Below are 110,594 nucleotides of genomic sequence, written 5' to 3'. Positions count from 1 at the left end.
GACGGTCCCCGCCCATGCGCGGGGTGCCGAGGTCGACCTTGTACTCGTTGACCGGCGAGTTGGACGAGCGCACCTGGTCGATCAGCGCCAGTAGCGGGCTGCCGAACGGCACCAGCTCCTTCAGCGACTGCCGCTTCAGGAATTGCGTCGAGATCTCGAAGAAGGCTTCGGTCGCGATGTTGGCGGCGACGATCTTGCCGTCCGGCCCGATCATCAGCACGGGATTGGGCAGCGCATCCAGGATCGCGTCGCTGTCGGCGGGCTGGCGATGATCGGCGGCCGAGCTCATGCAGCAGCCCTCCACGCGAAATCGTCGAAGGCGTCCTGCAGTGATTGATGGACGAGGCGCGGATCCTCGGAGGTCAGGATCTTCTGACGCCAGGCTTTCAGTGTCTCGACCGGCGCACCGCTCGCTTCCGCTGCGACGTCGAGCCCCCAGCCGAGATGCTTGCGCGCATGTCTGAGCCCGACGCGCAGGCCGTAGAGCGCGCAGACGCCCTCATAGAGCGTGCGGACATAGTGCAGCTGCGCCTGGAGCGAGGGCGTTGCTTCCACGGCCCCGCCCTTCAGGCGGCGGCCGATCTGGCCGGGCAGCCAGGGCTGGCCCTGCGCGCCGCGGCCGATCATCACGGCGTCGGCGCCCGAGGCCTCCAGCGCGGCGAGCGCCTTGTCATAGCTGGTGATGTCGCCATTGACGACGAGCGGAATTGAGATGGCCTCGCGCACCGCGCGGATCGCGTCCCAATCGGCCTCGCCCTTGTAGAACTGGCAGCGGGTGCGGCCATGCACGGTGACGAGCTTGATGCCTGAAGCCTCGGCACGACGCGCCAGCTCCGGCGCATTGCGGGTGCGGTCGTCCCAGCCGAGCCGCATCTTCAGCGTCACCGGCACCTTCACCGCCGCGATCGTCGCTTCGATCAGGCTGACGGCATGGTCGAGATTGCGCATCAGGGCGGAGCCGGATTGACCGCCGGTGACGTGACGCGCCGGGCAGCCCATGTTGATATCGATGATGTCGGCGCCTTCGGCCTCGGCGATCCTGGCTCCTTCGGCCATCCAATGCGCCTCGCAGCCGGCGAGCTGGACCACGTGAGGCCCGATTCCGGTGGCTTCGCAGCGCAACCGCGACATCCGATGGCCGTTGGCGAGCTCGTCGCTGGCAGTCATCTCAGACACGACGAGACCTGCCCCGAGCTCGGCGGCCAGCCGACGGACGGGCGAGTCAGTCACCCCCGACATCGGTGCCAGGAAGACCGGGGTGGCGACATCAATATCGCCTATTTTCAACGGCTTAGAGCCTGATACTGCCGAGCCGGTCACAGGGGTCTCGTTGACTGCGCAGGGCCTCATCGCGCCTGCCATGACCTATCTTGCGCACAATTCTTGTGCAGTCAAGCGTCATGCCTACAGTTTAGACAGTTCTGCAGATCTTTCAAGTGCAGTGCAACAAAATGCTGTTTCCCACAATCCGGGGAAACCCCCTTTTTTTGCGGGCCTGCCGTGCTAGAGGCATGCCGTCAAATCACCCCACTCCCCGGCTCCTCATTACCAACTGAATATTTGAGTCCTATGGCGAAATCACAACGCACCGCGGTCGTCCTCGTCGCAGCCGGGCGTGGCTTGCGCGCCGGTGCCGGTGGTCCCAAGCAATATCGTGAGATCGGCGGCGTGCCCGTGATCTATCGCGCGATGGAAGCCTTCAGCCGCCACCCTGAAGTATCCGTGGTGCAGCCGGTGGTGAACCCCTACGACAGCGCCGTGTTCGCGGCCGCGGTCTCAGGGCTCAAGCATGAGCCGCCTAGCAATGGCGGCGCCACCCGCCAAGCCTCGGTGTTGGCCGGCCTCGAAGCGCTCGCCAGGCACAAGCCCGACATCGTGCTGATCCACGACGCCGCCCGGCCCTTCGTCTCGGCAGGTGTGATCTCCCGCGCGATCGAGGCCGCGAGCCAGACCGGCGCCGCCATTCCCGTCATTGCCGTCACCGACACGATCAAGCTCACCGGCGAGAACGGCCATGTCGAGGGCACGCCGGATCGCGCGCGGCTGCGAATCGCGCAGACGCCGCAATCCTTTCGCTTCGACGTCATTCTCGAGGCGCATCGTCGCGCGGCGAAGGATGGACGATCGGATTTCACCGACGATGCCGCCATTGCCGAATGGGCAGGATTGACGGTTGCAACTTTTGAAGGCGATGTTGCCAATATGAAGCTCACCACTCCCGAGGATTTCGTGCGCGAGGAAGCCCGCCTGGTTGCCCAGCTCGGCGACATCAGGACCGGCACCGGCTATGACGTGCACGCTTTCGGCGAAGGCGACCACGTCATGATCTGCGGCGTGCGCGTGCCGCATACGAAAGGTTTTCTCGCCCATTCCGACGGCGATGTCGGCCTGCATGCTCTGGTCGACGCCATTCTCGGCGCGCTGGCCGACGGCGACATCGGCTCGCACTTTCCGCCGAGCGATGCGAAGTGGAAGGGTGCCTCCTCCGACCAGTTCCTGAAATACGCCATCGAGCGCGTCACGGCGCGCGGCGGCCGTGTCGCCAATCTCGAGGTCACGCTGATCTGCGAGCGGCCGAAGATCGGGCCGTTGCGCGACACCCTGCGCGCCCGCATCGCCGAGATTTCCGGCGTCGACATCGCGCGCGTCGCGGTGAAGGCGACCACCAGCGAGCGGCTCGGCTTCACCGGCCGCGAGGAAGGCATTGCGGCCACCGCGAGCGCCACCATTCGCCTTCCCTGGGGCGTCTAGGCCATGGGCGGCAGCGACGCACGCGCCCTCTCCCGCTCGCTGCTCGATCTGTGCCGGATGCGCAAGCTGACGATCGCCACGGCGGAGTCCTGCACCGGCGGTCTCGTCGCGGGCGCATTGACCGACATTCCCGGCTCTTCGGATGTGATCGACCGCGGCTTCGTCACCTATTCCAACGATGCCAAGCGCGCGATGCTCGGGGTCGAGGCCAGCACGCTCACAAACTTCGGCGCTGTCAGCAAGGAGACCGCCACCGCGATGGCGATCGGCGCGCTGGAGCGCGCCGATGTCGATCTTGCCGTCGCCATCACCGGCATTGCCGGCCCCGGCGGCGCCACGCCCGGCAAGCCGGTCGGCCTCGTGCATTTCGCCGCAGCCGCGCGCGATGGCCGCATCATCCATCGCGAGCAGCGGTTCGGCGCGATCGGCCGCAGCGCCGTGCGCGCCCGCTCCGTGGTCGAGGCGCTGCGCATGCTGCTGGATCTGGCCCGCGGCCCGCAAGCCCAGGCCAAGCCGCGCCCCGCGGCCGCAAGCCGCCTGCGCCCCCGCGTCACCCGCTCGCCGCGCCGGCACGCCGTGAAGCGCAGGCCGCCACGTTCGCCGCGCGGCTGAATCGCCTCAGGCTGCCGCGAGCAGAGCGCTCGCATGATCGAGCACACGCTGCTTGACGGCATCGGCGTCGGACGGCTTCACCTTCGCGCTCACCGTCAACTCAACGACAGGGGTTGCGGGATCAGTAGCAATCACCTTCGACACATTAACCGAAGGCGTGCCCCCCTCGGCGATGCGAGGATCATCGCGCAGCCCTTTCAGGATTTCGCCAGCCAGCGCATTGGCTGCACCCGCCCTGACCGGAAACGTCACCTTGACCTCGCCCGTGCCGGGATAGGCGCTGCGGTTGATGATCGCGGCACCCCACACCTGTCCGTTCGGCAACAGGATCTGCGTGTTGTCGGGCGCCACCAACTCGGTCATGAACAGCGAGAGCGACCTGACCTTGCCCGCCTTGCCGGCGACCTCGACTTCGTCCCCGATATGGAAAGGCCGGAACAGCAGCAGCATCACGCCGGCGGCGAGATTGGAGAGCGTCCCCTGGAGCGCGAGGCCAATGGCCAGCGATGTCGCGCCGAGCACGGCGACAAGGCTTGCCGTCTGGATGCCGAACAGCTGGAGCACGGCGATGCCGACCACGGCGAGGACGCCGTAGCGCGCGAGGCTGCCCACGAACAGCGTCACGAGCGGGTCGACGCGGTGCGTGACGCTCAACAGGCGCGTGACGAAACGCTGCATCGCGCCGGACAGATACCAGCCGATGGCGAGCAGCAGGATCGCGTAGATGGCGTTCAGTCCATAGAGGACGAGCGATGCTTTCAGCGTGTCAAAATTGATGGTCATGGCGTCTCCAACCCGGACAATCCGGAGAGAACCCGCAACGACGCAAAATGATCCCGGTAGATGTAGATGGGAAAACGGTGCGATGGTGGTTGGGAAGGCACGCCCGCCGCCCCCATTGTCATTGCGAGCGCAGCGAAGCAATCCAGGATTCCTCTGCGGAGAGACTCTGGATTGCTTCGCTGCGCTCGCAATGACGGTGGAGAGAGCGGTGCCTGCGGCAGCTACGTCTGCGCCAGCTTCGGCCGGCCGTAAATCGCATCCGCGCGCTTTTCGAACGCGGTGGAAAACCGCGCGAACGCGGCGTCAAACATCGAGCCCATCAGCATCGCCAGCATGCGGCTCCTGAACTCATAGGAGAGAAAGAACCCGACGTCGGAGACGCCCTCCCCCTTGGGCTCGAATGTCCAGCGGTTTTCGAGATTACTGAACGGACCTTGCAGATATTCGACCAGGATTTTCAGATTGGCGCGATCGAGCGTCACCCGGCTGGTGAAGGATTCCTTGACCAGCTTGAACGACACCGTCATGTCGGCGACCAGCACCTCGGTGCCGTCGGGCTTGGCCATGCGCTGGCGCACCTTCAATGCGCTGCACAGCGGCACGAATTCCGGGTAACGCTCGACATCGGCGACCAGATCAAACATCTCGGATGCGCTGTGATTGACACGGCGCTTGCTCGAAAATTTGGGCATGGCGGTTCAGCGGGCGTTAGCGGCCCGCGCGGCCTTCAGTCGCGCGAAATCCTCGCCGGCATGATGCGACGAGCGGGTCAGCGGGCTCGCCGACACCATCAGGAAGCCCTTGGTGTAGGCGACCTTCTCGTAGGAGGCGAATTCGTCGGGCGGAACGAAGCGCATCACGGCGTGGTGCTTGCGGGTCGGCTGGAGGTACTGGCCGATGGTCAGGAAGTCGACCTCGGCCGAGCGCAGATCGTCCATCACCTGGAGCACCTCGTGGCGCTCCTCGCCGAGGCCGACCATGATGCCGGACTTGGTGAAGATGGTGGGATCGAGCTCCCTCACCCGCTGCAGCAGCCGGATCGAGTGGAAATAGCGCGCGCCGGGGCGCACCGTCAGATAGCCCGACGGCACGGTCTCGAGATTGTGGTTGAACACATCGGGCTTCGCCGCGACGACGATTTCGAGCGCGCCCTCCTTGCGCAGGAAGTCCGGCGTCAGGATCTCGATCGTGGTCGAGGGGCATGCGGCCCGGATGGCGCGGATCGTCTCCGCGAAATGCTGGGCGCCACCATCGGGAAGGTCGTCGCGGTCGACCGAGGTGATCACGACATGGGCAAGCCCCAGCTTGGCCGTTGCTTCCGCGACGTGCTGCGGCTCGGCCGCATCGAGTGCATTGGGCAGCCCGGTCTTAACGTTGCAGAAGGCGCAGGCGCGGGTGCAGGTGTCTCCCATGATCATGAAGGTCGCGTGCTTTTTGTCCCAACACTCGCCGATGTTCGGGCAGCCCGCCTCCTCGCACACCGTGTGCAGGCCGTTCGCCCGCACGATGTTGCGGGTATCGGCATAGCCGCGGGTGTTGGGCGCGCGCACGCGAATCCAGTCCGGCTTCGGCGGCGAAGCGGAATCGGGCCGGTTCACCTTTTCGGGGTGGCGCGGGCGCAGCGGGTTCGAGATGGTATCGACAATAACGACCATGGGGTGTCCGGTCTGTTCAGGTCCTACCTAGTCGGTCTGGCCAGGCATCGCAACCCGGCTCGCCCCGCTTCAGGGAACATGGCAGATATGGGCAATATCCTGCTCTGTTCTCTGGCGATTCTCACCTCGAATGGCTCCAATCAAGAAGACTTCACCACCCCGGCTCGGCAAAGCGCTGAAGCGCTCCTTTTTTGGCCGCAGCGTGCACGACGTCGCGCCCGATTTGATCGGTGCCACCATGCTGGTCGACGGCGTCGGCGGGATCATCGTCGAGGTCGAGGCCTATCATCATACCGACCCGGCCGCGCACTCCTACAACGGGCCGACGCCGCGAAATCAGGTGATGTTCGGCCCACCCGGCTTTGCCTATGTCTACCGCTCCTATGGCATCCATTGGTGCGTGAACTTCGTCTGCGAGGAGGAAGGTTCGGCCAGCGCCGTGCTGATCCGTGCGCTGGAGCCGACGCATGGCATCGTGGCGATGCGCCGGCGCCGTCATCTCCAGGACATGCACGCGCTGTGCTCGGGCCCGGGCAAGCTGACCGAGGCGCTCGACATCACCATCGCGCACAACGCCCTGCCGCTGGACCGCCCGCCGATCGCACTGCATGCGCGGACGGAGGACGTCGAGGTCGCGACCGGCATCCGGATCGGCATCACCAAGGCCGTCGAACTGCCCTGGCGCTACGGCGTCAGGGGCTCCAAATTCCTCAGCAAGCCGTTTCCGAAGTAGGCGTTGTCGTTCCGGGGCGCGTCGAAGACGCGAACCCGGAACCTTGAGATTCCGGATTCGATGCGGCGCATCGCTCCGGAATGACGATGACATCAAGACGCCTGCTTCAGCCGCTCCAGCGCCTCGAGCAGCTTGGCCTTGCGGGCCAGCGCCGCCTCGCGCTTTTCGCGCTCCTCCTCGACGACCTCTTCGGCCGCGTTGGCGACGAATTTCTCGTTGGCGAGCTTCGACTCGGCGCGCTTGATGTCGGCATCGGCCTTGCCGATCTCCTTGTCGAGGCGCGTGCGCTCGGCGGCGACGTCGATCACGCCCTTCAGCGGCAGCGCGGCCACCTCCCCGCGTACCAGGAGCTGAACCGCGCCGTCGGGCGCGCGGTCGGCGAAGGAGATGTCCGACAAACGCGCCATGCGCTTGATGACGTCGGTCCAGCGCGGCGCCCGCTCCCTGGTCTCGGCCGAGGCGCCGGCGAGCACCAAGGCCGTCAGCGTCGCCGGTGGGATGTTCATCTCGGCGCGCACCGAGCGGATCTGGGTGACGAGATCGATCACCCAGCCGATCTCCGCCTCCGCCTTGGGATCGCTGAAGTCGGCATGGTCGAAGATCGGCAGCACCCAGGCCGGCGCGGCGAGTGGATCGGTCGGCCCCGTCGTTGCCGCCAGCATCGCAAGCTGCTCCGGCGTCGGCCCGGCGGGCTTCAGCGGCCACGACGCCAATGCGAGCAGGCCCTCACGCTTGGCCGTCACCTCCCACAGCTCTTCGGTGATGAAGGGCATGAAGGGGTGCAGCAGCTTGAGAATCTCGTCGCGCGCCCAGGCGACCATGGCGCGGGTCTCGTCCTTGGCGGGACTGTCTGGACCAAGCAGCACGGGCTTTGCGAGCTCGAGATACCAGTCGCAATAGACGTTCCACACGAAACGATAAATCGCGCCGGCGGCATCGTTGAAGCGATAGGCCTCGATCGCCTCGGTCACCTCGCGCGTGGTGTGCGCGCTTTCATGCGCGATCCAGCGGTTCAGCGTCTCCGTCGCCTTCGCCGGCTCGAAGCCTTCGGGCACGGCGCAGTGGTTCATCTCGGCGAAGCGGCACGCATTCCAGAGCTTGGTCGCGAAATTGCGGTAGCCCTCGACGCGGCTGGTGGCGAGCTTGATGTCGCGGCCCTGTGCCGCCATCGCGGCCAGCGTGAAGCGCAGCGCGTCCGCGCCGTATTCGTCGATCAGGTTCAGGGGATCGATGACGTTGCCCTTCGACTTCGACATCTTGGCGCCCTTCTCGTCGCGGACGAGGGCGTGGATGTAGATGGTCGAGAACGGCACCTCCTTCATGAAGTGCAGGCCCATCATCATCATGCGGGCGACCCAGAAGAAGATGATGTCGAAGCCGGTCACCAGCGCATTGGTCGGATAATAGCGCTGCACTTCGGGCGCATCTTCGGGCCAGCCGAGCGTCGAGAATGGCCACAGCGCCGAGGAGAACCAGGTGTCGAGCACGTCCTCGTCGCGGGTGATGAAGCCTTCCCGCTTGTTGCGGTCGAGCGCCATCTCGCGCCCCTGCTCCGGCGTGATGACCTCCTGCTCGACGTAATAGCCGAGCGCGTGGCTGACGGCCTCCTCCTCTGTCTCGGCGACGAAGACCTTGCCATCCGGTCCGTACCAGGCCGGGATCTGGTGACCCCACCAGAGCTGGCGCGAGATGCACCAGGGCTGAATGTTCTCCATCCAGTCGAAATAGGTCTTTTCCCAGTTTTTCGGCACGAACGAGGTTTCGCCCGAACGCACCGCCGCGATCGCCGGCCTCGCCAGCGTCTTGGCGTCGACATACCATTGGTCGGTCAGATACGGCTCGATCACGCTGTTCGAGCGGTCGCCATGCGGCACCATATGGGTGTGCGGCTCGATCCGCTCGACGAAGCCGAAGCTCTCCAGTCGTTCGACGATGCGCTTGCGCGCAGCGAAGCGATCGACCTTGTGGAACTCCTCCGCAAACTGCCCGGCGCCCTCCGGCAGGTCGCGCAGATAGTCTTCATTGTCGACGAGGTCGAGGCAGCCTTCCCGGTCGATCACGCTGATGCGGCGCAGGCCATGGCGATTGCCGACCTCGAAGTCGTTGAAGTCGTGCGCCGGCGTAATCTTCACCGCGCCCGAGCCCTTCTCGGGATCGGAATAATCGTCGGCGACGATTTTGATCTTACGGCCGACCAGCGGCAGGATCACGTTCCGGCCGACCAGCTTCTGATAGCGCTCGTCATCGGGATGCACGGCCACGCCGGTGTCGCCGAGCATGGTCTCGGGACGCGTCGTGGCGACGACGATGAAGGTCGAGGGATCCTCCGGACTGAAGTTCTTGCCCTCGATCGGATAGCGCAAATACCAGAGGCTGCCCTTGACCTCGGTCTGCTGCACCTCGAGATCGGAGATCGCGGTCAAGAGCTTGGTGTCCCAGTTCACCAGGCGCTTGTCCTTGTAGATCAGCCCCTCTCGGTGCAGCTCGACGAACACCTTGACCACGGCCTTCGACAAGCCCTCGTCCATGGTGAAGCGTTCGCGCGACCAGTCGCAGGAGGCGCCGAGCCGCTTGAGCTGGTTGATGATGGTGTCGCCGCTCTCGGCCTTCCACTGCCAGACGCGCTCCAGGAACTTCTCGCGGCCCATCTCGCGACGGCCGGGCTGCTGGCGCTCCATCAGCTGGCGCTCGACCACCATCTGGGTGGCGATGCCGGCATGGTCGGTGCCGGGCTGCCACAGCACGTCGCGGCCGCGCATGCGCTCGAACCGGCACAGGACGTCCTGGAGCGTGTTGTTGAGCGCGTGGCCCATGTGCAGCGAGCCCGTCACGTTCGGTGGCGGGATCACGATGGTGAAAGGCACCGCGTCGCGGCGGTCGGGGCGACCGGCCTTGAAGGCGAGGCTGTCCTCCCACACCACGGACATGCGGGCTTCGATATCGGCGGGCTGGTAATTTTTCTCGATCATGGGGCTGCTAGAAAGCCGCGCGCGCGGTTCAAGTCAACGGGAAGCTCGATGGCAGGCGTCTCCGGCCGGGCCGCAGGCCGAATATGACGCAGGAGCAGGGCTTTATCGGGGCCGCAGGGCCCTCTCAACGGCCGCCGCGCGAGACCCGCTCGATTTCCGCCTTCACGATGCGTTCAACCAGGCCCGGCAGATTGTCATCGAGCCAGGACTTCAGCATCGGACGCAGCATCTCCTTGACCAGATCCTCCAGCGTCCGCGCATTGCTGCTCAGCACCGTATGGGCCAGCGAGTTGAAGGCGGATTCGACGGCCGAGACCGTCGATTGTGCGAGCATCGGCTGTTGCGGCGGCAGCGGCGGCGCATCGAAATCCACCGGCGCGTAAGACGGCTGCGGCGTGGGCCGTGGCGGCGGCTGTTCGGCGAATTCCAGATCGTCGCGCGGCTCGACCTTGCGGAAGCTCGGTGGCGGCGGAGGCGGAGTGGGGTCGACCGCCATCTCGTCGGTCAATTCGAGCACGTCGGGCTCAAGCTCCGGCTCTGGCTCCGGGTCGGGCGCACGGACCTCCGGCGCAGGCGTGGCTGCATCGAGACCGGCCAGCAGGGCGTCGATATCGTCCTGGCTGTTGGATGCGTCCCCTGCGGGTGCGGGTGGTGGTGGTGGCGCCGGCTTTGCGGCCGGCGGCGCTGCAGGCTTCTCGGCGGCGGGCTTGGGCGGAGCGACCTTGGATGGCGGAATATCGTTCATCGCCTGTGGCTTCGGCGGCGCGGCAGGCGCCGCAGCCTTCTCGGGTTTGGCGGCCTCTGTCGGCGGTGGCTTGGCCTCGTCGTCGGCAATGATGCGCCGGATCGAGGCCAGAATCTCCTCCATCGAGGGTTCTGTGACCTTTGCAGGCTGCGTCATCTCCGACTCCACATCATCAACGCCCTCGCATGCGTTGTTTTACACCAAGCACGACGGGATTGGCCGGTTCCGGATCGACGGCCCGCCAATTTTCGTTGCGGCAGCCCGACTTGTCCCCAGATCACGGCTCAATGTGCGGCGGTGCGCCCCTGCCCGCGGCACTCAAGCTTTACGCACACGGCATCAATACGGGCCGAATCGACCCGCATCTTCTTGGCAAGGCTATGTCAGGGATTTTGGTGATTGCAAGCAAAGCACCGATCGGCCGCAGCTGTTTGCAAGGCCGACCGGATACTTACGGGAATCAACGCCCGTCGGGCGTGCGCACGCCGGCCCAGCTGTCGCGGACCTGATGGTAGTGCACGCTGGGATCATAGACCGTGGTCCCTAGGCCGAGCACCTGCGGCGACAGACGGCCGACGGCCGCGAGGACGTTATAGGATGCGACCACGCGATCGTGCTGCGCGGTGACCAGCGCGACACGCGCATTGACCAGCGCCTGCTGGGCGTTGAGGACGTCGAGCGTGGTGCGCTGGCCCGCCTTGGCTTCCTCGCGCACGCCGTTCAGCGCGATCTCGGACGCCGCCACCTGCGCCTGTGCGGACTGGACCTGCGCCTTGCCGGCCTGCAACGACCCCCACCACTGCACGACGGTCGCACGCGTCTGGTCGCGCGTGGTTTCGAGATTGAGACGCTGCTGCGCCAGGTTCTCCTTGGATTGGCGGATCAGGGAATATTCGCCACCTCCCTGATAGATCGGCACCGAGATCTGCGCGATCGCCGATGCGGTGAACGAGCGCATCTGAATCAACGACTGTTCATTGGCCTGCTGGGCCGATGCCTGGATCGTAACCGTCGGCAACAACGCACCTTCAGCGACCTTGACCTGCAGGAAATTGACGTCGATGCCGTACATGGCCGCCGTCACGTTGGGGTGCTCGACGAGGCCGAGTTCGACCGCTGCGGCAAGCGTTGCTGGCAGGAAACGATCGACAGGCGAGCCGGGTGCAAGGTTCGCCGGATCGTTGCCAATGATACGGCGGAAGTTGGCGCGCGTTGTGGTGAGATTTGCTTCTGCAGTCAGGGCCTGCGTCCTGCCCGCCGCCAGCTGAGCTTCCGATTGCGCAACGTCGGTGCGCGTCACTTCACCGACGTTGAAGCGATCACGCGTCTGCTTCAGTGTCTGCTCGAGCACGCGCACGTTGCTGCGCTGGACTTCGAGCGTGGCAGCGTCGCGCAGGTAGTCCATGTAGGTCGTGGCGGCCTGGAGCAACACGCTCTGATCGAGGCTGCGCAGCGCTTCGCGGGCACCGGACACCTGGCTCTCCGCCGCCCGCGTTCTGTTGGCGGTCTGATTGCCATTGTAGAGCGTCTGGGAAGCGGTAATGCCGGCGCTGCGAGGTAACCTCGTTCCGTTGATGGAGTCAGTCCCCGGGCCACTCTGCAGATCCTGGTACTGATAACCGCCGCTCGCCGTTAGCGAGACCTTCGGGCGATAGCCAGACAAAGCTTGAGGCACGTTCTCGTCAGTCGAGCGCACCTGGGCACGTTGCGCGTTGAGCTGCGGATTGTTCTGATAGGCGCGCACCAGCGCGGACTCGATCGTGTCCGCCAAGGCTGGCACTGGCCCGGCTAGCGACAGCAGCAGGACCGAAACAGCAGCTCCGGTGAAGAGCTTCACCCCATGCATCCCTGAAATTCCGTTCATTGTAACGCCCCACCTCGTGCCCGCGAGCTGGGTTACCGTCTACCGAGTGGAGTCGTTGCCCCGCCGCAACATAGGATGAGGATTAGCGCGACGGAACTACCTCAGGGTAGTTCTCGGTGGAAACTCTTCACGTGCAGCATCCCGGCCACACTTCTGATTTGGAACGGGATTTTATGGCGGTTGTGCGTCAGAACACGAAGGCGGCGGCCCGTTCCAGCCCGGGAAGGACCGGGGCGGCAGCGTCAAACAGCGCCCGATGGCCGAATTCGCCGTGGGTACGGGTCACGATCATGGCCCGCGGCGGCCTGGATTCGGCCGAAACCCCCACCAGGCGCCCGCCCTCCTTGAGCTGCCCAAACAGCCCGTCGGGCGTCACCTCGGTGGCACCATTGAGGATGATCACATCGTAGGGCGCTGCGGACGCATCGCCCTCGGCGCAGGAGGCCGCCTTGCAGCTGACATTGGCGAGCCCAAGGGCGGCGAAGACGTCCTTGGCCTTCGCGGCCAGCGCCGAATCGCATTCGGTCGCGGTAACTTGGCGCGCGAGCTTGGCCGCCAGCGCGGCGAGGTAGCCCGTGGCGCAACCGACGACCAGAACGTGGTCCCGCTCGCCGATTTCGGCGGCCTGGAGCAGCTTGCCGGTCAACTGCGGCTTGATCAGGAAGCGCTTGGTGTTCGCCTCGCTCACATCGAGGTCGAGGTCGAGATATGCCAAGGCTTGGCGGTTCGCCGGCACGAAGGCCTCACGCGGAACCGCGAGCATGGCGTCGAGAATGCGACGGTCGGTGACGTCACTGGTGCGCACCTGGCCATCGACCATTTTTTGGCGCGCGGTCGAGAAACCGGACATTTGCGGACCCTGAAATGCGGACGATGCCGCTGAGATGAGCTGGCGGCATCTTTGGTACATGCCCGCCCAAAACGCAACATGGCGTTGGCCCGGACGGCCCGCCGGGGTGCAACTCACCGCATCAGGAGACGAGCAGCCCCTATTCGATCGCGACCGCGAGACGGCCGATCAGCGCTGCAACTTCGTCCAGCCGCGCTGAGTCGGGCGCCTCGACGGCGCGCGCAAGGCAGGCCAAACATTCGTCGTCGCTCAGTTCGGGAACATCCGCCGGCAAAATCGAGGGGGCCATTTCGGAACGGTCGATCTGGATGTCTCGCATGGGGAATCAGCTCCGTAAAATTCCGGCAGTTGCGAAGCTCGACACGAATTGAGTCGATTTGGTGCCGCCCGCGTGGCGCGTTGGTGCCAAGGCACACATCTGCGTGGGCACGCGTCTGCGTAGACGAGCCTCAGAAGCCGCTCCACCGGCATCGTGCACCATCAGGGTGCGGCGGCAAGCTCGGTGCATATCAGAGATCGTCCAGAATGACGCCTCGGTTCTAGTCTTCGCGAGCTGCGGACATCGTCGCCGTTCTTGAGGATCTGCTCGATGCCCTCGCGTACGTCGGCATCGGTGCCCTTGTTCGCAACAGCCGCCTTGCCGGCTTGGTGATCTTGTTCATGGTAAACTTGGCTTTCGGTCAACGTTCGCCGAGCGACGTGGCTGAAGTCTACCATGAGTTGATCCATTCCAGCTTGCGGGTTAGCTTTCCCGCCCATTTGATGAGGAGCGGGCTTTGAGCGTTTTTGAGATGGTTGGTCGTCTAATTCGATCACAGCCGAGACTGCCGAAAGATCGGCAAATCGCTCCGCACCTTGAAAATCAAAAGCTATCAGGAGCAAGCATTCTCCGGGCTCAGCGTCTTGGCGCCGCGATCACAGATTCCGTTCGAATTCGGCGTGAACTCATCGCAAGCAAACCGGAGATCGACGAGAGTTTTGCGATGCCTGCGGCCAATTGGGATGCTGACATCTCAAACGATTACCTCCGATGCTACAAGTTGCTCGCAACACTAACACAACAGGAAATCGAGCTGCTGCGCTTCCGCTCGCAGAATTTCAGCGGGAATAATCTGACAAAAATGGCACCTGGCGTAGGCACCAGCGGGACAGATCCGGTCGCCGATGATCTGGAGACGAGATGGACCAATCAAACACGGGATCAGCTCATAACGCATTGGGAAGCATTGACGAACAACATCCCCTCGCAATTCGTTCTGAACGCGCCCAACATACTGGGCGAATGCGGCTGGTGGTGGAAAGGCCGCATCGTGAACTCCGACGTGGTCAACTATCAAGAACGCATGAGCCTGATGGCTCTTTCCGGCATACTGGACCGGTTCAGTGGCCGCTCACCCCGCATCCTTGAAATCGGCGGCGGCTATGGCGCGCTATGTTTGGGACTGTTGAACGCAGTCAAGCCAACCCAATACGTGATCTGCGACCTTCCCGAGTCTCTGTTGTTCTCCGGCCTATATCTGACGGCGGCCCTGGATCGCGAAACTCGTCTTCTGGATGCAGATAAAAGCATCGCTCAAGAATCGAGCGGAGAAGTGTGTCTTCTCCCGAACTATTTGGCTCAAACGCACATTCCCCGGCAGCAATTCGACCTGGTCATCAATACGCTCTCGATGAGCGAGATGAGCCCTCATCAAGTAAAAACATATGCTGAGCTCATATCGACGTCGATTGGCTCCAGTGGTGTGTTCTTTGAGCAGAACCACGACAATAAGCCGGTCGGCCTGATTGACTGCAAAGATTATCTTGGCTCTTTCTTCAGCAAGGTCGCTTTCATTGAAGCGCCAATTCCGGTTGTGCGCGGCAAAGCTGCGGTTTGGTCGAATTAGCAAGCCAGCCAACCTGTCGGGGCTGTCGCCCTGCGATAGTGAACGAACGGACAGACCGCCGGATCGCCTTCGCCGACATCGGGAGGTAGCACGCGCCTACCGCGCCCTGATCCGGAATGGATGATTCCTGGACGAAAAAGGGGCATCTGCTTCCGAGAGCATCTCTGTGGAGCGCAACACGTCAGCCTAACGGCTTAAATCCGTTTGATTTCATTGAAGAATTTGGCTCCCCGGGCTGGATTCGAACCAGCGACCATCCGATTAACAGTCGGATGCTCTACCGCTGAGCTACCGAGGAAAGGGCGAACCAGTCGTTCGCGCGGGCTGCGTATAACAAAGCCGGTTGCGCTTGCAAAGACGAATTCGTCATCTTCTGCAAGGTGCCTGAGGAGGGCCGCGATGCGGCCCTGCCCCCCTGCCATATCAGCCAAGGCTACTCGGCGAGGAACGAGGTGGTCTTGGTGCCGGGGTCGTAGCGCAGCCGCAGCGCCGTCATCTTGCAGAGGTTGACGTTCTTCCAGAGCACCGCCTCGTCATAATTCTGCCAGTCGACGCGGATGTTCCAGACACAGCCTTCGTCGTCCTCGTCGAACTCGACATAGGTGCTGGCCTGGTTCTGCAAAACCTTCTCGAGCTCGTTCTCCCATTCATCCAGGCCATCGTCCGGGGCGTTGAAGCCGAGGAACTTGATGCCATAGCCGGTCTCGTTGACGACGGTGACGTTGCGGGCGTCAGCCGCAAAAGACGGCGCGGCAACAATCGCAAATCCGATCGCGATCAGCCCTGACAGAAAATGCTTCATTGAAAATCTCCCGATTGAAACAGGCTTCGGCGCCCGGCGTCGATTCGGCGCAGGCGCCGTTGCAACAGATGGCGTTGCCTCGAAAGCTTCCTCCGAAGCGCGATCGACAGTTTCAACGCGCTGTCGACCTGCACTCCGGAAGACATGCGCGACGCGAGACGCCCATGGCCTGTTCTATCGTTTCGAATTCTCCGCAGCAATGAATGGGCATTCATAGATCGGCGGCGTTTGTTTTCTCCGGCGACGGCGCAGGCACTGCGGCGCCGTTGCTCTTTCCCGTGACCGCGCCGACCAGCGCCTTCACGGGATCATCGTCCGGCGCAAAGCCGCTCTGGCGCAGGATCTCGTCGATCATGGGACGCAGCGCGTGCACCTTCAGAAGCTCGCCGGCGAGCCCTTCGCCGAAGCCCACATTGCCGCCGCCGGCACCATTGCCGTTGCCGCCGAACGCCCCTCCGGTGTGCAGGATGCGGACGTCCTTGAGGTTGGCTATCGGCTTCACCATCTCGGCCAGCGCCGAGGGCATGGTCTCGATCCGCTTCTTGGCAATCTCGAAGTCGATGACGTTGCTGCCGAGCTTGTTCTGGGCCTCGTTCTTCATCGTGATGACGGCAGCTTCCGCCTCACCGATGTTGCGAACGCCGACGGCCTTGATCTTGTTGGACTCGGCTTCCGCGGTGGCCAGCGTCTTCACGGCCTCGGCGCGATCGAGCGAGGCCTTCTTCTCGGCCTCGGCCGCCACGATCAGCTCGGTCGACTTGCGTTCGGCCTCGGTCCGTGCGGCCAGCACCTGGGTCAGACGGGCTCGATCGGCGACCTCGACCGCGCGCGCAGTGACGACCTTTTCCTCCGCGGAGACGGCGAGCGCCTCCGCCGTCTTGGCTTCGGTGACCGCTTCCGACGTCTCCTTGCTCTTGGCGGCGATCTGGATCTCGTTCTCCTGGGTCGCGATCTGGATCTCGCGCTGGGCGTCGGTCTTGCGCTTGTTGATGGCGAGATCGGATTCGATCACCGCGGTTTCCTTGACCCGCTTGGCACCCGCCTCCTTCTCGGCGACGGCGCGGTCGGTGTCGATGCGGGCGTTCTCCTCGGTCAGGCGCGCGGTCTGTGTGGCGGTCGCGACCTCGGCGCGGGTGCTCGCGGTCTTGTTGGCGATGTCGCGCTCCTGGGACAGCTCGGCTTCCTTCTTGGTTCGCTCGATCCCGAGGGTCTGCTGCCGCGCTTCGAGATCCTTCTGCGCGATCGCCACCTCGTTGTCGCGAACGATGGCGTTGCGATCGCGCCGCCGGGTCTCGGTGACGGTCTTCAATTGGGTGAGACCTTCGGCGTCGAAGAAATTCTCCGGGTTGAAGAACTTGACGTCGGTCTGGTCGAGCTTAGTCAGCGACACCGATTCAAGTTCGAGGCCGTTCGATTTCACGTCGGACTCGACCGTCGACTGCACGTGCTTGACGAAGTCCGAGCGCTTCTCCTGGAGTTCCAGGATGCTCATGGTCGCGGCCACCGAGCGCAGGCCGTCGACGAATTTCGCCTCGACCTGGTTGCGCAGTGCCTCGGCATCGTTGGTCAGCGCGCCGAGTGTCTGGCTCGCCAGTGCGATGCTCTCCTCGTCGGGTCGGACGCGAACGTAGAACTCGGCGACGATGTCGACGCGCAGGCGGTCCTTGGTGATCAGGGATTCCCGCTCCTTGCGTTCGACGGTGAGCCGCAGTGTCTTCAGATTGACGCTGGCATAGGAATGGAAGATCGGCAGGATCATGGCGCCGCCGTCGAGCACGACCTTCTTGCCGCCGAGCCCGGTGCGCACGAACGCTTCGTCGCGCGTGGCGCGCTTGTAGAGAATAGTGAAGACGATCCCCAGGACGACGATCAGCGCGACGCCAATCACGGCCGGGACTGCGATGTCGAACATGACTTTCTCCGATAATGGACGTGCTAGCTGCTTAGACTGGGCTTGGAAGGTTTGAGTTCATCGTCGGCTTTCACCGCCACGAAGCGAGTGCCGTCGCGATCGACCAGGAGAACCAGGGTTCCCTGCGGCAACGGCGGTGACGAAGGTGCGGCGACCGCCGAGACGAAGTGACGGTTGCCGTGGACGTCGGCGACGCTGACGCGGCCCGGCGGCCCCTGGTCGAGCGGACCGATGACGACCTCACCGATGCGACCGACGAGATCGCCGAGGCCAACGGCGTAGCCCTCGTCCTTGGGAACGACCCTCGCGATGGCACGGCTGGCAACCCTTACCAGCGGAACCGACGCGGCGACCGCCCCGACCGAAGCAACCGTCGCCGGCAAGGGACCTGCCACCAACCGCGCGACGTCCTGGATCAGGAAGCCGGTGATGGAGAAGGCGCCGAGCAGCAACAGCAGGAAGATCAAGAGCGGCACGCCACCGACATTGATCCACGAGATCGCATTGATCACCCCATTGTCGCTGGGGTGAGCGAAATCGATGTTGGTGCCCAGCATCTCACTGAGCGAAGCCCCCACCAGCATCGAGACCACCTCGATCGTGCCGACGATGACGATCATGGCCGCTGCGATCGCGAACGGCCTGACCTCCGGCGACATGACGTGTTCGAGCAGAGCGCTCATGACACGGCACTCAGGAGCCCGACTTCAACCGGGCCAGCCGCGCTGCAATTTCCTTGTCGCGATGCAACGTGCTGAGCTCGTCGATGTCGCTCGAATAGGGGATGCCCGGCGGCACGCCGGTCGCCCGCGCCACCGCCCTGCCCGCACGCAGCGCCTTCGCCGCCGCAGAGGTGCCGCCCTGCTTCTTGGGCGATGTCGAGGCCTGCTGGCTTGCGACGGCCTCGCTCTTTTCGAGATCAGCGCGGCGTTGCTCAGCGTCCTGGAGCGCCGACAGCACGGCGCGCAGCGAGGTCACGCATTGCTCGATCTTCTCGTTGTTCTCGTCGATGGCCCGCGAGAGCACCTCGAATTGCGCCTCCAGATCCATCTGTCGCGCGATGCCGGCCCGCGCGAGATCGTCGCGCCCGTCCGCGATCGCGCCCTCGATCTTGGCGGTCAGATCGGTCATCGCACGCTCGATTTCGCTGCGGCGCGCGTTGAGGCGGTATTCCTCGGCCCTCGCGGCGGCGAGCGCATCGCGCGCTTCGCTCTCGGCACGCTCGATCTCGCGGATGGCCTGTCCAACGACCTTGAGCTTGTTCTTGCCTTCCGCCTGCTCGATGGCGTCATAGGCGATTCCGGCGATCAGGCGCCCGACCCGGGACAGGAAATTGTCGGGAGCGGCAGCGATGTTATCCATAGCGTTCTCCTCCTCTGGCAGAATGTTCGGCGTGACGCCGTAGTGAACTTCGAAACCGTCGTCGGTCCGGATGAGGTGTGCGGGCACGCTCTGCCCCCAGCCCTCGGCATAGCCCGCATAGTCGAAGGGCACGCTGAAGCGGCCCTCCACGGTCGCAATCGAGATGGTGGCAGGCCCCTTGATCTTGGCGAGCTTGTCGTCGAGCGGCAGGCGGCGGCCCTGGGCCGCGCGATAATCGGCACGGTCGCGCAGACCCAGGGTCACCAGACGCGACGGCAGCGCGGTCTCCTTACGGATCGGCTCATAGGCATGGGCGTGGAGCAGGACCACGTTCGAGCCCAAATTGTGGGTCCTCGCGATCTCGTCGAGAATCTCCATCATGCGGTCATAAGCCCTGAACGTCGCCTCGAGCGCGGCCTTGGCGGCGGGATCAGGGGCAAGCCGATAGCGCAGTGCGGACGGGGCGTTTCGGGCCGGGTTCATGAAAAGCACTAAAGCACCATTTTGGTGCTTTAGGTATAGGATTTGCGATCACGTTCCCCTGATCCCTATGCACTCTGTCGGTTAGTCGCCGTGGTTTCGGCGTGCGTTCAAGCAGGCCGATCCACCTCTAGATCACGCCGATCAAGACTTCCTGCACGCGCTGGTTGCAATTTTAGACAAAGATCGAAGGCGCCTGTAACGCGAGGGGCAAGCTGTCGCAGCGGTCATCCCGACACCCTCCTGTCGGAGGCGCGGGGAACATCAGACGCGGGCTCGGTTCCACCTCCACGGGGCGGTTGCGCAGCACTACCTGTTGCCTCGAATCCCTTACGACCGTCGGCACACCAGATCGATCTCGATCAGTGCATCGTAAGCGAGCCCGGTGACGCCGACACAGGTGCGGGCCGGCAGGCGATCCGGCGGAAAAAACGTGCGGTAGGTCTCGTTCATCGCGGCGTAGTCTTCCTTGAACCGCGTCAGATAGATGCGCGTCATCACGACGTGCTCAAGGCCGAGATCGAGACCTGCGAGAACGACTTTCAAGTTTTCCATCACTGCGCGGGTCTGCGCTGCAATCCCATCGGGAAGTACTCCCGGTGCTTGCGGCGTGTCCGGCATCTGGCCGGTGACGAAGATGAAACCATCGGTCTCGACGGCGTGGCTGAAGGGCGCGACCGGCTTCGGTCCGCCGCTAATCATGTGGAATTTCACTTCGCGTGTCCTTTAAGGTGCGTCCTGAAACAGGCGCTTGCTGAGGATGGCGTGTACGCCCCAATTACCGTCGACCACCTGCGTGCCGCCGAAGTCGACGGCAGCCGACATCAGCGCGATCGCCTCGTCCTCGCTCAGGCCTTTGACGTTCATCAGAAAGCGCCGCATCTTGCGGAACGCATCCTTCATCGCAAGATCCAGCGAGGATTTTGTGTAGACCTCGCTTTGGCCTTGCGCGCCGAACTCGGCAAGGTAATTCGGATGGCTGAAACCGGTCAGCACCCAATCCGTCTCGGTCTCGATCAGAGGGTAAGAAAGATCGGCGAAGGGCCGGCCGGCGAGATCGGCCTTCTTGTGCAGGATCACCTCGAACGTGCCAGTCATCGAGCATTCGATGGCGGTGCCGCTCAATTCGCCGTCGCCTTGCGCGGCATGGGGATCGCCGACCGACAGAAGCGCGCCAGGAACGGAAACCGGGAGATAGATCGTCGCCCCCTTCCCCAGCCGCCAATTGTCGAGATTCCCACCGAAATAGGACGGCGGCACTGAATCGACGAAATCGACCTCGCGCGGGGCCACGGCGATCACGCCGAAATGCGGCCGCAGGGGAATACGGATGCCGTCGAGCACGGCATGGCGCCGCTTGACCGTAGATGCAACGAGAACGCCGGGATAGTCGTAGGTCGTGTGCACCACGCCGAACGGATCGGTCTGCGGTTCCCAACGGTAGGAATAGAGCGCCCGAGCGTGCGGCATCTCAGCGTCGTCGAATATCTCATAGATGGTGACGACTTCGCGCGGCTTGGGACCGCCCAGGAACTCATTGTAATGATAACCCCACCACGCCGCGACCGATGAGCCGAATACGCGGCCCGCACGGTCGGGATTGCGGTTCGCTCGCGGCACGATGTCGAGGATACGCACTTCCAGCACGTCGCCAGGTTGGGCGCCATTGACCGCTACAGGGCCGGTGCAGATGTGTACGCCAAAGCCCTCGCCAGCGCCGCGACCGAACACGCTCGCGTCCATCGGACCCGCACCGCGGCGATCGACGTTTTTCTTGTCCCGCGTCCAGCCGAATACGGCTTCGGCGCCGGCATCGCCCTTGATCATCAGGTCGGGGGCATCAGAGGCGTGCTGCGTCAAGGTCTCGATGGTGATGGTGTCACCCGAGGCGATCTCGATCTGCGGGGATAGCGAGCGGCTGAAATAGCCCCAATGGACGCGGCTGGCGTCGACCGGCAGATGATGATGCCTGCGCTCTGTCGTCGTTTTCTGTTCAGCGCCGACGCAGGCGATTCTGCCGCGTGCCTCCGGGTTCTGATGGGCGCGAAGCTGCGCCAGTGCCTCCTGCGGCCAGCCGCGCTGGCCGGCGATGCCATGCTGCAACGTCGCCCGCTCCGCCTCCTGCTGGCGAAACTCGCGCGGCGGCAGGCCGAAACGGTGACGGAAGGCGCGACTGAAATGCGCGGAATCGCTGAAGCCGTAGGCGTAAGCGATCTCCGAGATCGAGCGATGTGCTTCAGTCGGGTTGGACAGATCAATCCAGGCGTGCTGGAGCCGGCGCTCGCGGACGTAGTGAGTAAAATTGTCGCCGACTGTCTCGAACAGCTTTTGCAGGTACCGTTCAGAGATCCCTTCGGCCTGCGCAACGCGCGCCGGTACCAGATCGGCATCGCCGAGCTGTCGCTCGATGGTCTGGCAGATCCGGTGCAGGAGCGCAGCCTGCGTCGCACTCGATCCGACATCAGCGCTTGAGACCGCCACCAGATGCGTGAGAGTGAGGTGCAGATCGACGAGCGATTGCGCGACAGAATTCCATTCGGCATCGCTCAAGGTGTCGAGCGCGCGTGCGGCAGCGTCCAGCAGCCGTGCGAACACGTCCGCAAAGCCGCCGGGCGGCACGACACGAGGATCTCGAAGCCGCGGCTTGCCCGAGTGACGCCCATGCAGCGCATCCGATGTGACCGACAGAACGATGGCACGCATGTCGCGTTGGAACGCGATGCTCCAGTCGCCGTTGCGCGGCAGCAGCACGAGGTGACCGACGGGAATGATGCGGTGGCCACCGGCGCTTTTCAGCACCATGCCGTCCTCGACAGGTATCAGCGCGATCGGAATGTCTTCGTTTGCTTGCGAGAGCGGGCCGACGCTTTGGGAGCCTGCAGCCATGCGCGTCAGCGCAACACCTGCGGCGTGGCGATGCGAGGCCGTTGCATGTCCGTCGAAGAGACTATGACCACTGACTGGTTGGAGACCGACATCAGCCAGCACGTCCCGCCAGGCTTCGGGTCGGTCGGCTTTCGCATAGGATTCGCTCGTGAAAGGACGGAAGCTCATCGGATCGACCCAGATTGCGGTCGATCGAAGCAACCTCCGTGCCAGACGTTCGCGATGATCCGTCCCGGCGACAGGCTGCAAATGACCTTCGTCGTTCACGACGCTGACCCCAAAAGCGAATGCCATTCAATGCATTAGTCGCACCGGAAGATGTTCTTGCGGATCGTGCCGTGGACGCCCCAATTGGCATCAACGACCTGCGTGACGCCGAAATCGGCGCCGACCGACATCAACGAGATCGCCTCGTCCTCGCTGAGACGATGCACGGTCATCAGGAAACGCCGAACTTTGCGGAACGCATCGCGCATCGCACGGTCGAGACTACTGTGATTGGCAATCTCCGTTTGCGCATCAGTGCCGAGGGTCGCGAGATAGTTCGGATAGGTGAAGCCGTAGAACGACCAGGTATGGTCGGTCTCGAGCATGGGATGATCGAGGCCGTCGAGGCTGGTGCCGGCAAGGTCCGCCTTCTTGTGCAGGATGAATTCGAAATCGCCGGTCAGCGAGGTCTCGATCGCGGTGCCGCCGAGCTCACTGTCGCCCTGGGCTGCATGGGGATCGCCGACCGAGAAATAGGCGCCGGGCACCGCAACCGGATAGAACATCCGCGCGCCCTTGCCGATGCGCCAGTCATCGATATTGCCGCCGGTATAGCTCGGTGGGATCGAGCTGACGAAATCGGCTTCCGAGGGAGCAAGCCCCATCGTGCCGAAATGCAGGCGCGCCGGCACTTTCACACGGGACAAGATGTTCTCGCGCTTGGTGATGGTCGCGTGGTCGACGCGCACGCCGGGATAGTCGATGGTCGAATGTACGATGCCGTCGGGATCGGTCTGCGGCGTCCAGACGTAGTTGTAGACCGCCTTTGCGTAGGGCTCACCAGAGGTGTCCAGCTCGAAGATGGTGACGACCTCCCGGGGCTTCGGCTCCGCGATCAGATCGTGATAGTGAAAGCCCCAGTTCGCCGCGACGTTGGAGCCGAAGCAGCGGCCGGCATGGCAGGCGCTGCAACTCGGCCGCGGCCGGACGTCGAGGATACGCACTTCGAGGATATCGCCGGGTTCGGCGCCTTCGATCGCGACGGGGCCGGTGAGCAGATGCACGCCGATCCCCTCGCCTGCACCGCGGATGAAAGGGCCGTCGACGGGGCCCGAGCCGCGGCGTGCCACCGCCTTGTGCTCGCGGGTCCAGTGAAACACGCTCTCGGCGCCGGGATCGCCCTGGATCATGCGCTCGTAATCGTCGTTGGCGTGATGGGTCAGCGTCTCGATGGTGGCGCGATCCCCGGAGCGCAGCGTCAGCGCCGGCGTGACCTGCTTGGAGAAATAGCCCCAGTGGACGGTTTTCGGCGAAACCGGCAGCGTGAAATGCTTCATGAGATGGCCTCTTCAGGGAACGCGGTCTTGAACCTTGGAGAGACGATGCTCATCGCACCGTCTCCGGAGTCTTGTCGGCGTCCATCACGCTGAGGAAACGCGCTGTCAGCGGATTGCGGGGATTGGAGAGCAACTCGTGCGCGGGCCCCTCCTCGATGATCGCACCACTGCTCAGGAACGCGACGCGGTCGGCGACTTCATCAGCGAAGCGAATCTGATGGGTCGAGATGATCATGGTCAGCCCGTCGTCGATGGCGAGGCGCCGGATGACCTCCAGCACCTCGTTGACCAGTTCGGGATCGAGCGCCGAGGTCGGCTCGTCCAGCAGCAGCACGCTCGGATTCGGCGCGAGCGCGCGGGCGATGGCGACGCGCTGCTGCTGACCGCCGGACAGATGCCGCGGCAGTGCATCGGCGCGATGCGAGAGACCGACGCGGTCGAGCAGCTCCCTGGCGCGGCGGTCGGCATCGACACGCGTCATGCCGTGCACCCAGCGCAATGGACCGGCGATGTTTTCCCGGGCCGACAAGTGGGCGAATAGATTGAACTGCTGGAACACCATCCCGACGCCGACGCTGGCGCGCTCGTTGGCGAGGGCGCGGGGCGACAACGGCTTGCCGTTCTCGCCAAACCCGAGGCGCCGGCCGCCGACGCGGACCGTGCCGGACCCCCAGTTTTCGAGATGGTTGATGCAGCGGAGCAGCGTGCTCTTGCCGGAACCGCTGGGGCCGAGCAGCGCCACCACCTCGCCGACGCGGACGGTCAGGTCGAGGCCATCAAGCACCTTCTGCGGACCGTAGCTCTTGTTCAGGTCCTTTACCTCGACCGCGATATTGTTGCGCGCGATCGTTGCGGCACGTCTGGCGCGCTCCTCGGTCGTCAAGGCAAGCGGCGGCGTATCGGTCACCTCGGCCTTCACCGGCTCAGGATCGTCCGCCGTTGCCTCAGCAAGCTCCAGCTTGGTGCCGAGATCGACACGGCGCCACGGCAGATAGTCGGCCAGCTTGCGCTGGCGGCCCTTGGCGCGGTCGAGATCGAGCAGCCATTCGACGAACAGCTGGATCACGCTGATCATGGCGGTCAGCACCAAATAGAGAAGACCGCAGGCGAAGAAGATCGAGAAGAAGTCGAAGGTGGAGGATGCCAATTGCGTCGAGCGCAAGGTCAGCTCTTGCACGGCGATGACCGAGGCGAGCGAGGAATTCTTCAGCGCGCTGACGGCCTCGTTGCCGAAGGCCGGGATCATGGTGCGTATCGCTTGCGGCGCGATCACGCGCCACATCAGGATCCGCGGTGTCATGCCGAGCGCTTGCCCTGCCGTGACCTGCCCGCGGTCGACGCCGAGCACACCGGCGCGCAGCATCTCGGCGATGAATGGCGCCTCATTGCAGGCAAGTGCGAGGCCGGCCGCCAGCACCGCCGGCAGCTTGATGCCGATATGCGGCAGCGCATCGTAGGCAAACACCATCTGCAGGATCAGCGGCGTACCGCGGAAGATCACGGTGTAGGCCCGGGCAATTGCCGAGAGCAGCCAGAAGCGGGACAGCTGCATGCCGGCGAGGATCAATCCAAGGATCAATCCGCCGCCGAGCCCGAGGGCGGTCACCTCGAGGGTGAGCTGGATGCCCTCGAGCAGATACGGCATGCTCAGGTAGTGGAGGAACAGCGACATCAGTCGGCCGTGAGGATTTCCGGCTCCATGAAGTTGTTCACATCGAGCCCATGCTTCTTCAGAAGCTCCATGTGCGTGCCGGCCTTCTGCACTTCGATTAGCGCAGCCAGCACGGCATCGCGGAATTTCGGCTTGTTCTTGGGAACGGCGATGCCGACCGAATACGGGATCGTCACCGCGACTGCTTTCTCCAGCTTGTCCGGATAGGCCTTCACCGCGCTGTCGACGGTGTTGACGTCGTTGATGTAGGTGTCGGCGCGGCCGGCGAGGATCGCCTGGATGCAATTGGCGTTGTTGTCGTAGAGTTGGATGGTTGGCTCGGGCTTGCCGGCCTTCTTGCACTCGGGGATCAACGCCTGGATCAAGGGCACCTCGACATAGCCGGTGTTTTCGGCGGCAGCGGCGCCGCACAGCGACAAATTGATGCCGTTGATGCCCCTCGGATTGCCCTTGGCGACGAGGACGCCGTCGAACACCTTCGAGTAGGTGATGAAGTCGGCAGCCTTGGCGCGCTCCTTGGTGGCGTAGATGTCTGAGATCACGATGTCGGCTTGGCCGGCGGCAAGCGTGGTCAGGAGCGCTGCGAACGTCACCGCCTTGTAGGTTAGCTTGAAGCCGAGACATTCGCCGATGGCTTCGCCGAGATCGATGTCGAAGCCGATGTACTTGCTGGGATCCTTGGGATCGATGGTCTCATAGCCCGGCGTATGCGGGTTGATGGCATTGACGAGCGTCTTACCCTTCCAGTCGGGATATTTCTCCTGGAGCGCGGCGCAGGCGGCAGGCGCTGCGGCCTGAGCGTTCAGCGGCGCGGCGGCGACCAGGCTGAAGGCGATGCTGGCGCCGAGCGCAAGCTTGCGCCCCGGCAATGATGGGCGCGCCGTTCCCCGCGCCTGGGGCAAAACCCGTCTCTCCATTCTCCCGCTCCCTCAATTGTCATGGCACCGGCCATGATCCAGATCTCGAAGGAACCTAGGTTGGGATCGGATGGAAAAGCTTGTCCGCGGGCGTACAAAAAATTGGATAAACGGCGCCCGCGATTTGAGCATCGGGCTGCACAAGAACTGTTCGCAGGGAGTCCGCATTAGGGGCTTGCGAATTCGGCAGAACCATATGCGCGCGCGATCGCGCCATGATTTGCGGCCGCGGGAACGCGGACCGTCCCCACAGGCTATCCGCAGCATATTCACAGGCCGCCGATTCCAGATTACCGGTTCGGCCCAACGACTTGCTGCGCACAAATCCACAGGCTCTATCCTCCGGCCTGGTTGAACACGCTGCGGCAAGCCTCGCTCAGGCTTGAGCGATTGCGCCGCGAGGAGGCGGTGATGGCCGGACATTGGGAATTTCGCCGGCGCAGAGGCGGTAAACGTCGGGCGTGCAGGCCCGGCGCTGCTCCGGCGTCCCCTGCGCATGGGCCGCTGACGTAAACAACGTGAGAAACAGCCCAAGCGTCGAGGCCCGACGCGCCCGGCTCTTCACTGCTGCGAACCGCGAGAACCTCGCCTTCATGACCGTTCTCCCGTTCTGCGCTGTCCGGCTGCGCTGGGCCGGTGTCGGGCGCGAGGTTGCGAGAAATAAACCTGCGGGGATGTGATTTCTTTCACACTGTCGGCCGAACTGCGGAACCTAGAAATCGCGAGGGGATTTTCATCACTCGCTAACCAATCGGGCCCTGATCGCCGGATCGTTAAAATGCGAACGATCGGGTCAATCGGACAACAAACCGGCTTTGCGACATTGCGCCATCCGCGTTCCGGAGGGTGCGATGAGCGAAGCCGAATTCAACTTGCTGCTGGATGCCGTCCGGGACGTCATGACTCACGAAGATTTCGCGCCGATGCCGGAGCACGATTTCGCGCCCCGCCCCTCGCCATACGCGGCCATGCCCAAGAACACCCCAATGGCCGCCAACGACAACGACGGCGCCTGGCCCCTGCTGCCTTTTCCGGAAGGCTGGTACGCCGCCTGCTGAGGCCATCGCCGTTGCGAATGGACACGCCCGCTTCGCGGGCGTTTTGTCGTGGGCGCCCAAGCGGCGGTCAGGTTTTGACGCGATCCTCGCTGTCCTGCGGCACCCGGTCGGGGGCCGCCGGCGGAAAGATGCTGTCATAGATCGTGCGCGCCTCGCGAATGAGACGGGCACGCTCCAACTCGGTTTTCGGAACAAATCGGACGATTTCGCCCACGGGTGCTCCAGCGCTCGGTGATAGGGCATTTCGCCCAGCCGATGCGAACTCTGTGCCACCGAGGTGAATCGCGGGCTTCCACTAGGCCCGGGCGAACCCGTCACCCGTCGGTCGCCTGCCAGGCGGATCGGCGCGAGCCTGCGCTATAGCCAATTACTTTTGGAAAATCAGGTGCTTGTGATGGAGGCCACGACCAGAATTGAACTGGTGTACACGGTTTTGCAGACCGTTGCGTAACCACTCCGCCACGTGGCCCCACGGCGGAATGCCTTAGACATTTCCGGCGCTTGTCGCAAGTCCAACGGCGGACGATATGGTGGACGTCAGGCTCGTTTGCCGCGCCGGAAGTCGCGTCGGCGGCCCTTCGGGGCCGGCTTTGGCGCCAATTCCGGCATTTCGACCTGAACTTCGCGGTAGCGGGTCAACAGACGTTCAAAACTGGCGTGCAGGGTCTCGGCGATATCAGGGCGCCGCTCAAGGCCGGCGAGAATCGTCGCCGCGGCCTCGATGGTCGAGAGGCCGTCGCGGCGCGGCTCCTTGCGCAGGCGCCCGTAGCGCGAGGGGTGCGCGGGGTTGAGGATCACGCGCTGGCATTTCAGCATCCAGGGATTGCGCCACCACAGCGCCTTGGCCTGGCTCCAGGTGCCATCGAGCAGCACAACGCCCTCGAGCTTGCCGAGGATCGCGCGCTGGTTGTCCGCAACCTCGCCTTTGCGGTTGAGCGCGACGATCTCGCCCTCCGCGTCGAGGTCTGCAGCGCGGGCCGAGCCGAGATAGAGCACGGCCCAACGTGCGGCGTTCTCGACCGGCCGTCCCAGCGCCTTGGACAGGCTCGGCCAGGACAAGCCGACGCGCACAGTGGCATCTTCGAAATGCTTTGCAAGCAGCCGCGCCGTGCCGAGTGCCCTGTCCTGCTCCTGCGGATGCTGGAGAATCAGGAGCGACAGACGATTTTCAAGGGGCGTGACGCTGTCGCAGATGCACAGCGGCATCGGCTTCTGACAGTGCGGGCATTCGGGGATCGGCTCGGGCGCGGCGGCGATGTCGGGCGGATTGGACATCGCGCCGCTATACGCTTTGCACAGCGCTTCAACAACCTATTCCGCAGGCGCAGCCAGCGGACGCGGCGCAGATCGCCGCCGCAGGCGGTCGATCAGGAGGTAGATCACCGGCGTCGTGTAGAGCGTCAGAATCTGCGAGACGAACAGGCCGCCGATGATGGTGATGCCGAGCGGCCGGCGCAGCTCCGTGCCCGGGCCGGTCGCGATGACGAGCGGAATGCCGGCGAACAAAGCCGCCATCGTCGTCATCAGGATCGGGCGGAAGCGCGCCTGACAGGCCTCGAAGATCGCCTCGGCCGAGGACAGGCCGCGCTGACGCTCGGCATCGAGCGCGAAGTCGACCATCATGATGCCGTTCTTCTTGACGATGCCGATCAGGAGGATGATGCCGACGAAGGCGATCACCGTCAGCGGCGTGTTGGTGAGCTGGAGCGCAAGCAGCGCGCCGAGGCCGGCCGAGGGCAGCGTCGAGATGATCGTGAGCGGATGGGCGAGGCTCTCGTAGAGCACCCCCAGCACGATATACATCGCAACCAGCGCGCCGAGGATCAGGAGCGGCTGACGGCTGCTCGTCTTGGCGAAATCGCCGGCATTGCCGTCAAAGCTGCCGCGGATACCCTCGGGCATGTGCAACTCCTCGACCGCGCGCTGGATGTTCTGCGTCGCATCCTGGAGCTGCACGTCGGGCAAGAGGTTGAACGACACCGTGGTCGAGGGGAAAGACTGCGAGTGATAGACAGCGAGCGCGGCGAGCCCGCGCGTCGCGTGCACCACGGCCGAGAGCGGTACCTGCACGTCATTGGCGCCCGCGACATAGATGCGATCGAGATTGGAGGGATCGACCTGGAATTTCGGATCGATCTCCAGCACGGTCATGTACTGGTTGCGCTGGGTATAGATGATCCCGATCTGCCGCTGCGAGAACGCATTGTTCAGCGCATTGTCGATGTCCTGAACGTTGACGCCCAGCGCCGAGGCTTTCTGGCGGTCTATCGACAGGGTCAGCTGAAGTCCGCCGGGATCGCGGTCGCTGGAGATGTCGGTAATGCCTTCGATGCTTTCCATCCGTTTGGCGACGATCGGCGCCCATTTCTGCAGCAGGCCGAGATCGGTGCTGGTCAGCGTGTACTGGTAGTCGGAATCGCTCTGCCGTCCGCCGGCGCGCACGTCCTGGGCGGCAAACATGAAGAGGCGGATGCCGGGCACGGGATAGAGCGCGCGCCTGAGACGATCGATGACGACCTGCGTGGAGATGTGGTCGCGCTCCTCCGGTGGCTTCAGGCTGATGAACATGGAGCCGCGATTCGAGGTCGCCGCCCCCGGCCCGCCTCCGCCGCCGACGGTCGATCCGATGCCGGCCACAGCAGGATCCTGCATCACGATGTCGGCGAGCCGCTGCTGGAGGCCCAGCATCGACTGGAACGAGATGTCGGCCGAGGCACGCGTCGCCCCGATGATGAAACCGGAATCGTCGGTCGGGAAATAGCCCTTGGGCACCTTGATGTAGAGCGTCACTGTGAGGCCGATGGTGGCGAAGAACACCAGCAGCGTCAGCAGTGGGAGCTCCAGCACGGTGCGCAAGGTGCGGGTGTAGAAGGCGATGACGCGCGAGAGCGAGCCTTCGATCAGTCGATCGAACAAGGTCGCAGTGCCCGAGGTGGTCTGCCGGATGTAGTGGGCGCAGATCATCGGCGTGACGGTCAGCGACACCAACGTCGAGACCAGGATGGCGAAGGTCAGCGTCAGCGAGAATTCGCGCAGCAGGCGGCCGACGACGCCGTCCATGAAGATCAGCGGCGTGAAGGCCGCGATCAGCGACAGGCTGATCGAGACCACGGTGAATCCGATCTGCCTGGCGCCCTCCTGCGCCGCCTGGAACGGCCGCATGCCGTGCTCGAGATTGCGGTACATGTTCTCGATCATGACGATGGCGTCGTCGACCACGAAGCCGACCGAGATCGCCAGCGCCATCAGCGACAGATTGTCGATCGAGAAGCCCGCGACCCACATGCCGGCGCAGGTTCCTGCCAGCGCCAGCGGCACCGAGATGCCCGCCGCGATCGTCGGCGTCAGTCGCCGCAGGAACACGAACACCACGACCATGACGAGGACCGCGGTCGCCAGCAAGGTCCATTGCATGTCCAGCACGCTGGCGCGGATCGTGCCGGTGCGATCGACCAGGGTGGAGATCTCGACGCCGGCCGGAATCCACTGCTTCAGCGCGGGGATCAACGCCTTGACCCGGTCGACGGTGTCGATGACGTTGGCGTCGCCCTGCTTGGTGATCTGGATCAGCACCGCCGGCTGCTTGTTGAACCAGGCGAAGGAGCGCGCATTGCGGACGGAATCCTCGATGTCGGCGACGTCGGAGAGCCGGACGAAATTGCCGTTCGAGCTCTTGATGATGATGTCGCGGAACTCCTTCGCCGTGCGCATCTGCTTGTTGAGCGCCAGCGTCTCGCTCTGACGCTCGCCGTTGAAGATGCCGACGGGGCCGAGCGGATTGGCGTTGATGATCGCGGTCCGGACGTCGTCGGTGGCGATGCCCGCATTCGACAGCGCGACGGGGTTGAGCTGCACCCGCACGGCCGGCTGGTCGGCGCCGGAGACCGTGACGTCGCCGACCCCAGGCACCTGTGAGATGCGCTGCGCAATGACCGTATCGGCGACGTCGTAGATCGCGCTGGCCGACAGCGTCTTCGAGGTCAGCGCCAGCACGAAGACCGGCGCGCCGGCCGTATTCGCCTTGCGGAACCGCGGCAGCGTCGGTAGGTCGGTCGGCAGATCGACCATCGATGCGTTGATTGCGGCCTGCACGTCGCGCGCGGCCTTGTCGATGTTCCGGCCGATGTCGAACTGGAGCTGGATGCTGGTGGTACCGAGCGAGCTCGTGGAGGTGATCTGGTTGATGCCGGCGATCTCGCCAAGCCGCCGCTCCAGGGGCGAGGCCACCGTCGCTGCCATCACGGACGGATCGGCGCCGGGCCGGCTGGCCGAGACGAAGATGGCGGGGAAGTCGACGTTCGGGACCGAGGCGACGGGAAGGAACTCGTAGGCCACGACACCCAGCAGGAACAACCCGATCGACAGCAGCGTGGTCGCGACCGGGCGGCGGATGAAGGGCTCCGAGATCGAGACCATCACTGCATCCCCTCGGTCGCGCCCGCGACCGGCGGACCGCCGGATTCGGCCGGCGGCAGCGCCTGCTCGAGGCGGCGGTTGATGCGGTCGAGCGCGAGGTAGATCACCGGCGTGGTGTAGAGCGTGAGCAGCTGGCTCAGCAGCAGGCCGCCGATGATGGAGACGCCAAGCGGGAAGCGCAGCTCGGCGCCGGTGCCGCTCTCGATCGCCAGCGGAAGCGCACCGAACAGCGCCGCCAACGTCGTCATCATGATCGGGCGGAAGCGCAGCAGACAGGCCTGCACAATAGCCTCCTGCGGCGACATGCCCTGCCCGCGCTCGGCATCCAGCGCGAAGTCGATCATCATAATCGCGTTCTTCTTGACGATGCCCATCAGGAGGATGATGCCGATCAGGCCGATGACCGAGAGATCCTGCCCGCACAGGATCAGCGCCAGGATCGCGCCGACGCCGGCCGAGGGCAGTGTCGACAGGATCGTGATCGGGTGGATGTAGCTCTCGTAGAGCACGCCGAGCACGATGTAGATCGTGATCACGGCCGCGAGCAGCAGCCAGGGCTGGCCGGCCAGCGCCTTGGCGAATTCGGCGGCATCTCCGGCATAGACGCCGACGATGCTGTTGGGCATGCCGATGCGGGTCTCGATCGTCTTGACAGCCTCGACGGCATCGCCGAGCGCGGCGCCCGGCGCCAGGTTGAAGCTGAGCGACACGGACGGGAATTGCGCCTGGTGCGAGATCGCCAGCGGCGCAGTGGTGCGCTTCAGGGTCGCCACGGCCGACAGCGGCACCTGGGCGCTCGGCGCGCCGACCGTCGTGCTGCTGGCGGCACCCGGCAGATAGAGCTTCGACAGGACCGAAGGATCGCGCTGGTACATCGGCAGTGCCTCCAGCACGACGCGGTACTGGTTGGCCTGGCCGTAGATGGTCGAGATCTGCCGCTGCGCGAAGGCATCGTTCAGCGTATCGGTGATGGCCTGGAGGCTGACGCCGAGCTGACCGGCGCGGGTGCGATCGACGTCGAGCTGCGCCCGCAGGCCGCCTTCCTGCGCCTCCGAGGAAACGTCGCGGAATAGCGGGTCGCGCCGCATCTCCGCGACCAGCTTGCCGGCCCATTCCGACACCAGCGCCGCGTCGGTACCCGTCAGCGTGTACTGGTACTGCGAACGGCTCGACTGGGTCGAGATCTGCACGTCCTGCACCGGCTGGAAATAGACGGTCATGCCGGGAATGCCCGCCACCCTCTCCTTCAGCCGGATCACGACCGCTGCGACATCGTCACGCCGTTCGCCGCGCGGCTTCAGGTTCATGACGAGCCGCCCGACATTGGTAGTCGGGTTGACCGAGCCGGCGCCGATAACGGAGACGACGCCGACGACATCAGGATCGGCCTTGATGGCGTCGGCCACCTCGGCCTGCCGCTTCTGCATCTCTGCGAACGACACGTCCGGTCCCGCCTCCGTCACCGCCGTAATCGAGGCGGTGTCCTGAAGCGGCAGGAAGCCCTTTGGCGCGACGACATAGAGGACGAGTGTCGCGATCAGCGTCACGAAGGTTACGATCAAAGTCGCGCGCTGACGCTCTAATACCCACAGCAGCGTCCTGTGATAGGCCTCGACGGTACGGTCGATGAAGCGGCTGATCGCGGCTAGGCCCGGCACCGCCAGCTCCTCATGGGCATGCTTGAGCAGGCGCGAGCACATCATCGGCGTCAGCGTCAGCGAGACCACCGCGGAGGTCACGACCGCGATGGTCAGCGTCAACGCGAATTCGCGGAACATGCGCCCGACGAGGCCCGACATGAACAGAAGCGGGATGAACACCGCGATCAACGATACCGTCAGCGAGATCACGGTGAAGCCGATCTCGCTGGCACCCTTGAGCGAGGCCTCCATCGGACCGTCGCCGTTCTCCATGTGGCGGACGATGTTCTCGATCATGACGATGGCGTCGTCGACCACGAAGCCGGTGCCGATCGTGAGCGCCATCAGCGACAGATTGTCGAGGCTGAAGCCGGCAAAATACATGATGCCGAAGCTCGTGATCAGCGACAACGGCAGCGCCACGCCCGCGATCAAGGTTGCACGCAGCGAACGCAGGAACAGCAGCACGACCAGCGTCACCAGCACGACCGCAAGGACCAGTGTGAACTGCACGTCGTGCACCGAGGCGCGGATGGTCACGGTGCGGTCGGAGACGATGGTCAGATTCACGCCGGCCGGGATCGCGCGTTGCACCTTGGGGATTTCGGCGCGGATCTGGCTGACGACGTCGATGACGTTGGCGCCGGGCTGGCGCTGGATGTCGATGATGACGGCCGGCGTGCCCTGATACCAGCCGCCCGTGCGATCGTTCTCGAGGCCGTCGACGATCTGCGCGACGTCGCCGATGGTGACGGGCGAGCCGTTGCGATAGGCGATGATGATCGGCCTGTAGGCGTCGGCTGCGGCGATCTGGTCGTTGGCGGCGATGATGTAGGCTTGCTGCGCGCCGTCGAGCGAACCTTTTGGCCCGGAGACATTGGCATTGGCGATCGCGGTGCGCAGATCCTCCATGGCGATGCCATAGGCGGCGAGGCGCGCAAGGTCCGCCTGGATGCGCACGGCCGGCTTCAGCCCGCCGAGCACGGATACGCGCCCGACGCCGGAGATCTGGCTGAGCCGTTGCGCCAAAATGGTGTCGGCGATATCGCTCATCGCCCGCAGCGAGATCGTGTCCGAACGCAGCGCCAGCGTCATCACCGGTGCATCCGCCGGGTTCACCTTGGCGTAGGTCGGCGGGTAAGGCAGCGTCTTGGGCAGCACGCCCGCTGCGGCATTGATCGCAGCCTGGACGTCCTGAGTAGCGCCGTCGATGTCGCGGTTGAGGTCGAACTGGAGCGAGATCTGACTGACGCCGAACGAACTCGTCGAGTTCATCGCCGACAGCGACGGGATCTGGCCGAGCTGCCGCTCCAGCGGTGCGGTGATCAGCGAGGCCACCACGTCGGGGCTGGCGCCGGGTAGCTGCGTCGTCACCTGCACGGTCGGAAAATCGACCTGCGGCAGCGCGGAGACCGGCAGTGCGAAATAGCCCAGCAGCCCGCCGATCAAGAGCGCAATGCCGAGCAGCGAGGTCGCGATCGGACGGCGGATGAAGGGTTCGGAGACACCCATGGGTTACGCCTGCCGCATCACGCGGCTGTTGTCGGGATCATGGCTGCTTGGCTCCACTTCCCGCTGCCCCCGGGCCGGGAGCCGGCCCGGTCTGCCCCTTCTGGTCGCCCTCGCTGCTCTTGCGCTTGGCGCGGAACTCGCCGTCCTTGCCCTGTCCGTCCTTCTGGTGCTCCTTCTGCCCTTCCTTGGCGCCATCCTTCTTCTGAGCGTCCGGCCCGCGCGAACGCTTGCGCGGCGCGAGGTCGGCCGACGGGGTCTGGTCGTCGCGGCCGATGATCACCTTGGAGCCGTCGGACAGATTGGCAAAGCCCGTGGTGACGACCTTGTCGTTCGGCGACAGGCCGCTGGCGATGACGGCGTCATGCTCGTTCTGCTGGGTCACCGTCACGGGCTTGGCCGAGACGACGTTGTCCTCGCCGATGACGTAGCTGAAGGTCCCGATCGGACCACGCTGCACCGCGGAGGTCGGCACCACCAGCGCCTGCGTCAAGGTCTCGACCTTAAGGCGGACATTGACGAACTGGCCCGGCCAGAGCTGGTAATTGGCGTTGGGGAATTCCGCCTTGAGCTTGAGCGTGCCGGTGGTCTGGTCGACCTGGTTGTCGATGCCGGTGAGCTTGCCGGTGTCGATCACGGTGACGCCGTCATTGCCGAACACGTCGACGGGGAGCGTTCCCTTCGCCGCCGCGGCGTTGACGCGCATGATCTGCTGCTGCGGCAGGCTGAACCACAGCGCGATCGGCTGCAATTGCGTGATGACGACGAGGCCGGTGGTATCGGAAGCGTGGATGATGTTGCCCTGGTCGACCTGGCGCAGCCCGGCGCGGCCCGAGATCGGCGCCACGATCTTGGTGTAGCTGAGCGTTGCTGCGGCGTTGTCGATCGCGGCCTGGTCCGCCTTCACCAGCGCCTCGGTCTGCGCCACCAGCGCGCGCTGGGTGTCCGCCTGCTGCTTGGAGCCGGCGTTTGACGCCGCGAGCTGCTCGTACCGTGCGAGGTCGATGCGCTGGTTGGCGAGCTGCGCCTGGTCCTGCGCCTTCTTGGCCACGGCCTGGTCGTACTGCGCCTGGTAGATCGCGGGATCGATCTCGCCGAGCACGTCGCCCTTCTTGACGTCCTGGCCTTCCGTGAAGTTGACCGCGATCAGCTTGCCGTCGACCTGCGAGCGCACGGTCACGGTGTTGAGCGCGCGGATCGCTCCGACGCCATCGAGATAGACCGGAACGTCCTGGATGCGCGGCGTTGCGGCCAGCACGGGCACCGGCAGATCGGGGCGCTGGTTGCGGTTGTTGGCCTGCTGCTGTTGCGTGACGGTCCAGCCGAGATAACCGAGCCCGCCGAGGATCGCGAGCGTGATCAGGGTCATGACGAAGCCGCGGCCGCGCGACTTCTTCGCCGTCGCCTCCTGTGCGCCCTGCTTTGTATCGGGCTTAAAGAGCATTGACCGGTTTCTCCATCCTCGGCTCCCAACCGCCGCCGAGCGCCTGGTACAGGCTGACGATGGCGAGAAGCCGTGCGAGTTGGGCCTGCCACAGCGCGTCTTCCGCCTGGAACAGGGTCAGTTGGGTGTTGAGCACGGTCACGATGTCGGCAGTGCCGGCGCGCAATTGCTGCTCGGAGAGATCGAAGGCGCGGCGCGAGGCGGTAACGACGTCGCGCTGCAATTGCAGCCTGATCGTGGTCTGCTTGATTGAGAACAGCGCGTTGTCGACGTCGGCAAAGGCCTGGATGATCGTCTTGCGGTAGGTCTGGAGCAACTCGTCCTGCCGCGCCTTGGCGAACTCGAAATTGCCGAGAATCCTGCCGCCGTCGAAGATCGGCTGCGTGGCGCTGCCGACGAGCTGGAAGAAGGCGGCATGCGGCTGGAACAGCGAGACCAGCGCCGAGCTCTGATAGCCACCATTGCCGGTAAGCTGGATCGTCGGAAAGAACTGCGCGCGGGCATTGCCGATGTTCGCGGTGGCGGAGGCAAGCTGCGCCTCCTGCCGGCGGATGTCGGGCCGCTGCGTCAGCAGCTCCGACGGCAGGCCGGGCGTCACGCGCGGGATCGCGATCCGGTCCAGGGAGCCGCCTAGCACGCGTACGCTCTCCGGCGGCCGCGAGATCAGCACCGCGAGCGCGTTGACGTTCTGGTCCAGCGTCTGGCGCAGCGGCGGTACCAGGGCCTTTTGGTTCGCCAACACGCTCTCCTGCTGGGCGACGTCCAGATCGGTGCCGGTGCCGGCCCTGCGGCGCTCCCTGACGGCGTCGAGGATGCGCTGCGCGCTCGCGATGTTGCGCTGTGAGGTCCTGATGCGGTCCTGCGAGGCCAGCACCTGGAAATAGGCGTTGGCGACGGCTGCCAGCGTCGTCAGCGCGACCGTATCGCGATCGAAGCGGTTGGCGTGAGCCGTTTCCTCGGCCGTTTGCAGCGCGGCGCGGTTCTGGCCCCAGAAATCGAGCTGATAGCTCGCGCTCAGCGAAGCCGAATAGTTGACGACCTCGCGTCCGCCGATGGACAGGCCCGAGGCGCTCGAGCCCGAAGTGCGCGAATAGGTTTCCGATCCCGCCGTCGACACGCTCGGCAGCAGCGCCGCGCCAGCCTGCCGTGCCTGGGCATCGGCCTGGACGATGCGCGCAACGGCGGCGGCGATGTCGAGGTTGACGGTTTGCGCCTCCTCCATCAGCTGCGTCAGCTCGGCGGAGCGGAAACCGCGCCACCAATCCAGCGACGGCGGCGTATCTCCCCTGCCCGCGTATTTGTACTGCACGGGAACGTCGAGCGCGGGATCGGGAAGATCCTGCGTGAGCAGGCACCCCCCGGAACTCGCTGCAAGGCACAGCGCCGCAAGCCAGCGCACCGCGCGCCGCGTCCGGGACGGCGAAGCAGGAGACCGCCGCATGGCGATTGCTGGAACATCCTGTGTCACATCCACCCCCCGCCGGGCAGATCGAGCCGCCACCGCGAAGCCGGATTAACCGATTCGCGGCGGCACAGTCGGGGGACGTTGGACAACTCGTTCACAGCTGCGATGCTTTCTCGGAACCTTGAGACCCATACTAGCCGGGCGCGGAACTGCGGGACAGTCCCGCAGCTGCGAGAGGCACACCGGAGCAGATCGCGATCACGACCGCGCAAGTGCAAAATGTCACTGTCTCGCAGTGGCTTCTTTCATTGCAGTGCAGTCCTGCCACGCGTTCAAGCTTACTAAGATTTCATGTGATATTGCCGCAACAACCGCGTGGTGAGGCTACCCAGCAGCGCTGACGCGACTTCAGCTTCGCTCTCGGGACCCGGCTGGGCCGCTCTCACGAGACCGTCAATCGAAGCGAACGCACCTCACCCACGCGGATATGCCTTCGTACGACCAGGTCACCGGGCGCCGACCTCGTCCGTCGAAGGCGTAGGTGGTGGTCAGAATGCCCAAGGCAATCGTCAGCTTTCGTGCTCCGGCGAAGACCGCGGATATTCTTCTCCGATATCCCGCCTGGCGCTCCCGCACATCATCGCTGAAGTCCGTGGTCTCCAAAATATCCCTGTCGCGGCGGAGGCTTCGGCCGGTTTCGCCGCAGCGCAAAAGCCTTCCCCTTTGGCCTTGCAAGCACTAGGTTCTGGCCAGCCTGATCAACCCTTTGCCAGTGATTTCCCCCGATATGACCTTCAAGAATGACGTTGTCGAAGCCATCGGCAACACCCCACTCATCAAGCTCAAGCGCGCCTCGGAATTGACCGGCTGCACCATCCTGGGCAAGGCCGAGTTCATGAATCCCGGCCAGTCGGTGAAGGATCGCGCCGGCAAATGGATGATCCTGGAGGCTGAGAAGCGCGGCGAGCTGAAGCCCGGCGGGCTGGTGGTGGAGGCAACCGCCGGCAATACCGGCATCGGCCTTGCCGTCGTTGCTAGCGCACGCGGCTACCGCACGCTGATCGTGATCCCGGAGACGCAGAGCCAGGAGAAGAAGGACTTCCTGAAGCTGTGCGGTGCCGAGCTGATCGAGGTGCCCGCTCTGCCCTATGCCAATCCCAACAACTACCAGCATGTCGGCCGCAGGCTAGCCGACGAGCTGCGCAAGACCGAGCCCAATGGCGTGCTCTTCGCCGACCAGTGGAACAACCTCGACAATGCCAAGGCGCATTACGAATCCACCGGACCTGAGATCTGGGAGCAGACCGGCGGCAAGGTCGACGGCTTCGTCTGCTCGGTCGGCAGCGGCGGCACCCTCGCCGGCACCAGTCGCTACCTGAAAGAGAAGAACAACCGCATCCGCATCGCCTGCGCCGATCCGCACGGCGCCGGCATGTACGACTATTTCAGGACCGGCGACGCCAAGGCGACGCCGGGCGGCTCGATCACCGAGGGCATCGGCCTCAACCGCGCCACCGCAATCGTCGAGACGGCCAAGGTCGACGACGCCTATCTCATTCCCGACGCCGAAGCGGTCAGCGCGATCTACGAGCTGCTCCAGCACGAAGGCCTGTGCCTCGGCGGCTCGACCGGCATCAACATCGTCGGCGCGATGCGGCTGGCCCAGCAGCTCGGACCGGGCAAGACGATCGTCACCGTGCTCTGCGATTCCGGCAGCCGCTATCAGTCGAAGCTGTTCAACGCGGACTTCATGCGCGCCAAGAACCTGCCCGTGCCCGAGTGGCTGGAGAAGCGCAGCAACATCAAGCCGCCCTTCGTCTGATACTCATAGCGAGCGCACGTCGCGGGCGCGCGCTCAGGCCGGCGCTTTAGGCGCCCTCGCCGTTTGCCGAGGCTGCGGCACAATAGTCGCGCCAGAACTGGCGATAGCCGGCCTCGACCTGGCGCGTATAGATCTCGACATTGCCGGCCGGCGAGGCAGCGATCCGAGCCGGCAGCTCCGCACGCAGCTTCGCCAGGTAAGCAGGCTGCGCCGCGTGCTTGCATGCGATCGCGGCGTAGCCCTCGTCGTCCTCGGCGACCCAATCGTCGAGCCCGACGGCGGCCACGATGGCCGCGCCGGCACGCGACGAGGCGCCGTTGCCGAGCTTGGCGACGACCGGCACGCCCGCATAGAGCGATTCCCAGGTGCTGACGCCGCCATTTTGCGGGAACGTATCCAGGGAGATGTCGACCTGCGTGAAGGCCAACAGGTGCTCGTGACGCGGAGTCGAGCCCATGCAGATGACGTTCTCTTGCGGGACGCCCTGCGCGACGAACCGCGCGATCAGACCGTCTCGCAGCAGGGCGTCATCGAGCAGCGTATGCTTGATGATGATCTTCGACCCCGGCACCTCGCGCATCACCTTCGCCCAGACGCGGATGGCCTCGTCCGAGATCTTGTTGACGCGGTTGAACACGCCGAAAGTGACGTGGCCGTTGCGGAGCATGGGAAGCTCCGAAGGCGGCACATCCAGGATGGGATCGGTCGTGATCAGGCACGGCAGGTCGAAGACCTTTTCCGCCAGCAGATGCCGCGCCGATTGCGGAATGAAGACCGGATCGGCGAGCACATAGTCCATCGTTGGTAGACCCGTGCCGGTCGCGTGTCCAAAGCCTGTGACCTGAATGGGGGCCGGCTTGCGGGCGAAGACCTGGAGCCTATTGCCCGAGGAATGCCCGGACACGTCGATCAGGATATCCACCTTGTCGGCCTGGATACGGTCAGCCAATTGGTCGTCAAACATCTGCCAGGCATCGACCCAGACGTCTGCAGACGACTGGAATTCGGCTGTCACCTCGTCTCGTATCGGCGAACACGAATAGCAGACGACCTCGAAATTGGCATGGTCATGATGGCGCAGCACCGGCAGCAGACCAAATGCCGCCGAGTGATAGCGGAATTCGGCGGAGACATAGCCGATCACGATCCGCCTGTGGGGGTCGAGCTGCCGGGCAGCGAGCTTCCGTTGCGGCACTCTGGCGCCGATCGCCTGCCCCCAAGCCTTTCGCGTGGCCTGCTGGATCGCGAAATCGGCCTCGGGGAGAAAGTCGAGAAAGTAGATCTTCCGCGCGATCAGGTCCGGATCCGGCGAGATCGCCAGCGCCGCATCGAGATGTTCGATGGCGGACGCGATCTCTCCCTGGTTTGCAAAACAGGAGCTCAGCAGCGCCATCGCGATGGTGGAGTGTGGATTTTGCTCCAGCAAGGTCGTGCAGGCCAGGATTGCCTGTGCGGTACTTCCTAGGCTGAGCGAGACCTCTGCCTTTCCACGCAAGGCAACTTCAAGCCGGGGCGACAATGCCAGTGCCGCATCGAAGTCCGCCGCCGCCTGTTCAAGCCGCAACAGTTCGGCATTGAGGCGTCCGCGCTGCGCCCAAATCTTCGCCGAACCGGGCTTGATCGCGAGCGCCGCTGTGAGCGCGGCTTCCGCCTCGTCGTAACGCCTGAGCTCGATGCCGACCATACCTTTGCCCGCGAGCGCTTCGACGTGACGCGGCTGAAACAACAGCGCACGATCGAAGCTCTCTTTGGCGCGGTCAAATCGATACAGTGCCATCTCCGCCACGCCACGATTGCAAAGCGCGTCGGCATAGTCGGGCTTCAGCTTGATCGCCCGGTCGTACATCTCGATGGCCTGTTCGGGCAGGTTCATCTGGAGCAAGACGCTGCCCAGACCGGCCAAAGCCGGCGTGAAATTCGGCTTCAGCGCGATCGCCTTCTCCTGGCAGGCCCGGGCCGCCTCTGGTTTCTGAAGGACGAAGTACACGGACGCGAGATTGCTATGAGCCTCGTGCGAACGCGGATCGATCGCGACCGCGCGTTCGAGCAGCTGCTGCGCCTCTTCGAGGCGCCCACCTTGTTGCGCGCACAGGCCGAGCAAATGCGTGGCGTCGAAATGATCGGGAATCGCCTGCACGATCTGGCGGCAGATCGCATCGGTCTCCGCATACCTGCCCTGGCCATAAGCGCTCGCCGCAGCGGCGATGGCAGCGTCGGCCTGCTTCTTCAACTTCTTCTGCAACCGCGCATTCTGGAATGCGCGCGCACCGGCGCTGCTCTGCAAGGTATCTCTCCGGAAGATGGCCCGCCGCGAGTCTAGCTGATTCGCACAAGCGGGCCGGCGGGGATGAAATCGGCCCGGGATATCCCGGGTCTCGCTGCTGGTCCGGCTCAGGAACCGGTCGGTGCGTCGGCCCTGGTTGTTGCAGCGTCGCCGCCATCAGAGGCAGCGGCGCAATAGTCGCGCCAGAACTGGCGGTACCCAGCTTCGAGCTCTCGCGTGTAGATCTCGACATTGCCGGCGGGCGAGGCTGCGATCCGAGCCGGCAACTCAGCGCGCAGCTTTGCGAGATGACCGGGCTGCGTCGCGAATTTGCGGGCGATGTCGACATAACCGTCGTCATCCTCCGCGATCCAGTCGCCGAGACCGACGGCGGCCACGATGGAGCCGCCGGCACGCGAGGACGCTCCATTGCCGAGCTTGGCGACGACGGGAACGCCCTTGTAGAGGGACTCCCAAGTGCTGATGCCGCCGTTTTGCGGGAACGTGTCGAGCGAAATATCGATCTGGTCGAACGCGATGAGGTGGTCGTCGCGCGAGGTGGTACCGAGGCAGGTGATGTTCTCCTCGGCAATGCCCTGCGCCACGAACCGTGCAACCAGGCTGTCGCGCAGCAGGGTATCGTCCAGCAGACCATGCTTGAGAACGATCTTCGATTCCGGCACCTCCCGCATGATGCGCGACCACACCCGGATCGCATCATCCGAGATCTTGTAGATGCGGTTGAACACGCCGAAGGTGACGTAGCCGTTGCGCAGCATCGGCAGCTCCGACGGCTGCAGATTGGTGACGGGCTCCATCGTGATCAGGCACGGCAGATCGAAGATCTTCTCCGGAAACAGATGCCGGACCGAGGGCGGAATGAAGATGGGATCGGCCAGCACATAGTCCATCGCCGGCATGCCTGTGCCCGTCGCGTGACCAAAGCCGGTGGCCTGGATCGGCGCCGGCTTCCGCGCGAAGCATTGCAGCCTGTTACCGGTGGTGTGGCCCGAAACGTCGATCAGGATATCAACCTTGTCGGCCTCAATGCGATCGGCGAGTTCGTCGTCCGAAAGTCCCCACGCGTCAACCCAGACGTCCGCCAATGATTTGAACATGGCGGTGTACTCGTCAGCGCCCGGCCAGGAATAGTAGCAGATGATCTCAAACTTGGCGTGATCATGGTTGCGCAGCACCGGCAGCAGAGTGAGGCCTGCCGAGTGCTGCCGGAACTCGGCGGCGACATAGCCGACCACGATCCGCTTCTCCGGGTCCAGCGGCCGCTTCGGCAGCGTCCTTTGCGGAATCCTCGAGCCGATCGCATCCCACCAGGTTTTTCGCACTTCCTGCTGGACCACGAAATCGGCCTCGGCGCGATAGTCCTGCAGGAAGATCTTGCCCCTGATCGCATCCCCATAGTCCGGGCGCAGATCCAGCGCGCGATCGAGATATTCGATCGCGGTGTCCATCTCGCCCTGGTTCGAATAAGCGAAGCCCATCAGCGCCATTCCCATCTCGGAGCGCGGATTTCGCTCGATCAAGGTCGCCGCCGCCGCCATCGCCTGCGCGGTTTTTCCCATGACGAGGCAGGTCTGAGCCTTGCCCCGGAGCGCCAGTTCGAGCTTCGGCGAAATCGCAAGCGCCGCCTCGAAATCCGCAAGCGCGGGCTGCAGGCGCTGCAGCTCGTAACTGAGCCGCCCACGCTGGGCCAGGATCCTCGGCGCGCCAGGCTTGATGGCCAGCGCGGTGGCGAACTTGGCGGCCGCCTCTTCGTAGTGTCGCAGTTCCATGCTGACCATGCCGCTGCCGACGATGGCCTCGGCATGACGGGGCTGAAACAGCAGGGCGCGGTCGAAACTCTCCTTGGCGCGCATGATCTGCCCGAGCACGATCTCGACCATACCACGGTTGCACAGCGCATCGGCATAATCCGGCTTCAGCTTGATGGCACGCTCGTGCATCTCGAGCGCCTGTTCGTACAGCCCCATATGCATCAGCGTGTTGCCGAGATTGGTCAGTGTCACAGCGAAATTCGGCTTCAGGGCGATGGCCTTCTCCTGGCACCGCCGTGCGTCCTCGTAATTGCCGAGGTCGAAATGCACGGTCGCCAGGTTATTGTGCGCATCATGCAGGCGCGGATCGAGCTCGATCACGCGCTCGAGCAGCTTTTGCGCCTCCTCCAGGCGCCGACCGTCATGGGCGCACATGCCGAGCAGATGCATGGCGTCGACATGATTGGGGATGGCCTTCAATATCTCACGGCAGAGCGCTTCGGTTTCGGTATATCTGCCCTGGCCATAGGCGGCGGCCGCTGTGGAGAGGATAGCGTCCGCCTGCTTCATCAATTTCTTCTGCAATCGCGCATTCTGGAATGCGCGCGCGCCGCCGCCGCTGCTCTGCAAGGTGTCTCTCCGGAGGGTAGTCCGGCACGAGTCTAGCTGATTCGCGGCGGCAGCCAGCCGATCAGCTGGGGCGGAGACACCCCGGGATTTCCCGGGGCTCAGCGCAGGATCTGGCTGAGGAACAGTTTCGTGCGGGCGTGCTGCGGGGCTGCGAAGAACTCGTTCGGCGTGTTGGCCTCGATGATCTGGCCGGCGTCCATGAACACGACGCGGTTGGCGACCTCGCGGGCAAAGCCCATCTCGTGAGTGACGACCAGCATGGTCATGCCTTCCCCGGCGAGGTCGACCATGGTGTCGAGCACCTCCTTGACCATCTCGGGGTCGAGCGCGGAGGTCGGCTCGTCGAACAGCATCACCTTCGGGTTCATGGTGAGCGCGCGGGCGATCGCGACGCGCTGCTGCTGGCCGCCGGACATCTGCCCCGGAAACTTGTTGGCCTGATGCGGAATCTTGACCCGCTCCAGGAATTTCATGGCGGTCGCCTCGGCGTCCTTCTTGGGGATGTTGCGCACCCAGATCGGCGCCAGCGTGCAATTGTCCATGACCGTCAGATGCGGAAACAGGTTGAAGCTCTGGAACACCATGCCGACTTCGCGGCGCACCGCATCGACATGCTTGAGGTTGGGCCCGAGCTCGATGCCGTCGACGACGATCTCGCCCTGCTGGAATTCCTCCAGCGCGTTGACGCAGCGGATCAGCGTCGACTTGCCCGAGCCGGAGGGGCCGCAGATCACGATTCGCTCGCCCTTGCCGACCTCGAGGTCGATGTCGCGCAACACGTGAAACTCGCCGTACCATTTGTTGAGCCCGGAAATCTTGACGATGGGGTCGGACATGGTGCGCTCCATCAGTTGCGGCGGTGAGCGTTGAGGCGATGCTCGACGAAGAGCGAGTAGCGCGACATTCCAAAGCAGAAGATGAAGTAGACGATGCCGGCGAAGGCAAAGCCGGTGAACAAGGTCGACGGCGTCGACCATTTCGGGTCCGAGAACGAGGCGCGTAGCGAGCCGAGGAGATCGAACAGCGCCACGATCGAGACCAGCGAGGTATCCTTGAACAGCGAGATGAAGCTGTTGACGAGGTTCGGAATGACGTGACGCAGCGCTTGCGGCAGCACGATCAGCGAGGTCGTCTTCCACCAGGACAACCCCAGCGCCGCCGCCGCCTCGCTTTGCCCGCGCGGGATCGCAGCGAGACCGCCTCGGACGTTCTCGGCCTGATAGGCCCCCGTGAACAGCGCGATGCCGATCAGCGCGCGAACCAGGCCATCGACCGTGAAATTACCCGGCAGGAACAGCGGCAGCATGTACGTGGCGAAGAACAGCACGGTGATCAGCGGCACGCCGCGCCAGAACTCGATGAAGGCGATCGAAAATATCCGGATCAGCGGAATGGTGGAGCGGCGGCCGAGCGCCAGCGCAATGCCGATCGGCAGCGAGGTGACGATACCGGTGACGGAGACGACCAGCGTCACCAGAAGCCCGCCCCACAGATTGGTCGACACGACCGGCAGTCCGCCGCGGTCAAGCCCCATCAGCTTGATGACGATCGCGATGGCAATGAACGTGGCGATGCTCCACAGGAGGGCTCGCCATCCGGTGCGAATGCCGCCGCCGAGTACGAAGGCGATCAGGCAGACGATCCCGGCCGTGACGGCGAAATCGGCCCAGACCGGCTGCCCCATCGTCTGGATGTGATCACGCAGCCAGGTGAGCGGAAAGATCAGCCAGGAGATCGCCGTGCCGACCAGCACGATCAGGCTTCCAAGGGCCCACAGCAGCGGGGCGATGGCGGAGGTCTTGCTGAGATTGAGCAGCGCCTGCCCGGCTCCGACGATGCTCTCTTCGAACAATTGCAACAGGCTGGCCGTCCAGCTCAGGCCGAAGCCCTTGATGCCGCCGCCGTGCAGCAGGAAGAATGCGACCACCGGAAAGGCGACGAAGAACAGGCTGGCATTAAGATTCTTAGCCGGCAGCCGCGGAACGAGCATCGGCACCAGCAGGACCACGGCCAGGACGAAAGTAAGATCGACCCGCCAGCGCTCGGCCTCGGGATAGAAGCCGTAGATCAGCTGCGGCAGCTTGGCCTGGATGTAGGGCCAGCACGCGCCAACGACGAAACCGGCGTTTTCGGAGAGGCACGCCGCGCGGTCCTTGCCGGTCCAGACCGCATCGACCACCAGGAACTTGACTGAAGGGACAATCGTGAACCAGAGCAGCAGCGCGCCCACGATCGTGAGCAGGATGTTGGTTGGCGAACTGAACAAGCGAGTGCGCAGCACGCCGATGAAGCCCGTGGTCTTGACCGGTGCCGGACGCTCGGCGACCAAATCCTGACGGACGAAGGCGGAGGTGGTGACATCGCTCATGCGCCGAGGCTCCGGCTGACGCGCCACCCATAGACGCTCATGATCGCGCTGGTGAGGAGGGAGATCAAGAGGTAGACGCCCATCGTCATGGCGATGATCTCGATCGCCTGCCCGGTCTGGCTCAGCGAGGTGCCGGCGAACACCGACACGAGGTCGGGATAGCCGATCGCGACCGCCAGCGAGGAGTTCTTGGTCAGGTTGAGATACTGGTTGGTCAGCGGCGGCACGATGACGCGCATGGCCTGCGGCACGACGATCAGCCGGAGCGTGGTGCCGCGGCCCAGGCCCAGGGAGGATCCCGCCTCCATCTGCCCCTTGTGCACGGACAGGATGCCGGCGCGCACGATCTCGGCGATGAAGGCGGCGGTGTAGGTCGCCAGCGCCAGCGTCAGCGCCACGAACTCCGGAATGATGCGCGCGCCGCCGGCAAAATTGAACCCCTTGAGCTGCGGCAGCTCGAAGGTAAAGGGCAGACCAAACACCAGCACGGTCGCGAGCGGCAGCCCGACCAAGAGGCCCAGCACGTAAGGCCAGATCCGGATCACCTCTCCCCGCTGAAACAGCGCGCGCCGTGCATGAATGCGCAGGGCCAGCGATGCCACGATGCCGAGCGCCAGCATCGCCAGGAACGGCACGAAGCCGCTGCCGCCAATCGGCGACGGAATGACGAGACCGCGATTGCTCAGAAAGCTGATGCCGAGCAGCGAGATGCTCTGCCGCGGATTGGGCAGCGCCGCCAGCACCGCGAGGTACCAGAACAGGATCTGGAACAAGAGCGGCAGATTGCGGATGACCTCGACGTAGATCTCGCCGACGCGGGACAGCAGCCAGTTCGGGGAGAGCCGGCAGAGCGCGACGATGAAGCCGAGCACGGTGGCGAGGACGATGCCGACCACCGAGACCACGAGCGTGTTGAGGAGCCCGACCACGAACACGCGCAGGAACGTGTCCGAGCCGGTGTAGGAGATCAGGGTCTGGTTGACGTCGAAGCCGGCATTGTTCCTGAGGAAGCCGAAGCCCGCGGCAATGTGCTGGTTCGCGAGATTGGCGCGGGCGTTGGAGACGATCTCATAGCCGATCCAGCCCAGGATCGCCGCGAAGGCAAACTGGACGGCGATGCCGTTCCAGCCTGCCTTGCCGCCCAGCATGCGCCTGATCTTCAGCGCAATCTGGGGCGGCGGTTTACGGGCTTCGGTGCTCATCGCCGCGAGCCGCGGATCGGGACGATCAGCGGATCGGCGGCGCGTACTGGAGACCGCCCTTGTTCCAGAGATTGTTCAGACCGCGGTTGATCGCGAGCGGCGAGCCGGCGCCGACGTTGCGGTCGAACACCTCGCCGTAATTGCCGACCGTCTTCACGATCCGCACCACCCAATCCTTGGTCAGGCCGAGCTGTTCGCCGAAATTGCCGTCGCTGCCGAGCACGCGCTTCAGCTCCGGGTTTTCCAGCTTCGCCTTCTCGTCGACGTTCTTGGAGGTCACGCCGAGCTCTTCGGCGGTGATCATCGCGAACAGCGTCCATTTCACGATGTCGAACCACTGATCGTCGCCGTGGCGCACCATCGGCCCGAGCGGTTCCTTGGAGATGATCTCGGGGAGCACCATGTGGTCGTTGGGACTGGCGAGCTTGAGGCGGTTGGCGTACAGGCCCGACTGGTCGGTGGTGAACACGTCGCAGCGGCCGGCTTCATAGGCCTTGACCGTTTCGTCGTTGGTGCCGAACGCGATCACCTCGTACTTCATGTTGTTGGCCTTGAAGTAGTCGGCGAGATTCTGCTCGGTGGTGGTGCCGGTCTGCACGCAGACCGATGCGCTGTTGAGCTCGAGCGCCGAGTTCACCTTGAGCGACTTCTTCACCATGAAGCCCTGCCCGTCGTAATAGGTCACGCCGGTGAAGTTGGCGCCGAGCGAGGTGTCGCGCGAGATGGTCCAGGTGGTGTTGCGCGAAAGCACGTCGATCTCGCCGGATTGCAGCGCCGTGAAGCGGTCCTTGGCGGACAGCGGCACGTATTTGACCTTGCTCGGATCGTTGAAGATCGCCCCGGCGATGGCGCGGCAGAGGTCGACGTCGAGACCGGTCCAGTTGCCCTTGTCGTCGGGCGACGAGAAGCCCGGCAGGCCCTGGCTGACGCCGCAGGACAGCATGCCACGGTCCTTGACGGTCTTGAGCGTTTGCGCATCGGCGGCTTGGGTGGACAGGCCGGCGGCGAGAGCAAGTGTGAGTGCCAGGGTTACGCGTTTCATGGGCTGAAGGCCTTTCAAGGTCGTCTCAGGGTCAGGAAGTTGTCTTTGGAATCGTCTCTGCCGGAATGAGCCCTGCAAGAGTCATGCTGGAAAAGCTTGCCGAACACTCGCCGATGTCGGGAGGCCTTACCCTTAATCCCCACCGCTGGCGCCCGCCATTTTTGGCTGTGGCGCAAGTCCGGTCAGAAGATGGGATCGAAGGTCGCGGCTGCCCCTCAACATGCGGCGACTGAATAGCACCTGCGCATCACAGAACGACTGGCCTGCCGGGTCAAGGGGTTGACGGGACTCTTCTGTGTTCTGTTATTAACGACAGCGGCCTCTGGGCCAGCCCGGCAGGCGCGGCGCGCCCGCAGGAAACGCGGTTTTGAAAGCAGACGCATGGATTCCTCACACCCTTCCCAGCAGCATGCCGAGACCCGGCTGGTCACCTCCGGCCGCGACACCAAGGCGCAGAAGGGGTTCGTCAATCCGCCGGTCTTCCACGGCTCGACCGTGCTCTATCCGACCGCCGAGGACCTGCACGCCCATCGCGGCGAGTTCACCTATGGCCGCCACGGTTCCCCCACGACCAAGGCGTTCCAGGAGACGCTGATGGCGCTGGAGGGGCCGCAATGCGCCGGCGTCGGCATCGTCCCGTCGGGGCTGTCGGCGATCTCCACCGCCCTGCTCTCGGTGCTGAAGGCCGGCGACCATCTCCTGGTCTGCGACAACGTCTATCGGCCCTCACGCAATTTCTGCAACGGCATGCTCACCCGCTATGGCGTGGAGACCACCTATTTCGATCCGCTGATCGGCGCCGGGATCGACAAGCTGTTCAAGCCCAACACCCGGGCCGTGCTGGTCGAGGCGCCGGGCTCGCAGTCGTTCGAGATGCCCGACATCCGCGTGATCGCCGAGGTCGCGCATGGCCGCAGCGCGCTCGTCATCGACGACAACACCTGGGCAACCCCGCTCTATCACCGCTCGCTCGACCAGGGCGTCGACATCAGCATGCAGGCCGCGACCAAATATATCGGCGGCCATTCCGACATCATGTTCGGCACCATCTCGGCCAACGCCAAGGCCTGGCCGCAGATTGCCGAGGGCATTCGCCTACTCGGCGTCTGCGCCGGACCCGACGACGTCTTCCTCGCGCTGCGCGGTTTGCGCACGCTGTCGGTACGCCTCGCGCAGCATCATCGCTCGGGGCTCGACATGGCGCGCTGGCTCGCCGGCCGGTCCGAGGTTGCGCGCGTGCTGCATCCGGGTCTCGAGACCGATCCAGGTCACGCGATCTGGAAGCGCGACTTCACCGGCGCTTCGGGCCTCTTCAGCATCGTGCTGAAGCCGGCGCCGCAGAAGGCGGTCGACACCATGCTCAACACGCTCAAACTGTTCGGCATGGGCTTTTCCTGGGGCGGCTTCGAGAGCCTTGCAATTCCCTTCGACTGCGACGCCTATCGCACCGCGACCAAATGGGCGCCGGGCGGCCCGACGCTGCGCCTGCACATCGGGCTCGAGAACGTCGCCGATCTCAAGGCTGATCTCGACCGCGGCTTCGCTGCCCTCAAAGCAGCAATGTGAGCCCGCTCGCAAGGCATCGCCTGAGAACGCGGCATCGCACGGCGGGCGCGTGGTCGCGCATTGGAGGAACGTGCACCTGTCGTAAACGTTAACGCCGATGCGCCAACAAATGGTTTGATCCTCAAGCGTTTGGCGCTAGCCTCACCAATCGACTCCAATCCGGACACGGAGCATGGGAACGTTGGTTCTGCTCGACCTAATGGGCGGCGTTGCGTTGCTGTTGTGGGGCCTGCACATGGTCCACAGCGGGATCCTGCGCGCCTTCGGTCCCGACCTGCGCCGCCTGCTCGGCAAGGCACTCGGCAACCGCTTCAATGCATTCGCTGCCGGCCTCGGTCTCACCGCGCTGCTCCAGAGCAGCACGGCCACCGCGCTGATCACCTCTTCCTTCGCTGCCGAAGGCCTCGTCAGCCTTGCCGCCGCGCTTGCCATCATGCTGGGGGCCAATGTCGGCACGACGCTGATCGTGCAGGTGCTGTCGTTCAACATCGCAGCCGTTGCGCCGGTGTTATTCGTGATCGGGCTCGCCGCCTTCCGCTCCGGCCCGCGCTCGCGGATCAAGGACATGGGCCGCGTCTGCATCGGCCTCGGCCTGATGCTGCTCGCGCTCCACATTCTGCTCGACACGCTGGCGCCGGCCGAGAACGCGCCCGGCGTGCGCGTCGTGATGTCGGCGATCACGGGCGATCCCATCCTGTGCATCGTCATCGCCGGGCTCGTCACCTGGGCGGTGCATTCGAGCGTTGCCAGCGTGCTGCTGATCATGTCGCTGGCCTATTCGCAGTTCATTACGCCTGAAGCTGCCCTCGCACTGGTACTCGGAGCCAATCTCGGCAGCGCCATCAATCCGGTGTTCGAGGGCGCCAGGCGCGACGATCCCGCGAGCTATCGCCTGCCGGTCGGCAATCTCATCAACCGCGTGATCGGGATTGCCCTCGTCCTGCCGTTCCTGGGCGTGATCGCCGGGCACATGCACGCCTGGCAGCCCGACCTCGCCAAGATGACGGCGGCCTTCCATATCGCCTTCAACGTCGGCACGGCCGTTCTCTTCATCGGCCTGCTCGATGCCATGTCGCGCCTGCTGACCCGGCTGCTGCCGGATCGCATCCGGGAGGCCGATCCGGCGCGCCCGCGCTATCTCGACGAGACCGCGCTGGAGACGCCGTCACTGGCGCTCGCGGACGCCGCCCGCGAGACTCTGCGCATGGGCGATCTCGTCGAGGTCATGCTGCGCAAGGTGATGGCTGCGATGATGACGGGGGACCGTGCGCTGGTCGACCAGGTCTCGAAGACGGACAATCTCGTTGACGGCCTCGACGAGGCCATCAAGCTCTACGTGACGAAGCTGATGCGGGGCAGCCTCGACGAGAGCGAAGGACGCCGCGCGATGGAGATCATCTCCTTCGCCATCAACCTGGAGCATATCGGCGACATCATCGACAAGAGCCTCAGCGAGCTCGCCACCAAGAAGATCAAGCACCGTTTCCAGTTCTCGGCCGAGGGCGCCGAGGAGCTCGCGGCCTTCCACAAGCGCACGATGGATTCGCTGCGGATCGCCTTCGGCGTCTTCATGTCCGGCGACGCCAACGAGGCGCGCAAGCTGCTGGTGGAGAAGACGGCGCTGCGCAACACCGAGCTCGCCGCCGTCGAGCGCCATCTGGACCGCTTGCGCGAGGGGCGTCCCGAGACCATCGAGACCACGTCGCTGCATCTGGACGTGCTGCGCGACCTGCGCCGCATCCATTCGCACATCTGCTCGGTGGCCTATCCGGTGCTGGACGCGGCCGGCGAGCCCTATCGCCGACATGAGGCCGATCGTGCCGCCCTGCCCGCCTCAGGCGCGGCGTCGGCGCTGCCGCGCTAACCGGGTCAGCGGTCAAGCGTCTTCGAGGCGGTGCCGCGGTTCTTCCAGATCAGCATGATGTTTCTGATGTAGATGATCGTCGCGAGCGACTGTCCGAGAATGATGACCGGCTCGCGTTTCACGACGCCATAGACCAGCGTCATCAGCCCGCCGCCCATCGAGCAGAACCAGAACGCCATCGGCACCACGCTGTTGCCGGCGCGTTCGCTGGCGATCCACTGCACCAGGAAGCGCGCGGTGAAGAACAATTGCGCGACGAGGCCGAACGCCAGCCAGAAATCGAACTTGGCGACGAACACGTCGTAGAGATAGTTGCTCAGCGCCTGACCGTATTGAATGATCATGCGTTCACCTCGGTCACATCGGGAGTAGGCTTCTTGCGGCGGATCAGCCACCACACGCCGGCGAGATCCATGATGCCGATCCACAGCCGGTCGAAGAAGCCGTAATTGGATACGCCGGAATGGCGCGGCCGGTCGATCACGTCGACATAGGCGATGTCGTAGCCTTCGCGGCGGACCAGCGCCGGCAGGAAGCGATGCAGCCCGTCGAAATAGGGCAGCATCAGGAAAACGTCGCGCCGGAACGCCTTCAACCCGCAGCCGGTATCGCGCGTGCCGTCCTTCAGGATCGCGTTGCGAACCCCGTTCGCCACGCGCGACTGAAGCTTCTTGAAGCCGGTGTCCTTGCGCCCGATCCGCTGGCCGGCGGCGAGCCCGACGCGCCCCGCGCCCTTCTCGACCGTCGCGATCAGGTCCGGCAGAAACGCCGGATTGTTCTGACCGTCGCCGTCGAGCGTAGCCACGATGACCCCGCGCGCCGCGCGCACGCCGCTGCGCACGGCCGCCGATTGACCGCCCGATCGCGCATGGCGCAGCTGCCGCAGATTGCTCCGCTGCTTCATGATGGCGGCAAGCCGCTCGCCGGTCGCATCGGTCGAGCCGTCGTTGACGTAGATGATCTCGTAGTCCCAGCGGCCATCGAGCGCCGCCGTGATCTCCTCGACCAGCGGCACGATGTTGTCGGCTTCGTTGCGCACGGGAACGACGATGGAAACCGAAGGCTGGGACGTCGACAAATCGAGGCTCGTGGTTGGAATTGGCCTGCCCCGGGAACCGGCGTCCCGGCAGGCAGCCGCTTTTATGGGGCGGATGCCCCGCGGGCAACCCTTTTGAAAGGGCCCGGGATGGCCACGATGGCACCATCGGAGCGGATGGCAAAACCCAGCCTTCGGGCCGCAAACCAGTAGCGCACGGTCATGGCGCCGACCGTTCCCACCAGGGCGCCGGCCACGACGTCGCTTGGATGATGCGCGAGCAGCACGAGGCGCGTCAGCAGGATCACGATTGCGTAAGTGAACATGAACACGCGCAAACGCGGCCACAAGGCCGAGACTGCAAACGCCAGCGCGAACGCGGCCACCGCATGCCCCGAGGGCAGGCTCGCATAGGCCCCCGTCCCTTCGAACGGGACGAAGTTGAACGCATTGGCCTTGCCGCCGACAAACGGACGCCCGCGGCCGATGACATATTTCAGGATCTCGGCGGCGAATGCCGACACGGCAACCGACAGGAACATGAATTGCAGCCGCGTGCCGAGGCCGAGCAGCAGCGCGCGGCGCCTCCCATGCAGCCCTGCCGCAACGAGCGCCAGAACCACTAGCCCGGCCCCCATCACTGACAGCAGATACTCGTCCTTGCCGAAATCGGTAAGGATACGGATCGGCCACAGGCCCGGCGTTCCGCGCGCCGGCATCAGCTGGATCTCGGTCTGGTCGAACGCGACCATCAGCACGATGGCCAGGGCTGCGCCGGCGGCGCTGAGCCACAGCGAGTGTCGCGCCAGCTTCCGGGCGGCCTCGGCGCGGCGCGAATGCGAGGGCGAGCGCACGAGCTGGGCCAGCGCGCGCCAGGACACGGCGAGCAATTGCGCAGGATAGCCTGCACGCGGCGCGATGTCGGTCGGGCCCCGCATCCTATTCGGTGCCTTCCGAGCGGAAGATCGAGATCGAGATCGCACGCCCTTGCGAGAAATTATAGCCGTCGATGCGCGTGCCGACCTTGTAGCGCAATCCGATCGCCTCGGCGCGCTGCACGAAGCTGCGTTCCGAGCGCTGCTCGATCAGTGCGAAGCGACAGCTGCCCTGCCCGAGGAAGTCCGCCGCACCCGAGCCGTCGGTCAGCAGCGTCTTCGTGCCCGTTAGGAAGACGAGGCTCGGCTCGTGATAGCCGGCAGAAGCCGCCTTCGGCCCGACGCAGGTGACGTTGCGCAGCGCGCGCGCGATCTCGATGCTCGGAAACAGCGGGGTCAGTGACGGCAGCACGATGCCGTAGACGACCACCGCCAGCATCAAAGCGGCGACCAGCGCATTGAGCAGCGAGCGCTCGGCACGGTTGTTGTCGTAGAGCCACCAGGCGAACAGGCCGAAGATCAGCGCGGCCGCGATGAACGGCCAGGCCACGAAGGCCGGCTGCCGAGTCAGGATCACCGCGCCGACCACCACCATGATCGAGGCTGCCGCCGGAATCGCGAACCACCAGGCGGCGCCGCGCATCAGCCACGACCGCGACAGCACGCGCCGTTCCACGGCGCCGGCGGTGAGGATCGCGATCGCGGGGTACAGCGGCAGCACGTAATGCGGCAGCTTGGTCAACACGGCCTCGAACACGATCCAGGACGGGATCAGCCAGGCCAGCAGGAACTGCGCGCCCGGCTCGCGCCGCGCGCGCCAGACCGCCGGCGCCGCCATCACCGCAAGCGGCGCACCGGGCCAGAAGGTGATCCAGAACAGCGCCAGGTACAGCCCGGGCGGCGCGCCGTGGGATTCCTGGGCTCCCAGCTTGCTCAGCATGTCGCCGCCGACGGAATCGGTGAAGAAAGTCTCACCCGCGCGCCAGAAGATCGCGACGAACCAGGGCAGCACCAGGACCAGCGTCCACATCAGGCCCCAGACCGGGCGCAGCTTCCAGAGCCAAGACGAGTCACGGTCCTGGATCGCGAGCGCGACGATGGTCAGGCCCGCGAACATCAGGATCAGTGGCCCCTTGATCAGGATGCCGACGGCGAGCGCGGTCCAGAAGATAGCCGGCCAGCTCCAGGGCGGACGGGCCTCGTCCTCGGCGCGCTGCCAGGACAGATAGGCCCGCGCCATCGCCCCCATCGTCGCGACCACACAGAGCAGTAGCATCGCGTCGGTTTTGGCGAGCCGCGCCTCGACGCCGAGCAGCACGGAGGCGCACATCATGAGGGCCGCCAGCACCGCGGCGCGCCGCGTGATGAAGCCGAGCGCGGCCCAATAGGTCATGAGCACCGCGCCGATCGCACCCAGCAGCGACGGCAGGCGGTAGACCCAGATGCGCAATTCGGCCTTCGGCAGCTTGAGCGCCGCGGCAGCTTCCACGGCCGCCGATTGCAGCCAATAGATGCCGACCGGCTTCTTGTAGCGGACATCCTCCTGGAAACGGATGTCGACATAGTCGCCGCTCTCGACCATCTGCTTAGTGGCCTGGGCGAAGCGTGCTTCGTCGCGGTCGATCGGCGGAATGGTGAAGAAGCCAGGCAGGAACAGCAGCAGCGCACACAGCACCAGGAAGCCGACCGCGCGGGCATGGCTGGCCGTGGCGATATCGAGCATGCGCACGAGCCCGCTGCCCGGATTGACGGGCGATTTCGGCTCGCGGGGCGCTCCAAAACGGGGGGGTGGATAGGTCTCGGCCATTGGTTCCGCTTACGCTGAAACCGCCATCCCTACAACCGCTTGAGCCGGGCTTATTGAATTCGAATGACGACTGTGTCCGCGGCGCCCGTGGCGTCGATCACCGTCAGCCGCGCAAAGCCCGGACCGGGCGGATCGATCAGCCGCTGGCGGCGTCCGTCGATCTCGCCGAGCGCGGTGCCGTTAACCATGACGGTCATGGGCAGCACGCCGCCGGCGACCTTGACCGGCATGGCCGCGCTCTCCCGGCCACCCGATCGATCGACATCGATCCGCGAGCCGTTGAGCGGAAATTGAATGTGCACGGCCTGCGCGCCTCCCGTGCGCACCAACTCGCCGACCGGACGGAACCGCTTCAAGGGGAGCGGCAGCTTGGTGTTGCTGGCTACCAGGGTTCCCTTGGGCGGCTTCGGCAAGGGCGCCAGCGTCTTGCCGGTTCGGGCAAAAGCGTCGAACAGGATCGGTGCCGCAGCGACGCGCCCGATCAGGCCGGGAACCGGCGCACCGTCGGGCCGTCCGACCCAGACGCCGATGGTCATGCGGCCATCGAAGCCGACCGACCAGGCATCACGGTAGCCGTAGGAGGTGCCCGTCTTGAAGGCGACACGGTTATGGGCGGCGTTCTCCGGCGGGGGCGTGCCCAACAGCACGTTGCCGACCTGCCAGGCCGCGACCTGATCCAAGAGCCGCAGCGGCTCGCGGTCATCGCTGTCGGCCATGATCTCGCGCAGCGGCTTGGTGCTGCCGAGCCGCGCGAAGCCCGTATAGAGCTGAACGAGATCCTGGAGCGTCACGCCGACGCCGCCGAGACCCATGGCCAGTCCCGGCGCCTCGTCCTTCGGCAGCACGAGATTGCCGCCGGCCTGGCGTAGCCGCGAGGTCAGCCGGCTGGAGCCGACGCGATCGAGCAGCACGATGGCCGGTACGTTCAGCGACAATTGCAGCGCCTTCCGCACCGGCACCGTGCCCTGGAACGTCATGTCGAAATTTTCCGGCGCGTAGGAGCCGAAGCGGACCGGCCGGTCGTCGATCAGGCTCTCGGGGTGGACGAAGCCATCCTCGAAGGCGAGCCCGTAGATGAAGGGTTTCAGCGTCGATCCCGGCGAACGGACCGCGCGGGTCATGTCGACCTGCCCTGCCCGGCTTTCGTCGAAATAATCGGCCGAGCCGACGCGGGCGAGCACGTCGCCGCTCTCGTTGTCGACCACGATGATGCCGACCGAGATGTTCGGCCCAAGCGCAATCGCGCGGTCGCGCGCCAGCGGCTCCAGCACCTTCTGCAAGTTCGCATCCAGCGTCAGCTTGATGACCGGCTTGTCCTTGACGGTCGAAAGCGCGGTGTCGGAGGCATGCGGCGCCAGGATCGGCATTGGCTTGCGCAGCTTCGGGATGGGGACGGCCTTGGCCTGCTTCGCGTCCTCGAGGCTGACCTGATGCTCGCCGACCATGCGATCGAGCACGCGGTCGCGCGCGATGCGAGCGGCCTCGGGATGGCGATCGAGCCGGCGTGTCTCCGGCGATTGCGGCAGCGCCACCAACAGCGCGGCCTCGGCCAGCGACAACCGCTTGGGCTCCTTGCCGAGATAGGCGATCGAGGCGGCACGGATGCCTTCGAGATTGCCGCCGTAAGGCGCGAGCGCGAGATAGAGGTCGAGGACCTCTTCCTTGCCGAGGGTTCGCTCGATCTCGATGGCGCGCACCATCTGCCGCAGCTTGGCATAGAGCGAGCGCTGCCGCCGCGGCTCCATCAGGCGCGCAAGCTGCATGGTGATGGTCGAGCCGCCCGACACGATGTGGCCCCGCGTCGTCAGTTGCAAGGCGGCGCGGCCCAGCGCCAGCGGATCGATGCCGTCATGGGCATAGAAGCGCTGGTCCTCATAGGCCAGCAGCAGCTTCAGATAGATCGGATCGACGTTCGCTTTGGCATCGACCGGCAGCCGCCAGCGCCCGTCGGCCATCGCATAGGCGCGCAGCAGCTTGCCGTTGCGATCGACGATGGTGGTGGAGACCTGCCGCGCCTCGTCGAGCGGCAAAGGACCGAGTGAATAGACCCATCCGACGAAACCGATGATGGCGAGGATGAAGGTAAGCGCGAGGGCTGAGAGAAGTCGAAAGACAAGCTGCCCTCTCCGCCCGTCATGGCCGGGCTTGTGCCGGCCATCCACGTTCTTCGCCGCGGCGGCAAAGTTCGTGGATGCCCGGGACAAGCCCGGGCATGACGACTGCGTGTGTGGCGTCACTTCGTTCATCTCACTTCGCGGCTCGCACCTCGACAGACCCCGTGCCGGTGCGGCCGTAGCGCGAGGGATTATACATGTCCTCGACATAGGCTTGCGGCAGCACGTATTTGCCGGGCGAGACGGCGCGGACGATATAGGCGACGGTGAACACCGATTTGGAATCCGAGGTACGGTCGATGGCCGCGGTGAAGCGGTCGTCGCGGAACTCGGTATTCTCGGGCTCCTCGCCGTCCTCGATCCAGTCCAGCGTGCCGCTGTCGCCCGAGGAGACCAGGTTCGGATTGTCGATCTCGAGGCCCGCCGGCAGATAATCCGCCACCATGATGTGGCCGTACTCCGGCTTGGCTTCGGTGATCTTCAGCACCACCGCAAAGCGCTGGTTCTGCTTGACCTTGCTGATGTCGGCGGGCTTGCCGTCGAGCGTGAAGAAATTGCGCTCGATCTTGTAGCCGTTCGACGCTGCCGGCTCCGGCGTCACCGGCGAGCCCGACACCGAGACCACCGCCTGCACCGGTGCATCGCCGGTGTTGGTGATCTTCAGCGGCTTGCCGCCCAGCGTATCCGCCTTATAGCTCCGATAGAGCGCGGTCTTGACCGGCTGGCCATCCACCTCCATGGACAGGTTCTCCTTGGCCAGCGCCCGCGCCGCCAGCACCAGCCACGCATTCTCCTGCGTGGAGGTGTAGGGCGTGAGCCCGCGGGCGGTCTCGACCCGTGCGACCGCCTGCGTCAGCGTCGCCTTCGGCGCATTGCCTTCGCTGGCGAGCGACACCAGAGCTGCGGCATCGCGAAGCTGCGAGCCGTAATCGGTGCGGCCGAACTCCAGCGCGGGCTTCGGCGCGAGGCTGTCGAGCGCGGCACTATACACCCGCTCGGCGCGGTTGCGATCACCGACCAGCGCCAGTGCCGCCGCAAGCTGCGACTTCGCGATCGGCGTTGCGAGGTGGGCAAGCTTGGTGTCGGCGAGATAGCGGAGGTCGCCGATCGGCGCCGCGCCATTGCGCGCGAGCACGTACAGGCCGTAGGCGAGCTCGCGCCCACCGTCCTTCTCCGGCTCGTCGGCATTGACGACGGAGTTGCGGATGCGGTCGAGCGCGTTCTTGAACAGCACGTCGGGCACTGCAAAGCCCTTCTCGCGGGCGCGGGTCAGGAAGTCCGTCACATAGGCGTCCAACCATTCGTCGTCACCGCCGGCCGACCACAGCCCGAACGAGCCGTTGGAGCCCTGGCGCGCCAGGAGCCGCTCGATCGCATCGCGGATGCGCTGGTCGACCTCGGTGTCCATGGCCAGATGCGCGCCCGCCGCAAGATCGTTGACGTAGAGCAGCGGCATCGCACGGCTCGTGATCTGCTCCGAGCAGCCATAGGGATAGCGGTCGAGCGCCTTGAGGATCGTCGCCGCATCGAGCGCGGTCGACAAGCTGGCCGAGACCGAGACGCTGCCGGTGCCCGGCACGAGATCCGAGAACATGTCCGGGGTCAGCGTCAGGCTCTCGCCCTTGGCCAGCGTCCGGATCGAGCGCCGCGCCAGCACCTGGGTCGCGGCCTTGACGTCAAGCGCATAATGCCGCGCGAGCGTCAGGCCGTTCGGCCCCGTGATGTCGACGTCGAGCGTCGCCTGCCCCGCCGCGGTCGCGTCGATCGCGAGCGCGAACGAGTTGCGCTGCTTGGCGGCGAGCTTGACGGTGGTGGCGGGATTACCCGTCATCTTCACCGGGCCACCCGTCTTCACGTTGACGACGTAGTCGCCGGCCTGGCCCTCGACATTGTCGATCTCGAGATTGACCGTGCCGCGATCGCCGTTGAGCAGGAAGCGCGGCAGCGTCGTCGTCAGTACCACGGGATCGCGGATCACGACGTCGATGTTGGCGCGGCCGAGCTTGGTCGCGGTCCACGCCACCGCCATCACGCGCGCGGTGCCGGCAAACTCCGGAACATCGAAGCTCACTTCGGCCGAACCGTCGGCGGCGACGGTGACGATGCCCGAATACAGCGCCAGAGGCTTTTGCGTGGGCGGCGAACCCTGCTGCTCGCCACCGGCGTCGCCGCCGGACTTGATCTGACCGCGTGTGCCCGACATGCCGTCGATCAGCTGCCCGTAGAGATCGCGGATCTCGGCGGTCAGGCTGCGCTGGCCGAGATAATAATCGTCAGGCGCCGGCGGCTTGTAATTGGTGAGATTGAGGATGCCGACATCGACCGCGGCGATGACGATTTTGGCGTCCTCGCCGGGATTGAGCCCGTCGAGCTTGACCGGGATCTTCAACGCCGAATTTGGCCGGATCAGCGCCGGCGGCGTCAGCTTGACCTGCAAGGTGCGGGCCTGCTTGTCGATGCCGAACCATTTCAGGCCGATGGCCCGGCCCGGCATGCGCTGGGCGGCCGCATCGAGCGGGCGGCGCAGCGTCGCCACGACATAGGCTCCGGTGCCCCAGTCCTTGCCGATCGAAAGCTTCACCTGCGCGGTGCCTTCCTTGACGTCGACGGTCTGCGTCGTCAGCAGGCGGTCGCCGAACACGTTGATGGTCAGCTTGCCGGCGCTGCGCACATTGACCGACACCGTCATAGTGTCGCCGGAGGCGTATTGCGGTTTGTCGATCGAGGTCTCCAGCAGGTCCGGCGTGTCGGCGCTGCCGTCGGAGTACCAGCCGACATCGAACTGCACCGAGGTCACCGGGCCGTCCGCGTCGTTCGACTTCACGTCGAGACGGTAGCGGCCGGACTGGGGGTTCAACGAAATCCGCGACGGCTTTTCGGCGGCGATCACGACATCGCCGTCAGCCACGCGCGAGGTCGACTTGACCGGCTCGTACTCCCAGTAATTGTTCTGGCGATACCATTGGTAGCGCGACTCCATCTTCAGGAGCTCGTAGCGCAGGCCGTCGCGGGGCAGCGTCTTGCCCTCGGGCGAGACGAACACGACGTCGAATTCGGCCTTGGCACCCTCGGCCACGTTCTTGTCGCCGAACAGCGGCTTGATGCCGATCATGGCGCTCGCGGGCGCGATCGGCAGCACGAGTTTGCGCTCCACGGCGCGGCCGCCGGTCTCGACCATGCGGACGAAGATCTGCGCCTCCTGCGGCCGGGTCGAGGCCGGCTGCTTGTCCAGCGTCACCGGGAAGGTCGCAACGCCGTTGGCGTCCGCCTCGGGCAGGTTCTCGAGCGGCGTGCGCTCGTTCGAGGTGGTCTCCTCGTCGTCGACGCCGAACTGATAGCCGGCAAAGCCCGGCCGTTCCTTGGCAGGCGCCACCAGCATGTCGCCTTCGAGCTGGAGGCCCGAGGCCGGCGCGCCATAGAGGAAATGACCGTCCGCCTTCAGTTCCACTGGAGCGTTAGCTGTGATCACCTTGTCCTTGGCGGACAAGTCGAATTCGATCCTGTCCGGGACGTAATCCTCGACCATGAAGGTGGTTTCGCCGACGGCCGATCCCTTCGGGTCGGTAAAGGCGCGCGCCCGCCACGTCCCGGTCGGGACGGCCGAATTGAGCGGCACCGCCAGCGTGCGGCCGCCGGCGCCCTGGTCGGCCAGCACGGCACGCCGATATTCGACGCCGTCAGGACGCTCGATCACCATCGTGAGCGGGCCGCCGGTGACGGCATTGCCCTGCCCGTCCCGCAACAGCGCGGTGAGATAGACGGTCTCGCTGGAGCGGTAGACGCCGCGCTCGGCATAGACGAACGCGTCAGCGCCTGCAGGCACCGCACGACCGGCAACGCCGCGGTCGGAGAGGTCGAAGGCCGAGGATTTGAGGCTGAGGAAGGCATAGTCGGCCTTCTCCCCGCTGACGGTGAGCATCGCCGGCGACAAGCCACCCTCGCCGCGCGCCAGCCCTGCCTCGAACAGCACATGGCCGGCATCGTCGGTCTTGCGGGTCGCCAGGATCTCGTTGTTGCGGGCAACCAGCCGCACCTCGGCCTTGCCGATCGGATCGGTCGACGCCAGCGAATTCACGAAGACGTGGATGCCGTCATTGCCGGAATAGGCGGTGATGCCGAGATCGGAAACGATGAACCATTGCGTGGCGAGCTGGTAATCGTCATCCGAGCCCGGGCTCTTGGCGGCGGCGGTCATCACGTACACGCCCGGCTGGAGCTCGCCGAGCGCCTGGTCGACCGGGAACGCCGTGGTGACGTCCTGGTTCAGCGTCATCGCGGTAGCGAGCTCGCCGGACCAGACCTTGACGCCGCGCTCGTCGCCGAGATCCGAGAGCTGATATTTCGACAGGGTCTTCTGGAAGTCGCTATCGACCACCGTGTTGATGAGGTTACGGTCGCCGATCCGGAACACGTTGATATTGACCGCGGGCGTGTTGACGCTGACCACGGGAATGCCGCGCTGACCGGTTCTCGGCAGCACATAGGCGCGGCTGGTGAAGCGCACGAACGGCTTGCGGTCGCGCACATAGAAGTTGAACTCGGCCGATTTCGGCAGGCCTTCCTTCACGGTCGACGGCAGGCCGGCGCGCAAATTGACGTTATAGCGCTCGCCGTGCTTCAGCCCGTCGACGCAGAGCTGCTTGCCCTCGGCCGACAGCGCCGGCTTGTCTTGTCCCGCCAGCGCCAGGAACGGCGCGAAGTCGGTCCGCTTGGCGAGCTCTTCCGAGAACTGGAAGCAAGCCCGCGGGCTCGCCGAATCCGAGTCCACGGTATAGTCGAGCAGCCGGAAACCGTGCTGGTCGCGCAGCTTCTCGTAGCTCCCGCGAACCTCGGCGACCTCGCGCGTGTCCAGCGACAGCCGCATCGCGTCCAGTGCCGGACGCCACAGCTTGCGCTCGGCCAGTGCCTTGCCGAGCACGGCGAGCGCGTCGGCCTCCTCGCCCGGATTGCCGGCGCGCTGATAGGCGATGTAGGCGGCCGTCGAGGCGCGCTCCAGGAGGAAAGTCTGCTCGCTCGAGCTCTTCGGCGAGATCTGGAAGATGACCTTGGCGAGCCGCAGCCAGTTGCCGGTATCCTCCGGCGTGGTCGCCGCGATCTGGCCGAGGACCGACAGGCCGGTGCGATAGTCGTTGCGCCGGAAGGCGGCGTCCGCGTCAGTGCGCAGCGTCGCGCTCGACTTGGCGACGGGCCCCGCCTCGCTCTTGATCTGGGCCTCGAGCTTGATCGCGGAATCGGCGAGATCGTCGCGCTTGAACGCCTTGTCGGCGGCCTGTGCTGCGCTAATGCCGAGCGCCAGCGTGGCGCAGAATGTGACGGCGCGGATCAGACCGATCATGATGGACTCCCGGAAAGCGCGGACGAACGCCGCGGCGGCAGATGAAGTGCGCGGAAAGGTGACGGACTCAAGGCGATGGAACCAGAGCTGCAGATCGTCGCATTCGCCATGACAAGGACAGCCCAGAGGAGACCGATCAAGGTACCGCCGCGCACGCCGTCCTGATGGCGCAGCAATCCCAGACCCGTCGACCAGCAGCCGCGTCCCGGAAGCTGTTCAGCGGTCCCGGCGATGTGATCCATCGTCCAGTCCGCTGCCGCTCGACCCGGCACCCTGACACGCCACCGTTCCGCTTTGTCGCGGCATTGAGGAAAACGGTTCGGTTCAGACTTGGCGAAAGGCGAGATTTTTCATATTGGCGTGCTATATGAACGGCTGGCCCCCAAACCGGGACGGCTTAAGGACGGTCCCATAGCTCAACTGGATAGAGTAGCGGATTTCTACTCCGCGGGTTGCAGGTTCGAGTCCTGCTGGGATCGCCAGTGTTTCTCCTCATGCATCAATAGCTTGGCTCAGTATCGGCTTCGTTCTGCAAGCCGATCCGTGTTGCGCGGCGTTCCAAGTCACTCCCTGCAATTTCAGTGCGTTACGCGACATTACCAATCGCTCCACGCAACACGGGCGCAACACGCGCTTTCGCGATCTGTTCACCGGAGGCATGTCATGATCTGCCTCGCGATTGTTGGTGGATTCCTGGCGCTGATCGCAGTTGTAGTGCTCGGCTTGTTAGCGATCGTAATGAAGGCGCAACAGCACGAGTCTGGAATCGAATAAGCCTCCCTTCCACACCCACGACAGACAGTAGCTTGCGACCGTTCCGCGCCGCTAGGGATCGACGATTTGACTCTGGAGCGCGGCACGTCTCGATAGAGGCATGCCCGAGCCTTACACACACGTCCGTCTGATTTGCTCCGACGATGGCGGTCTCAACCATCGCTATGAGATCCGCGTCTCAACCTTCGTGCAGTTCGATGAGAACGCCGGCCGGCGATCGATCTCCGGCCTGCCGAGCAAGAATGAAGCGGAGGAGATCGCAAAGGCGATCGCGCGGAGCGAGCGAGATCGAACAGGGGCGCCAGTCCGGAGATGACTAACCACATCGAACGAACCGGCCGCAGGACCATCTATGCCATGCTGGCGATTGCGGCGGCGTTGTTGGTCGGGCGATTTTTCGGCAAGTGGTGAGAGGCCCGCCAGCGTGAACAGGCCGCCAACTGAGGCGGCCTTACTCGTCCCAAATCAAATGACCGCACTCGCACTTCTAGACGCGAACGTAGCCGGAGGTTTTCGGGTTCCAGAGTCGCTCCAGAAGCGACGTGGGCCTCTGGCATTTCGGGCACCGAAGTAGCGTTTTGCTTTGATCTTGCGTCATTAGGCACGGCTCGGCGCGTCTGGGGATGTCTTGACAACATAACGCAGGCGAGCCGGTTTCAAATTAACTTAGGACACCGCACGAACAAACTAGGACACTGAGGGTGAATTACGGACAGTACCCCCGGCGCCCATCGGAACGTGCTCAGAACCAAGAACGAGTCGCGCCAGCGTGAACTGGCAGCAATAATGTACAGTTAGTCCAAGTATTCCTTGCGAATCCAACTGCGATCGGGAAAAACATGCAAGCGCGCCTATTTTGTAGGCAGCGCCGAACGGCCTCAACGTCCGAGCCAGCCCCGGACCTGCTTGGGGCCGTTTTGCTTTGGTCACATGCCTGTGGCATGGCCGTTGCACAGTCCAGACCAACTGGGATTTCAGTACTCAGTTTGAGAATGCAACGCTGCCGGGACGCTTATTTCGAGCCCGGCAGCGTTCTCGTTTGAGACAGATGGGACAGCCTCTGTCGTCAGTAGTGATGCAGCGGGAATGCCGGCCTAGTCGCATCAAGCCCGCTGATGATCGCGCCGGCCATTGCGAGCCGCAGGCTCAGCTTGAAGCAGAGCCGACCGACCAGCAGCCGGGTCAGACGCACGGGCACATTTCGGACGCCTGCTGCTTCGCCTCGTCCGGGTCGTCGTCTTCGCGGTCGCAGTCGTCCTGCTCCAAATCCACGACGAAGCCGCCGCAGCGCCAAGCGCGGTCCTGGTTGATCACGCGATCGAGGCTGCCGAGCGACGGCTCAGTCTCCTCCGGCTCGCATTCGTCGTCGCAAGATCCGCCGGCCGTTGGCTCGAGGTCGGGGTCGTCGTCCATGCCGTCGAGCAGGACCAGCAGGTCATCGACCATCTGGCGCATCTTCTGCTGGAAGGTCATCGGGGTCTTGCAAAGCCCCATCTCGTCCATCCGTCTTTCCACCCGCTCGGTGGCTTTAGCGAGCCGTATAACAGCCTGATGCCAATGGGGCGGCAAAGCTACCGCGAGGGCGGCAAACGATTCCTGAGGCTCCCTAAGGGCCTTTTGGGCACTGTTCTTCATGGTTCGGTTCTCTGGATACAGACCGGCTTTCTAGGGCCGGGTGCCAGTGGGCAGCACTGGCGCCGGGAAGCTAGAAACGCCGCCAGAGACGACGCGCGACGGCTTTCCCCTTTCGGGTCTTGTATAGCCGCCGCCTTCCCGGCATAGTGGTGCCGTTCACGCTGGCGGCAAACCAGCGCGTCTACGTCTCGATGGCGACAGTTGATCCCGGCAAGGATCGCCCTGCCATCGCCCTGGTGCCTACCCAGCCCCGGCAAGGGCTTTCGGCGGGAGTTTCTAGGCTCCGCCCTCAGTGCACCACTGATTTGGTAAAAAATCCATCCCCTACAGGGGCACCTCGTCCCAAATGCTGCGGGTTGCCCGGTCAGCCAGGGTTGCCACTCCGTCCTCGTAGATCGGCGCGTCGAGTGACCAAGGCGTCTTGATGTCGCCGTAGGCCTTGTCCGGGTGCTGCTTGTAGTCATCGGCAATGAACTGCTTGATGCACTTCGCTGCCTTCGTGATGCCGAACGGCTTGCCCTTGTAGCGGCGCGAGCCGTGCGCCTCGTAGATCGCACCAATGATCCGCATCTTGCGCTGCTCGTCCATGCGCTCCGGCAGCAACACCATGATCTCACGGTAGCGCCGCTGCGCGTTGGAGCCCATTTTGATCGCCGCCGGTATTACGGAGCTTCACCCTGTGCTGGATGAAGCTGGCAAGCCCGTGCTGGACGACACTGGCGCACCGAAGATGGTTGTGGCAGGAAAGTACGGCATGCACTCGTTGCGCCATGCATGTGCTTCCCTCTGGATCGAAAACGGCCACAACCCGAAGCAGATCCAGCGCCTGATGGGGCACAGCTCGATCAAGGTTACTTTTGATGTTTACGGGCATCTGTTTGCAGATGCTGAGGCGGACCAGCGCGCGGCAGAGGCGCTACAGGCAAGGCTCTTGGGAGGGATCTGATGTCGGCCAACTTCTTCGCGGGCGTGGCTCGCGACATTGCCAGGGCAAAGGAGGCACAGGCAGCTTCGCTGCGGCGCCGGCTTCAAGAGCTTCGAGCGGAGTTGCAGAAGGTTGAGAACGAGCTCTCTGTGGCTGAAGGCGCCGCCGCTAGGGCCTCGATCTACCCCATGACCGGTGGACAAAGCATGTGCCCGAATTGCTGGGTGGATGGTCGGGGAGACAGCTATCTTCATGCAATAGGCGGTGGCACGGATCGATCAGACTTCTATCGGTGCGGCACTTGCAACGCTAAGCACGCGGTGCCTCTTCGGTAGCCGAAGCAACATCACCGCAACATGGGGGAGCTAAGCCATTGACAAGACTCAGCATCCGAAAGGTTTCTACTCCGCGGGTTGCAGGTTCGAGTCCTGCTGGGATCGCCAAGCCTTGCTGCCCCGACGCTCAATGCGTCAAATCCTCGTCAAATTGGCTCGCTGGGGCTGGGACAGCGAGACTTCCTTCGTGCTCCCTCCACCACCGCGCAATCGCCGCGGTCAGATCATCCCAAACCTCTGTCGGCAAATCCGGCACCGCCACCCGGACTCTGTACCGGTCCGTGGTCGCCTCGTGAAACCATTCGGTGGCAGCGAAGTCGAAGCCGAAGCTGCCGGCGTGGCGGATCGGAAATCCCGCTTCGCTCAGATCACGGCTCATCAGCTCCGCGGCCTGCCGCGCACTGGCCTCGTCGAGCGGGCGGCTGCTGCGCAGCGTGACATAGAGGCCGTGGGTGAAATGCAGCTCGGCCGCAAGAGGCGCTAGCGTCGCGGCAAAATATCGGCTGGTGCGGCGGCCGTTATGCAGGATCGCGGCGATGCGCCGCCTCGTTAGCGACCAATAGGCCGGCGTGCCCACATACGGCGGAAAATGCGCCGGCAGCGCTGCGCCGCCGAGCAGACGGACGGCGTCGCGCATGTCCTGTGCCAGACGATCGCAGATCGAAGCACCCTCACCGGGACCAACGAAGACCGCGGACCCGAGCCGGCCGTATTCCGCGCCGAGCGAATCCAGCTTGGTGTGGCTTCGGACCATCACGACGGGCAGCCGGCGTCGCCGGGCCCAGCTGAGCACGCGCCGGATGCGGCCCGATCCGCCGGCAAAGCACGTCGTGTCGAAGATCAGCAGATCGAGCCCAGCCCCATCGGTGCGAAGCGCAGCTTCGAATGCTCCGGCTGGCGCGCATGAATCCAGCAGCAGGATTTTTCGCGAGCCGGCGCGGGCCAACGCATCGCCAAGCGGCAGCTCCAGCTTGACGAGCCTCAAACGCGGGACGACGCGTTCGATCAGCTCGATGGTCTCGCCGTAACAGCCCGGCATCACCAGGATGTCGGCCCCGTCGAACACGCGCGTGGAGGCAAACAGCAGCGCCGAGATCGCAGCCATGCCCGACGCTGTGTAAACCGTCCTGCCGGTCTCGTGCTGATAAAATGACGGACCGCGCACCTCCAGGTCCGCCCGCTGGTAGTCGTAGCTGAACTCGAACGGACCGCTTGCGGGCGACGCCGTCGCCGACCACGCCGTCTCCGTCGCTTTCCAGTCACGCAGCTCATGGTCGGCCCGCAGCGCGGCCGTGATTTGGAACTTCGACTTGACGACCTCGTCGACCGATCGCGGACAAGGCAAGCGCAGCGGGTTTCTCAGGCAACTATTCAGCAGCCCGAGTTCGTCATGCTTGCGTTCCAGATAGGCCTGAATGGTCTCCATGCGCCTCTACAGATCCAATATGGATGGAACGTCCAGAAAGTGCCTTGGGTCCAAAACTGCGGCTGAAACGAACGCCGACCTCGACCGTTGAGACTGCGCAAGGAGGACCACATGTCGGAAATCAAAGAGCACATGAAGATCATCGGCAAGGACGGCGCGCATGTCGGCACCGTCGATCGCCTCGAGGGCAACCGCATCAAGCTGACCCGGAAGGACAGCCCCGAAGGTCACAAGGACCATCATCACTACATCGACACCAAATATGTCGGCGCCGTCGAGGGCGACACCGTCAAGCTGTCGGTGAATGCCGACGCCGTGCCCAAGCAGGAAGCGGCATAAGAAGATCAAGCCCCTTCGGGGGCTTTTTCTTTGTTCGCGGGTCCGACGGCCAAATTCCCGGAAACGTCGTCCTTCAACAAAATGTGCGCAGACCTGTCACGCGAACGGGAGCGTCCTATCTATGCGCCATGCCAGAAAGCTGTCGCAGGATGTTCTGATGCCGTCGTCTGATTGGACACGGATGGCCATCGCATCAGGGGTTGCCGCCACCGCCATCGCATTTTTGGCGATAGACGCTGCCGTAGACGTGAGCCCAAGGGGCATCGCAAGGCGACTCGAAGTGGTGCAAGCGTCCCTGACGCACGCCGCGGCCGGTCACCATCAATTGGCCTTTGCCGTTCGTGCCTGGGCGCGTGGGAGTGACCAGACGCACCGTCCGGCCGGCTATCAATCATGCATCGAGCGTGACGAGCAAAGGCCGCAGCCGGTAGGCGTCGATCGCGGCGTTTGACAGCAGCAGTCTGCGCCGCTCGCCACGCAGCATCATGCGGTCGATCCGGTTCAGGATGAAGCGGGCCGAATCCTTTCTCTCGCCAGTGAGCAGGCCAGATTGGTCGAGATATCTCCAGGCGATCTCAAAGGATTGTGCACGCAGCTCGGGGTCGGTCATGGCCGGCCAACGCTGCTGCGGATCGAATGTTCCCGCCTGAGACCTGAGCCGGGCGGATCGACCGCGATGCCGATCGGTTGGCGCCACCAAATTCTGCGTGTCGTGGAACGAGATCACAACCGGCACGTTGGATCGAGGAAACAGAGTGGTGCCGACCTGCCAGCCCCGGTCGGCTTGAAGGACCCCGCGCTTGTCCCCCGAGCACGGGGTTTTTCTGTTTCGAAATAGCCGGTGACAGTAACCGTTACTCGCTCGGCTCCTCACGCCGTTCGCGAGCAAGCTGGTGCCAGGCCAGGGCGAGTTCGATCAGGCGTTGCCGATCAGCGCCTTCGGACGCTGCGGCCCGCTTCATTGCGGCCTCTGCCTCATGCTGTGGATCGTACTGGCTACACATGACGCTGACATCTTAACCGGACGATCTGGACAAGCGCGTGGCATTTTCGTCCGTATGATTGCGGGGTAGCGCTGCGACCGGAGTTGTGACGTGGCGACCCGACAACCGCGCGATGCATCCGCTGATTGCAAAGCCGGACTTCATTCAGACCGATCTGTGAATTGCATCACATCCGGCGGACGACATCTTCGCTAAACATCGAGGCAACGCTTCGCTGAAGCGCGAGCGCTTACACGAGCGCAGAGGACATGATGGTCGCTCCGGTCATGACACACAAAGCAGCAGCCGACGTGGTCGTCCCGACGCCACGACAGAGACCCGACCTGCTCGGCATCACCTATCTCGGCACCATCACCATCGTGATGCTGGCCTGGATCGGAGGCCTGGTTTGGGCCTCGATCGCGTTCTTCAACTGGCTGGTATCTTGATGGCCGGAGCGATCCGGGGTGCAGCACCCATCCTGCTCTAGAACAGGCAGTGCAGCACCTGCGAGAGTTTGATCCCGCCACATACGATCATGGCCCACAGCGCCATGCTGATCTGGATGGCATCCAGCATGTCTACATCCCCGCGAATCATCCCGACGGTTTTCTTTGAGACTTGCGTGGGACGGCACCGAGCGCCAGCGCTAAAGCCATCGCAGACGCCAAACGAAAGAGGCGGGCCTGAGCCCGCCTCCGTTTCAAATCCGATTTGGCGAGCTCAGTAGCACGCGCGCGGATCGGCCTGCACGTACTGACCGTTGGGATAGCGGTAGTAGCAAACGCCCTGAGCCAGATAGTAGCCCGGCTGCGAGGCGGCCGTGGCGCCGGCAATCGCGCCCGTCGCTCCGCCGAGGACCGCGCCTGCGGCGGCTCCCGTCGCGTTACCCGAGAGCAGCCCGCCCAGGACACCACCGACAATGGCGCCACCGAGCGCGCTTGCACCGGGATCTGCCGGCGGCGGGGGCGGCGGCGCATAGGCGACCGGAGGCGGCGCCGGAGCATAGGCCACCGGCACATCGTCGTAATACTCCTCCGAGATATAGGCCGGCGGACCTGCCATGCGCTGCGGATAATAATACCAGACGCCGCCGACATCCCACCACCAGCCGGAGCGGCCGTTGCGGACCTCGTGGCGCCAGCGGCCGCCATCCCAAGAGCGGTTGCCGCGATAGGCGTGGCCGCCCCAGTCGCGCTCCCGCACAGGCCCGCGGGCGTAGTGGCGTCCAGACGGTGGGCCGCCCGCATTGTGTGGACCAGGACCGCCAGCATGAGGCTGTGCACCGGGCTGCGCGGGCCGAGCCGCCTGCTGCGGCGGCCGATCCTTGCGCGCGTTCTGATTGTTTTGGGGCGGCGCGGCAGCGGCTGGGCCGGCCGGCGGTTGGCCGGCTTCCCTCGGCGGTCTGGCCTCCTGCGCCTGCGCGGACAGCGCCAGCAGCGAAATGGCCGAAACCAAGGGAATGAAGATCTTGATATGTTTGGAAGCACTCATGCGTGCTCGCCCCCTACTCTCTGATCGCCGTGATTTCCCAGCGCATAGACGATTCGTCTCACGCCGGGCTGATGCCGGCTGATATAACTGACCTGCTTGATGGGCGAAGTCCCGTTACAAATGATTAAGATCACGGCAATTTTTCGGTTCGGCCGGCCGGGCTGGAGCGCGTCTAACGAGCCGGTTCGATCACGTTGCAATTGGTCCGCCCGGACATCAGGCAGTCCTGCATCTTGCTGGCCGCGGTCAGGTCGCGGGCAAGCCACCACCCGATGCCAAGAATCAGTAACGCGATGATCAGGCCGGCGACCGCGCCGCGGCGATTGTCGCCGGATGGGGTCTTTCGAGAGGGTTTGGGCTTGAGGCCCGGCTCGGGCTTAGACATGACTACCTGGTGGCTCGGGTCGGACGCCTCTATCACCTCTGCGGCGTGGCGTCACATCCCGATCGCCAGGCCGGGTTCAGCCGCGGGTCGGGCGGATCGCATCCTTGCGCGAGGTCTCGACCGCCGGGGTCGCTCGCGGTGCGCAGGTCGTCAGCACGAACGCGGTCTGGGTGCACTCCCAGTCGGCACCCAGAACGGCACTATCGACGGGTTGCGGACGTGCGAACAGGAGGCTGGCACCGACCAGCGCCGCCACCACCAGGGTGAGCGCCAGCGCCTTACGAAGACCTCCGCTGCATCATTGCGCTGACCGACCTTTCTTCTGAAACCGGAACTTGGCGCAAGGCCACCGATGAAATCACCTCCATCGTCATTGAGCGCTGGGCTCAGGACGACAAGGCACTGACTGAGAAGCAGCGCGCGTTCGTCGCCATGTGCAAGGGCGAGGCTTTCGCCAATGCCTTCAGGACGGAGGCTGCGTGATGCACAAGATCATCGAGGGCGCCTTCCTCGGCATCGGAATTTTCGTCGTCGGTTTCATTGTCGCATTCGCGATCTGAGCATCAAGAGGAGGATGTGATGGGCTTCATGTCGGAATACGATCTTCAGCTTCAGGAAATCGCACGCGTCATCCGTGACGAATGCGAACCCGGCACTCCCCAGCAGCTTGTCGAGGAACGCGTTCATAGGATGGCAGAGGAGATGACTGACCTCGCCATGCTGGCGCTGGACCCTGATCAGAAGCCCCTCCTCCAGCGTGAGGCCCGCGGGATTTCTCAGATCCTGCTCCGCGCCAAGCTGATCCTCTCGGTTTTCGAGGGCGAGGACATCGAGCAAATCCGCCGGCTGATCGTCGCGCTGGAGACCCCGAAGCGCCCGTTGGGCCAACTGAGTGTGGTTCGCAATGCCTAACTTCGAGACAGCCCAAGAGCTTTTCGATGAACTCTGCCGGCCCTTCGCTGCGGAGGAGATCGAGTGGCGCATCGGCAGCACCAACGCCGATAAGACCAAGGGCATGGCGCTTGCGTACATGGACGCCCGCGCCGTCATGGATCGCTTCGATGCGGTCTGCGGTCCCGATGGATGGCAGTGCAACTACACGATGGCCGGCGCGATTGCGATCTGCAACATCGGCGTTCTGATGCCGTCAGACCGCTGGATCTGGAAGGCGGATGGGGCCGGCGCCACTGACGTTGAGGGCGAGAAGGGCATGCTTTCCGATGCCTTGAAGCGCGCCGCTGTGCGTTGGGGCGTCGGCCGCTACCTCTACGAGATGGACTCGCCATGGGTGGCGATCGTCCAGCGCGGCAAGTCCTCGTTCCTGGCTGACGGCGTCCGCAAGGAGCTGGACAAGGTCCATGAGGACTTCTGTCTCAAGGCGGGCTGGGGCCTGAGAGCTGGCCGCGTCGCCTACTCGTTCGCCAACCAGGTCGTGAAGCACTTTGTAACCGACGCCCTCGCGGCGGCGGAGTTGCGTGAGCGTAACGCCGGCACCATCGCTCAGATGCCGGTGGCAATGAGGAAGCATCTCAACGACACGCTGGACCGCATCGGCGCCAGCAGAGCAGAGGCAGCAGAATAATGGCTTACGACAATACCAACCGCGGCTCGATCTGGCCTAACAAGAAGAAGCGGCCGGACAAGCAGGACGCGGACTTCACTGGCTCGCTCAACGTCAACGGCGTCGAGTACTGGGTGAACGCCTGGAAGCGCAAGGAAGGCGCGTCGGCGGATGCTCCATCGCTATCCTTCACGGTGCGGGCGAAGGATGCGCAAGGCGAGCAGCCGGCGCCGACGACGCAGCGAGCGGCCCCTACCCGCCCCGATCCGATTTCGACTGGCCGTCCGCGGAATGCTGACATGGACGACGACATCCCCTTCGCTCCCGAGTTTCGCTGATGACCCGCGCCGTGATCGTCCTGACCCAGGATACCGAACGCCAGAAGGCCGCCCGCTGGGCTGCGCAGCTCCCGCCGGGAACGCGCGTCGAGTTCAAGGCTCCGAAGCGCTCGCTTCCTCAGAACGATCGCATGTGGGCCATGCTGACCGATCTTGCCTCGCAAGTGAAGTGGCATGGACTTCGGCTGACCGCTGACGACTGGAAGCTCATCTTCCTAGATGCGCTCAAGCGTGAACTCCGCATGGTGCCGAACCTCGACGGAAATGGCTTCGTGAGCCTGGGCCGGTCATCCTCCGATCTCTCCAAGGCTGAGATGACAGACCTGATCGACCTGATCAGTGCATTCGGCGCCAACCGTGGCGTGGTGTTTCACGATGGAGTGCAGGAATGAGACAGCGCCAGCCCCGCGTCCATGACGACGGACACCTGGATTTCATCCGCTCGTTGCCCTGCGTTATGTGCGGCAACGATACCGCGACCGAAGCGGCTCACTTGCGAGTTGGAAGCCTTCGCTACGGCAAGAAGCCAACCGGGATGCAGCAGAAGTCAGACGACAAGTGGGCTCTCCCGTTGTGTGGCCGCTGCCATCGCCAGCAGCACGAGGGCAACGAGCTCGAGTTCTGGCTGAACCAAGGGGTAAACCCCTTTGTGCTCGCGATGTCGCTGCACAACGCGACGGGCGATCACGAGGCGGCAATGGAAGTGCTCAAGGAGCAAGCGAGGCATGTATTCGCATGAAGATCAAGCCCGCCGACATTTGGCTGATATCGCTCCTCGCAATGCTGATCGTTGGAGTTCTCGGCGTAGCGATCACGGGAGACGCGCGCTGGCTCGGGTTGGCTGTTCTGCCGTGCATTGTGTATGCGAAGTGGTTTCGGATTTAACGCACCGTCTCACACAGCAGATATGAGCGTGCGTAAACCCCTTAAAATATAGGAGATTTTTGACATGGCGAAGGTAGTGAAGAAGGCAGGTTTGACCACCAATGTAGAACTCAATCGCTGGTGCATCGAGATGGCGATGAGATGGCCGACGATCACAAGGGGTGGCTTCGGAAGCAGACCAATGAGGGTTATTGTCAACGACGGTCATTCGCAGGTCGCGGGCTTCATCACGTGGAAGCGGCTTGCTAACGAACTGTTCCGAGAAGGCCGCGAGATCAAGCCGAACGAGCAGATCGTAACGTTCGAGATCAGCGAGCGCGGGATCAACTACTTCGTGCAGACGATCACTTCAACGGAGCGAACCGATGCCCGTGATTAGGTGCTACGTCGACGACGAGACGATGCGGATTCTGGAAGCCGCTTCCACAGACCTTGGGCGCGAGGTCGACCAATTGGCGGAGGCGGCCATTTCGGAGGCCGCGATCCGATACAAGGTCGACCGCATGCCAGCAATCCCTCCGCATGTGCGGGAGGCTGTTGCTCGAAAAATACGACGTGACGCGCAGGCCCGAGCATCTTTCCCATGTTCGACAACCTACGGAGCCCTGAAATGGAAATGATCAACCGCTGCCTTGAGATCACCGAAGCCAAGCGTGAAGCGTTGGAAGCGTTCGACAAACGCAAGCGGATGCTTGAGGAGCGCGCCATGTGGCGTGAGCAGCGCGGCCCTGAGTGGGGCAATCGCAAGCAGCGACGCCGTGAAGCTGCGCTCGCCAAGAAAGAGCGGGTGACGCTGTGACGGAGCGTCTTGGCGACGGCCCGATCTCGCAGCAGTATCGCGAGCAGATGAACGCTATTGCGAGCGTCCTGGACGAGACGTTCAATGGCGAGGCAAGGGGAGCCGCGCGCAGTACCGGCTTCGTCTTGCTTGTCTTCCCATTTGGGACCGCTGATGGCGCTCGCTGCAATTTCATCTCAAACGGGGCTAACCGCAAAGACGTGGTGGCGCTGATGCGCGAGATGATCGCCCGATTTGAGGGTCAGCCGGAAATAAAGGGCACAGCATGAGCGAGCACATTTCAGACTGGAAGCCGCGATGGCAATGCGCCGTTAGACAGCGGAAACTTGCCAGTGCGGAGATTGCCCAGGATTGCGATTGGCCTTTCTGCGGCTGCGATCCCTATGCCGACAAGGTTTTAGACGCCATTGCGGAAAGCGGGCTCAAGATCGTGAAGGCGGACTGATGGTCCAGAACAATTGGCTGCCGCAATGTCAAGATTGCGGTCCACACCATCCGACGATTGACAGGCTTGTTCCCGCTCTTGGATCTGAGTGGATTGCGAGATGCCGGATTTGCAAAATCGATGTGCGGTCCGCCGACAAGGCGGAATGTCTCCGGCTATTCGCTGACAGACGCTCTCACATTCACGATGTGCAAGCCACTACGGAAAATCTTGAGCGATGAAAGCGGCGTGCCGTTGAAATTGCTCGGTGGAGTCAGTCAGTTTTTGTTTTCTTAGTTCTTCGGTCGAAACGAAATTCTGGTAGAATTAGCGCATGACACTTCCTGAGTGCATAACCCCCGCAGAGTTCGCCAGCCGCTACGGTTGGTCAGAGAGGCGCGTGCGTAGCTTGGCCAGGCAGCTTGGCGCCGGCCGGGTTCTGGGCAATCGTATGGTGCTCCTGCCCGAAGACGTGGACACAATCCTAGAGGCGACCAAACCATGCCCCTCAAAATCTATCGACGTAAGGGAAGCCCTGTCTGGCACTATCGGGGAACGCTTGCCGGACATCGACTCCGCGGCTCTACTCGCACATCTAACAAAGAAACCGCCCAAGAGGCCGCAGCCAAGGTCGAAGACGAGTTCTGGAAACATCGTCTCCATGGGCCGGAAGCGGTCCTGACCTTCCCCAAGGCGGCTGCCATCTACCTCGGCGCCGGCAAGCCGCAGCGCTTCATCGCGAAGGTGGTGAAGTATTGGGGTGACGCGAAGGTCAAGGACATCACATCTGGCGCCATCCAGCAGGCGGCGGTTGACCTCTACCCTGATGCCACCAACGCGACCCGCAACAGGTGTGTGATCGTGCCGACCCAAGCCATCATCAACCATTGCGCCGAGCGCAGCCTGTGCCCGCCGATCCGGGTCCGGCGGTTCAAGGTCGAGACGAAGGTGAAGAAGCCGGCCACGCTGGAGTGGGTGACGAAGTTCCGCGCACACGCCCCGGCCGAGCTCGGAGCCCTAGCCATGTTCATGTTCGCGACCGGCGCCAGGATCTCGGAGGCGCTGGCTGTCGAGTGGGAGGATGTCGATCTCAAGCGCCGGGTGGTGCTGATCCGCCAGACCAAGATCGGCGAGGAGCGCGAGGCGCACCTGCCCGTCGATCTGTTCATTGCGATGGCAAACCTGCCGCGGGAGCAGAAGCCGTTCCCTTGGCCCTACAAGATGGCCGCGTGGCGGGCTTGGGAGCGCGTCTGTGTGCTGGCCGGCATCGAGGCCCTGACGTTCCATAGCTGCCGCCATGGCTTTGCTACGGGGCTCCTGCACCGCGGCGTGGACCCGGTGACGGTCGCCAAGCGCGGCGGCTGGAAGACCCCGGCGCACGTATTCGCGACCTACGGTCACGCGCGGGAAGACAAGAAGGTGACCGATCTACTTTTTGACACGCCGGCTGACACAGCCAAACGTCAAAGCGAAGAAAACCAATAGCTTACCGGCAATTCTGCCGACCTTATGAGGGAAATCACAATTCGGCAGTTTTTTCGGGCTACGAGAGATCGTCGGGGGGCGATTTTTCGTTGACCTGATCGGCTGCGATTATGGGTGGCTTCGCGACGCGCGCCGATGTACACGCTTCTACGTCGCGTGGCGCCTGCTATGCCCAGCCGACGTACCAACTGCCAGTGATGTAGGACCGAAAGCGAGGAAGACAAGGCTCGTCGATGAGTGGATTCAGGGAACCCGGCTTTGCAGACCGGCAAAAGGCGGCACAGGACGCCCGCAAAAATCTTTTGAACAAGTTCAAATCGCAACCGGGTCCCGATGATCCCGCGGTGGCGGCGAAGCGCGCCGAACGCGAGGCCCTCGCGGCCAAGCGCGCCGAGGCGAAGGCTGCGCGCGACGCCGAAAAAGCCGAGCAGAAGCGCCTTGAGGAAGAAGCCAAGGCCGCCGAGGCTGCGCGGATTACGCGCGAGGCCGAGGAAGCTGAAGCTCAGCGCGCTGCGCTCGAAGCCGAGCAAAAGGCCAAGCGCGACGCCCGTTATGCGGCCCGCAAGGCCAAGCGCAAGTAACGCTCGAAATTTACGTTCAATTGAAATTGAACTGAAGTGCCATTCCGGGGCGGTCCATTGGCGACCGCGCCCGGAATTCGAGATCGCGCGCCCGGTCGGAGCCGGCACGGCGCAACGCGGACGGAATCAGTTCTTCTTCATCATCCCGTCGTCTTTCTTCATCCCGTCCTTCGACATGTGATCCTTTTTCATGCCGTCGTCCTTGGACATGGTATCCTTCTTCATGGCGTCCTTGGACATCGTGTCCTTCTTCATCATGCCGTCGTCCTTGCCCATCTTGTCCTGAGCAAAAGCGGCCGACGACAGCGCGAGGCCAAGCGACAGAGCGGCAGCCGAAACGCCGAGCACGATGCGGGTGCGAATGGTCATGAGCAGTCTTCCCTTCGAGATAGTGTTTGTCAGCGACGGATGCCGCTATCCTGTCTCGACGAATGGTCGCGCGGCGTTGTTACGTGCCTCTCGACAAATTTATGCGACCCGCTGCCGTTTTTCGCTCGACACAGCCTTGCGCTGATCGAAAGTGTGCAGCGCAGCACAACCGGCACTTGCCGCGGCACTCTGTCTCGAACTATCAGATGAGAGATCATCGGATGGAGACCGGCTTGGACCGGCCACGCGGTCTCGAAGAACCCAGCCCAAATCAACTCCGCCAAGAACACTCCGAGAAACGCCCAAGGGGACCACACCATGCTCACGCGCCGCCACCTCCTCGCGACCGCCGTCGCCGCGCCCGCCATTCTCCGCGTCGGCACCGGTACGGCGCAGGCCGCCACCACGCTGAAGATCTCGCACCAATTCCCGGGCGGCACCATCGACAAGGGCGACTTCCGCGACCGGCTCTGCCGCATGTTCGCTGCAGAGATTGCAAAGCGCAGCAATGGCGACATCGCCGCCGAGATCTATCCGAACTCCTCTCTGATCAAGACCAACGCGCAGTTCTCCGCGATGCGCAAGGGCGCGCTGGACATCAGCCTCTATCCGATGCCCTATGCCGGCGGCGAAGTGCCGGAGACCAATATCGGCCTGATGCCGGGTCTCGTGACCACCTACGACCAGGGCCTGCGCTGGAAGAAAGAGCCGGTCGGCAAGGCTCTGACCGACTTCCTCGCCGACAAGGGCATCATCCTGCTCACCTGGGTCTGGCAGGCCGGCGGCGTCGCCAGCCGCTCCAAGCCGATCGTCGCGCCTGAGGACGCCAAGGGCCTGAAGGTGCGCGGCGGCTCGCGCGAGATGGACATGGTGCTCCAGACCGCCGGTGCTTCGGTGCTGTCGGTGCCCTCGAACGAAATCTACGCCGCGATGCAGACCGGCGCCTGCGATGCCGGCATCACCTCCTCGACCAGCCTGATCTCGTTCCGCCTCGAAGAGGTCGCGAAGTCGCTGACATCAGGGGCCGGCGCCTCCTATTGGTTCATGCTCGAGCCGCTGATGATGTCGAAGGCGATCTTCGACAAGCTGCCGAAGAACCATCAGGACATCCTGCTCGCGGTCGGCACCGAGCTCGAAGCCTTCGGCCGCAAGGGCGCGCAGGATGACGACGTCGAGGTCGCCAAGGTCTACGAGAAGGCCGGCGCCAAGGTCTCGGCGCTCGACGCGGCGACCGTCGGCAAGTGGCGCGACATCGCCCGCGACACGGCCTGGAAGGACTACGCCGCCAAGACCGCGACCGCTGCGAACCTGCTCAAGCTCGCCAACGACGTCGCGGCATGAGTCACGGTCCGCTTCCGGATCGTGATGACCAGCCGAACACTGCCGCAGGGACCGGCCTTGCGGCGGCGATCGATCGCGGTCTCGCCATCCTCAACAGCATCATCGTCGTGTTCGCCGCGATCGCACTGGTCGCGGCCTGTGCGATCCTGAGTTACAGCGTGCTCAGCCGCGCACTGTACAAGGCCGCGAACTACTGGCAGGACGAGGCCGCCGTGTTCCTGCTGGTCGGCGCGACCTTCATGACGGCGGCCTATGTGCAGCAGCATCGCGGGCACATCGGCATCGAGGCGTTCGTCGGCCTGCTCTCGCCGCTCGCAAACAGGGTCCGGCTCTGGCTGGTCGATGCCGCCACGTTCCTGTTCTGCGCCTTCTTCACCTGGAAATCCTGGACGCTGGCGCACGAAGCCTATGTCGACGGCCAGGTCTCCAACTCGATGTGGTCGCCGCCTCTCGCCATTCCCTACACCCTGATGGCGCTCGGGATGAGCCTGCTCTGCATCCAGATCCTCGTGCAGCTTGCGCTGCCTTTCGCCGGAGCCAAGCGGCCATGAGCGTTCTCGGTATCGGCGTCGCCTACGGGATCGTGACGCTGCTCGTGATGTTTTCGGGCATGCCCATCGCGTTCGCACTCGGCGCGGTCGCGGTCGCCTTCATGGCCATCTACATGCCCGCCGCGTCGCTCGATACGGTGACGCAGAACGTCTACGAGGAAATGGCCTCGATCACGCTGTTGTCGATCCCGCTGTTCATCTTGAAGGGCGCTGCGATCGGCAAGTCGCGCGCGGGACAGGATCTCTATTCGGCGCTGCATGCCTGGCTGCATCGCGTGCCCGGCGGCCTCGGCGTTGCCAACGTGTTCGCCTGCGCGCTGTTCGCGGCGATGGCGGGGTCTTCGCCCGCGACCTGCTCGGCAATCGGCTCGGCCGGCATCCCCGAGATGCGCAAGCGCGGCTATTCCGGCGGCTTTGCCGCCGGCATCATCGCCGCCGGCGGTACGCTCGGCATCCTGCTGCCGCCCTCGATCACCATGATCCTGTTCGCGGTCGCCGCCGAAAAGTCGCTCGGGCGGCTGTTCCTCGCCGGCATCGGGCCCGGCCTTCTGCTTGTCTTCCTGTTCGGCGCCTATGCCGTGATCCGCTTCCGTCAGGAATATGCTGCCGCCGAACTGGCCTACAAGAACGGCGGACCGGAGGCGCCGATCCTGCATCGTGACGAGTACACGCTCGCCGAACGCTTCAGCGTGCTGCCGCGCGTGATCCCGTTCGTGCTGCTGCTCACCGGCGTCATGATCGCGCTCTATGGCGGCTACGCCACGCCGTCGGAAACCGCCGGCCTCGGCGGCCTGCTGGCGCTGGCGCTGATCGCCGCGATCTACAGCGTGTGGCGGCCGAGCGACCTCGCTCCCATCATGAAGTCGACGATCCGGGAATCGACCATGCTGATGATGATCATCGGCATGTCGCTGCTCTATTCCTACGTGATGAGCTATCTGCACATCTCGCAATCGGTGGCCGAAGCCATCGTCGCGATGCACCTGCCGCGCTGGGAGCTGCTGTTTGCGATCCTCGTCATGGTCGTCGTGCTCGGCTTCTTCCTGCCCCCGGTCTCGATCATCCTGATGACCGCGCCGATCATCCTGCCGCCGCTCCGCGCCGCCAATTTCGACATCATCTGGTTCGGCGTGGTCATGACCATCGTGATGGAGATGGGGCTGATCCACCCGCCGGTCGGCCTCAACATCTTCGTCATCCGCAACGTCGCGCCGGACATCCCCTTGCGCGAGGTGATCTGGGGCACCCTGCCCTTCGTGCTCCTGATGATGCTGGCGGTGCTGCTGCTGTGCTTCGTGCCGGGGATCTCGACCTGGCTTCCGGATCTGGTGATGGGGCCGGACGGGAGCAGATAGTGGTCACCGGCGCCGTAGGGTGGATTAGCTGAAGGCGTAATCCACCTCTTCTGCCGCTGCGGAAACGAACAGCGGTGGGTTACGCCTTCGGCTAACCCACCTACGAAACCTCCCTTCGCCGCCCCTTCGGCGCGCTCGCCACGACCTGCAGTAGATCCTTGCGCACGGCTTCGATGTGCCGCTCCAGGAAGCGGCAGGCTTCCTCGACCTTCTCCGCGCGGCAGAGCGCGATCAGCTGAGCGTGCTCCTTCTCGGCAGTGCCCATCGCCTTGGTATTGGAGAGCTGGAGGCGCGTATAGCGGTCGCTGGTCTGGAGCAGCGACAGCACGATCGTGCGGGTGCGCGGCTGCGGGGCGTGGACGTAGAGCGCCATGTGGAAGTCGGCGTTGAGCTGGCCCCACTCGCTGACGTTTCTCGCCTTGATCGCCTTCTCGAAGCTCTTGTGGATGTCGTCGAGCCCCTCGAAATCCCCTGCCGTGAATCGCGGCGCCGATTGCGCCAGCAATCGCGGCTCCAGGATGCGGCGCAGGTCGAACACGTCGTTGATCTCGTCCAGCGACAGCTCCGAGACGATGGCGCCCTTCTGCGGAACGATCCGCACCAGACCTTCCGCCTCCAGCTGAAACAGCGCTTCGCGCACGGGAATGCGGCTGACGCCATAGGCTTCGCCGAGCGCATCCTGGCGCAGTTGCGATCCAGCCGGATAGGTGCCGTCGAGGATCGCCTGCCGGAGCTGGTCGACGATCGCGGCCGACAAGGTGCGATGCTTCAGAGGCGCTTTCATCTAACCTTCCGTCTTCTTTCCCCGACTCATCCAGCCGAAGCGGTCCCTGTCTTGCATGGTGGGCCCATCACGTCCCGGCAAAAGCGCGTGCACGCCGCGACGGGAGCCGCAATCTCCATTTGACACCCCAAATGTATAAATTATACATTTGGCAATCGCACGACAAATCTTGCGGGCAATGGGGCCTTCTTCATGATCGAGCAGACGATGCCGGCGACGCGCGCCTTCGGCCTCCGACGGATGGTCATCGGGGCCTCGAGCATCCTGCTCGCGGTCGAGCGCCTCGCGCTGATGGGGCTGATGTACCTGCTCACGGGCTTGATCCTGGTGAATGTCGTCACCCGCTACTCGCACTTCCCGATCTACTGGATCGATGAATCCGCGGTCTATTGCGTGGTGTGGTTGACCTTCATCGGGGCGTCCGCGATGACGCGACTGCGGCTCGATTTCGCGGTGACCATGCTGACGGAACGGCTTTCACCCCAGCATCAAAGGCTCGCCAAGGTGATCTCGACCGGCCTCGTCGTCGTGTTCGGCGTCGCCCTGATCGTGACCTGCGTGCTCTGGATGGACCCCGTCGGGCTCGCCCGCGCCGGGTTTGACGGCCGCAAGCTCGCGGCCGAGACCTTCAACTTCCTCTACACCGAGCGCACCCAGACGCTGAACTGGCCGACCTGGGTGCTTTACCTGACGCTGCCGATCTTCGCGGTATCGATGACCGTTCACGGCCTCGCCAATCTGCTGGAAGATCTCGAGCTGGTCGCGCGCACCGCACCGAAAGGCTTTCAGCTGTCCGAGCTGGACGGGGTCAACTGATGATCACGTCGGCGGCCTTCATGGCGTTCATGCTGGTCGGTGTGCCGATCGGCCTCTGCCTGTGCCTCGCGGGCCTCGTCTATATCGCAGCATCCGGCAATCCGGTTCTGTTCCAGTCCTATCCGCTCCAGCTGTTCGGCGGTGTCGACAGTTACGGCCTGATCGCCATCCCGCTGTTCATCCTGATCGGCGAGATCATGAACGGCGGCGGCATCACTCGGCGCATCGTCGATATGGCAATGGCCTTCGTCGGCTCGCTCAAGGGCGGGCTCGCCTACGTCAACATCCTCGCCAACATGTTCATCTCCTCGATCCTGGGCTCGGCGACGGCGCAGGTCGCGATCATGGCCCAGATCATGGTGCCGGAGATGGAGAAGAAGGGTTACGACAAGACCTTCGCGGCCGGCCTCACCGCCTATGGCGGCATGCTCGGCCCGATCATCCCGCCCTCGGTGATGTTCGTGGTCTACAGCGTGCTGGCGCAGGTCTCGGTCAGCGACATGCTGATTGCCGGCATCGTACCGGGCGTGATCCTGACGGTGATGTTCTGCCTCGTCATCGCGCTGATGGGATACGTCTACAACTATCCGCGCGCGGACCATCAGACGCCGCGCCAGCGCATCATGACGATCCTGCGGACGTCTCCGACGCTGCTGATTCCGATCGTCATCGTCGGCAGCATCCTCGGCGGCCTCGCCAACGCGACCGAATCCGCGGCCGTCGGCGCCGTCGCCGCCGCACTGGTCGGAAAATTCTGGACCAGGGAGTTCGAGTTCTCCCAGCTGCCGCAGATGATGCTGCGCAGCGCCATCTATTCGGCGATCGTGCTGTTCCTGGTCGCGGCCGCGGCCGTGTTCTCCTGGGTGCTGATCTTCGGCAAGGTGCCGCAGGAGACTGCCGCCTGGATCCAGACCGTTGCCAAGGACCCGGTCAGCTTCATGCTGATCTGCAACGTCATCCTGCTGGTGATCGGCACAGTGATCGACGGCATTCCCGGCCTGATCATGACGGTGCCGATCCTGTTGCCGGTCGCGACCGAGGTCTATCACATCGATCCCCGGCAGTTCGGCGTCGTGGTGGTGATCAACCTCGTGCTCGGCCTGCTGTCGCCGCCGGTCGGGCTCTGCTTCTTCGTTGCGGCCGCGGTCACCGGTGCCAAGCCCGGCAAGATGTTCATGGTGACGCTGCCCTTCTTCGTCATCTCCTGCGTCCTCCTTGTTCTGCTCTCGCTCTATCCCTCGCTCTCGCTGATCCTCGTCAAATAGACCCATCCGAAAGGAGCCCGACCATGCCGCTGTCTCGCCGCCGCTTTCTCGCCGCCAGTGCCGCCGCCTCGGTGTTCGCACCATCGCTGGCGCTCGCCCAGGCCAAGGAATTCCGCCTCGGCCTGATCACGCCGAACGGCCATTCCTGGAACAAGGCCGCGCTCAAATTCGGCGATGAGCTCAAGGCTGCCACCAACGGCCGCCTGACATTGACGGTGTTCCACTCCGGCCAGCTCGGCAACGAGCCCGCGATGATGCAGCAATTGCAGTCCGGCGCGCTCGACATGGGCTTCATCCAGGCCGCCGAGCTCGGCTCGCGCGTGCCGCACATCGCCGCGATCAACGCGCCCTACATCGTCCGCTCGACGCCGGCGGTGGCGAAATTCGTGCGGCATCCGGCGGCGGTGAAGCTGTTCGACGTGCTGCCGCAGGAGACCGGCACCATCGGGCTCGGCTGGGGCATCACCGGCATGCGCGCGGTGTTCTCCTCCAAGGACCTGAACACGCTCGCCGACATCAAGGGCATGAAGCTCCGCATCAACCCAACACCGGTCTATCGCGACTTCTATTCCTCGCTCGGCGCGGCGCCGACGCCGATCCCGACGCCGCAGGTGTTCGACGCCATGGCCAACGGCCAGGTCGACGGCCTCGAGGCCGATCTCGAATTCTCCTGGAACCAGCGCTTCGACAAGGTGTCGAAGGTGATCCTGCAGATGAACGCCGTCTTCATGCCGATGGCGGCGGTCGTCTCCGGCCGCGTCTGGCAGTCGCTCCCCGCAGCCGACCGCGAGCTGATCACCAAGTCGATCAAGTCGACCCTGGACGCGCAGATCGACGAGCTTGCCGGCAACGAGCCCGCGCTGATCGAGAACTTCAAGAAAGCGCCGATCCCGATCCGCCAGGTCGATGCCAAGGACACCGAGGCCGTCATCGCCGAGTTCGACAAGATCTGGCTGCCGAAGGCTCCTGTTCTCGCCGAGCTGCGCAAGGTTGGCGCGACGCTCTGACCCCCATCGATTCCCTTCACGTCAATGCCCGGCGAATCGAACGATCCGCCGGCACAATTCCAATCGGAGCCAAACAATGAGCCCACGCATCTCCTGGGAAGGCGTCTTCCCGGCCGTCACCACCCAATTCAACGACGACCTGTCGCTCAACATCGATGCGACCGCCAAGGTCATGGACGGGTTGATCCGCGACGGCGTCTCCGGCCTGATCGTCTGCGGGTCGGTCGGCGAGAACACCTCGCTGGAGCGCAACGAGAAGGTCGCGATCATGGAGACCGCGAAGTCGGTCGCGAACGGCCGCGTCCCCGTGCTGTGCGGCATCGCCGAGTTCACCACCGCCTTTGCCGTCGAGACCGCCAAGGAAGCCGCGCGCGTCGGCATCGACGGCGTGATGGTGATGCCGGCGCTGGTCTATTCCTCGAAGCCGCACGAGACTGCTGCGCATTTCCGCGCCGTCGCCAGCGCCACCGACCTGCCGGTGATGCTCTACAACAATCCGCCGATCTACAAGAACGACGTCACGCCGGACATCCTGGCCTCGCTCGCGGACGTCGAGACCGTGGTCTGCTTCAAGGATTCCTCGGGCGACACGCGGCGTTTCATCGACACCCGCAACATGGTCGGCGACCGCTTCGTCCTGTTCGCGGGCCTCGACGACGTCATCGTTGAGAGCGTCGCCATGGGCGCCGTGGGCTGGGTCTCTGGCATGTCGAACGCCTTCCCGCGCGAAGGCGAGACGCTGTTCCGCCTCGCCAAGGCGGGACGCTTTGCGGAGGCGATGCCGCTCTACGAATGGTTCATGCCGCTCCTGCATCTCGACGCACGGCCGGACCTCGTCCAGTGCATCAAGCTGTGCGAGCACATCATGGGCCGCGGCACCGCGCTGACCCGTCCGCCGCGCCTCGCGCTATTGCCGCAGGAGAAGGCCGAGGTCGAAGCCATGATGGCGAAGGCGCTCAAGAACCGGCCGCGCCTGCCGGATGTCGGCCTGAGGGCGGCTTGAAAACTCTCTCAGTCGTCATTGCGAGGAGCCCTTGCGACGAAGCAATCCAGACTGCCGCTGCGGAAAGATTCTGGATTGCTTCGCTTCGCTCGCAATGACGGAGAATTAGGAAGCCGCCCTCTTCTTCTTGGCGTTCAGCGCGGAAGCCACGCGGCTCACGGGCGGCTTGCCCAGCACGCGGCTCATCTCGTTCGTCGCAGCCAACAGCCGGTCCATGTCGACGCCGGTGCGGATGCCCATGCCTTCGAGCATGTAGACGACGTCTTCGGTCGCGACGTTGCCCGTCGCGCCCGGCGCATACGGACAGCCGCCGAGGCCTCCCGCGGCGGCATCGATGACGCGCACGCCCTCCTCCATCCCCGCATAGAGATTGGCGAGCGCCTGGCCATAGGTGTCGTGGAAATGCATCGCGAGCTTGGCTGCGGGGATGTTCGCGCTGACCGCGCGCAGCATCTCCTTCGCCTTGGCAGGTGTGCCGACGCCGACGGTATCGCCGAGCGAAATCTCGTAGCAGCCGAGCCCGAACAGCGTACTCGCGAGATCGGCCACTGCCTTCGGCTTGATCGCGCCGTCGAAGGGACAGCCGAGCACGCAGGAGATATAGCCGCGCACGGGCACGCCGTCAGCCTTGGCACGTGCCAGCACCGGCCTGAACCGCTCGATGGACTCCGCGACCGTGCAGTTGATGTTCGCCCGCGAAAAGCCCTCCGAGGCCGCCGCGAACACGGAAACGACTTTGGCGCCGGCGGCGCGCGCGGCGTCGTAACCCTTCTCGTTCGGGACCAGCACGTGGAATTCGGCGTTGGTCACGTGGGCAACGCCACGCAGCACGGCATCCGAGCTCGCCATCTGCGGGATCGCCTTGGGCGAGACGAACGCGCCGACCTCGACCGTATCGAGCCCAGCTCCGACCAGCGCCTCGATGAAGGCGATGCGGGCCTCGACGCTGACGGGCGTCTTCTCGTTCTGGAGGCCGTCGCGCGGCCCCATCTCGATGATGCGCACGGAATCGCTCATGTCACTCTCCGGACGGCTCGACCACGGCGAGCTCTATGCCCTCCTGCACGATGTCGCCGACCTTGCATTTGACGGATTTCAGCACGCCGGCATAGGGCGCGCGCAGCGTCTGCTCCATCTTCATGACTTCGAGGGTCAGGATGGGCGCGCCCTTCTCCAGCTTGGCCCCCTCCTCGGCGAGCACGGCGACGACGGTGCCCGGCAGCGGCGCCGCGATCTTGTCCTCGCCGGTCTGCTCCTCGCTCTCGCCGCCGAACGGATCGACCCAATGCAGGTCGAAGCGGCCGTTGCGGGTGCGCAAATACAGCTCATGACCATCGATCACGGCCGCGACGGACGATTTGACGCCGTCCAGCGTCAGGTCGAAGCCGCCCTCTTTCGTAGCGATCGCGAACGCCAGCTCGCGCTCGCCGATCACCAGCGTCGAGGGACCGCTGCCGTAGTTGAGCGAAATCTTCTGCTCGGGCCCGTGGCCAACCCGGAAGGCAAAATTGCGCTGGCGGCGGCCGACCGGCTGCCAGCCGAAGGTCTGCCAGGGCGAGTTCGCCTGCGCATGCGCGGCCTGCTGCTCCGCGTTGACGATGGCGGCGACCGCAGCACAGAGCTCGAGCTCGCCGGGGGCCGGCGATGCGGATGTCAGCACCGCCAGCTCGCGCTCGATGAAGCCGGTGTCGATCGCGTTGGTCCGCACCTTCGGATGGGTCATCAGCGCCGACAGGAAGGGGATGTTGGTGACGATGCCGCGAACGTCGGATACCTCCAGCCCGCGGTTCAGGCGGTCGATCGCGACATCGCGCGTCGGCGCCCAGGCGATCATCTTGGCTAGCATGGCGTCGTAATACGGCGACACCGTATCGCCCTCGCGATAGCCGGCATCGATGCGCAAGCCCCCCGTCTCCGCTGGCAGCCGCCAGGTGGAGATCCTGCCGACCGACGGCATGAAGTTCTTGGTCGGGTTCTCGGCGTAGACGCGTGCCTCGACGGCGTGGCCGTTGAGCTTGATCTCGTCCTGCTTGAGCGGCAGCGCTTCCCCGAAGGCGACGCGCAGCTGCCATTCGACCAGGTCGATGCCGGTGATCAGCTCGGTCACGGGGTGCTCGACTTGGAGACGCGTGTTCATCTCGATGAAGAACACGTCCTTGCCGTCGGAGACGAATTCGATGGTGCCGGCACCGACATAGTTCACCGCGCCCGCCGCCTTGCGCGCCGCGGCGCAGACGGTTTCGCGTTGCGCCGCGTTGAGCGTCGGCGACGGCGCCTCCTCGATCACCTTCTGGTGCCGGCGCTGCAGCGTGCATTCGCGCTCGAACAGCGAGAGCAGATTGCCGTGGCTGTCGCCGATCACCTGCACTTCGATATGCCGGGGATTGTCGACATATTTCTCGATCAGCATGCGGTCGTCGCCGAACGCAGCCTTGGCCTCGCGCTTGGCGCTGACGATTGCAGGTCCCAGCTCGTCCGCCGAGCGCACGATGCGCATGCCGCGCCCGCCGCCACCGGCGGAGGCCTTCACCAGGATCGGGAATCCGATCTTGTCCGCAGCCTTGGAAAGCGTCGCCTCGTCCTGGGCCTCGCCGTGATAGCCGGGCACCAGCGGCACGCCGGCCTTCTCCATCAGCGCCTTCGAGCCGGACTTCGAGCCCATCGCATTCATCATCTCGGCGGTCGGACCGACGAAGACGAGCCCTGCATCGAGGCAGGCCTGCGCGAACTCGGCATTCTCCGACAGGAAGCCGTAGCCGGGATGCACGGCTTCCGCGCCGGTCTTGCGCGCGGCCTCGATCAGCCGCTCGATGTTGAGGTAGCTGTCGCGCGCCCGCGCGGGCCCGAGCAGCACCGCCTCATCGGCAAGCGCGACATGCATCGCATCGCGATCGGCTTCGGAATAGACCGCGACCGTACGCAGCCCCATGGCGCGCGCGGTGCGGATGACGCGGCAGGCAATCTCGCCACGGTTGGCGATCAGGAGCGTGCGGAAACGCCGGTAGAGCTTTGAGCGGTCCATCGCATTACATCCTGAACAGGCCGAATTTCGTCGGTTCGATCGGCGCATTCGACGCCGCCGAGAGGCCGAGGCCGAGCACGAGGCGCGTGTCGGCCGGGTCGATCACGCCGTCATCCCAGAGACGCGCGGTCGCATAATACGGATGCCCCTGACTCTCATATTGCGCGCGGATCGGCTCGCGGAATTTATCTTCGTCTTCCCTGGACCAGCTATCGCCCTTGGCCTCGATGTTGTCGCGGCGGACCTGGCTCAGTACCATCGAGGCCTGCTCGCCTCCCATCACCGAGATGCGCGCATTCGGCCACATCCAGAGGAAGCGCGGCGAGTAGGCGCGGCCGCACATGCCGTAATTGCCGGCGCCGTAGGAGCCGCCGATCACGACGGTGAATTTCGGCACCGAGGCGGTCGCGACCGCCGTCACCAGCTTGGCGCCGTCGCGCGCGATGCCGCCGGCCTCGTATTTCTTGCCGACCATGAAGCCGGTGATGTTCTGCAAGAAAACAAGCGGAATGCCACGCTGGCAGCACAGCTCGATGAAATGCGCGCCCTTCAGCGAGCTTTCGCTGAAGAGGATGCCGTTATTGGCGATGATGCCGACCGGGTAGCCCCAGATATGGGCGAAGCCGCACACCAGCGTCGTGCCGTAGAGCTTCTTGAACTCGTCGAACCCGGAACCATCAACCACGCGCGCGATGATGTCGCGCACGTCGAACGGCTTTCTGCCGTCGACCGGGACCACGCCGTAGATCTCCTCCGCTGCAAACAGCGGCTCGCGCGGCGGATGCATGTTGAGGTTCGGCCGCACCGGCGGCTTCAGCGTGCCGACGATGCGTCGGGCGATGCCGATCGCATGCGCATCGTTCTGGGCGTAATGGTCGGTCACGCCTGATTGCCGCGAATGTACGTCGGCGCCGCCGAGCTCCTCCGCGGTGACGACCTCGCCGGTCGCCGCCTTCACCAGCGGCGGGCCGCCGAGGAAAATGGTGCCCTGATTGCGCACGATGATGCTCTCGTCGGACATCGCGGGGACATAGGCGCCGCCGGCGGTGCAGGAGCCCATCACGATCGCGATCTGGGGAATGCCCTGTGAGGACATTTGCGCCTGGTTGTAGAAGATGCGGCCGAAATGCCGCTCGTCCGGAAATATCTCGTCCTGCAGCGGCAGGAAGGCGCCGCCGGAATCGACCATGTAGACGCAAGGCAGATTGTTCTGCCGTGCGATGTCCTGCGCGCGCAGATGCTTCTTCACGGTCATGGGATAGTACGTGCCGCCCTTGATGGTGGCGTCGTTGGCGACGATCACGCATTCGCGGCCCGCAATGCGCCCCACCCCCGTGACGACGCTGGCCGAATGCACGTCGCCGCCATAGAGGCCATACGCCGCGAGCGGCGACAGCTCGAGGAAAGACGTGCCGGGATCGACCAGGAGGTCGACGCGCTGGCGCGCCAGCATCTTGCCGCGCGCGGTGTGGCGGTTGCGGGAGGCCTCGCCGCCGCCGCCAGCAACCTGGCTCAGTTTCTCGCGCAGATCCGCGACGAGGCTGCGCATGGCCTCGGAATTGCGCGCGAAGTCGGATGACGACGGGTCGATGCTGGAATGGAGCGGCATGATGATTCCAATGGGATGAACGTGTCAGGCCGTCTCGGCCATCAATTCGCGGCCGATCAGCATGCGGCGAACCTCCGAGGTGCCGGCGCCGATCTCGTAGAGTTTTGCGTCGCGCCAGAGACGCCCCACAGGGAATTCGCTGGTGTAGCCAACCCCGCCGAGCGCCTGGATCGCCTCGCCCGCCATCCACGTCGCCTTCTCCGCGGAATAGAGGATCGCGGCCGCCGCATCCTTGCGCAGGCTGCGCGCGTGGTCGGCGCGGTCGCAGGCGCGCCCCACCGCATAGACATAGGCGCGCGTGGCCTGCCAGGTCGAATACATGTCGGCGAGCTTGCCCTGCATCAGCTGGAAGTCGCCGATCGGCTGGCCGAACTGCTTACGTTCGTGCATGTAGGGCACCACCGCGTCCATGCAGGCCGCCATGATCCCGAGCGGACCGCCTGACAGCACCGCGCGCTCATAGTCGAGGCCGGACATCAGCACCTTGACGCCCTCGCCCACCTTGCCGAGCACGTTCTCCTCGGGCACCTCGCACTCGTCGAAGAACAAGGGATAGGTGTTGGAGCCGCGCATGCCGAGCTTGTCGAGATGCTGGCCATGAGTGAATCCCTTGAAGCCCTTCTCGATCAGGAACGCCGTCATGCCGCGCGGCCCGGCCTCCGGATCGGTCTTGGCGTAGACCACGAGCACGTCGGCATCGCCGCCATTGGTGATCCACATCTTGGAGCCGTTGAGCACGTAGCGGTCGCCGCGCTTGTCGGCGCGCAGCTTCATCGAGACCACGTCCGAGCCGGCCCCGGGCTCGGACATCGCCAGCGCGCCGACATACTCGCCCGAGATCAGCTTGGGCAAATAGCGCTGCCGCTGCGCATCGTTGCCGTTGCGGCGAATCTGGTTGACGCAAAGGTTGGAATGGGCGCCGTAGGACAGCCCCACGGCGGCGGAGCCGCGCGAAATCTCCTCCATGGCGACGATATGGGCGAGATAGCCCATGTTGGAGCCGCCATATTGCTCCGGCGCGGTCATGCCGAGCAGGCCGAGGTCGCCAAAGCGCTTCCAGAGGTCCGCGGGGAACAGATTGGCCTTCTCGATGTCGGCCGCGCGCGGGGCGATCTCCGCCTCCACGAAGGCGCGAAGCGTGTCGCGCAGCATGCCGATGTCTTCGCCCAGATCGAAGTCGATGCTCGGGATATTCAAGGCGATTCCTCCGTATTTTGGCCTTCGAGCCTAGCGGTATCGAGGCCCTCTGGCGGTCGAAAAGGTTGCATTTTCCGCCAAACTTGGCGAGGATTTTTCCAAGGGAGTTTCGATGCCTTTTCAAGCCACGACCGCAACCTCGCGTCGCGCCGTGACCCCCGCCGCCTTCGTCCGCGGCGTGATCGCCGCTTACGAGCGCTACGGCCGCGATCCGGCGGAGGCGCTCAGCCGGGGTCAGGTAGCCCCCGACCTTGTCAATTCTCCGGATGGGCGGGTCACGGCGGCCCAGTTCGAGGCCCTTGCCGGCCACGCCATGCGCGAGCTCGACGACGAGGCGCTCGGCTGGTTCTCGCGGCGGCTGCCCTGGGGCACCTACGGCATGCTGTGCCGCGCCTCGATCACGGCGCCGACACTGGAGGTCGCGCTCAAGCGCTGGTGCCGGCATCACCGCCTGATCACCGAGGACGTGCTGCTCGATCTGGAACTGAACGAGGAGACCGCGGTCGTCTCGATCCGGGAGCTGCGCGAACTCGGGCCCTTGCGCGAATTCTGCCTCGTCACGCTGCTCCGCTACGTGCTCGGCTTCTCCTGCTGGGCGGTGGATTCCGGAATCTCGCTCCGCGCAGCGGAATTCCCTTATTCCGAGCCCGGCCATGTCTCGGTCTATCCGACCATCTTCTGCAAGAGCGTGCGCTTCGATGCGGACTGCGCGCGCATCGTCTTCGACAAGCACTATCTGTCGCTGCCGCTGACGCGCAGCCCGAGCGATCTCGACAGCATGCTCAAGGGCGCGCTGCGGCTGACGGTGCTGCCCTATCGGCGCGACCGGCTTCTGGTCGAGCGCGTTCGCCGCGTGCTTCGCCATGCGCGCGGACGCAGTCTCGGCGCGGAGGATGTCGCCAGCGAGCTAGCGCTCTCAACCCGCACCATGCATCGGCGCCTGCGCGAGGAGGCCACCTCGCTGCGCGACCTCAAGGAGGAGGCGAAGTTCGAGCTGGCGAAACAGGAGCTGCTGCGCGGCCGCACTCCGATCAAGCGCATCGCGGAAATCGCCGGCTTCCGCAACGAGAAGAGTTTTTCCCGTGCCTTCCGGACCTGGACCGGTGCGAGCCCGCGCGAATTCCGCGGCCGCTATCGCTGAGGCGCGCCAGCCGTCGCCTGGCCGAGAAAAACGAACGGCCTCCGGGATAAATCCCGAAGGCCGTAACGTCGCGAAACCGATGTCGATTTCAACTTCAGTTCGAGTTGGTCTGACCGCCCGAGCGAAGCTTGGCGCGCGGCTGCGTGTGCTTCGGCTGATAGGCCATCGCGTCGTTCGAGGTCTTCGCGCCGCCGCTCTGCGAGCAGGTGCCGCCGATCCCGCCGGCCGCCGCCCGGCAGGCTTCCATCGTCGGATAGCCGCAGCCATGAGCGGCCTGGGCGCCGTTGGTGATGCAGTAGTCTTCCGCCTGCGCGGCAGGCGCGGTCATCATGAGAAACGCGGAGGCGAACAGCGCCGCGGCGGATGCGACGAACGTCTTCGAGGTCGAGGTCATGGTGTCTCTTCCAGCTTCAAGGATCCCACAAAACAGGCCTCAGGATGCGACGCAGGCTGAGGTTCACTCCTTGCATCTAGGCGGGGCGGCGGACCCCACAATCACGTCTTGGCGCATCGCAGGGCTTCCGAAATCACATGTCACAGTTAGGTGAGTGACTCATGTAAATGATTTGATTGGTTGAAATCCCGGTGGTCTCTTTCAGGATCCCCTATCCGGCCGGCGCCGCGACAGCGACCTCCTGCAACGGCAGCGGCACGTCCTTGGCGACGCCCAGCACCGGGAAGCTGCGAACGTTTTTCACATCAGGCATCGCGGCAAAATGCAGGAGCTGCTGGCGCATGCTCTCGACACTCGGCGCCACGCATTTGAGGAGATAGTCGGTGTCGCCCGAAATGCGCCAGCACTGCTGGATGCGCGGGATCGCTGATATCGAGCTCTCGAACGCCTCCAGCACCGGCTGAGCCTGGCTGCCGAGCTGGATCGAAACGAACGACACCACCTCATAGCCGAGCAGCCGCTCGTCGATGACGGCGCGCACGGCCCGGATCACGCCCCGGCTGAACAGCGATTTCAGTCGCCGCAGGCAGTTCGGCGCGGACACGCCGACGCGCAGCGCCAGCTCGTTGTTGCGAACCCGCCCGTCCTGCTGCAGCTCGGACAATATCTTCAGATCGACGCCGTCGAGCTGGTCACGCCCCGCCATACCCCTACCCCCGCCGTGATCACGTCATGACGGCAAGCGAAGCACGGAGCGAAATCGGTGCCAAGGGCCAGAGGCCGGATCGCAGCCATCCGCAGTTGGGGATCATCGGACGCGATCGATATCGTCATGCGCTGGCAGAGACCCATCTGCCGTCATGGCCGGGCCTTGTCCCGGCCACCCACGAACTTCACACGCCCCAAAAACGTGGATGCCCGGGACAAGCCCGGGCATGACGTACCGATCGAGCTTGCCGAGGATCAATGCGTCCAGGGCTCGCCGCGGCGAAACGAGAAATTGTCGGCATAGGCGACCGGGCGCCGGATCGATTCCTGCGGCTCGATCACCTGATAGGCGATGCCTTTGCGCTCGCAATAGGCGACCGCCTCTTCCTTGCTGTGGAAGCGCAGCGTGATCTGCTGCTTCATGTCTCCGGACGAGGTCCAGCCCATCAGCGGCTCCACCGAACGCGGCTGCTCCGGCTCGTAATCGAGCTGCCATTCCTTCGTCTTGGACCGGCCGGATTGCATCGCGTTCTTGGCGGGTTTGAAAATGCGTGCGGTCATGGATGGTCCGGGCCTCTTCGTCTTTTTCGTTCGATTCCGATGCGTCACGGTGGCAGTTGGTGGAAACTGCAGCATAGTATAGAGACACCGTTCGGGAAACGTGCGGTGATTCCGGCTCCCGGGGTGCCTTGCCTATGGGTATAGTCATTATGCTGCACCGTGACAATTGCGTACCCGCCTTCCGCGCCGGGATCCCGTCCGACGGCCCGGCCTCACCGATATCAGCGCTTCCGTCCTTTCCGAGAGCTCCCGACGCATGGCCTTCCTGAACGTCAGCGCAACGCTTCCCGACAAGGGTCGCGACCTCCGGCTCGACCTGTTTCGCGGCGTCGCGAACTGGGCGATCTTCCTCGACCACATCCCCGACAACGTGGTGAACTGGGTCACGACGCGCAATTACGGCTTCTCCGACGCAGCCGATCTGTTCGTCTTCATCTCCGGCTACACGGCCTCCTTCGTCTATGCGCGGATGATGCTGGAGCGCGGCTTCATCGTCGGCGCCACCCGGCTCACCAAGCGCGTCTGGCAGCTCTATGTCGCCCACATCATCCTGTTCGTGATCTACATCGCCTCGATCAGCTATCTCGCGCTGCGCTTCGGCGATTCCGAGATGATCAACGAGTTCAACGTCGCCGGCCTCGTCGACAACGCAACCGAGACGCTGCGCCAGGGCCTGTTCCTGCGCTTCAAGCCGCTCAATCTCGACGTGCTGCCGCTCTACATCGTGCTGATGGGACTGTTTCCGCCGGTGCTGTGGTTCATGCTGCGCAAGCCGGACCTGACGATGGCGCTGTCCATCGTGCTGTGGCTCGCAGCCCGCCATTTCGGCTGGAATCTGACGGCCTATCCGGCCGGCCAGTGGTACTTCAACCCCTCTTGCTGGCAGGTTCTGTTCGTGTTCGGCGCCTGGTGCGCCATGGGCGGCGCGCGGCGCTCGGCGGCGCTGATCAATGCGCCGGTCACGCTCTACCTCTGCCTCGCCTATCTCGCCTTCGCACTGGTCATGACCATGGCCGGCCGCTTCCCGACCTTCGGCGGCATGTTCCCGGAGTGGCTGTTCTCGGCCTTCAACCCCAACGACAAAACCAACCTCGCACCTTACCGCTTCATGCACTTCGTCGTGATCGTGATCCTGGTGATCCGTTTCGTGCCCAAGGAATGGCCGGGCCTGGAATGGAAGGTGTTCGATCCGCTGATCGTCTGCGGCCAGCAGTCGCTCGCGGTGTTCTGCGTCGGCGTATTCCTGTCCTTCGTCGGCCATTTCGAGCTGTCGATGAGCTCGGGCTCGCTGCTGGCGCAGATATTCGTCAGCATCGCAGGCATCGCGATCATGACGACCGTGGCCTATTACATTTCGTGGTCGAAGAAGCAGGACAAGCCGCTGAAGCCGCCGCCGGCCAAACCGGCTGCGGCGGCGAAGGCCGGCTGAGACGAGGCACAGCGATTTCGGCCTGACGACGGCAATGCCGGCTCAGGCCGCCTCTTCGCCGTCGAACTCGGTGAACTTCTTGTAGATCCAGTCGCGCCCGTCGTGGCGACGCCAGACCCTGCCGTAAACGAGCTGCCCATTGATCGAGCGGCGTGGGACGATCACGGTCCAGAGATGCCAGATTTCGGTCCAGTTCGATTGCGGACCGGATTGTGGACCGGCGGTTGTGAAGTCGCGGTCGAAAGACATGACGCAGAACTCGACTGATGCAGGCGCCGCGACGAACTGTGACCCTGTGTGAGCACGGATTCAGACAGCCCATCGCGAGTTGGTGTCTATCTGATAACGATCACCAGGGCGGCTGCAACCACTGCTCGCGCTTAACCTAACCGGTCAACCTTACTTCTCGTGCGCAAGCGGCGAGATTGGTTGAAAGCCGGCCTCGACTTTTCTAGAATGCGTTCGTGATTTGAGAGCGCGCCGTTTTTTTGGGGCGCGGTGATTTTGAACCGACACGTATTTTGAAAAGTTTCGATGGGCGGGGCGACCACGATGAACTTGCAATGTGCATGTCTGCGCCTGGCGCTGCGATCGACGACGCCCGTCCCGATCGCAAGGACGCCCGCCCATGAGCCGCCGAAGGCCGCCAACGACAACCAGACGGTCTGGCCATTAGTGCCGTTTCCGTCCGGCTGGTACGCCGCGAACTGACGGATCAGACCTGAGAAACAACGGCTGACAAGCGCAACGCCGCGCAAGCGGAATATCATCGCTTGGCGGCGTCCGTTTAGACATTGGGCGCTGAAATCCCCAATAGGGAAATGTATGCGGCGACGAACGGAAGGTTCGATGAGCCCCTCGCAATTCTGTGCCGCTGCAAAGGGCGCAACGGCTTGAATCTCGCGCTGAGGTCGCCGCGCCATGAGCGTGAGCCAAGGCGTTCGCAGTGCCTTTCGGCTCTGACGGCCGCAACCAATCACCACGCCAGGCGTTGCAGCTTTTTCCCGATCAGGGGCGTCGAAAGGTGTGCGCAGCGTGCCCGCTTGCCCCTACTCCATGTGAGCTGGAGCGTGCCGGTGAACATTCGCGAACGAGCCGTGGTGAAGGACGAGCAGGCAGCAGGGCAAGGCGACGGAACGAACCAGGTCGATGCACCCAAGACCCTTGCTGACAAGACGCTTGCCGACAAGACGCTTGCCGAGCCGCCGGAGACCGGAAGCTCGCTGGTCGCACTCTGCGGTCTCGGCCTCGCCGTCGTCGCGATGTTTGGCTGGATATGCGCCCTCGCCTGGATCGGCTGGCGCCTGCTCAATTGGCTACTGTTCTGAGCCTGGAGGGGGCGGTATCGGCCTTGGGACGCCTCGCTGGGGATCGCCGGGACTGGTCGGGGCAGCTGGATTCGAACCAACGACCTGCAGTACCCAAAACTGCCGCGCTACCAGGCTGCGCTATACCCCGAATGTCCTGCGAGCCCCGTCGATACACGCTTCCCAATGCGCCAGCAAGCTTCCTGGAGGCCGCCTGCGGCCCCGGAAACGCCCTCGCCTGTCCGGCCTATTTGCTGCCGAACAGCGGATGGCCGACGCGGTCGCCGGGGCGGATGCCGTATTTCTGCGCCGTTCCCGCCACGACCTCCAGCACGGCCCGGGCGGGGCCCCTGGACGAGATGATCTTGGTCGACATCGGCTCGGTATTCTCGGCGATGCGCAGGATGCGGCCGTCGGCGCGGATGAAGATCATGTCGAGAGAGACATAGGTGTTCTTCATCCACATCGAGATTTCCTGCTCGGGATTAAAGTCGAACAGCATGCCTTTGCCATCAGGCAGTTCCTTTCGGTACATCAGTCCGGTCTGCTTCTCCTCCTCGGTCGTCGCCATCTCGACCGAGAACACCTGCACGCCGTTCTTGGTGACGATCTCGAGCGGCTGGAAGCTCGCGGCGTGGACAACAGACCCGGTGGCCGCTGTGGCGCCGGCAACGACGAGGATGGCGACCAGCCAGCCCTTCAGAGCGGACCAGACGGCCTTTCGATCAGACATCATGGGAATACTCGAGGCGTGGGACTGGAGCAGTCCTTACGCGGCGGTCGCCGGAAAAGCCAGAGGCGCGCCGGCCAGCCGGCGCGCCTCTGCTCACGATTGCGGGAACGGACCCGTCTAAATTAGTGCGACTGCAGGCCCGGCGATCCGGTCTCGGGATGGATCTCGGCCGCCATCATGCCCTTGGAGCCGGGCCCGAAGCGGACCAGCACATATTGCCCGGGCCGCAGCTCGGTCATGCCGAAGCGGCGCAGCGTCTCCATGTGCACGAAGATGTCGGGCGTGCCCTCACCGCAGGTCAGGAAGCCGAAGCCGCGCAGCCGGTTGAACCATTTGACCTGGGCCCGCTCCAGGCCGCTGGTCGGGGTAACCGTGACGTGGGTGCGCGGCGGCAGCATCTGCGCCGGATGGATCGCGGTGGACTCGTCCATCGAGACCACGCGGAAGGCCTGATAGCCCTTGGCGCGCTGGATGCACTCGACCACGATACGCGCGCCCTCGTAAGCGGTTTGGAAGCCGTCGCGCCTGAGCACGGTCACGTGCAGGAGCACATCGGGCCAGCCATTGTCGGGAACGATGAAGCCGTAGCCCTTGGAGGCGTCGAACCATTTGATGACTCCGGTCACCTCGACGAGGTTGGCGCTGGCCTCACCGAGACCGGTGAAGGGACTGAGCGCGGTGTCACGGCCCGCGCCACCATGCTCGCTCGGCGCCAAACGCCCCGGCGAAGCGCTCTGTCCGGGAACTCCAAGCTTCTTGGACTCAAATCCGTCCGACGACCCCATAACCCCGGACCCCACACTGCCATGCAACCCGCCACATAGGCGGCTCTCGAATCACGCGTCTTAAGAGAATGTTCTCAATTCGACGCGACGCGAATCTTTCGACTCAAAAGATAACACTCCCGGTTGCGAGGCATAGACAAAAAAGAGATTCGCCGGAACCTATGAACAGCTTGCACGGCAGCGAATCAAATTGATGCCTCAATTTTCGACAAAGGGCCCGAGGGTTTCACCGATGTCGTTGCGGATGACGAGATCGGCGATGTCGTCCTGCTCGGTCGGCTCCCGATTGACGATCACCAGACGTGCACCAGCGTTCTTCGCCATCATCGGAAACCCCGCCGCCGGCCACACCACCAGCGAGGAGCCGATGGCGATGAAGAGATCGCAGGCCTGCGACAACGCGGTCGCGCGCTGCATCTCGTCCTCGGGCATCATCTGGCCGAACGAGATCGTGGCGGTCTTCACCGGCTCATCGCAACTGGTGCAGTTGGGCGCGGCGCCGTCGGCGTCGAACCTCTGCTTCACCCAGTCGAGCGAAAAGATCTGCCCGCATCCGATGCAGCGCGCATAAGTAGTATTCCCGTGAAGTTCAACCACGTGCTCAGGGGCCAGCCCCGAGGCCTGGTGCAGATTGTCGATGTTCTGGGTGATCACGGCGGGAACCTTGCCGGCGCGGTACAACGAGGCCAGTGCGCGGTGACCGCGGCCCGGCTTTGCCGCGGCAAACACCTCCTCCATCGCAAAGCGCCGGCGCCAGGATTCGTCGCGCGCCTCCTGGCTCGCCACGAACTCGTCGAACGGGATCGGACGATAGCGCGTCCAAATTCCGCCCGGCGAGCGGAAGTCAGGGATGCCGCACTCGGTCGAGAGGCCCGCGCCGGTGAACGGCACGATGGTCTTCGCTTCGGCGATCATGTCGCCGAGCCGCTCGACGCCGCTGCGGAGATCCGATCCAATCACGCGCTGCTCCCGATATGTTTGCGCTCGCCGCAAGGCGGGCAAGCGGCAAGATTGTTGACGCTCTTATCCACCGTGAAAAGAAAAGAGCGAAGACAAACAGAGTAGGCAATTCCTTCCGCCCTTCGCATATCACAATCCTGCAATGCCTCCTCCCCATTGACGCCCCATTCCGAAGCACCAATGGATGTGTTGACGCGACTCAACGTGATTGCGGCGGCAGCGCTTGAGTTCAGGTGCACATACTCAGGTGTAGAGGGGATTTGACATGACCGAAGACGAACAACGCAAAGAGCGCGAACGCGAAGAGATCACCGCCCGTGTCGCCGCCTTCCGTGCCACCCAGGAAAAATTCAAGCGCGAGCGCGAGGAATATTTCGTGTCGACGCTGGAGAATGCCCGCAAGGTCGAACGTCCTTCGCTCTGGCCGTAGTCGCGAATGTCACGCGCACGAAAAAAGCCCGGAGCATCGCTCCGGGCTTTTCGTTTCTCGGTCGCTACCAGTGGCGCCAATGATGGTGCCGGTAGTACGGTCCGCCACCGTAATAGGCGTAGGGGCCCGGCTCGTAATAGTAGCGCGGGCCGCCGTAGTAACCGTATCTCGGGCCATAATAGCCGTACGGCTGCGATGCGGCGACCGCGCCCGCGGTGATCGCGCCGGCGGCCAGACCGAATGCAAGGCCCGGGCCGATGCCGCGACCGCGCGCCTCGGCAGGCGCAGGCGCCGCGACCGCGGTCACGCCGACGGCTGCGACGGTGGCCAGAACTGCCAGTGTCTTCTTCATCATTTTTCCTCCTTCGCGCGTCTCGCCGAGATAACGACGGGCGGCTGCGATGGTTGCGCGCAGCGCGGAACCCGAAGCCGCCAAAAAAACAGTGAACCCGCGGGAACGAAGGCGCTGCGGGCGGATTGACACTGGAAGTGCGGAAGCCTCCGCCATCCGGGTTGAGGCGACAGCACGAAGACCCCGTCAGCATCCTCCGCGATGCTGGCGGGGTTTTTAATTTCACGGAAGAAAATGGCAGCAGACGCGTCCGGCTGCCAGCGGGGCGGACGAACGAGGAGGAGAGATTGCCTATATCCGCTTTGCTGGCCCGTATCCGCCGGCTCGTGCCAAAATCCGACGACCAGCACTACGAGGAAATCGTCCGCAACTTCGGAGTCGGCACGCTGCGCCCGCCGCCGACGCCGATGAGCGACCGCGAATTGGCCCAAGCCATTGCCGAGTTCCTGAGGGAACAGCCGTCGAGCGAATCCGTCGCGGCCTTGGGCCGCAAGCTCGATCCCTCGTCGCCGCTTTGAACGCTTCTTGTGTAAGCACGGAACAACGAGTTCGCGCACACGTTGAGATCGGCTTCAGGAAGGAGAGACCCGATATGCCTGCGTGGCTCGAAGTCCTGCTCAATCTGTCCGGCTATGCCGGCTTCGTCGCCCTCGCTTCGCGCGGCGGCACGTTCACGAACGCGTCTGCTGACGACCGGACCTGCGGCGGGAGAAGCTAGCGTTCTCTAGTTGGCCCGCGGCGGCTGCCCAGCGGTGCGTACCAGGCGGTCGGCCTTGACCGCCACACGCGCGTCCTCGACCTGCGGCCGCAGCGAGAAGCTGATCAGCACGAAAGCGAGACAAAAGAGCGTGCCGACGACAGCGACGCGCCGATAAGTGGCGCGATCGCCTTGATGAAAGGACGGCTCTGAAAACGGCGTCATGGCAAATGGCTTCTTGGCAAAGGTCGTTTTTTGATTGTCCTTGCCCAACACCTATCCCAAGCAGCGGCAAGCGCAACGCCATTGGGCTTTTAACCTAACCGAATAGGGTTATCGGCTTTCGCACAAGCTTTCGTTAGGACCTGCGCAGTCGGCTCTCGCATCGTGCCCGGCGTCCGACATCGCACGGCAGTTCGCGCCCTCCTCCGTTTTGTTCCAGCTTCGACTCCTTTTCGTTCGCGAAGCACGAATCGGAATCGAAGAAGCCGGCGCGGAGCGACTCTTAACAAGCGGTATGCGCGCGCACGGCGAACGTCCGATCACGCGACGCCCGTCGCAACGCGACCGGCAAGCACGCGGGCCTCTGGCGAAAGCTGACCGAGACGCGATGTCCCGCATCGATACAGAAGCCACGGCTTGTTCTGCATCCGACTCCATTCCGTTCGCAAAGAACGAATCGGAGTCGAAAGAATCGGTGAGACGCGAATCCTAACGATCGATGAAAGCATGTGCCATCACGTGCTCCGCACATGACTCGTTGACGGCACAATCTTCGGCGGCAAGAACTTCGAGACGACGGCGAACACGATGACGATCTCGCGGCACGGCTCGCAGCGAAAGCTGTTGGGCGAGATCGCCGTCATCGGCTTGGCGCATTGCGGGCAGGTCATGCTGCGCGAACGCCGACGTCACGCGTTCGTTCCAAAGATATCGGCAACGCGCTTCGGCCTGTCCGGATCACGCCGCCCGCTTCGCTTTGCCCTTCTCCGAAAAGCATTCCAGGATCTGGATGCGGAGCTCTTCTGCGGCCGGACCTTCGAGCTTCCTGAGCTCGTTCCAGAGCCTGATCACTTCGCGCTGTTTCTCGACGGTCATGAATCACCTCCCAGAAGAAGATGCCCGACTAGAACAAAATGAGAACAAAAAGTCCAGACCTCTCCGTGAAAAACCCGGGCACGACGCGTTGAACCTTTTCCCTGCTGCGGGGGACCCATGGAAGCTGGGGATTTCAGCGCCCAGTCATACGGCAGCGCCGCCTGACGAACATATTCCGTCATCGCGGCGCTGTTGCTTTTTGGATTTTCAACCTTAAGTTTGGTGCACGGCTGGCGGCCAGGCGCTGAAATCCCAACGCCGCCGGCCAAGAGAGCCCCGTGCGCAAGCGCGGGGTTTTTCTTTGGAGCATGGATCCCGAAAAGTGTGCGCGGTTTTCGGAAAAGATCATGCTCAAACAATCCTTAGACCGCGTCCTTGGCCACCTTCAGCGGCGAGGCCTTGACCGACTTGCTGGCGGGCTTGGCGGCGAACTGCATCGGCTCCTTGGTGAAGGGATTGATGCCCATCCGGGCTTCGGTCGCCGGCTTATTCACGACCGACATCTTCACGAAGCCGGGAATGACGAACTCGCCGGACTCGTTGAGCTCCTTGTAGCCGACCGTGGCCATATACTCGATCACCGACTTCACGTCGTTCTTCGACAGCTGCGTGCCTTCGGCAATTGCATCGATCAATTGGGTCTTCGTCATCTTCGCCATGTTCTGAATTCCTTTGAAGGGATGCGCACGTAAACTCTGTGGGACGCGGGGGAAGACCCGCGGAGGCGCGCTTTGGATTCATGCCAGAGGTCATGAAGTGACCGGGCTTAGAGCCCATCGAGGCCCAAAACGCAAGCAGCGGTTCTCTGGGGTTCCAGACTACCTGTGAACGATGCGGCAGCTCGTGTGGATTCTTTTTGAACCATTTTCCGGCTGGCGCGTCTCATTCATGAAGTCCCCAAGCTTCACCCCACCAGAGAACCCCGCTTCCCCCAGGCGGGGTTTTCGCTTTTCGGTGCCCGGCAGTCTGCCGGCTGCTATATGGTCGAGCAGTTTTCTCGTGGGGGGCTCATGAAGGTCGCTATCGTTCTCGCCGGCTTGGTCGTTGTTGCTGTCGCAGCCATCGTCGCGATCCAGCCGAGCTTCCTGAAGCCCGCCTCCCTCGCCGGCGTGAAGAAGTCGGACATGTTCGGCTTCTCGCCCGGAATGACATCCGACGAAACGACCAAGCTCGTCACTCAGCGTCACTATCTCTGCCGTCAGGGCCGCGGCTCGCAAACCCTCGAATGCGAGATCAACGGCGCCAAGGTCACCGTCTACAGCGACGATGCGGACGCCAGGCGTCCGATCTGGCGCGTCCACGCGGAGCTGAACAATCCGGGCCCACAGGAGGCCGCCGTCAAATCGATCTCCGACCAGTTCAACGCCGAGGCCGTCAAGGATCAGGACGGATGGACATGGATCGTCGGCCGCGGATTCAAGCTGAGCTATGACGGCACCGCCTTGAACCTCGTCGACGCGTCGGCGGAGGCCCGGCTTCGCAAGACCGACGCCAAGCGCTAGCGAGCCCAGCCGGTCACCTCGTCGTGAAACTTGTGGCCGGGCACGCCTTGTTGAGACTTCGGTAACCTAACGCCGCCAATCTCGCATCAGTATGGTTGCGTTGGAGTATCCCCGAAATGCTGGATTTTAACGAGCTTCGCGAACTCGCGGCAGATGTGCGCATTTTCGTCGATGTCGCCGAAGACAAGGCCGAGGCGCTGCGCGCCGTCATCGCGGCCTATGACGTGGTGCTTGCGATCTTCCCGTCCGGCGACGGCATGGGCCTGCACGTCGTCAAGGGCAAGGAGATCCTGGACAGGATCGCAAGCTCGCGCAGCCACGCGATGTACAGCCACACGGCGATCGCAGTTCCCGACCTCGAGCATGCCGAAGTGCTGAAATATCTGACGGCGCCGGTCGAGCAACGGATTGCCGCCTGATCGCCGAAGCCGCGGGGCGACGACCGGCGAGCCGGTCTAGCCAGCGCGGCTCTTCCGTCGCAGACCGATGCGCGTGCCGGGCAGATTGAGGCCGAGTTCGATCGCACGCGATCTGATCGAGGCGATCGGACGCTTGAGCTTCACGATCATCAAGGTGAGGCTCTTGCCGGTTTCACACATGGACCGAAGCAGGCGATCGTCGTCTTCCGACCAGCGTTCGTGGTTGTATGTGCGCGCAGCCATGGGCGTTTGCCTCTGAGGCCATTGAGGCGGGGCCAGACGCGGGAAATTCAAAGGACCCAGCTTCGCCTTTACTGAGCGCGGCGGCTGGGTGTCAGTTGAGGGGCGGCTTGTTACGCTGCCGCCTGACGCAGAGATAATTCCAAGGTGCTGTTTTTCAACCGACTTACGGATTTGTAATCGCAGGCCCGCTGCCGAGGGCCGGATCGGATCGCCGGCACTTTGCGCGAGCTGTGGCTGTAGGGCGCGCAGCCTTCAGTGGCCCAGCATGTACACCGTGAAGCCGATCACCATACGTTGGCTCGAACGTCTTACAGTTGAAGCGTCCCTAAGCTTCACTCCCACGGAGAACCCCGCTTTCCCCGGCGGGGTTTTCGCTCTTGCGCGCTGCATCAGCTCACCTGCAATTTCAAGCCCCTCTTTGCCGTTGACCCGACGATGCCTTCCACGCACTTTTCCGGCGGGCAGGGTTTTGAGGAAAAATGATGCCGAAAACCCTAGTGCAATTCAGAGCGCAGAACCTTCGTTTGCTTGAGCAGCTTTGTCCCGACGATCCCGCCTACATTAAAGCCTGGCTGAAGCAATTCGATGAGCAGAACGGAATCCTGGCCGAGCTTCATGCGAAGCCCGGCAAGACCCGAGGTGCTTCCGCCCGGAAGGCTGCATCTTCCGGTCGGATCAGATCATCTCGCGCTTCGGTCCACTCGGTTTCGTAGAGCAAGCGCCGCGCATGTCAGGCAGCGCGGCGCTTCTTCCGAGAACCCGCAGACTTCGCTTTCGGTTTGTCGGAGCACACCTTCGACGCGCGCGCCACTGCGTCGAGTGATGCGGCGAGGATCTCGCGTTGGGCTTCGAGCCAGTGCCTTTCGGCATGGCCATGCTCGGCCCCGCCGTTCATCCAAAGCTGGTAAGCACGTTCGCGGATCGCTTGTTCCAGATCTGACATCGCTATCCCCTCCAATTTGGAGCGGCATCCTGAGCGTGGCCGGTTAACAAGCTATCAAGCGATCGACGTTCCGTCCGTGGAACACGCAGCGCGTCAATTCGCGAGCCCAACACCACACAGCGAGCTGATTGGCGATACGCACGATCCTCGCAGCTCGATCATGAACGTCACGACGAGCGACGCTCTTCGACACAAGTCACGGCGCCAAGGCGCTCACCGAACGTCCGCGGCTTTCCTGGTCTCACCAATCGAGACTGGCTTGTTGAGAAAATACTCGCGGTTGCCGGTCGCTGCTTCCGCATATTGGTCGATCGCCACGATGATCGCCTGGACGTGCGCATAGCACCAACCTTCCCGCGTCGCCTTGCGGCGAACGTCCTCGAGCGCGGTCAGGAAGGGCGACAGTTCTCTCTCGTCGTCGAACCAGCGCCTGCTCACCATGTCCTCCCCCCGAGCACCCTGCCCTTGGTCTGGCGCGGCTGCGCCGCCTTCAGCGCGTCGCGCTGCGCGCAGAGGCTTTCGACCTTCGCCTCCATCCGCAACAGCAGCGCTTCGGCCGAGGCCGTCCCCAGACCTGCGCGCTGGAGCTGGAGGATCTCCTTCCTCTGCTGTCCCATCTGGATGCGCATCCGTTCGATCTCCCGCCTGAGATAGTCCAGGTCCGGCATGTTCCGCCTCGCGATTTTGAATATGGGCACATGAGAACAAAAACGGAACGAAGAGTCGAGTCCGACGTTGGGCGGACGACGGAATAGGAGATGTGCAATGGCCGACAACATCCAGAAGGACCCGAAAGACTGGGTTTCCGGCGACGATCCGATGACCGGCGCCCAGGAGTCCGACCTTAAGACCCTCGCCGAGCAGGCCCACGAGCAGCCGCCTGAGGACGAGCTGACCAAGGCGGAGGCGTCCGAGTTGATCGACAAGATGCGGCAAAAGGCCGGGCTGGAGGAGTGAGCCGTAGAATTGCGGGAACCCGGCTCCGTGTGTATGCAAACGAAATTAGGAATCGAAAATGCCTTATTTCATTTGCGCCCGCGACGGAGCCGGCCAGATCATCTTGAAGCGTGACACCAAGGAAGCGGCCGAGAAGAAGGCCGCCGAGCTCCGCGACATGGGCTATTTCGAAGTCGAGATCATCGCGAAGGGTATCGAGAAGGCGGCGTAGGAACGTGCGCGCCGGCGGCCGCGTTGGCCGTGCATGACCAAAGCATCGCTCCAGCACCAAGCCGACCGCGCCGAAGCCCTCGCTGCCCAGACGGCGGATGGCGAAATCAGAGAAGCTCTGTTGAAGGCTGCGGAGGAATACCGAGCGCAGTTGAAGAACGTAGACGACGAGGCGGAGCCGATGTGAGGTTCGGCCTTCCGAACAGCGAACGCTTGCACGTGATCTAGGCGGCAGCTTGAGCGCGCGCCTCATCCTTCGAGACGCCCGCTTTCAGCGGGCTCCTCAGGATGAGGCTAATGGGCATTAGCGCCCGTTGATGCTGCCCCCGCGCACTCGTCCTCATCCTGAGAGCCCGCCGACGGCGGGCGTCTCGAAGGATGGCCACAGCGTGCTCTTTAATGTCTTCACCGTTTGATCCGCGCGCCTGAAAGCGCATGGCGCCCCTGCCCGCACTGACAGTCCAGCTTTTCGCTCCAGGCGCGACCAGATGATTTTCGCATACGAAGCCGACGCCGAAGCAGGAGGCAATCCGGCTTCATCAAAACAGGTCGCCGACGAACTTCATAATGCTGACGATCAGGCCGGAGAGACATGCCGCGGTGCCGAGATCGGCCAGGTACAGCAACGCGTGACGTTCGTCCTCACTCAGTTCTGCCAGCGCCTTGCGCATCTTCCCTCTCCATGGCCTCGACGAGCTCTCCGTCATCGAGAACATTCAGCAGATTGTTGATCGTCTCGTTGCAATCGCGCGATCCTGGCTCGACGTAAGTTGCGAGAATGACCGGTGCTTGTTCGACGGCTTCTCACGCGCGATCCGCATACCTGGTACGCCACTCACTCCGTAAAGCAGAACGCGATCAGGAACGACACGTTCCTTTGCTCAGTCCCTGAACAAGTTCGCGCGCGACAACCTTTCGTAATTGATGTCGCGACACTCGAGGTCAGCGTGCTCGGCTGACCCAGGTCGCCTGCGGCTTGCTGGTGAAGGTATTCCACGCGAAGCAGCGCGATTTAGACCGGGGCGACAACCTCACCGTCATGTCTCGACCACCCTGACGTGGAGGAACGAGTCCGCCCAAACGGAATTCACCAAGCGGTGCCGGCGTTCTCCCCTGTATGCCGACACCGACAGCCCCGTGGCGTCGCCGCTGCGGGGCTCTCCTTTAGGAGGCCATCATGAGTGACCGCACAGGCAACGAACCCGCACCCCTGGTGCTTTTCGGCTTAGCCATCCTCCCGATCATCGCGGTGCTGGCGTGGTTCGCGTTCTGACGATAGTGACGATGCCGACGCACGCTTCGGCTCGGTAAGGTCGCAAACAATACGGCGGCGGCGCTAGATCCATCGCACCTGCTTGCTGCACGGGACGCCCGGGTTTGCATCTTGTTTTCAAGCACATCGTCTCTATCTGTCTCGCATGGAATTATCCGACATTCAGGACTTTGCGATCCAGGCCCGCATCGCGGCGGTCCTTGGCGCGACCGAGTTTGACCGCGTCTTCACCGGGATTCATTTTGCCGAGGTCGAAGGGCCGCTGCTGTACGTCTACGCCAAAGACGAAGCCGCCGCCGCCGCGATCGAGGAGGACTTCGCCCTGCTCATCGGAGACATTGCCGGCCGCATCTTGAAGCAGGACATCGAAGTGGTGGTCGTGCTGCCGAAGGTCTTGCAGTAGCGATTTGGTTCGGCGGTTGTGGCACGGTTCGCTAGCCGGGTGTCCGATATCATTCAGCTTCTGTAAGTTGCCGCTCAGCCCTCCACCCAAAACGCGAGACGGTGGGATGGCGGATGGAAAACTTAGCCTCCTTTTCATGGAGGCCGTGGCTCATCTCCTCATCAAGCTCGCCTCGCAAACCGGTGGCTTGAATGAAAACTGCACTTGTCTTTGGCGCAACCGGCTTCATCGGCTCGCATTTGCTGCGCGACCTCTTGGACAGTCCCGACTATTCACGGGTTGTGGCAGTGGCCCGCAAGCCGCTGGCGGCGAGCCATCCGAAGCTCACGGTGCTGATCGGCGATCTCGCGTCCCTGCCTGCACTCAAGCCGCAATTGGTCGCGGACGAGATCTTCATCGCGCTCGGAACGACGCGCAAGCACACACCCGACGAGGCCGAGTACTACAAGATCGATCATGATTATCCGCTGTTGGCAGCCGAGATCGCCAGGGCGAACGGCGCGCGGTCGGTGTTTCTGGTCACGGCCGTTGGCGCCAATGCCGGGTCTGGCGTGTTCTATCTCAGGACCAAGGGCGAGGTGGAGCGGGACATTCTCTCGCTCGATTTCGAGCACACGCATATTTTCCGCCCGTCGATGATCCTCGGCGAGCGCGACGAGGACCGGCCGCGTGAACGCCTCATCATCGCGATATGGGGCGTACTCAATCCGCTGCTCGTTGGCCCGGCCGATCGCTATCGCGGGCTCGCCGGGAACGACATCGCGCACGCCATCGCCAAAGCCGCGCGGCATCAAACGGAGAGGGTGCGGATCTATCATTGGAGGGAGATGGCGATACTGCTTCGAACGTGATGCAGTCCGAGCCGGACCGGCATCCCCTTCACGCAACGTTTGCCTCGGCCCCCTGCCCCTCCTTCCCATTTCCTGCTATCTCTCCCTCCCGCCGGCCCCGCCGCCCCAAAAACCCTCCACCCCCAGGGAGCAACAACCATGCGATACCTCCACACCATGCTGCGCGTGCGCAATCTCGATGTCGCGCTGAAGTTTTACCAGGATGCGCTGGGGTTGAAGGAGGTGCGGCGGATCGAGAACGACAAGGGGCGCTTCACGCTGGTGTTCCTGTGCTCGGCGGACGATCTCGAGGCGCTGAAGAAGCAGCCGCAGACGCGCGGCGCGCCGCTGGTCGAGCTGACCTGGAATTGGGACGAGGAGACGTATGGCGAGGACCGCTTCTTCGGCCATCTCGCCTATGAGGTCGACGACATCTACGCCACCTGCGAGAAGCTGCAAAAGGCCGGCGTCACCATCAACCGGCCGCCGCGCGACGGCAACATGGCTTTCGTGCGCTCGCCCGATCTGCACTCGATCGAGCTGTTGCAGAAGGGCGATCCGAAGCCGCCGCAGGAGCCGTGGGCCTCGATGCCCAACACCGGCCATTGGTAAGGCTCGCGTCAGGAACAAGGCCCCTCGCCCGACGTTCTCCTTTCACGAAACCGATTGGAGGAGGATGCGATGGCGAGAGGGCTGTTGCTGTGGATGCTTGGCGTGCCGATCCCCGTGATCATTCTGTTGTGGCTGTTCTTCGGCCGCTGAGCGTCGTGTTGGATTTGCAAATGAAAGCTCCGCCCCGGGCGGAGCTTTTTGCTTGAGTGCTTTTTTGCATGAGAGCCTCGGCGCAAGCGCCGTCGCTGATTTCGCGAAATTCCGCTATCACGCGCGGCCAGCGATACGCGGGAGACGCTTCATGCCTGACACCAAGCTGACGATCTGG

Annotated in this window: 114 protein-coding genes, 4 tRNA genes and 1 pseudogene (2 of these 119 cut by a window edge); 45 read left to right on the top strand and 74 right to left on the bottom strand. The window is 64.0% G+C overall.

Annotation, left to right across the window (positions count from 1 at the left end; genetic code table 11):
• Window positions 1-289, bottom strand: partial view of a two-component system sensor histidine kinase NtrB gene (locus LPJ38_RS24495; protein ID WP_145633625.1) — the 5' end (the start) only. It extends 881 nt beyond the left edge of the window; only the first 289 of its 1,170 coding nucleotides appear in the window; its start codon is at window positions 287-289; its stop codon lies beyond the left edge, outside the window.
• Window positions 286-1,287 (bottom strand): tRNA dihydrouridine synthase DusB, encoded by a 1,002-nt coding sequence (gene dusB / locus LPJ38_RS24490; protein WP_208750548.1) that lies wholly within the window; start codon window positions 1,285-1,287, stop codon window positions 286-288. Before dusB ends, LPJ38_RS24495 begins: the two co-directional genes overlap by 4 nt.
• Window positions 1,288-1,569: 282 nt before the next feature.
• On the opposite strand from dusB, the gene LPJ38_RS24485 reads away from it, so the two are divergent.
• Together LPJ38_RS24485 and LPJ38_RS24480 are read left to right on the top strand one after the other, a co-directional pair.
• Entirely contained in the window at window positions 1,570-2,751 is a 1,182-nt protein-coding gene (locus LPJ38_RS24485) for a bifunctional 2-C-methyl-D-erythritol 4-phosphate cytidylyltransferase/2-C-methyl-D-erythritol 2,4-cyclodiphosphate synthase (RefSeq protein ID WP_145633622.1), read from the top strand.
• A 3-nt stretch (window positions 2,752-2,754) separates the two neighbouring features.
• The gene (locus LPJ38_RS24480) at window positions 2,755-3,363 is read left to right on the top strand and encodes a CinA family protein (protein ID WP_060736035.1); all 609 of its coding nucleotides are present in this window, start codon (window positions 2,755-2,757) and stop codon (window positions 3,361-3,363) included.
• 6 nt (window positions 3,364-3,369) lie between these two features.
• Here LPJ38_RS24480 and LPJ38_RS24475 read toward each other — a convergent pair whose 3' ends face one another.
• From LPJ38_RS24475 to lipA, 3 genes are all read right to left on the bottom strand, one after another.
• Entirely contained in the window at window positions 3,370-4,146 is a 777-nt protein-coding gene (locus tag LPJ38_RS24475) for a mechanosensitive ion channel family protein (protein WP_145633619.1), read from the bottom strand.
• A 221-nt stretch (window positions 4,147-4,367) separates the two neighbouring features.
• Complete coding sequence (locus tag LPJ38_RS24470; RefSeq protein WP_145633616.1) at window positions 4,368-4,838, bottom strand: type II toxin-antitoxin system RatA family toxin; 471 nt, start codon at window positions 4,836-4,838, stop codon at window positions 4,368-4,370.
• A gap of 6 nt (window positions 4,839-4,844) precedes the next feature.
• Window positions 4,845-5,801, bottom strand: a complete 957-nt coding sequence (lipA, locus tag LPJ38_RS24465) for a lipoyl synthase (protein WP_145633614.1) — start codon at window positions 5,799-5,801, stop codon at window positions 4,845-4,847.
• A 130-nt stretch (window positions 5,802-5,931) separates the two neighbouring features.
• Between lipA and LPJ38_RS24460 the strand changes: the two genes are divergently transcribed.
• Window positions 5,932-6,534, top strand: a complete 603-nt coding sequence (locus tag LPJ38_RS24460; RefSeq protein WP_145633611.1) for a DNA-3-methyladenine glycosylase — start codon at window positions 5,932-5,934, stop codon at window positions 6,532-6,534.
• 92 nt (window positions 6,535-6,626) lie between these two features.
• Here the strand turns inward: LPJ38_RS24460 and LPJ38_RS24455 are convergent, their stop codons facing one another.
• The 6 genes from LPJ38_RS24455 to LPJ38_RS24430 all read right to left on the bottom strand — a co-directional run bounded on the left by LPJ38_RS24455 (window position 6,627) and on the right by LPJ38_RS24430 (window position 13,679).
• Entirely contained in the window at window positions 6,627-9,503 is a 2,877-nt protein-coding gene (locus LPJ38_RS24455) for a valine--tRNA ligase (protein WP_145633608.1), read from the bottom strand.
• A 124-nt stretch (window positions 9,504-9,627) separates the two neighbouring features.
• On the bottom strand, window positions 9,628-10,404 hold the full coding sequence (locus tag LPJ38_RS24450; protein ID WP_167520478.1) for a PopZ family protein: 777 nt from the start codon (window positions 10,402-10,404) through the stop codon (window positions 9,628-9,630).
• 304 nt (window positions 10,405-10,708) lie between these two features.
• A complete protein-coding gene (locus tag LPJ38_RS24445) occupies window positions 10,709-12,094 on the bottom strand; it encodes a TolC family outer membrane protein (protein WP_145634575.1) in 1,386 nt (461 codons plus the stop codon).
• A gap of 205 nt (window positions 12,095-12,299) precedes the next feature.
• On the bottom strand, window positions 12,300-12,962 hold the full coding sequence (locus tag LPJ38_RS24440) for a protein-L-isoaspartate O-methyltransferase family protein (RefSeq protein ID WP_167520477.1): 663 nt from the start codon (window positions 12,960-12,962) through the stop codon (window positions 12,300-12,302).
• A 139-nt stretch (window positions 12,963-13,101) separates the two neighbouring features.
• The gene (locus LPJ38_RS24435) at window positions 13,102-13,281 is read right to left on the bottom strand and encodes a hypothetical protein (protein WP_145633604.1); all 180 of its coding nucleotides are present in this window, start codon (window positions 13,279-13,281) and stop codon (window positions 13,102-13,104) included.
• A gap of 161 nt (window positions 13,282-13,442) precedes the next feature.
• The gene (locus LPJ38_RS24430) at window positions 13,443-13,679 is read right to left on the bottom strand and encodes a hypothetical protein (protein ID WP_145633601.1); all 237 of its coding nucleotides are present in this window, start codon (window positions 13,677-13,679) and stop codon (window positions 13,443-13,445) included.
• 59 nt (window positions 13,680-13,738) lie between these two features.
• Between LPJ38_RS24430 and LPJ38_RS24425 the strand changes: the two genes are divergently transcribed.
• Window positions 13,739-14,848 (top strand): putative sugar O-methyltransferase, encoded by a 1,110-nt coding sequence (locus tag LPJ38_RS24425; protein WP_145633598.1) that lies wholly within the window; start codon window positions 13,739-13,741, stop codon window positions 14,846-14,848.
• A gap of 223 nt (window positions 14,849-15,071) precedes the next feature.
• Here LPJ38_RS24425 and LPJ38_RS24420 read toward each other — a convergent pair.
• From LPJ38_RS24420 to LPJ38_RS38150, 11 genes and pseudogenes are all read right to left on the bottom strand, one after another.
• Window positions 15,072-15,146, bottom strand: a tRNA-Asn gene (locus LPJ38_RS24420).
• 135 nt (window positions 15,147-15,281) lie between these two features.
• Window positions 15,282-15,650, bottom strand: coding sequence for a hypothetical protein (locus LPJ38_RS24415; protein ID WP_145633595.1), 369 nt, complete (start codon window positions 15,648-15,650; stop codon window positions 15,282-15,284).
• A gap of 211 nt (window positions 15,651-15,861) precedes the next feature.
• On the bottom strand, window positions 15,862-17,562 hold the full coding sequence (locus tag LPJ38_RS24410) for a flotillin family protein (protein ID WP_145633592.1): 1,701 nt from the start codon (window positions 17,560-17,562) through the stop codon (window positions 15,862-15,864).
• A 23-nt stretch (window positions 17,563-17,585) separates the two neighbouring features.
• Window positions 17,586-18,245 carry an OB-fold-containig protein gene (locus tag LPJ38_RS24405; protein ID WP_145633589.1) on the bottom strand — a complete coding sequence of 220 codons (660 nt, stop codon included), beginning with the start codon at window positions 18,243-18,245 and terminating at the stop codon, window positions 17,586-17,588.
• Between the two features lie 10 nt (window positions 18,246-18,255).
• On the bottom strand, window positions 18,256-19,407 hold the full coding sequence (locus LPJ38_RS24400) for a PspA/IM30 family protein (protein WP_145633586.1): 1,152 nt from the start codon (window positions 19,405-19,407) through the stop codon (window positions 18,256-18,258).
• A 327-nt stretch (window positions 19,408-19,734) separates the two neighbouring features.
• On the bottom strand, window positions 19,735-20,118 hold the full coding sequence (locus LPJ38_RS24395; protein WP_145633583.1) for a RidA family protein: 384 nt from the start codon (window positions 20,116-20,118) through the stop codon (window positions 19,735-19,737).
• A gap of 12 nt (window positions 20,119-20,130) precedes the next feature.
• Window positions 20,131-22,458, bottom strand: a complete 2,328-nt coding sequence (locus LPJ38_RS24390) for an acetamidase/formamidase family protein (protein WP_167520476.1) — start codon at window positions 22,456-22,458, stop codon at window positions 20,131-20,133.
• Between the two features lie 134 nt (window positions 22,459-22,592).
• Window positions 22,593-23,834, bottom strand: coding sequence for an acetamidase/formamidase family protein (locus LPJ38_RS24385; protein WP_145633577.1), 1,242 nt, complete (start codon window positions 23,832-23,834; stop codon window positions 22,593-22,595).
• Window positions 23,835-23,883: 49 nt separating this feature from the next.
• Window positions 23,884-25,506 (bottom strand): amino acid ABC transporter permease/ATP-binding protein, encoded by a 1,623-nt coding sequence (locus LPJ38_RS24380; RefSeq protein ID WP_145633574.1) that lies wholly within the window; start codon window positions 25,504-25,506, stop codon window positions 23,884-23,886.
• Window positions 25,506-26,423, bottom strand: a complete 918-nt coding sequence (locus LPJ38_RS24375; protein WP_145633571.1) for an ABC transporter substrate-binding protein — start codon at window positions 26,421-26,423, stop codon at window positions 25,506-25,508. Before LPJ38_RS24375 ends, LPJ38_RS24380 begins: the two co-directional genes overlap by 1 nt.
• 335 nt (window positions 26,424-26,758) lie before the next feature.
• Window positions 26,759-27,018 (bottom strand): annotated as a pseudogene (locus LPJ38_RS38150) (hypothetical protein).
• A gap of 256 nt (window positions 27,019-27,274) precedes the next feature.
• Between LPJ38_RS38150 and LPJ38_RS24370 the strand changes: the two are divergent.
• Complete coding sequence (locus LPJ38_RS24370; protein WP_145633568.1) at window positions 27,275-27,481, top strand: hypothetical protein; 207 nt, start codon at window positions 27,275-27,277, stop codon at window positions 27,479-27,481.
• A gap of 67 nt (window positions 27,482-27,548) precedes the next feature.
• Here the strand turns inward: LPJ38_RS24370 and LPJ38_RS24365 are convergent, their stop codons facing one another.
• From LPJ38_RS24365 to LPJ38_RS24335, 7 genes are all read right to left on the bottom strand, one after another.
• Window positions 27,549-27,695 (bottom strand): hypothetical protein, encoded by a 147-nt coding sequence (locus LPJ38_RS24365; RefSeq protein WP_167520475.1) that lies wholly within the window; start codon window positions 27,693-27,695, stop codon window positions 27,549-27,551.
• Window positions 27,696-27,876: 181 nt separating this feature from the next.
• A tRNA-Cys gene (locus tag LPJ38_RS24360) sits at window positions 27,877-27,950 on the bottom strand.
• Window positions 27,951-28,018: 68 nt separating this feature from the next.
• Window positions 28,019-28,756 carry a tRNA-uridine aminocarboxypropyltransferase gene (locus LPJ38_RS24355; protein WP_145633563.1) on the bottom strand — a complete coding sequence of 246 codons (738 nt, stop codon included), beginning with the start codon at window positions 28,754-28,756 and terminating at the stop codon, window positions 28,019-28,021.
• Between the two features lie 36 nt (window positions 28,757-28,792).
• Complete coding sequence (locus tag LPJ38_RS24350; RefSeq protein WP_145633560.1) at window positions 28,793-31,897, bottom strand: efflux RND transporter permease subunit; 3,105 nt, start codon at window positions 31,895-31,897, stop codon at window positions 28,793-28,795.
• The gene (locus LPJ38_RS24345; RefSeq protein WP_145633557.1) at window positions 31,897-35,049 is read right to left on the bottom strand and encodes an efflux RND transporter permease subunit; all 3,153 of its coding nucleotides are present in this window, start codon (window positions 35,047-35,049) and stop codon (window positions 31,897-31,899) included. Before LPJ38_RS24345 ends, LPJ38_RS24350 begins: the two co-directional genes overlap by 1 nt.
• A gap of 37 nt (window positions 35,050-35,086) precedes the next feature.
• Window positions 35,087-36,490, bottom strand: coding sequence for an efflux RND transporter periplasmic adaptor subunit (locus LPJ38_RS24340; RefSeq protein ID WP_145633554.1), 1,404 nt, complete (start codon window positions 36,488-36,490; stop codon window positions 35,087-35,089).
• Window positions 36,480-37,931 carry an efflux transporter outer membrane subunit gene (locus LPJ38_RS24335; protein ID WP_231088391.1) on the bottom strand — a complete coding sequence of 484 codons (1,452 nt, stop codon included), beginning with the start codon at window positions 37,929-37,931 and terminating at the stop codon, window positions 36,480-36,482. The genes LPJ38_RS24340 and LPJ38_RS24335 overlap by 11 nt, the downstream gene beginning before the upstream one ends.
• Before the next feature lie 751 nt (window positions 37,932-38,682).
• Between LPJ38_RS24335 and LPJ38_RS24330 the strand changes: the two genes are divergently transcribed.
• A complete protein-coding gene (locus tag LPJ38_RS24330; protein ID WP_145633547.1) occupies window positions 38,683-39,717 on the top strand; it encodes a cysteine synthase A in 1,035 nt (344 codons plus the stop codon).
• A gap of 46 nt (window positions 39,718-39,763) precedes the next feature.
• On the opposite strand, the gene LPJ38_RS24325 is transcribed toward LPJ38_RS24330, so the two are convergent.
• The 6 genes from LPJ38_RS24325 to LPJ38_RS24300 all read right to left on the bottom strand — a co-directional run bounded on the left by LPJ38_RS24325 (window position 39,764) and on the right by LPJ38_RS24300 (window position 48,994).
• On the bottom strand, window positions 39,764-42,001 hold the full coding sequence (locus LPJ38_RS24325) for a tetratricopeptide repeat protein (RefSeq protein ID WP_167520474.1): 2,238 nt from the start codon (window positions 41,999-42,001) through the stop codon (window positions 39,764-39,766).
• A gap of 107 nt (window positions 42,002-42,108) precedes the next feature.
• On the bottom strand, window positions 42,109-44,382 hold the full coding sequence (locus LPJ38_RS24320; RefSeq protein ID WP_231088390.1) for an O-linked N-acetylglucosamine transferase, SPINDLY family protein: 2,274 nt from the start codon (window positions 44,380-44,382) through the stop codon (window positions 42,109-42,111).
• Window positions 44,383-44,480: 98 nt separating this feature from the next.
• The gene (locus tag LPJ38_RS24315; RefSeq protein ID WP_145633544.1) at window positions 44,481-45,218 is read right to left on the bottom strand and encodes an amino acid ABC transporter ATP-binding protein; all 738 of its coding nucleotides are present in this window, start codon (window positions 45,216-45,218) and stop codon (window positions 44,481-44,483) included.
• Between the two features lie 11 nt (window positions 45,219-45,229).
• Complete coding sequence (locus tag LPJ38_RS24310) at window positions 45,230-46,750, bottom strand: amino acid ABC transporter permease (protein WP_145633541.1); 1,521 nt, start codon at window positions 46,748-46,750, stop codon at window positions 45,230-45,232.
• A complete protein-coding gene (locus LPJ38_RS24305; RefSeq protein WP_145633538.1) occupies window positions 46,747-47,952 on the bottom strand; it encodes an amino acid ABC transporter permease in 1,206 nt (401 codons plus the stop codon). Before LPJ38_RS24305 ends, LPJ38_RS24310 begins: the two co-directional genes overlap by 4 nt.
• Before the next feature lie 25 nt (window positions 47,953-47,977).
• Window positions 47,978-48,994 (bottom strand): amino acid ABC transporter substrate-binding protein, encoded by a 1,017-nt coding sequence (locus LPJ38_RS24300; protein ID WP_145633535.1) that lies wholly within the window; start codon window positions 48,992-48,994, stop codon window positions 47,978-47,980.
• Between the two features lie 381 nt (window positions 48,995-49,375).
• Here LPJ38_RS24300 and metC point away from each other — a divergent pair, with 381 nt between their 5' ends.
• Window positions 49,376-50,560 carry a cystathionine beta-lyase gene (gene metC / locus LPJ38_RS24295; protein WP_145633531.1) on the top strand — a complete coding sequence of 395 codons (1,185 nt, stop codon included), beginning with the start codon at window positions 49,376-49,378 and terminating at the stop codon, window positions 50,558-50,560.
• A gap of 172 nt (window positions 50,561-50,732) precedes the next feature.
• Window positions 50,733-52,424: a Na/Pi cotransporter family protein gene (locus LPJ38_RS24290; RefSeq protein WP_145633528.1), complete on the top strand. Its 1,692-nt coding sequence runs from the start codon at window positions 50,733-50,735 to the stop codon at window positions 52,422-52,424.
• 5 nt (window positions 52,425-52,429) lie between these two features.
• Here the strand turns inward: LPJ38_RS24290 and LPJ38_RS24285 are convergent, their stop codons facing one another.
• The 7 genes from LPJ38_RS24285 to LPJ38_RS24255 form a co-directional block, all read right to left on the bottom strand.
• Complete coding sequence (locus LPJ38_RS24285) at window positions 52,430-52,768, bottom strand: lipid-A-disaccharide synthase N-terminal domain-containing protein (RefSeq protein ID WP_025036223.1); 339 nt, start codon at window positions 52,766-52,768, stop codon at window positions 52,430-52,432.
• Entirely contained in the window at window positions 52,765-53,502 is a 738-nt protein-coding gene (locus tag LPJ38_RS24280) for a glycosyltransferase family 2 protein (RefSeq protein WP_145633525.1), read from the bottom strand. Before LPJ38_RS24280 ends, LPJ38_RS24285 begins: the two co-directional genes overlap by 4 nt.
• 62 nt (window positions 53,503-53,564) lie before the next feature.
• Window positions 53,565-54,398 (bottom strand): phosphatase PAP2 family protein, encoded by an 834-nt coding sequence (locus LPJ38_RS24275; RefSeq protein ID WP_145633522.1) that lies wholly within the window; start codon window positions 54,396-54,398, stop codon window positions 53,565-53,567.
• Between the two features lies 1 nt (window position 54,399).
• Window positions 54,400-56,142 (bottom strand): ArnT family glycosyltransferase, encoded by a 1,743-nt coding sequence (locus LPJ38_RS24270; protein WP_145633519.1) that lies wholly within the window; start codon window positions 56,140-56,142, stop codon window positions 54,400-54,402.
• 50 nt (window positions 56,143-56,192) lie between these two features.
• Window positions 56,193-58,304 (bottom strand): penicillin-binding protein 1C, encoded by a 2,112-nt coding sequence (pbpC, locus tag LPJ38_RS24265; RefSeq protein WP_167520473.1) that lies wholly within the window; start codon window positions 58,302-58,304, stop codon window positions 56,193-56,195.
• A gap of 85 nt (window positions 58,305-58,389) precedes the next feature.
• A complete protein-coding gene (locus LPJ38_RS24260) occupies window positions 58,390-63,591 on the bottom strand; it encodes an alpha-2-macroglobulin family protein (protein WP_145633511.1) in 5,202 nt (1,733 codons plus the stop codon).
• Window positions 63,588-63,833, bottom strand: a complete 246-nt coding sequence (locus LPJ38_RS24255; protein ID WP_145633508.1) for a hypothetical protein — start codon at window positions 63,831-63,833, stop codon at window positions 63,588-63,590. Before LPJ38_RS24255 ends, LPJ38_RS24260 begins: the two co-directional genes overlap by 4 nt.
• Before the next feature lie 163 nt (window positions 63,834-63,996).
• On the opposite strand from LPJ38_RS24255, the gene LPJ38_RS24250 reads away from it, so the two are divergent.
• Window positions 63,997-64,073: transfer RNA gene (locus LPJ38_RS24250), tRNA-Arg, on the top strand.
• 1,358 nt (window positions 64,074-65,431) lie between these two features.
• On the opposite strand, the gene LPJ38_RS38000 is transcribed toward LPJ38_RS24250, so the two are convergent.
• The 3 genes from LPJ38_RS38000 to LPJ38_RS24240 form a co-directional block, all read right to left on the bottom strand.
• Window positions 65,432-65,557, bottom strand: a complete 126-nt coding sequence (locus tag LPJ38_RS38000; RefSeq protein WP_283811471.1) for a hypothetical protein — start codon at window positions 65,555-65,557, stop codon at window positions 65,432-65,434.
• Window positions 65,548-66,000, bottom strand: a complete 453-nt coding sequence (locus LPJ38_RS24245; RefSeq protein WP_145633504.1) for a hypothetical protein — start codon at window positions 65,998-66,000, stop codon at window positions 65,548-65,550. Before LPJ38_RS24245 ends, LPJ38_RS38000 begins: the two co-directional genes overlap by 10 nt.
• Before the next feature lie 324 nt (window positions 66,001-66,324).
• Window positions 66,325-66,645, bottom strand: a complete 321-nt coding sequence (locus tag LPJ38_RS24240; RefSeq protein WP_145633501.1) for a hypothetical protein — start codon at window positions 66,643-66,645, stop codon at window positions 66,325-66,327.
• A 1-nt stretch (window position 66,646) separates the two neighbouring features.
• Here LPJ38_RS24240 and LPJ38_RS24235 point away from each other — a divergent pair, with 1 nt between their 5' ends.
• Window positions 66,647-66,946 carry a tyrosine-type recombinase/integrase gene (locus tag LPJ38_RS24235; protein WP_231088389.1) on the top strand — a complete coding sequence of 100 codons (300 nt, stop codon included), beginning with the start codon at window positions 66,647-66,649 and terminating at the stop codon, window positions 66,944-66,946.
• 441 nt (window positions 66,947-67,387) lie between these two features.
• Here the strand turns inward: LPJ38_RS24235 and LPJ38_RS24230 are convergent, their stop codons facing one another.
• A complete protein-coding gene (locus tag LPJ38_RS24230) occupies window positions 67,388-68,686 on the bottom strand; it encodes a hypothetical protein (RefSeq protein ID WP_145633498.1) in 1,299 nt (432 codons plus the stop codon).
• Window positions 68,687-68,797: 111 nt separating this feature from the next.
• Here LPJ38_RS24230 and LPJ38_RS24225 point away from each other — a divergent pair, with 111 nt between their 5' ends.
• Window positions 68,798-69,025: a DUF2171 domain-containing protein gene (locus LPJ38_RS24225; protein WP_145633493.1), complete on the top strand. Its 228-nt coding sequence runs from the start codon at window positions 68,798-68,800 to the stop codon at window positions 69,023-69,025.
• A gap of 391 nt (window positions 69,026-69,416) precedes the next feature.
• On the opposite strand, the gene LPJ38_RS24220 is transcribed toward LPJ38_RS24225, so the two are convergent.
• Complete coding sequence (locus LPJ38_RS24220; RefSeq protein ID WP_231088388.1) at window positions 69,417-69,761, bottom strand: hypothetical protein; 345 nt, start codon at window positions 69,759-69,761, stop codon at window positions 69,417-69,419.
• 534 nt (window positions 69,762-70,295) lie between these two features.
• On the opposite strand from LPJ38_RS24220, the gene LPJ38_RS24215 reads away from it, so the two are divergent.
• Window positions 70,296-70,457, top strand: a complete 162-nt coding sequence (locus tag LPJ38_RS24215) for a hypothetical protein (RefSeq protein WP_167520472.1) — start codon at window positions 70,296-70,298, stop codon at window positions 70,455-70,457.
• 274 nt (window positions 70,458-70,731) lie between these two features.
• Here the strand turns inward: LPJ38_RS24215 and LPJ38_RS24210 are convergent, their stop codons facing one another.
• Both LPJ38_RS24210 and LPJ38_RS24205 read right to left on the bottom strand, forming a co-directional pair.
• The gene (locus LPJ38_RS24210) at window positions 70,732-71,502 is read right to left on the bottom strand and encodes a hypothetical protein (RefSeq protein WP_145633490.1); all 771 of its coding nucleotides are present in this window, start codon (window positions 71,500-71,502) and stop codon (window positions 70,732-70,734) included.
• A gap of 172 nt (window positions 71,503-71,674) precedes the next feature.
• Window positions 71,675-71,887, bottom strand: a complete 213-nt coding sequence (locus tag LPJ38_RS24205; RefSeq protein ID WP_167520471.1) for a hypothetical protein — start codon at window positions 71,885-71,887, stop codon at window positions 71,675-71,677.
• A gap of 579 nt (window positions 71,888-72,466) precedes the next feature.
• Here LPJ38_RS24205 and LPJ38_RS24200 point away from each other — a divergent pair.
• The 11 genes from LPJ38_RS24200 to LPJ38_RS24150 all read left to right on the top strand — a co-directional run bounded on the left by LPJ38_RS24200 (window position 72,467) and on the right by LPJ38_RS24150 (window position 77,960).
• A complete protein-coding gene (locus tag LPJ38_RS24200; RefSeq protein ID WP_145633484.1) occupies window positions 72,467-72,799 on the top strand; it encodes a hypothetical protein in 333 nt (110 codons plus the stop codon).
• Window positions 72,792-73,469, top strand: a complete 678-nt coding sequence (locus LPJ38_RS24195) for a Rad52/Rad22 family DNA repair protein (protein WP_145633481.1) — start codon at window positions 72,792-72,794, stop codon at window positions 73,467-73,469. The genes LPJ38_RS24200 and LPJ38_RS24195 overlap by 8 nt, the downstream gene beginning before the upstream one ends.
• A complete protein-coding gene (locus LPJ38_RS24190) occupies window positions 73,469-73,786 on the top strand; it encodes a hypothetical protein (RefSeq protein ID WP_145633478.1) in 318 nt (105 codons plus the stop codon). The genes LPJ38_RS24195 and LPJ38_RS24190 overlap by 1 nt, the downstream gene beginning before the upstream one ends.
• Entirely contained in the window at window positions 73,786-74,178 is a 393-nt protein-coding gene (locus tag LPJ38_RS24185) for a recombination protein NinB (protein WP_145633475.1), read from the top strand. Before LPJ38_RS24190 ends, LPJ38_RS24185 begins: the two co-directional genes overlap by 1 nt.
• Window positions 74,175-74,525 carry a DUF968 domain-containing protein gene (locus LPJ38_RS24180; RefSeq protein WP_145633473.1) on the top strand — a complete coding sequence of 117 codons (351 nt, stop codon included), beginning with the start codon at window positions 74,175-74,177 and terminating at the stop codon, window positions 74,523-74,525. Before LPJ38_RS24185 ends, LPJ38_RS24180 begins: the two co-directional genes overlap by 4 nt.
• Before the next feature lie 210 nt (window positions 74,526-74,735).
• Complete coding sequence (locus LPJ38_RS24175; protein WP_145633470.1) at window positions 74,736-75,050, top strand: hypothetical protein; 315 nt, start codon at window positions 74,736-74,738, stop codon at window positions 75,048-75,050.
• 231 nt (window positions 75,051-75,281) lie between these two features.
• The gene (locus tag LPJ38_RS24170) at window positions 75,282-75,470 is read left to right on the top strand and encodes a hypothetical protein (RefSeq protein WP_145633467.1); all 189 of its coding nucleotides are present in this window, start codon (window positions 75,282-75,284) and stop codon (window positions 75,468-75,470) included.
• Window positions 75,467-75,739: a hypothetical protein gene (locus LPJ38_RS24165; RefSeq protein ID WP_145633464.1), complete on the top strand. Its 273-nt coding sequence runs from the start codon at window positions 75,467-75,469 to the stop codon at window positions 75,737-75,739. The genes LPJ38_RS24170 and LPJ38_RS24165 overlap by 4 nt, the downstream gene beginning before the upstream one ends.
• Window positions 75,736-75,915: a hypothetical protein gene (locus LPJ38_RS24160; RefSeq protein ID WP_145633461.1), complete on the top strand. Its 180-nt coding sequence runs from the start codon at window positions 75,736-75,738 to the stop codon at window positions 75,913-75,915. Before LPJ38_RS24165 ends, LPJ38_RS24160 begins: the two co-directional genes overlap by 4 nt.
• 480 nt (window positions 75,916-76,395) lie before the next feature.
• Window positions 76,396-77,379, top strand: coding sequence for a tyrosine-type recombinase/integrase (locus tag LPJ38_RS24155; RefSeq protein WP_145633458.1), 984 nt, complete (start codon window positions 76,396-76,398; stop codon window positions 77,377-77,379).
• Window positions 77,380-77,612: 233 nt separating this feature from the next.
• Window positions 77,613-77,960 carry a DUF6481 family protein gene (locus LPJ38_RS24150; RefSeq protein ID WP_145633455.1) on the top strand — a complete coding sequence of 116 codons (348 nt, stop codon included), beginning with the start codon at window positions 77,613-77,615 and terminating at the stop codon, window positions 77,958-77,960.
• Window positions 77,961-78,086: 126 nt separating this feature from the next.
• On the opposite strand, the gene LPJ38_RS24145 is transcribed toward LPJ38_RS24150, so the two are convergent.
• Window positions 78,087-78,329: a pentapeptide MXKDX repeat protein gene (locus LPJ38_RS24145; protein ID WP_145633452.1), complete on the bottom strand. Its 243-nt coding sequence runs from the start codon at window positions 78,327-78,329 to the stop codon at window positions 78,087-78,089.
• Between the two features lie 318 nt (window positions 78,330-78,647).
• Between LPJ38_RS24145 and LPJ38_RS24140 the strand changes: the two genes are divergently transcribed.
• From LPJ38_RS24140 to LPJ38_RS24130, 3 genes are read left to right on the top strand one after another with little or no spacing between them, the layout of a single operon-like run.
• Window positions 78,648-79,670, top strand: a complete 1,023-nt coding sequence (locus LPJ38_RS24140) for a TRAP transporter substrate-binding protein (RefSeq protein ID WP_145633450.1) — start codon at window positions 78,648-78,650, stop codon at window positions 79,668-79,670.
• Window positions 79,667-80,221 (top strand): TRAP transporter small permease, encoded by a 555-nt coding sequence (locus tag LPJ38_RS24135; protein ID WP_145633448.1) that lies wholly within the window; start codon window positions 79,667-79,669, stop codon window positions 80,219-80,221. Before LPJ38_RS24140 ends, LPJ38_RS24135 begins: the two co-directional genes overlap by 4 nt.
• Window positions 80,218-81,576: a TRAP transporter large permease gene (locus tag LPJ38_RS24130; protein ID WP_145633445.1), complete on the top strand. Its 1,359-nt coding sequence runs from the start codon at window positions 80,218-80,220 to the stop codon at window positions 81,574-81,576. The genes LPJ38_RS24135 and LPJ38_RS24130 overlap by 4 nt, the downstream gene beginning before the upstream one ends.
• 100 nt (window positions 81,577-81,676) lie before the next feature.
• Here LPJ38_RS24130 and LPJ38_RS24125 read toward each other — a convergent pair whose 3' ends face one another.
• Window positions 81,677-82,360: a GntR family transcriptional regulator gene (locus LPJ38_RS24125; RefSeq protein WP_145633443.1), complete on the bottom strand. Its 684-nt coding sequence runs from the start codon at window positions 82,358-82,360 to the stop codon at window positions 81,677-81,679.
• Between the two features lie 207 nt (window positions 82,361-82,567).
• On the opposite strand from LPJ38_RS24125, the gene LPJ38_RS24120 reads away from it, so the two are divergent.
• From LPJ38_RS24120 to LPJ38_RS24105, 4 genes are all read left to right on the top strand, one after another.
• Window positions 82,568-83,176 carry a TRAP transporter small permease gene (locus LPJ38_RS24120; RefSeq protein WP_145634499.1) on the top strand — a complete coding sequence of 203 codons (609 nt, stop codon included), beginning with the start codon at window positions 82,568-82,570 and terminating at the stop codon, window positions 83,174-83,176.
• Window positions 83,176-84,441 carry a TRAP transporter large permease gene (locus LPJ38_RS24115; protein ID WP_145633440.1) on the top strand — a complete coding sequence of 422 codons (1,266 nt, stop codon included), beginning with the start codon at window positions 83,176-83,178 and terminating at the stop codon, window positions 84,439-84,441. The genes LPJ38_RS24120 and LPJ38_RS24115 overlap by 1 nt, the downstream gene beginning before the upstream one ends.
• A gap of 23 nt (window positions 84,442-84,464) precedes the next feature.
• Entirely contained in the window at window positions 84,465-85,448 is a 984-nt protein-coding gene (locus tag LPJ38_RS24110) for a TRAP transporter substrate-binding protein (RefSeq protein WP_145633437.1), read from the top strand.
• A 76-nt stretch (window positions 85,449-85,524) separates the two neighbouring features.
• Window positions 85,525-86,451, top strand: a complete 927-nt coding sequence (locus tag LPJ38_RS24105; RefSeq protein WP_145633435.1) for a dihydrodipicolinate synthase family protein — start codon at window positions 85,525-85,527, stop codon at window positions 86,449-86,451.
• A 105-nt stretch (window positions 86,452-86,556) separates the two neighbouring features.
• On the opposite strand, the gene LPJ38_RS24100 is transcribed toward LPJ38_RS24105, so the two are convergent.
• From LPJ38_RS24100 to LPJ38_RS24085, 4 genes are read right to left on the bottom strand one after another with little or no spacing between them, the layout of a single operon-like run.
• Complete coding sequence (locus tag LPJ38_RS24100; RefSeq protein ID WP_145633432.1) at window positions 86,557-87,468, bottom strand: hydroxymethylglutaryl-CoA lyase; 912 nt, start codon at window positions 87,466-87,468, stop codon at window positions 86,557-86,559.
• A 1-nt stretch (window position 87,469) separates the two neighbouring features.
• Entirely contained in the window at window positions 87,470-89,473 is a 2,004-nt protein-coding gene (locus tag LPJ38_RS24095; RefSeq protein ID WP_167520470.1) for an acetyl/propionyl/methylcrotonyl-CoA carboxylase subunit alpha, read from the bottom strand.
• A 4-nt stretch (window positions 89,474-89,477) separates the two neighbouring features.
• A complete protein-coding gene (locus tag LPJ38_RS24090; RefSeq protein WP_145633427.1) occupies window positions 89,478-91,082 on the bottom strand; it encodes a carboxyl transferase domain-containing protein in 1,605 nt (534 codons plus the stop codon).
• 24 nt (window positions 91,083-91,106) lie between these two features.
• A complete protein-coding gene (locus LPJ38_RS24085; RefSeq protein ID WP_145634487.1) occupies window positions 91,107-92,234 on the bottom strand; it encodes an isovaleryl-CoA dehydrogenase in 1,128 nt (375 codons plus the stop codon).
• Window positions 92,235-92,391: 157 nt separating this feature from the next.
• On the opposite strand from LPJ38_RS24085, the gene LPJ38_RS24080 reads away from it, so the two are divergent.
• Window positions 92,392-93,420 (top strand): AraC family transcriptional regulator, encoded by a 1,029-nt coding sequence (locus LPJ38_RS24080; protein ID WP_145633424.1) that lies wholly within the window; start codon window positions 92,392-92,394, stop codon window positions 93,418-93,420.
• Between the two features lie 94 nt (window positions 93,421-93,514).
• On the opposite strand, the gene LPJ38_RS24075 is transcribed toward LPJ38_RS24080, so the two are convergent.
• From LPJ38_RS24075 to LPJ38_RS24065, 3 genes are all read right to left on the bottom strand, one after another.
• On the bottom strand, window positions 93,515-93,814 hold the full coding sequence (locus tag LPJ38_RS24075; protein ID WP_145633421.1) for a DUF3551 domain-containing protein: 300 nt from the start codon (window positions 93,812-93,814) through the stop codon (window positions 93,515-93,517).
• A gap of 211 nt (window positions 93,815-94,025) precedes the next feature.
• Window positions 94,026-94,520 (bottom strand): Lrp/AsnC family transcriptional regulator, encoded by a 495-nt coding sequence (locus tag LPJ38_RS24070; protein WP_145633418.1) that lies wholly within the window; start codon window positions 94,518-94,520, stop codon window positions 94,026-94,028.
• Window positions 94,521-94,777: 257 nt separating this feature from the next.
• On the bottom strand, window positions 94,778-95,083 hold the full coding sequence (locus LPJ38_RS24065) for an ETC complex I subunit (protein ID WP_008567648.1): 306 nt from the start codon (window positions 95,081-95,083) through the stop codon (window positions 94,778-94,780).
• Window positions 95,084-95,339: 256 nt separating this feature from the next.
• On the opposite strand from LPJ38_RS24065, the gene LPJ38_RS24060 reads away from it, so the two are divergent.
• The gene (locus LPJ38_RS24060) at window positions 95,340-96,512 is read left to right on the top strand and encodes an OpgC domain-containing protein (protein WP_145633415.1); all 1,173 of its coding nucleotides are present in this window, start codon (window positions 95,340-95,342) and stop codon (window positions 96,510-96,512) included.
• 42 nt (window positions 96,513-96,554) lie between these two features.
• Here the strand turns inward: LPJ38_RS24060 and LPJ38_RS24055 are convergent, their stop codons facing one another.
• Both LPJ38_RS24055 and LPJ38_RS24050 read right to left on the bottom strand, forming a co-directional pair.
• Window positions 96,555-96,761, bottom strand: coding sequence for a hypothetical protein (locus LPJ38_RS24055; RefSeq protein WP_145633412.1), 207 nt, complete (start codon window positions 96,759-96,761; stop codon window positions 96,555-96,557).
• 131 nt (window positions 96,762-96,892) lie between these two features.
• Window positions 96,893-97,435, bottom strand: a complete 543-nt coding sequence (locus tag LPJ38_RS24050) for a hypothetical protein (RefSeq protein ID WP_158644760.1) — start codon at window positions 97,433-97,435, stop codon at window positions 96,893-96,895.
• A gap of 153 nt (window positions 97,436-97,588) precedes the next feature.
• Here LPJ38_RS24050 and LPJ38_RS24045 point away from each other — a divergent pair, with 153 nt between their 5' ends.
• Complete coding sequence (locus LPJ38_RS24045) at window positions 97,589-97,840, top strand: RNA-binding protein (RefSeq protein WP_145633409.1); 252 nt, start codon at window positions 97,589-97,591, stop codon at window positions 97,838-97,840.
• Window positions 97,841-97,893: 53 nt separating this feature from the next.
• Here the strand turns inward: LPJ38_RS24045 and LPJ38_RS24040 are convergent.
• The 4 genes from LPJ38_RS24040 to LPJ38_RS24025 form a co-directional block, all read right to left on the bottom strand.
• Window positions 97,894-97,970, bottom strand: a tRNA-Pro gene (locus tag LPJ38_RS24040).
• Between the two features lie 96 nt (window positions 97,971-98,066).
• A complete protein-coding gene (locus tag LPJ38_RS24035; RefSeq protein WP_145633406.1) occupies window positions 98,067-98,555 on the bottom strand; it encodes a DUF192 domain-containing protein in 489 nt (162 codons plus the stop codon).
• 119 nt (window positions 98,556-98,674) lie between these two features.
• Complete coding sequence (locus LPJ38_RS24030) at window positions 98,675-99,337, bottom strand: cold-shock protein (protein WP_167520468.1); 663 nt, start codon at window positions 99,335-99,337, stop codon at window positions 98,675-98,677.
• Window positions 99,338-99,535: 198 nt separating this feature from the next.
• The gene (locus LPJ38_RS24025; RefSeq protein WP_167520467.1) at window positions 99,536-100,297 is read right to left on the bottom strand and encodes an SIR2 family NAD-dependent protein deacylase; all 762 of its coding nucleotides are present in this window, start codon (window positions 100,295-100,297) and stop codon (window positions 99,536-99,538) included.
• Between the two features lie 265 nt (window positions 100,298-100,562).
• On the opposite strand from LPJ38_RS24025, the gene LPJ38_RS24020 reads away from it, so the two are divergent.
• Window positions 100,563-100,727 carry a hypothetical protein gene (locus LPJ38_RS24020; protein WP_167520466.1) on the top strand — a complete coding sequence of 55 codons (165 nt, stop codon included), beginning with the start codon at window positions 100,563-100,565 and terminating at the stop codon, window positions 100,725-100,727.
• Window positions 100,728-100,791: 64 nt separating this feature from the next.
• Here LPJ38_RS24020 and LPJ38_RS24015 read toward each other — a convergent pair whose 3' ends face one another.
• On the bottom strand, window positions 100,792-101,079 hold the full coding sequence (locus tag LPJ38_RS24015) for a hypothetical protein (RefSeq protein ID WP_145634460.1): 288 nt from the start codon (window positions 101,077-101,079) through the stop codon (window positions 100,792-100,794).
• A gap of 287 nt (window positions 101,080-101,366) precedes the next feature.
• On the opposite strand from LPJ38_RS24015, the gene LPJ38_RS24010 reads away from it, so the two are divergent.
• Window positions 101,367-101,597 carry a hypothetical protein gene (locus LPJ38_RS24010; RefSeq protein ID WP_145634447.1) on the top strand — a complete coding sequence of 77 codons (231 nt, stop codon included), beginning with the start codon at window positions 101,367-101,369 and terminating at the stop codon, window positions 101,595-101,597.
• Window positions 101,598-101,671: 74 nt separating this feature from the next.
• Window positions 101,672-101,797 carry a hypothetical protein gene (locus LPJ38_RS37995; RefSeq protein WP_283811470.1) on the top strand — a complete coding sequence of 42 codons (126 nt, stop codon included), beginning with the start codon at window positions 101,672-101,674 and terminating at the stop codon, window positions 101,795-101,797.
• A gap of 6 nt (window positions 101,798-101,803) precedes the next feature.
• Here LPJ38_RS37995 and LPJ38_RS24005 read toward each other — a convergent pair whose 3' ends face one another.
• From LPJ38_RS24005 to LPJ38_RS23990, 4 genes are all read right to left on the bottom strand, one after another.
• Entirely contained in the window at window positions 101,804-102,001 is a 198-nt protein-coding gene (locus tag LPJ38_RS24005; protein ID WP_145634428.1) for a hypothetical protein, read from the bottom strand.
• 486 nt (window positions 102,002-102,487) lie between these two features.
• Window positions 102,488-102,691: a hypothetical protein gene (locus tag LPJ38_RS24000; protein ID WP_145633401.1), complete on the bottom strand. Its 204-nt coding sequence runs from the start codon at window positions 102,689-102,691 to the stop codon at window positions 102,488-102,490.
• A 45-nt stretch (window positions 102,692-102,736) separates the two neighbouring features.
• Window positions 102,737-102,874 carry a hypothetical protein gene (locus LPJ38_RS23995; protein ID WP_008558897.1) on the bottom strand — a complete coding sequence of 46 codons (138 nt, stop codon included), beginning with the start codon at window positions 102,872-102,874 and terminating at the stop codon, window positions 102,737-102,739.
• A gap of 362 nt (window positions 102,875-103,236) precedes the next feature.
• Window positions 103,237-103,533: an HU family DNA-binding protein gene (locus tag LPJ38_RS23990; protein ID WP_008558895.1), complete on the bottom strand. Its 297-nt coding sequence runs from the start codon at window positions 103,531-103,533 to the stop codon at window positions 103,237-103,239.
• Between the two features lie 351 nt (window positions 103,534-103,884).
• On the opposite strand from LPJ38_RS23990, the gene LPJ38_RS23985 reads away from it, so the two are divergent.
• Both LPJ38_RS23985 and LPJ38_RS23980 read left to right on the top strand, forming a co-directional pair.
• Window positions 103,885-104,376, top strand: coding sequence for a hypothetical protein (locus LPJ38_RS23985; protein ID WP_145633395.1), 492 nt, complete (start codon window positions 103,885-103,887; stop codon window positions 104,374-104,376).
• Window positions 104,377-104,492: 116 nt separating this feature from the next.
• Entirely contained in the window at window positions 104,493-104,795 is a 303-nt protein-coding gene (locus tag LPJ38_RS23980) for a hypothetical protein (RefSeq protein WP_145633391.1), read from the top strand.
• 36 nt (window positions 104,796-104,831) lie between these two features.
• On the opposite strand, the gene LPJ38_RS23975 is transcribed toward LPJ38_RS23980, so the two are convergent.
• The 4 genes from LPJ38_RS23975 to LPJ38_RS23960 all read right to left on the bottom strand — a co-directional run bounded on the left by LPJ38_RS23975 (window position 104,832) and on the right by LPJ38_RS23960 (window position 106,649).
• Window positions 104,832-105,038, bottom strand: a complete 207-nt coding sequence (locus tag LPJ38_RS23975) for a hypothetical protein (RefSeq protein ID WP_145633388.1) — start codon at window positions 105,036-105,038, stop codon at window positions 104,832-104,834.
• 730 nt (window positions 105,039-105,768) lie between these two features.
• The gene (locus tag LPJ38_RS23970) at window positions 105,769-105,981 is read right to left on the bottom strand and encodes a DUF2934 domain-containing protein (RefSeq protein WP_145633385.1); all 213 of its coding nucleotides are present in this window, start codon (window positions 105,979-105,981) and stop codon (window positions 105,769-105,771) included.
• Window positions 105,982-106,194: 213 nt separating this feature from the next.
• Complete coding sequence (locus LPJ38_RS23965; protein ID WP_145633382.1) at window positions 106,195-106,422, bottom strand: hypothetical protein; 228 nt, start codon at window positions 106,420-106,422, stop codon at window positions 106,195-106,197.
• A complete protein-coding gene (locus tag LPJ38_RS23960) occupies window positions 106,416-106,649 on the bottom strand; it encodes a hypothetical protein (protein ID WP_145633380.1) in 234 nt (77 codons plus the stop codon). Before LPJ38_RS23960 ends, LPJ38_RS23965 begins: the two co-directional genes overlap by 7 nt.
• Before the next feature lie 97 nt (window positions 106,650-106,746).
• Between LPJ38_RS23960 and LPJ38_RS23955 the strand changes: the two genes are divergently transcribed.
• Genes LPJ38_RS23955 through LPJ38_RS23945 form a run of 3 tightly spaced genes read left to right on the top strand, consistent with a single transcriptional unit; the run spans window position 106,747 to window position 107,335 of the window.
• The gene (locus tag LPJ38_RS23955) at window positions 106,747-106,938 is read left to right on the top strand and encodes a DUF3072 domain-containing protein (protein ID WP_145633377.1); all 192 of its coding nucleotides are present in this window, start codon (window positions 106,747-106,749) and stop codon (window positions 106,936-106,938) included.
• 58 nt (window positions 106,939-106,996) lie between these two features.
• The gene (locus LPJ38_RS23950; RefSeq protein ID WP_158644759.1) at window positions 106,997-107,149 is read left to right on the top strand and encodes a hypothetical protein; all 153 of its coding nucleotides are present in this window, start codon (window positions 106,997-106,999) and stop codon (window positions 107,147-107,149) included.
• Window positions 107,150-107,182: 33 nt separating this feature from the next.
• Window positions 107,183-107,335: a hypothetical protein gene (locus tag LPJ38_RS23945; RefSeq protein WP_158644758.1), complete on the top strand. Its 153-nt coding sequence runs from the start codon at window positions 107,183-107,185 to the stop codon at window positions 107,333-107,335.
• A gap of 352 nt (window positions 107,336-107,687) precedes the next feature.
• Here LPJ38_RS23945 and LPJ38_RS37990 read toward each other — a convergent pair whose 3' ends face one another.
• A complete protein-coding gene (locus LPJ38_RS37990; protein ID WP_283811469.1) occupies window positions 107,688-107,819 on the bottom strand; it encodes a hypothetical protein in 132 nt (43 codons plus the stop codon).
• Between the two features lie 747 nt (window positions 107,820-108,566).
• Between LPJ38_RS37990 and LPJ38_RS23940 the strand changes: the two genes are divergently transcribed.
• From LPJ38_RS23940 to LPJ38_RS23925, 4 genes are all read left to right on the top strand, one after another.
• Entirely contained in the window at window positions 108,567-108,824 is a 258-nt protein-coding gene (locus LPJ38_RS23940) for a hypothetical protein (RefSeq protein ID WP_145634416.1), read from the top strand.
• 191 nt (window positions 108,825-109,015) lie between these two features.
• On the top strand, window positions 109,016-109,675 hold the full coding sequence (locus LPJ38_RS23935) for an oxidoreductase (RefSeq protein ID WP_145633374.1): 660 nt from the start codon (window positions 109,016-109,018) through the stop codon (window positions 109,673-109,675).
• Between the two features lie 138 nt (window positions 109,676-109,813).
• Window positions 109,814-110,266: a VOC family protein gene (locus tag LPJ38_RS23930; RefSeq protein ID WP_145633371.1), complete on the top strand. Its 453-nt coding sequence runs from the start codon at window positions 109,814-109,816 to the stop codon at window positions 110,264-110,266.
• 301 nt (window positions 110,267-110,567) lie between these two features.
• Window positions 110,568-110,594, top strand: partial view of a glutathione S-transferase family protein gene (locus LPJ38_RS23925; RefSeq protein WP_145633367.1) — the 5' end (the start) only. 612 nt of this gene lie beyond the right edge of the window; 27 of the gene's 639 nt are visible here — the first part of the coding sequence; its start codon is at window positions 110,568-110,570; its stop codon lies off the right edge, out of view.

The organism is Bradyrhizobium daqingense, assembly GCF_021044685.1.
GTDB lineage: Bacteria > Pseudomonadota > Alphaproteobacteria > Rhizobiales > Xanthobacteraceae > Bradyrhizobium > Bradyrhizobium daqingense.
The sequence above is the reverse complement of the archived record's forward strand: the minus strand, read 5'-3'. Positions and strand labels throughout refer to the sequence as shown.

Coding starts and splice junctions, on each gene's coding strand:
- LPJ38_RS24030 (WP_167520468.1), bottom strand. CDS start 99,337: ATGGGGTCGTCGGACGGATTTGAGTCCAAGAAGCTTGGAGTTCCCGGA.
- LPJ38_RS24480 (WP_060736035.1), top strand. CDS start 2,755: ATGGGCGGCAGCGACGCACGCGCCCTCTCCCGCTCGCTGCTCGATCTG.
- LPJ38_RS24440 (WP_167520477.1), bottom strand. CDS start 12,962: ATGTCCGGTTTCTCGACCGCGCGCCAAAAAATGGTCGATGGCCAGGTG.
- LPJ38_RS24210 (WP_145633490.1), bottom strand. CDS start 71,502: ATGAGTGCTTCCAAACATATCAAGATCTTCATTCCCTTGGTTTCGGCC.
- LPJ38_RS24475 (WP_145633619.1), bottom strand. CDS start 4,146: ATGACCATCAATTTTGACACGCTGAAAGCATCGCTCGTCCTCTATGGA.
- LPJ38_RS23960 (WP_145633380.1), bottom strand. CDS start 106,649: ATGCCGGACCTGGACTATCTCAGGCGGGAGATCGAACGGATGCGCATC.
- LPJ38_RS24085 (WP_145634487.1), bottom strand. CDS start 92,234: ATGCTGCGCGACACGCTTCGCGCCTTCGTGGAGGCGGAGATCGCCCCG.
- LPJ38_RS24130 (WP_145633445.1), top strand. CDS start 80,218: ATGAGCGTTCTCGGTATCGGCGTCGCCTACGGGATCGTGACGCTGCTC.
- LPJ38_RS23935 (WP_145633374.1), top strand. CDS start 109,016: ATGAAAACTGCACTTGTCTTTGGCGCAACCGGCTTCATCGGCTCGCAT.
- LPJ38_RS23940 (WP_145634416.1), top strand. CDS start 108,567: ATGGAATTATCCGACATTCAGGACTTTGCGATCCAGGCCCGCATCGCG.
- LPJ38_RS24460 (WP_145633611.1), top strand. CDS start 5,932: ATGGCTCCAATCAAGAAGACTTCACCACCCCGGCTCGGCAAAGCGCTG.
- LPJ38_RS24390 (WP_167520476.1), bottom strand. CDS start 22,458: ATGAGCTTCCGTCCTTTCACGAGCGAATCCTATGCGAAAGCCGACCGA.
- LPJ38_RS24445 (WP_145634575.1), bottom strand. CDS start 12,094: ATGCATGGGGTGAAGCTCTTCACCGGAGCTGCTGTTTCGGTCCTGCTG.
- LPJ38_RS23965 (WP_145633382.1), bottom strand. CDS start 106,422: ATGGTGAGCAGGCGCTGGTTCGACGACGAGAGAGAACTGTCGCCCTTC.
- LPJ38_RS24370 (WP_145633568.1), top strand. CDS start 27,275: ATGAGCGAAGCCGAATTCAACTTGCTGCTGGATGCCGTCCGGGACGTC.
- LPJ38_RS24105 (WP_145633435.1), top strand. CDS start 85,525: ATGAGCCCACGCATCTCCTGGGAAGGCGTCTTCCCGGCCGTCACCACC.
- LPJ38_RS24175 (WP_145633470.1), top strand. CDS start 74,736: ATGGCGAAGGTAGTGAAGAAGGCAGGTTTGACCACCAATGTAGAACTC.
- LPJ38_RS24065 (WP_008567648.1), bottom strand. CDS start 95,083: ATGACCGCACGCATTTTCAAACCCGCCAAGAACGCGATGCAATCCGGC.
- LPJ38_RS24075 (WP_145633421.1), bottom strand. CDS start 93,814: ATGACCTCGACCTCGAAGACGTTCGTCGCATCCGCCGCGGCGCTGTTC.
- LPJ38_RS24470 (WP_145633616.1), bottom strand. CDS start 4,838: ATGCCCAAATTTTCGAGCAAGCGCCGTGTCAATCACAGCGCATCCGAG.
- LPJ38_RS24415 (WP_145633595.1), bottom strand. CDS start 15,650: ATGAAGCATTTTCTGTCAGGGCTGATCGCGATCGGATTTGCGATTGTT.
- LPJ38_RS24290 (WP_145633528.1), top strand. CDS start 50,733: ATGGGAACGTTGGTTCTGCTCGACCTAATGGGCGGCGTTGCGTTGCTG.
- LPJ38_RS24015 (WP_145634460.1), bottom strand. CDS start 101,079: ATGAAGAAGACACTGGCAGTTCTGGCCACCGTCGCAGCCGTCGGCGTG.
- LPJ38_RS24200 (WP_145633484.1), top strand. CDS start 72,467: ATGGGCTTCATGTCGGAATACGATCTTCAGCTTCAGGAAATCGCACGC.
- LPJ38_RS24155 (WP_145633458.1), top strand. CDS start 76,396: ATGCCCCTCAAAATCTATCGACGTAAGGGAAGCCCTGTCTGGCACTAT.
- LPJ38_RS24305 (WP_145633538.1), bottom strand. CDS start 47,952: ATGAGCACCGAAGCCCGTAAACCGCCGCCCCAGATTGCGCTGAAGATC.
- LPJ38_RS24435 (WP_145633604.1), bottom strand. CDS start 13,281: ATGCGAGACATCCAGATCGACCGTTCCGAAATGGCCCCCTCGATTTTG.
- LPJ38_RS24215 (WP_167520472.1), top strand. CDS start 70,296: ATGACACACAAAGCAGCAGCCGACGTGGTCGTCCCGACGCCACGACAG.
- LPJ38_RS24170 (WP_145633467.1), top strand. CDS start 75,282: ATGGAAATGATCAACCGCTGCCTTGAGATCACCGAAGCCAAGCGTGAA.
- LPJ38_RS24270 (WP_145633519.1), bottom strand. CDS start 56,142: ATGGCCGAGACCTATCCACCCCCCCGTTTTGGAGCGCCCCGCGAGCCG.
- LPJ38_RS24145 (WP_145633452.1), bottom strand. CDS start 78,329: ATGACCATTCGCACCCGCATCGTGCTCGGCGTTTCGGCTGCCGCTCTG.
- LPJ38_RS23970 (WP_145633385.1), bottom strand. CDS start 105,981: ATGTCAGATCTGGAACAAGCGATCCGCGAACGTGCTTACCAGCTTTGG.
- LPJ38_RS23975 (WP_145633388.1), bottom strand. CDS start 105,038: ATGGCTGCGCGCACATACAACCACGAACGCTGGTCGGAAGACGACGAT.
- LPJ38_RS24275 (WP_145633522.1), bottom strand. CDS start 54,398: ATGCGGGGCCCGACCGACATCGCGCCGCGTGCAGGCTATCCTGCGCAA.
- LPJ38_RS24060 (WP_145633415.1), top strand. CDS start 95,340: ATGGCCTTCCTGAACGTCAGCGCAACGCTTCCCGACAAGGGTCGCGAC.
- LPJ38_RS23945 (WP_158644758.1), top strand. CDS start 107,183: ATGACCAAAGCATCGCTCCAGCACCAAGCCGACCGCGCCGAAGCCCTC.
- LPJ38_RS24160 (WP_145633461.1), top strand. CDS start 75,736: ATGAGCGAGCACATTTCAGACTGGAAGCCGCGATGGCAATGCGCCGTT.
- LPJ38_RS24005 (WP_145634428.1), bottom strand. CDS start 102,001: ATGACGCCGTTTTCAGAGCCGTCCTTTCATCAAGGCGATCGCGCCACT.
- LPJ38_RS24225 (WP_145633493.1), top strand. CDS start 68,798: ATGTCGGAAATCAAAGAGCACATGAAGATCATCGGCAAGGACGGCGCG.
- LPJ38_RS23990 (WP_008558895.1), bottom strand. CDS start 103,533: ATGGCGAAGATGACGAAGACCCAATTGATCGATGCAATTGCCGAAGGC.
- LPJ38_RS24070 (WP_145633418.1), bottom strand. CDS start 94,520: ATGGCGGGGCGTGACCAGCTCGACGGCGTCGATCTGAAGATATTGTCC.
- LPJ38_RS24115 (WP_145633440.1), top strand. CDS start 83,176: ATGATCACGTCGGCGGCCTTCATGGCGTTCATGCTGGTCGGTGTGCCG.
- LPJ38_RS24185 (WP_145633475.1), top strand. CDS start 73,786: ATGACCCGCGCCGTGATCGTCCTGACCCAGGATACCGAACGCCAGAAG.
- LPJ38_RS24135 (WP_145633448.1), top strand. CDS start 79,667: ATGAGTCACGGTCCGCTTCCGGATCGTGATGACCAGCCGAACACTGCC.
- LPJ38_RS24315 (WP_145633544.1), bottom strand. CDS start 45,218: ATGTCCGACCCCATCGTCAAGATTTCCGGGCTCAACAAATGGTACGGC.
- LPJ38_RS24110 (WP_145633437.1), top strand. CDS start 84,465: ATGCCGCTGTCTCGCCGCCGCTTTCTCGCCGCCAGTGCCGCCGCCTCG.
- LPJ38_RS23995 (WP_008558897.1), bottom strand. CDS start 102,874: ATGACCGTCGAGAAACAGCGCGAAGTGATCAGGCTCTGGAACGAGCTC.
- LPJ38_RS24245 (WP_145633504.1), bottom strand. CDS start 66,000: ATGAAGAACAGTGCCCAAAAGGCCCTTAGGGAGCCTCAGGAATCGTTT.
- LPJ38_RS24410 (WP_145633592.1), bottom strand. CDS start 17,562: ATGTTCGACATCGCAGTCCCGGCCGTGATTGGCGTCGCGCTGATCGTC.
- LPJ38_RS24340 (WP_145633554.1), bottom strand. CDS start 36,490: ATGCTCTTTAAGCCCGATACAAAGCAGGGCGCACAGGAGGCGACGGCG.
- LPJ38_RS24190 (WP_145633478.1), top strand. CDS start 73,469: ATGGCTTACGACAATACCAACCGCGGCTCGATCTGGCCTAACAAGAAG.
- LPJ38_RS24355 (WP_145633563.1), bottom strand. CDS start 28,756: ATGTCCAATCCGCCCGACATCGCCGCCGCGCCCGAGCCGATCCCCGAA.
- LPJ38_RS24090 (WP_145633427.1), bottom strand. CDS start 91,082: ATGCCGCTCCATTCCAGCATCGACCCGTCGTCATCCGACTTCGCGCGC.
- LPJ38_RS24260 (WP_145633511.1), bottom strand. CDS start 63,591: ATGATCGGTCTGATCCGCGCCGTCACATTCTGCGCCACGCTGGCGCTC.
- LPJ38_RS23980 (WP_145633391.1), top strand. CDS start 104,493: ATGCTGGATTTTAACGAGCTTCGCGAACTCGCGGCAGATGTGCGCATT.
- LPJ38_RS24350 (WP_145633560.1), bottom strand. CDS start 31,897: ATGGTCTCGATCTCGGAGCCCTTCATCCGCCGCCCGGTCGCGACCACG.
- LPJ38_RS37990 (WP_283811469.1), bottom strand. CDS start 107,819: ATGCGCAAGGCGCTGGCAGAACTGAGTGAGGACGAACGTCACGCGTTG.
- LPJ38_RS24455 (WP_145633608.1), bottom strand. CDS start 9,503: ATGATCGAGAAAAATTACCAGCCCGCCGATATCGAAGCCCGCATGTCC.
- lipA (WP_145633614.1), bottom strand. CDS start 5,801: ATGGTCGTTATTGTCGATACCATCTCGAACCCGCTGCGCCCGCGCCAC.
- LPJ38_RS24345 (WP_145633557.1), bottom strand. CDS start 35,049: ATGGGTGTCTCCGAACCCTTCATCCGCCGTCCGATCGCGACCTCGCTG.
- LPJ38_RS24240 (WP_145633501.1), bottom strand. CDS start 66,645: ATGGGCTCCAACGCGCAGCGGCGCTACCGTGAGATCATGGTGTTGCTG.
- LPJ38_RS37995 (WP_283811470.1), top strand. CDS start 101,672: ATGCCTGCGTGGCTCGAAGTCCTGCTCAATCTGTCCGGCTATGCCGGC.
- LPJ38_RS24100 (WP_145633432.1), bottom strand. CDS start 87,468: ATGAGCGATTCCGTGCGCATCATCGAGATGGGGCCGCGCGACGGCCTC.
- LPJ38_RS24285 (WP_025036223.1), bottom strand. CDS start 52,768: ATGATCATTCAATACGGTCAGGCGCTGAGCAACTATCTCTACGACGTG.
- LPJ38_RS24310 (WP_145633541.1), bottom strand. CDS start 46,750: ATGAGCGATGTCACCACCTCCGCCTTCGTCCGTCAGGATTTGGTCGCC.
- LPJ38_RS24205 (WP_167520471.1), bottom strand. CDS start 71,887: ATGTCTAAGCCCGAGCCGGGCCTCAAGCCCAAACCCTCTCGAAAGACC.
- LPJ38_RS24050 (WP_158644760.1), bottom strand. CDS start 97,435: ATGGCGCGGCGACCTCAGCGCGAGATTCAAGCCGTTGCGCCCTTTGCA.
- LPJ38_RS24195 (WP_145633481.1), top strand. CDS start 72,792: ATGCCTAACTTCGAGACAGCCCAAGAGCTTTTCGATGAACTCTGCCGG.
- LPJ38_RS24335 (WP_231088391.1), bottom strand. CDS start 37,931: ATGCGGCGGTCTCCTGCTTCGCCGTCCCGGACGCGGCGCGCGGTGCGC.
- LPJ38_RS24450 (WP_167520478.1), bottom strand. CDS start 10,404: ATGACGCAGCCTGCAAAGGTCACAGAACCCTCGATGGAGGAGATTCTG.
- LPJ38_RS23930 (WP_145633371.1), top strand. CDS start 109,814: ATGCGATACCTCCACACCATGCTGCGCGTGCGCAATCTCGATGTCGCG.
- LPJ38_RS24035 (WP_145633406.1), bottom strand. CDS start 98,555: ATGATGTCTGATCGAAAGGCCGTCTGGTCCGCTCTGAAGGGCTGGCTG.
- LPJ38_RS24095 (WP_167520470.1), bottom strand. CDS start 89,473: ATGGACCGCTCAAAGCTCTACCGGCGTTTCCGCACGCTCCTGATCGCC.
- LPJ38_RS24120 (WP_145634499.1), top strand. CDS start 82,568: ATGCCGGCGACGCGCGCCTTCGGCCTCCGACGGATGGTCATCGGGGCC.
- LPJ38_RS24140 (WP_145633450.1), top strand. CDS start 78,648: ATGCTCACGCGCCGCCACCTCCTCGCGACCGCCGTCGCCGCGCCCGCC.
- LPJ38_RS24430 (WP_145633601.1), bottom strand. CDS start 13,679: ATGGTAGACTTCAGCCACGTCGCTCGGCGAACGTTGACCGAAAGCCAA.
- LPJ38_RS24020 (WP_167520466.1), top strand. CDS start 100,563: ATGACCGAAGACGAACAACGCAAAGAGCGCGAACGCGAAGAGATCACC.
- LPJ38_RS24230 (WP_145633498.1), bottom strand. CDS start 68,686: ATGGAGACCATTCAGGCCTATCTGGAACGCAAGCATGACGAACTCGGG.
- LPJ38_RS24055 (WP_145633412.1), bottom strand. CDS start 96,761: ATGTCTTTCGACCGCGACTTCACAACCGCCGGTCCACAATCCGGTCCG.
- LPJ38_RS24380 (WP_145633574.1), bottom strand. CDS start 25,506: ATGTCGCTGTTCCTCCACTACCTGAGCATGCCGTATCTGCTCGAGGGC.
- LPJ38_RS24150 (WP_145633455.1), top strand. CDS start 77,613: ATGAGTGGATTCAGGGAACCCGGCTTTGCAGACCGGCAAAAGGCGGCA.
- LPJ38_RS24125 (WP_145633443.1), bottom strand. CDS start 82,360: ATGAAAGCGCCTCTGAAGCATCGCACCTTGTCGGCCGCGATCGTCGAC.
- metC (WP_145633531.1), top strand. CDS start 49,376: ATGGATTCCTCACACCCTTCCCAGCAGCATGCCGAGACCCGGCTGGTC.
- LPJ38_RS24375 (WP_145633571.1), bottom strand. CDS start 26,423: ATGGAGAGACGGGTTTTGCCCCAGGCGCGGGGAACGGCGCGCCCATCA.
- LPJ38_RS24080 (WP_145633424.1), top strand. CDS start 92,392: ATGCCTTTTCAAGCCACGACCGCAACCTCGCGTCGCGCCGTGACCCCC.
- LPJ38_RS24180 (WP_145633473.1), top strand. CDS start 74,175: ATGAGACAGCGCCAGCCCCGCGTCCATGACGACGGACACCTGGATTTC.
- LPJ38_RS24400 (WP_145633586.1), bottom strand. CDS start 19,407: ATGAACCCGGCCCGAAACGCCCCGTCCGCACTGCGCTATCGGCTTGCC.
- LPJ38_RS24300 (WP_145633535.1), bottom strand. CDS start 48,994: ATGAAACGCGTAACCCTGGCACTCACACTTGCTCTCGCCGCCGGCCTG.
- LPJ38_RS24485 (WP_145633622.1), top strand. CDS start 1,570: ATGGCGAAATCACAACGCACCGCGGTCGTCCTCGTCGCAGCCGGGCGT.
- LPJ38_RS24385 (WP_145633577.1), bottom strand. CDS start 23,834: ATGAAGCATTTCACGCTGCCGGTTTCGCCGAAAACCGTCCACTGGGGC.
- LPJ38_RS24330 (WP_145633547.1), top strand. CDS start 38,683: ATGACCTTCAAGAATGACGTTGTCGAAGCCATCGGCAACACCCCACTC.
- LPJ38_RS23955 (WP_145633377.1), top strand. CDS start 106,747: ATGGCCGACAACATCCAGAAGGACCCGAAAGACTGGGTTTCCGGCGAC.
- LPJ38_RS23950 (WP_158644759.1), top strand. CDS start 106,997: ATGCCTTATTTCATTTGCGCCCGCGACGGAGCCGGCCAGATCATCTTG.
- LPJ38_RS24255 (WP_145633508.1), bottom strand. CDS start 63,833: ATGGATCACATCGCCGGGACCGCTGAACAGCTTCCGGGACGCGGCTGC.
- LPJ38_RS24405 (WP_145633589.1), bottom strand. CDS start 18,245: ATGAGCGCTCTGCTCGAACACGTCATGTCGCCGGAGGTCAGGCCGTTC.
- LPJ38_RS23985 (WP_145633395.1), top strand. CDS start 103,885: ATGAAGGTCGCTATCGTTCTCGCCGGCTTGGTCGTTGTTGCTGTCGCA.